The following is a 115,343-nucleotide window of genomic DNA, read 5'->3' as shown; positions in this document are numbered from 1 at the left end:
GATTCCACCGCCGGCCTGAACGATGATGTCGGTGCCAAGGGTGTCGAGCAGCTGGTCGACGACGCCGGGATGGAGTCCGCCAGAGGCGACCGGCAGCACTGGCTTCAGGCCGTGACACTCGCCGGTGAGCCACTCGTTGATCCCCGGCGTGTCCTCGTTTGCGAGTTTCCCCAGCCCCGCAGTCCCGGTGTGAATGTGATCGACGCCACAGAGGCGGGCGATCTGGGCGATGACCCGCATCGAGACGCCGTGGTGCTCGAGCCGATCGAAGGCGGCGTGCATCGCACGATGGGCGTGGATCGCCAAGCCGTGCTCCTCGCAGCGCTCGCGGACGCTCTGGACGGCCGCCCAGCCGGCGGTGATCACGTCGACCATGACGAAGCCGCCGCCGTGTTCGGCCACGAGGTCGACGCGCTCTACCATCTCGTTGGTCTCAGCGGTCACGTTCACGAGGTAGTCCTTGCGTTCGCCGGTGGCCTCCTGTGCGCGGTCGCGGGCCGCGAGGCTCTCCGTCAGGCGGTCCTCGAAGGGGTTAAACTCCTGATCGGTAAGGTTCTCGTCGTCTTTCAGCAGGTCGACGCCACCCAGCCATGCCTCCTCGCCGATGTCGGCGTGGGCTGCAGTCGAGAGGCCGACTTTTGGTTTCGGGACCGTCGCCAGTACCGGCCGCTCGCCGGCGTCGAGTTTTTCGTGGGCGACGCTCGTCCCGAACTGCGGCCCCGGGAAGCCACTGACGATCGATTCCGGCCAGTGGCAGTCCTCGAGCCGGATCGAGTCGACGGCTTTCATCCCCAGAATGTTCCCGGCGATACACGAGAGGATCTGGGGCATGCTACCGGCCTCGAACAGCGCCGCTGGATAGGCGACGGTGATCTCGGTGCCGTCGATCTCGCAGGCCACTGCACCGAGATCCGTCAGTTCGTCCTCGTCGACGTGGAGCGCTGCCCAGGTGCCGTTCGAGGACTCGGAGGCGACCCGGCTCGCTGCGGCTTCCATCGACATGTCCGCGGCCGGGTCGATCGTAAACTCACAAGTCAGGTCCGTCGCCGCAGGCTCATACTCGAGGTCCAGAAAGTCGTCGTACTCGATTCCAGTCATGGTACCGAATCGCATTCATCGCGTCGACTAATAGGGCTTGTGCCGATCATCAGTCGGCTGGGGTCGGTCGGTCGACGGCGGCTCGCTCACACGACGGCTGATTCGCTGGATCGACCGCTGCGAGGTCGTTTGACTGGGCGTTTGTCAACCTCCGCTCCTGCTCTCCCCCGCTGGCGGCCAGTAGACTAATACGTCATCGATGTAATTTGATCGGACTGGAAAAATTCCAAAAATTAAATACTCGTCATAATCCACTACTATAGAGCGAGCGCATGACAGATAGTACGATAGACACACAGGCGGGCGATTCTGGGTTCGACGTGGGCTCGAGCGCGGACCTCTTCGGGGAGATCGAATCGAATAGCGAGTCAGGGGACGATACGAAGACCGAGACCGCCGACGGGGACGAATCCGACGTCGGTGACGAGCAAACGGCAGCTGACGTCTTCGACCAGCTTCAGACCGACGTCGGCGACGAGGACGGGACCGACGATATCCTCGCTGACGAGAGCCCGGACGACATCATCGCGAGTGCGGACGAACCCGACCCCGAACCCGACGGGGTGGTCGACGACGACCTACTGGCCGACGACGACGAACTCGCTGCTCTCTTGCTTACCGGTCGCTCGAAAGACGGCGACAGTGAGTTTCTCTGGATCGATCCCGACGCGGATGAGTCGGGAGAAGCCAAGCCCGACAGCGATATCGATGCGGACGACGACGCTCTCGAGACTGACGAGTCGGCCACAAGCGACACCGACGACCGACCGGACTCGAGCGAAACCGACGCCGACCCCATACCTGACAGTGAGACCGACGCCGACGACGCTGTGACGGCGTCCGCTCCCGATGCTGTGGAGACAGCTACTGACAACACACAGCCCGAGTCTCCCCCATCGACGTCAGATCCGAGTTCCGATGACACCCTCGAGCAGAAACCGAACTCGAGCGAGGACATTGTCGAGGATGAACCCGTTGATACCGACTCGAGTGACGAGCCCGTCGAGGACGAAGGCGTCGAGTCCGACACAGCTGGTAAAGACGAGGAAGATGGACTCGTCGAGACGGCCGAGGACGAACCCGTCGAAGCCGAGGCAGACGATGATACAGCGCTCGAACTCGAGGATGACGACGCAGGACCCGAACCCGAAGACGATACCGCGTCCGAATCCGATGCCGACGACCCGGCGACCGAAACCGACCCGGAGCGATCTGACGACTCCGCCGGCCCGCTCTCGAAACTCCGCGAGACGCTCGGCGGACTGTTCTAGCTACCCTGCCCACACACCCGACATTCGCCCGCTCTTTTCTCGCCGATCATGGATCTGGATGCCACGCAAGTCCCGTTCGCCGAACCGTAAACGGTCGCTCGCCACACACGGGACAGCGCGTGCCGCCGCCCGGTGCGTCGTCCCGGTCTGGAATCGTCTGTTCGTCGCCGCAGGTGTCACACTCGAGCCAGACAGGCATAGCCAATACTGACGGCTGACACAGTTATGAATCGCCCTGCGGGCGAGCGACGGGTCGTCGTTGTGAGCAGACGCCGTGGCTCGTGATGCGAATGGTGTCAAACAGAGAGAAACGAGAGGCGATCAGTCAGAACCGTCGGGTACGGACCGCCTCGAGTGGATCGGCGCTGTTACGCGAGGAACTCTTCGATGTGGTCGGCGACTTCCTCGGGGGTGTCGCCGACGGGGACACCGGCGTCGTTGAGCGCCGAGATTTTGCTCTCGGCGGTACCGGTACCGGAGCCGGAGACGATCGCGCCGGCGTGGCCCATGCGCTTGCCCGGCGGCGCGGTGCGGCCGGCGATGAAGCCGGCGACCGGCGTGTCGACGTGTTCGTCGATGAACGCGGCTGCCTCTTCCTCGTCTTCGCCACCGATCTCACCGCACATGACGATCGCGTCGGTGTCGGGGTCGTTCTCGAACAGCTCGAGGGCGTCGACGAAGTTGGTGCCGATGATCGGGTCGCCGCCGATGCCGATGGCGGTCGTCTGCCCGATGCCGCGGTTGGTCAGGTTGTCGACGACCTGGTAGGTCAGGGTGCCCGAGCGGGAGACGAGACCGACGTTCCCCTCCGAGAAGATGTTGCCAGGGAGAATGCCGAGTTTGGCCTCGCCGGGGGTGATGAGGCCGGGACAGTTCGGACCGATGAGTCGCGTGTCGGTCTCGGTCAGGCGCTTGTTGACGCGCGCCATGTCCTGGGTCGGGATGCCTTCCGTGATCGCGACCGCGAGATCGAGCCCGGAGTCGAGCGATTCGAAGATCGCGTCGCCGGCAAAGGCCGGCGGGACGAAGATGACCGAGGTGTCGGCGTTTTCCTCCTCGACTGCTTCGTGGACCGTGTCGTAAACCGGCACGCCGCTGACTTCCTGGCCGCCCTTGCCGGGGACCGCACCGGCAACGACGTTGGTGCCGTACTCCATCATCTGTTCGGTGTGGAACTTGCCTTCCCCACCGGTGATGCCCTGTACCACGACGCGCGTGTCGTCGTCGACTAGTACGCTCATTATTCGCTCACCTCCTCAGCGTACTCGACAGCACGCTGAACTGCATCCTCGAGGGTCTGCTCGACCGTCACGAGGTCCTCGTTGAGAATTTCCATACCTTCCTCCCAGTTGGTACCGGCCAGACGGACGACGACCGGCTTGGGGATCTCGTCGAACTGCTCGAGTGCTTCGTTGATCCCTTTGGCGACTTCGTCACCGCGGGTGATGCCGCCGAAGATGTTGAAGACGACGCTCTCGACGTTGTCGTCGGAGAAGACCATGTCGAGTGCGTTCGCAATTCGGTCGGCTTTCGCACCGCCACCGACGTCGAGGAAGTTTGCGGGCTCGCCGCCGTAGTAGTCGACGAGGTCCAGCGTCGTCATCACGAGGCCGGCACCGTTGCCGATGATCCCCGTGTTACCCTCGAGTCGGACGTAGTCGAAGCCGTACTCGTCGGCCTTCTGCTCGAGTTCGTCGCCGCCGGCGGCTTCCTCTTCCATCTCGGCGAGTTCGGGCTGGCGGAACAGCGCGTCCTCGTCGATGTTCATCACGGCGTCGGCCGCGATGACCTCGTCGTCGGAGGTGACCATCAGCGGGTTGATCTCGGCGTCGGCACCGTCCTTGTCGTCCCAGAGCTGGTAGAGCGTGGTGAGGACGCTCGAGACGTCACGGGCGACCGACTGGTCGACACCGGCATCGTAGACGGCCTTGCGGGCCTGGTAGGGATGCATCCCGAAGGCGGGGTCGATGTGTTCGCGGGCGATCGCGTCGGGGTCTTCCTCGGCGACCTCCTCGATGTTGACACCGCCTTTGGTCGAGACCATCGCGACGGGCTTGCCCTCGCCACGGTCCATCGTGATCCCGACGTAGAGTTCGTCGGTGAAGTCGACTGCTTCCTCGACGAGGACGCGGTCCACGTGGTAGCCTTTGAGATCCATTCCGAGAATGGACTCGGCTGCCTCGCGGGCTTCGTCATCGTCTTCGACGAGTTTGATCCCGCCGGCTTTCCCTCGACCACCAACCTGTACCTGCGCCTTGACCGCGACTGGATAGCCGATCTCCTCGGCCGCGGTGACGACGCCGTCGACGTCGGACGCGAGTTGCGAGTCCGGCGTCGGTACCCCGGCATCGGCGAAGACCTGCTTCGCCTGGTACTCGTGTAATTTCATACCATTCGAAGGGCCGTTCCGCCCTTGCTTAAATCCTGCCAGTTTCCGCTCGCTACTGACACGCATTCGGGGGCTCTTCCCGAGGATCGTTCACGATTTACCATCCACGACCGCCTGCGCGTGCCATCCACACAGTCCGGTCCACGAACGAGGTGGCACTGATATGGGCCGGCCTGTCACAGCATTCAAAGTTCGGCTTCCCCTATCCGCACTTGGGGCTCCCCCGTGACAAACCCTACCGCAACCCATCGACCCTCGGGATGGGTGTCGTCGATAACGACCGTGCTCCGGTTTCTGGTCCACAGCAACCTCTTTATCTCGCTGGCGACGCTCAGCGTCGTTGTCACCACTGCCATCCTCGCGAACCTGCCACTCGAGGCCCTGCCGCTGTTTATCGTCTTCGCGGCCACGATGTTCGTCTACACCGTCAACCGGTTTACTGACCTCGAGGAAGACGAACAGAACGTCCCGGACCGCGCGGCGTTTACGAAACGCTACGGTCGCCTCTGGCTGACGGCTGGAGTCGTCCTCTATGTCGCTGCGATCGCGATTGCCGTCGCGCTTGGGCTCTCGGGGGCTGCGTATCTGTTACTCCCGCTTGCGGTTGCACTGCTGTACTCCGTCGGTGGTATCAAACAGGTTTTCCTCGTCAAGAACCTCTTCGTCGGCCTCGCGTGGGGTGCGCTCCCGGTCGGCGTCGGCTACTACTACGATCAGCTCTGGTCGCTTTCAGTCCTGTTCATGTTCGCCTACGTGACGGTCATGATCACCATCGCCGCGGTGATCTTCGACGTCAAAGACATCGAGGGCGACCGCGAGGAGAACATTCCGACGGTCCCGAATCAGTTCGGCCCGCACGCGACGCGCGTCTGGTCGCTGGGTGCGACCCTCGTCGTCGCCGCGGTGGTCGTCGCGCTCGTGGTGACGGGGACGATCCCGCGACGGTTTCTCGCCGTGCTCGCGATGAACGCCTACGTTTGCGCATACATCCCGTTTGCGACCCCCGACCGCGGGCCGCTGTACTACGGGTTCGTCGTCGACGGCGAACACGTCTTCCTCGCCGCGGTCGTGCTCGCACTCGAGTGGCTCGTCTGGTGACGGTGCTCCCGCTTAGTCGTCGTCTGCAACGCCAGTCGCCCGCAGGTACTCCTCGAGCAGCGTCGGGAACTGGCCGCCGCGGACGTAGCGGAGGCCGAACTCGTCGGCCCACGAGATGATTCCCCGGTCCTCCGTGACGACCCCAGCATCGAGTTCGCGCGCGAGGATCAGTAGGTCGAAGTCTTCACGGGAGTCGAGGACGCCCTGTCGGAGCGCGCGGCGATACTTGTCACGTAGATTCGACAGGACGCGATCGGCTTCGGTCATGTACGCCTCCCGTTCGCCGTCATCGGCCTCCCGCGTGAGTTTGTCCGGGTCGAGTTGTTCGACCTCGCGAATGGCCTCTTCCGAGACCCGCAGGCCGCGGTCGACCCGGTCGCTCATCTCGTCGATGAAGTTGTAGACGACGTTCGCGGGGATCGTGACGCCATAGCGGTCGGGACTCTTGCGGACGACCCAGGTGTCGAGCCGCGAGAACACGGCATCGTCGACGTCGCGCTCGCGCAACATCGTCCCCAGTTCGTCGTGGATCGACGGCGGCACGTAACAGGAGATATTGAGCTCGAGGCGTGCGGTCGAGACGAGACCGAGCAGGCGGAGCACGGCCGCCTCAAGCGACTCGTCGTCGCGGCGGATCTCCTCGGTGATAAACAGTGACGTGTCGAGGACGAACCGCTGACGCGGGAGATCGCCGGGCATACGTATCGATTGTATGGTAAGCTACATAGACTTCACCCCAAGCAGACGGCTGCCGCCGCCGAGCGGGGCCGGCCCGGTGTTTTTGACGATGAACGGCGAGAGTCGATACATGGACCGCGACGCGTACCTCGAGCGCCTCGGGGCGACGACCGACGAGCCGGCCGACCTCTTCGAGCACTTCGAGCAACGGTCGTTCGACGGTCGGACCTACCACGTCCTGACGGACGCGCGCCACGGTCTCGAGCGCGGGACCGTCATCGTCGAGGACGCCGAGACCGTTATCAGGGGGTATCCGAGCATCCCGCGACTGCTCGTGCTCGAACCGGGGGTTCAGTCGTTCTTCGATGACGGGGCCACCGTCGCCATCGAGGAGAAACTCGACGGGTTCAACGTCCGGATCGCGGCCGTCGGCGAGCCGCTTGCGTTTACCAGAAGCGGCTACGTCTGCCCGTATACGACCGCGCGGGCGCGCAAGCTGCTGTCGCTCGAGGCGTTTTTCGACGAGCATCCGGAAAAGACCCTCTGTGCCGAACTCATCGGGCCGGAAACGCCCTACACGACCACCGACTACGAAGGGGTAGACACCCACGACTTCCGCGTTTTCGGCGTTCGCGACCGCGAGTCGGGCGACCCGCTGTCCGTAGCCGATCGCCGCGCGATCTGTGAAACGTACGACTTCAACCAGCCGCGGCTGTTCGGACGGGCACCGCCAGAAGCCGCCGCCGAGACGGTTCGCGACGCCATCGATGAACTCGACGCGGCGGGGCGAGAGGGCGTCGTGATGAAATCAGAGGCCGGTGACGCGATGGCCAAATACACGACCGAGGCCCAACACCACGACGAACTCGCCTACGCGTTCTCGCTGCCGTTCGATCATGGTCGGGATTTCATCTTCTCGCGGCTCCTCCGCGAGGCGTTTCAGGCCACCGAGTTCGACGAGGACGAGGACCGGCTGCAAGAACGCGCACACGATCTCGGCGAGTCGATCCTCATTCCGATGGTCGAAGCCATTCGAGACGTCGACGACGGCAAGACGATCGGCCACCGACACACGGTCAGGGGCGACGCCGACTCGATCGACGCCCTCTTCGACCACCTGCGCGACCAGTCGATGACGATCGAGGTCGAGTCAGATCGTCGTGAAGACGGCCAGCGCGTCGTCGAGTTCGTCAAGGTAGCCGAATCAAGTCGGGACCGCATCGCCCATTATCTCGAGGGTGGCACGCGAACCGAGTGACATGACGGTTCCATCGACTCGCTCGCTCGAGCGCGAACGAACCCTTTAGGCACCGGCCGCCGGTACGGACGTGTATGCCCGTTCCCAAATCCGAGTTCGAGAACCTCCCGCCGTGTGACTTCTACACGCCGGCGGAACTGCTCGAGGACGACCAGATGTACACCGTCTACGAGATCGCACGGCTGCTGCAGGGTCTCGAGCCAGACGCCGATATCGACCGCGAGACCGAGGACATCCTGCTCGACTGGGCGATCCCGTGGATCATGACCAACGCCGACGACCTCATCGTCGCTGAACCCCGTGATGAGGACGAGCCTGGCTACTACGGCCTGAAAGAATGATCCTGCTCGTGGTCGGTGCCGACCGCGTCGACGCCGGCAAGACGACGTTTTCGGCCGGCCTGCTCGAGCGCACCGGCGCGGTCGGCTACAAACCCCGCGCCGGCAACGACTTCTGGTTCGACCACGACGACTGTCGGCGCGCGCTCGCCGACGGGCGACTCTACGGCAAAGACGCGGCGCGGCTCTCGGCGGCCGACAGCCGCGGCCGACCGCCAGAGCGGCTCAACCCAGTCCACCGGCTTTGGCAGCCAAGTCCCGGCGGCGGCAGCGGCCTCCTCGGCCGGACCGATCGAGAGTTCGTCGTCGACCGAATCGGCCGCGATCCCGACGATACGTTGTTCGTCCGCAACGCAACCGCCGAGGTTCCGGACGCAGTCGCCGACGCGCTCCCCCTTTCCGACGCCGTTCCCGTCGAGACCGTCGCCGAATTCAACGACCTTGCCGAACAGGAGTACGTCCCCGCGTTCGACCGGCTGGCGACCGAGATCGAGGACACGGATGTCGCCGTCGTCGAGTCCTACAGCGATATCGCGCTTCCGCTGTCGTCGCTCGATCCAGCGCAGATCGCCGCCGTCGCAGCCGTCGAACCCGGTCGCGTGCGCGTCTACAACGGCGATCGCTACTGTCGAGCCTGCGAAATCGCCAACTCGAGCCCCAGAGACGGGGCCATCGAGAAGCGCGTCCCCGATGTCCTCGACTATCTCGACCCGCTCGAGCGCGTGCGGTTACCGCCCCTTGGCAAAGAACAGCGGGACGATCCCACACAGATCGCTCGCGCGTACGCGGACGCGTACGATACGTTGCTCGACGCCGCCAGACAGGTCTGACTGCTGGACAGTCTCTCTGTCGGGCGACGCGCCTACGTCTGGCGTGCCATCTGCGCCGAGAGTTCGACGTGGCTGTAGGGGTCGTTGGTCACGCTCGGCCCGTGGCCCGTGTGCATCTCTTCGAGGTCGGGATCGATCCACTCGACCACGCGGTCGATGCTCTCGATCAGCGTCGGGCGATCGCCCTCCTCGAGGTCGGTGCGACCAAAGCTCCCGTTCTGGAAGACGAGATCGCCCGCGAACAGCACGCTCGCCTCCTCCGAGTAAAAGCAGAGGTGGTCGTTCTTGTGGCCTGGGGTATGCAGTGCGACGTAGTCGTGATCGCCCAACTGGACCGTCTCCTCGTCCGCGATTGCGTGGTCGACGCCGTCGACCGCGGTGTCATACCCCCACACGTCGACGTCGAACGTCTCCTTGACTGCCGCAAGGTTCCCGACGTGGTCACGGTGCGTGTGGGTCAGGATGATGGCCTCGAGATCGTCGACGCGATCGGCGACGGCCTCGACGACGTCGAAGTTCGCGCCCGTATCGACGAGGACGGTCCGGTCACCGGTAACGAGAAAGACGTTGCTGGTAAACGCCTGCACACCCTGTGCGAGATTCGAGATCATGAGGCCTGCTACACAGTCGATCGATTTGTGGGTATCGACACAGGTCGGAGTGTCGGGAACCGCCCCAAGTGAGCGAGACGCCACTCATCGGACGTATACTGCTCGTATCGACCGTTTCTACCACCCCTCTCGCTATTCACAAGCATTTTTAGCTCCGACACGTAGTGAGTAGACGAATGAATCGGTCGGCCTCCGTCGGATTCGTCGTTCTCGTCGTCCTTACGCTCGTCGCCGGGGTCAGCGCACCGATCGCGGTGGCCGACACTGGACCGATCACTTCGCCAGCCGCGGAGCCACACCCCGCGGCGATGGCGACTCCACCAGATGGCAGCCAGTTCGCCATCCAGGAAGCCCAGGATTTCGACAAGACGACGTTCGAGATCATCGTTCACGAAAACGGCAGCGCGACGTGGACCTTCCGGTACGAACAGGTGTTCGCAAACGAAGACAACGCGACCGCTGCCAGAGAGAACTTCGAAGCCTTCGCCGAGGAGTTCAGAGCCAACGAGACGGACTTCTACGACCGATTTACCAACCAGTCGCGTCTGATGGTCGAGTCCGGACAACGGGAAACCGGCCGAGAGATGGAAGCGACGAATTTCCGCCGTTCCGCGCAGGTCGAAGAGCGATTCACGACGATGGGTGTCGTCGAAATGTCTTTTACGTGGGAGCGGTTCGCAGCCGTCGACGCGGACCGAATTATCGTCGGTGACGTCTTCACCGATGTCTTTCTCGAGTCGAATCAGGAAATCGTCATCGAGCCCGGCGGTGATCTCACGTTCCAATCGATCGAACCTGCCGACGGGCAGTACGCCGGGGACTCGATTGAAGACGCGGAGTCCGTTCAGTGGAGCGGTCAACGGGGATTCATCGACGGCCGTCCCCGTGCCGTGTTTGACCGTCCTGGGAGTACCGACACGGGACTGATTACAGCTATAGGCGGCGGTCCGGGTTGGCCTCTCCTCGGAGCCCTCTTCGGTCTCGGCCTCGCCGCCGCAGCCGTGATCTGGTATCGACGCTACGGGCCCGGCGCTGGCGAACCCGCCACCGGAGAGTCACCACCCGACGCAGCACAGCCCGCACCAGCTGCCGCCGACGCGGCCGACGAACCCCTCGAGGAAACCGACTCGATCGCCGACGAGGAACTCCTGACGGACGAAGACCGCGTCGTCAAACTCATCCGCGAGAACGGTGGGCGGATGAAACAGGTCAACATCGTCGAGGAAACCGGCTGGTCGAAATCCAAGGTCAGCATGCTGCTCTCGGATATGGAAGACGAGGGCACCATCAGCAAACTCCGCGTCGGCCGCGAAAACATCATCAGCCTCGAGGGCTTCGAGCCCGAGGCAACGAAGTCACCGTTCGAGGAGTGACAGCTGACAATACCTTATCGCTGATCCGTTATCTCGTGTGACCTCCTCTCACTGCAGGATCGAAACGGAATCCTTAAACATAACACCGCTCTACGATTGAGTGAAGACGAAGCCCGCTCCGATGGTGTAGTCCGGCCAATCATATTGCCCTCTCACGGCAATGACCAGGGTTCGAATCCCTGTCGGAGCATCCTACCCCGCCGCCTTCTCGTGGTTTTCACCGTGAACTAACCACAGGTAAACGTATGTTCACGGGCAATGCGGTTCAGATGGTGCATCGACCCCGACGCCGTCTTGCGATTCCACTACGTCGTGAGGCAATGAAGTTCAAGGGGGAAAATCGACCGCCGTCTTGCGATTGGCGAAATCGAGAGGCAATGGTCTGGGTTCCCGTCACGGAGGTCAGGCAATGAAAGACGCGGACCAGGCAATCGACCCCCTCGAAGACATCACGCTCATTCCTGGGCCGACAGAAGAATTGTTAAATGAGAGACAATTCCTCGACTATCGGAGTGAGCGAGAACAGTGCCTTGATTGGCTGTTAACATTCGGTATAGATCCGAAGACAGCTGATGGGTACGCAAAAACAACCGTCAGCAATCGCGCGTTCCGAATGGACCAGTTCTACCGCTGGGTTTGGGAGCAGGAAGGCGGGTACACTACGAGCCTCACTCACGACCACGCTGACAATTACTTGCGCCACTTAGCTGGCCAACAGAAGTCAAACGCGCACAAGAACTCGTGTCGGAAGGCCTTGATGATGCTCTACAAGTGGCGACATCATCAACGCGGAGCAGACAAGTGGGAGCCAGAGATTACGTTCTCCCGCAAAAACCAATCAACGACGCCACGGGATTACTTAACGCGCGAAGAGCGGACTGCCATCCGTGACGCGTCACTGGAGTATGGAAGTGTCCCTAGTCGTGATAGCGTCCACGGTGACGAACGAGACCAGTGGGTTGCGTACCTGGCACAACGTTTCGAGAAGCCGAAAACAGAAGTGACGGAAGCGGACTGGGACCGCGCGAACAAATGGAAGACACCGAGCCTTGTCGCCGCGAGCCTTGATGGTGGTCTACGCCCGATCGAAGTTGAACGCGCACGAACGTCGTGGGTTGACGTCGACAACGGTGTCCTTCGAATCCCGAAAGAAGAGTCCTCGAAGAATACAGAGCACTGGATCGTTAGTCTCCAGACCCAGACTGTCGAGATGCTGGATCGCTGGTTGACACAACGAGCAACGATCGAAAAGTACGATGACACCGACGCGCTTTGGTTGACGAGAAGAAGCAACCCGTACCAGACCTCGTCACTCCGGAATTTGCTTCACCGGCTCTGTGAGATCGCAGGGATCTCCACAGAGAATCGGCAAATGAGTTGGTATGCTATCAGGCATTCGACAGGAACGTATATGGCGCGTGAGGAAGGACTCGCGGCTGCCCAGACTCAACTCCGTCATAAGTCGCCAGAAACGACGATGAAGTACGATCAAGCACCGATCGAAGACCGGAAGAACGCGTTAGATCGAATGGGGTAGTTCCAGTGTAGTGGGGCAGCGTTACTCCTCTGTCCCGTCTTGAAGGATTTGCCTCGTGATATCGACACGGGCTTCAGTCGTATCCGGAATCACCGCATCGATGTGGAGGCCACCGCCATGCGTCTTGGAGACCGCCGCAGTTGTCTCGTTTGTCTCCTGTGCTGGTTGAGTGTTCGTAGTGGCTGTTGACGACGTCGCGTCTGCCTCTTCTGCGAAGGGGTTGTATTCTGGATCTGCTGCTGCCTTCTGTGCTTTTCGCTGGGTTTCGTTCAGACGGAGTTGAAGCTTTTCGACTGGGGTCTGGTTATACGACTCTTGTGTCGTCTCGAATCGTTCGTGTCGCAGTTGATCGTTGGCTTCGGACAGTTCGCCCTCAGAAGTCATGTTCCGACCCATCGTCTGGCGGAGACTGTACCAGACGATCTTCCGATTATCTGTTTTGATCCCTGCCTCTTCGCATAGATTGCGCAGGAGGTTACAGAGGCTCCCTGATTGGTAGGGGTTTCCCTCCCTGTTGAGCCAGATTTTGTTGCTCCCATCGTACTTTTTGAGGTGACGTCGCTCCTGAAACCACTCACTTAGCACATCTCCAGACCTGTCTGACAGGCCTACCTCTTCTTTTTCGCGTTCTTTGCAGGCGTACTCAGTTGGGATTTTGAGCGTGTTCGATTTCGGGTCGTACCAATGCATTTCGGCGTTTCCGATTTCGATCGGTGCGAGTCCAGCATCGAACCCAACGGTCACCATGGAGTGGACTTTCCCACTCCAATCAGCATGCAACCAATCGTTTCGCGTCACGTCTTCTTTCGGGATTCCAAGCCGCTGTGCAACGAGGCCATCTATTTTCTCCCGTTCGTCAACAGGTGTATCGTAGTACGATGGGAGTGCGCCATAGGACTCTGCTTCCTCAAACAATAGTCCCAGTTCGCGGTAGGTGAATCGGTACGCGGATTCACCTTTCTCGTCACTGAAGTTGATTTTTGGTTCCCACTCGTAGTCCATCGTTCCTTCGTAATACTGCCATCTGAAATAGCACTCCAGAGTGTCGGCAAATTTCCTCTTCGTCGATTCACCGTACTCCTCGCCTTTGTTCTTCCCTCGTTGTTTCGTGATCTCTGCTCGATCAATCATCAACAGGAGCTCGTCGGCATGCTCGTCCTCGATTTTCGTAGGATCGTCCGGGTCGAAATACGTGATTGAGAATCGATGGAGCTGATCAAGACGGTTAAGATAGTTCTTTGCCGTCGATTCGTTGAGTCCGATTTCTCGCCTTGGATTCTTTCCCTCATTGATCATCCACGTGTGGAGTTCCTCGTACTTTTGTTGAACATCTTCTGCTGCATCACCGAGTTCTTCTTGCAACTCTTCCGTGATGGCAGCAGGTAGTTTTGAACTCGTCATTTGATACGAAACAGGATATTAACCATTTAGTTAAAAACCCTCGTCCTTGAGAGGGTTGTATATACATATTTCAATATACTTCAGATAGAGAATTTAGATCCAAGGACAGGTACACATCCAGGTACGTACGTGGGTACACGGTCTTGTGCGTACTTACGTCCGATCTCACACACATAATGAGAGTTGCGAGCCTTTCTGGATTGCACAGGAACACACCAATGGCTGGTCAAGTAGAGAAAAGCAGCTAATCTCCTTGGACGGATTTATTGCCAACTAGTTGTAATTTACTGTATGGATGAACTTACGGCGAACATCTCGTTCGACAGGTTCGCTGATATGCCGGAGTTCTATGGGTCGGGATCGGCAAAGTACCGGCTGGCGATGGTGAAGGAGCGCGGTGATTTTCTCGATCTGTTCGAGGGTGCTCATCACGTTGACGCAGTTACCTACGCGGAGACGCCTGAACTAATGGTGAAAATGTTGACCGAGTACAATATCGGATCTCTGGACGTTCTCATCGGAAACGCCGACGATTACGCTGGTCAAGTCAACGACGTCTCTACTGCGCGCTCACTGGTTCAGTTGCGACAGGATGGTCGGCTCACGGTTCGGCTGAAGAACCGGAAGACCGTCCACTCGAAGATCTACCGTATCGTCATGCCGGACGACACGGTAAAGCTCGTGCAGGGATCCGCAAACCTCTCACGGAACTCATGGGAGTACCACACAAACCAGATATCTGTTTTTACGACTGATGTCGGGACCGAACTGGACAAAGAGTTCAAGCGGTTCATCGACGAATATCGGGAAAGTTACAGCAGCCAGACACTGTTAGAGGGGCTGGTTGAAGCGCTTGAAGAAGCCGACTCACCAGAAGAGCGGGAGAACCGGATTGAGTACTGGGTCGGGACGGCAGATCTCGATGTGAGTGACACGGCGGCGCTGAATCAGGACGCTGTAGAGGATCTAAAAGATGTCGCAGATCAGGTCACTGCCGTCGTTGATGATCCTGAAGAGGCTGACGAGACGGTCGCGTTTATCGAAGAACCCGAAAATGCCGATCGAACCATCGTAGAACCCAACGATTCAGCGATCGAGGATGACTCAGACGAAACGGATGACAGTGACGAGTCTCCAGATGTTGGGCTCGTCGAATCTGAGCACGAAACAAGTTTGACAGACACACTCGACCGACCACGGGTCAGAGCGCCTGATGAGAAGATTCGGATGGGGACGAGCAAAGTGGACAAAGACACGGCCGACGAGTTCGGGACCAGCCTCCGTGATCGGGGTGCGACCGTCGAAGACCACAGTATCACTGCACCATTGAGCGCATACAACAAGCAGGTCAAGGAATCGACGGCGATTCCGACGATGTCTGTCCTTCCGGACGCTGAGCAAGTGGTGATTGGCGAGGATGATGAGATGATTCTGGTCGCTACTGACGAACCAACGCCTGAAGTCTTGGACCATTGTCTCGAAACGATTGAGGACTACATCGAAACTGTCGAGAACCACGGTTACACGCAGTCGGAAACCGCGGTGATGGCGCAAATGTACGAGGCGTTCCTCTACGGGTTCTGGGCCCCATTCGCCAATCAGTACGCCGAAGCACTCTCCTCACCATCACGGACGCTCGACAACGTCCTCCAGCACCTCTACATCGAAGGGAAAAGCGACGCCGGGAAGGACAAACTCACCGAGTACATTCTCCGACTGATTTCCGATAACACGGTTATCTCCGGTGTAGACGCAGACGATGTCGGTGTCGGTGAAATCCGTGGCATCCGCGAGTGGGACACGTCCTTCCCGTACGCAATCATCGACGCAGAGAAGCGCAAGATCCAGAACTGGAGCCCGATCCGGAACTACTGGGGCGACTGGACACCGACAAGCGTCGACCAACCCTGCCTCATCTTCACGACGAACGACGCGCTTCCCAAATCGGAGTTCCGGAACCGGATGAAGATCCTGAGTATGGACGTCTCATTCCCATCGAACCCTGAAGACCCAGGATTCCGGGAAGCTCAAGAAGACCTCACCCAAGTACTAGAACGGGAAAACCCGATCTTCAGCTACGTCGCCCGCCGGATGCTCACCGAGCAACCCTGGACCGACGGGAACGGCACCATCGAAGGCGTTCGACGCATCTTCCGCGAGTTCTACGACGAAGCCGGTCGGGAGGAACCCGAGTACTTCCCAGCCGACGAACCAGCAGAGAAAAAGTACGATACGGGACGCCTCAAATGGCAGCGCGACATCCAAGGTGGCCGCGTCACGTTCGAATCCGAGCCCGACGCGATCACTGCCGACTTCGACCGCGAAGAATACGAAGTATACGACTACGAGAAGCGGCTCCCGAAACGGTTCATGTCCGAGAAGTCCTCCACGAGCGTCTACATCGGTGCCCCAGAGGAGTTCGCCGAGTGGATCGGGTACTCCGTCGACGAACTGTTGAACGGTGCCGCCGAAACGAGCACTGATAACGAACCGTCGGCTGGGGCAAAGGTGAGTTCTGACGAAAACGAGTCGAGCGGATTCCTCTCGCGCCTATTCGGGGATTGACACTCCAGAAGTGAGCCTGTACTTCGGATGTCACAGCACCCATGGTTAATCTGATGTGAGGACGAATCCAGTACAGAGGAGTGCTATATCAGTTATCTCGTTTGCCTTCTTGATATCCCGTTCGTCCTGCTTTGGCCGACGTTCGGAGTATCTCATAGAGGCCTACAAGGAGTCTGACTGCGAGAACAGTCACTCCGAGTATTCCAAGTACCTCTCCAACTGGCGGATTGCTAATCTGGGCGAATGAGGAAACGAGCGCGCCTGCGAACAGCAAGCCTAGGCCTATCCAGAAAGCCTCGTTGCGCTGGGAAAGTTCAGTCAGCGTGTCAGCGACCATACGTAATCATTCTCGTGTTTGAGTATAGTATTTTGATGTGTGGAACCGATACAGTTGTACTTGCAGTGAGCGGCTGGTTCACTACTTTCGGCGTGAAACAAACGAAGTCGTCGTGCTGCACTAATCCTCTCTATTCAGCAGGTCGTTTCTGACGCCTATCCGAGAGATGGGGAACTGCTCCGGTAACGCCCTTGTCTGTATTGAGCGATTTTGGAGAGTCGAGATCGGACGTACCAACCGTTCTATGATATCTCACCTGTACTCACCAAGATTTTCACGTCTTACTCTGAGAGATGTCAAGTGCTGCGGATAGATTGTCGCGCAATTGAGCGAGCGGTGGATAGCTCGATCTCGTCGAACGTATCGTCTTCTTCGAGTGTCTCAATTACAGCGTCGACTGGTTCTGTGAACGTGAACATGAGGTGAACACCGCTTTTGAAGCCACCACTCGTTCGCTCGCTTTCGAGTACACCATACGTTCCTGCTTTGTTGATGTGGCTGTTGACCGTTTCTTGTGTATAGACATCTCGGTCGGTGCGTTGGCAGATCTCCTGATACAACGTGTAAATTGCTGGACTCGGTGCTGAGCCATTATTCACATCTGCGACAACGGCCGCAGCATAAAGCGAGAGCTTCTTCTGGAGAGACATTCCACCCACAATTTCTAACACCCGGTTTTTGACGACTGAGTCATTGGCTGCGTGTACATGCCGCTCTGTGACAACTGTCTCTCCGTTCCTGTTTGCTAACTCTCCTGCATCACGAAGTAAGTCGATTGCTCGACGTGCGTCACCCTCGTTTTTCGCCCCGTATGCAGCAACGAGTTCGATGACGCCGTCATCGAGAGCACCGTCTTTGAAGGCGTCGCGTCGGCGGTTGAGGATTTCGATGAGTTCGTTAGCATCATAATCGGAGAAAGGAATACCAGTCGGATTGTACGAACTATCGGTGCGGCTATCGAGATTCTCGCGGAATTTGGGGTGGTTCGTGATCACGACCGTTGAGACGAGGGTATCGACATGCTGCTCGGCCATAACTCGGCTCAAGCTGTAGAGTAACCGGGAATACGCAGGCTCGTCATCACTAGCGCGACCGGTAAGAGTGTCAATTTCGTCGAGTATGAATACAAGAGCATCGAAATGCCGGTCAACAATTTCGTAGAGGCGGACGTATTTTGCATCGGTGGAGACACCTTTCCGAGGGATATCCCAGGAGACTCCGGCTTTTTTAGCGGTTTGATTTCCGAGTTTCCAGACAGCGCGGTCTAGCGAGTGGGACTCCATCGTTTTGAAATTGACCGCGATAAAGTCGAAGTCAATCTTGTTCTGAGTGGCGCGTTCTTTTACTTTCTCAGCGACCGCTTTCACCGTGAGTGTTTTTCCAGTACCACTTGGCCCGTAGAGTAAGAGATCTGGGGGACGTTCGCCGTCGAGGGTGTCACGAAACGCCCGGGCCTCAGCTGCCAGTTGTTTATCACGGCCATAGATTCGGTTATGATCGACGATCGTGTTCGAGTCAACGAGTTGTTTATTCTCGAAGACCGTTTTTCGTTCGCCATCAAGGATGCTATCGACGATAGATGACTCAGAAGGCTGATCTGCGATATCTTTGCCCCCATCTCCCTGCATGTCGGATGGGTTGTGGTTCATTATCGGTGATGGACACTAAGTTGCAATACCTTTTTCGAAATGAAGGGGGTGTAGTCGAAATGAAGACCCCATGATCGAAATGACTCAGGGTGCTATCGGAATCGAAATAATAGGAGTAGTATCGAGATGAGGACACCGTGATCGAAATGAAATTAGGTAGAGGGGGATGCTCCAGAGGCGAATAACCCTCACACCGCAATCGAAATGAAATCATAGAAATTAAAGACGGAGACTGTCCCGTCTTCAGTCTGAGAGCGGATTATGTGGTGAAACTGGCTGAGTAAGCTATCGTGATCGAAATGAACTCGAAGAAGAGACATATAGAATCAAGATTTATTAGCAGCATCGCGTATGAGAACCCGAATCTGTGTTTGACGGCCTAATTTCATTTCGAAAACGGTGTGTGAGGGTTGATTATCTAGACGTTCTATAACAGATTTCATTTCGAAAACGGTGTGTGAGGGTTGATTATCTAGACGTTCTATAACAGATTTCATTTCGAATACAGTGTGGGTGAGGTCCAGATCATTCCCACAGAGTCCAGTCAAAAATCGTTACTTCCCCTTTCCAGCGGTTCTAGATTTTTCTCCCCAGCCTCAACCTTTGCTCGCTCGATCCGCCACTCGTCGTTATCGAACGCGATTTCGTAGTTCTGCTCACTACGCTTCAAGATCGACTGAATAGCACTCTCGGGGACTTCGAAGAATTCTGCAGTCGCTCGCTTCGACCGACCCTTCTTCACTTCCCTGATGAAGTTCTGTGCTCGGGCGTACTCATCTGGAACTTGGTACATGAACCCGTCCTCAACGTCGTAGCCAAACGGCGGACGGCCCACGCGCTTTCCGTCGCGGCGGGCTTTGTCGATGCCTTGCTGAACGCGGTCTTTGATCATCCTCCTCTCTGCGTCTGCGAACGTGATTAGGATGTTCAGCATTAGATCGCCCATCCAATCTTCTTTCCCTGTCGTGTCAACTGGCTGTTCCACTAAATCTAGACCGATCCCTCGATCACGGAGTTCCTCAACAAAAGACGCGAGCTCGCTGAATGATCGGCCGAGCCTATCGATCTCTGTTGAAACTACTACGTCGTATTCGTCGAGTCCATCTCGAAGATCGTTATACTGATCCCGGGCGAGAGATGCACCTGACTCGACGTCGACGAACCACGTAATGTTGTCCTCTTCGTACTTCGATGCAATTGAGTCGCGTTGTCTCTCGGCATCTTGATCGGCTGTGCTAACGCGCACATACGCAGCGACGTTCCGACAGTCTGGTGTTTCTCCCATACCTAACCTTGTCTGATTCGTACATATAAAGTAAGGATGTTTCCTTGACGGTAAGGGAAACTAGTGTTTTTCGACCCAGTCACATCTCTCTTCCGGGTACGTAATCTCCAACCGCTCCACAGTCTCCTTATTATCGTCAAGAAACAGAGCTACTGCACTAAACACCAGGCCAGAGCGATCGCATATCATTCCATCACCGGTAGAACCAAGATGTTCTTGAACAGCTTTTACAGACAGGGCAGTTTCTGATGGACGTTCCAGATAACTTACTATGCCTATTCACTACGGAACTAGAGGAAACGGACGATAGCTACATCATTGAAGTACCCGCCCGTGAGGTATCCAAAGGCCAGTTACAACCAGACCAGACCTATCGTACAGCGGTGGTTCAGACTGCGTCACCGAAACGCGAAGCTCAAACTCAAAACGAGGACCAACCTAATTCAACAGCCAAACACTCAGATGACCACTCCCAGAATTACGAGCAAACGAACCGAGAACCTCCTGTTGAGAAAGGAGAGCAGCGCACCGTAGATATTGAAAGCCTTGGTGATCAAGGAGATGGCATCACTCGCGTTGAACGAGGTTACGTTGTTATCGTGCCTGATACCGAGCCAAACGAACGGGTGCGAATCGAAATCATGGACGTCAGTAAGAACGTCGGCTTCGCCGAAGTCATTGAACGCAAAGACTACTACGAGTAGCTGTTCCAAGACAGCTCACTGGGAGAATGACCGTTTCACGGTTCAGAGATGCCGTAATTAACGTGTGCTGTCAGTCTTCTTCTCAGCAATATCTGACCGTCAACCGGCGCTGTCTGGATCGACGACTTCGCCGCATTCAGGGCATTCTGCGAAGACGCGTTGCTCGCCGTTCGTCTCGAACTTGATGATCGCTTGGTGTTTCGGGACTCTAGCGTTGCAGAACGGGCAGTTTCCGAGCGCCTGGTTTTCGACAGTCATAGGGGAACGAGTGTGGAGCCATGGAGCGTGTGACAGGGGAATCCACGGCTCAAGCAATGTGTTTAACGTTTTGAGTGAAAAAGGTGAGCCAGCCACAGTGAAAGTGGAAACTTTGAGAACAGCCCTTCCCTATGTGATCCCTGCGAGCATAGGGACTCCTGTATCCCCGGCGAACCTGAGAGACGGGGACTGTGTTCTCTCCTATAGTCAAAAATCAGACACACAAAGCGCGGCCGTTCTGCCGCGCACTTGTGGCTTGGGCAACGCCCAACTGCTGACCCCCAGTAACAGGTGTCCCACCCAGCTGTAAGAGACCCTGCCCCCAGCGACTCCCCGACCCAAGGGAGTCGTTACACTCTCGTCTATCTTCTCAATCTGATAGGACCCAGCAAGCCCCACCCCACATGGCGCATGAATGTGGGCGGCCCACCTGCCGCAAAGGTTCAGACGTTCCGGGGAGTAAATCTCCCCCGTCTCTATACATCAAAGCCCATTTGCGGAAATTCGGCGGGGGTATAGCACACGGAGAAATAAAAATGAAAGAGTTAGAAACAATCTCCGTGTGCCTAAAGCCCTTAGAAACACGGAGACGGAAACCCGACTCAAGCGCTGATTCGACGATCCGCGTTAATTTCTATTGAAAATTGAAATGGTCCATTGAAAACCACGCGACGGGACAGTGGTCCTATCCGTTCTTTTCACGCTATGTGCGCCAAATTCTTCACCGTCTCAATTACCCCCTTTGGAACTCCGTGAGAGCGCCAATTGAAATGTACAATGCCCTATCCAAAATCGCAACCAACGTTACGATTCAAGACCAATGTAAATTTGTGATGTTCTCTTTGAAACCCGGCACTGGTTATTCTCTCAAATCTGCACTGGACGAGGACTGCAATTGGATCGATTTCGGATCAATCAAAGAAGTGATGGTTTAGTCCGAAGTGTGGTAATTGATTTTTGCAATGGTGTATGAATAACCGCACTACGGAACTAGCCTGAAGTTCTAATGTATATATGCAATGTGACTTCCAAAACCCATTGCCCATACCCACCAATTGAAATATACAATGAAGTGTGGGAAGTGCCTCAGATTGTAGTCGGGGAAAATTAATTAGTAATCTAAGGTGACGGGCAGAGGAACATTCTGATGGTACGCTCGAAGGGGTTGATCGAAATGTTCAAAATGAGATAATTGTGGCGAAGACCAGGGCTGAAATCGTTTTGACTCCGCAGTATTGTGCAGAAGTTCAGCACTACATCCTTCTCGCTTATAGCTGGGACAAATGTGCTGGTGAAGGCGATTTAATCCGGCCTTCTTCGCCCAATTGTGTCAGCAGAGTTCGCACCCAAACACCCTTCTCTCCGATTAACTATCATAATATATACGAGAATATTGGGGCCACTCTTTGCGAATATCCTGCGGAATCTTGCTTCAATAATGTCGGATTCTGTCAGGAAAATAGAATTGATAGGGCAAAATATGTCGGTTTTCTGTGATAAGAAATCTGGGAAGATGTGTCAGTGACTCCTCTTTTCCACCGATCGTGATGGTAGTTGGTGTCTTGTCCGAGCGATATATGACCGCATCACGGCTTACGCCGCATCGGTGGAGGTTGTTGCCACCTGTTGTCATGAGACCTCGCTGCGGGAATGATCCGCAGTGTGCTGCCCACCTTCCGAGTGGTGGATTCCGAGGGGGTTGTTGAAATTATGTTTCGACTAAGTGGCCGAATTCCTCGACGACAATTTCACCGTCTACTGCTCGCTCTTCACACCAGTTCAGGGCTTCTTCGTCAGTCAACAGCTGGATTTCTTCGCTGGGCATACGCTTGTTGCTGATCTTTTCCGCCCATTTCGTTGCTGCACCACCATCTCCATGGAGGAAGTATTCCCCGTCAGAGGTCTTGTACAAGGTCTCGATCAAGTAGTTGAAATCGCCCTTATCTGTGAGCGGAGCGTATCGAGCAATCTGTTTGGCTTGGTCTGTATCGTACAACTTCCGGTCGATGACGCGCTGCATGCAAACCGGTACAACCGCCAGTTGAATTTAAAACCTTGTCCCGATTTCCCGCTATTTCTAACTCATCAGGCCGTTAGAAGCCGGAATCCACACTCACAGTACGACCCTCCGACTGACAGCACGACCATATCGCCCATCATAGCAATTGAAAGATTGTATCGGGGTGAGAACAACCAGTTTGCCGCGCGCGACGGCCGAGGCACGCATAGCTAGCAATGATTTCTTCGAAATCCAGAGACGATCCCTCTATAGAAACAGACCTACCCGAGTCCTGTAGGCTGGATAGGCGGGATTAGTCGAGACTCTGCACGCCAGTCGAATCGCCACCACCGAAATCAGCCGCTTCGGACTGGGACGGCTCACGCTGTTTCTTCTCATACGCTTCATGCCAGTCGTCGATGACCGGGCGACTCTCGGCACCGTGCTCTGTGAGTCGGGATCTCACTTGGATGAGTGCTGGCGTGTTCATCGCGTCGCCGGAGACGATTGCTTGTCCGGGCGTCAGACCAGGTAGTTCTCGGGTGACGTCTTCGCCAGCCGCCTCCACAGACTTCTTGATTGCATCTTGATCATTCGGATTCCGAATTTTCATTGAAATCTGTGTCCCGCACTGTGACAGCACGTCCGGGTCAATCTTCGACGGGCGTTGACTGATGATCCCGAGACCGAACCCGAACTTCCGGCCTTCAGACGCGATCGTCCGCATAATGCCGAGCGACGGGGCATCACCTGATGCAGGAGCGTACCGATGCCCCTCTTCGAACAACGCGAAGACCGGGTGATCGACATCAGAGCTGCGTCCGCGCACGTCGTTGAGGCGCTCCCGGTATAGTCGGCGGACGAGAACGGTCGTGATGAGTTGCTGATCTCGTTTGTCCAGCGTGTCCATCTGGAGAACCGTACACTGACCGGGATCGACGATTTGGTCGAGCGGAACGTTCTCTTCGGGATGGAACAGGTCGTTCCGCTGGATCGAGCGGCGAAGCCGCCATTCTAACGCGCCGACGCTAGAGTCATCCGCACCGTAAATCTGCTCCATCTCGTGGATGAGGTCATCGATCCCCCAAGTTTGGCTCTCTTCGTTCTGCATCGAGCGCCATGCTGTCGAGAGCCGTTCCTGCATCCGGTTACTCGGGTTATCCAAGATCGCCATGACGTCCCCGAGTTCTAACTCGGAAATCCGGACGCGGAGCCGATCCGGATTGTAATATACGATGTCCGGTTGGTACCCGTCGTCTCCCTGGAACGCCTCGTGACCCTGCATTTCGCCTAGCGTACCGTATTCGCCGTGTGGGTCGAACACCAGTAGTGAGGCGCGGGAACTGGGTCGCATCATCTCCTCGATCAGGACGGACGCGGTGTAGGATTTCCCGCTCCCAGTCTCTGCGAGGATCGCCAAGTGCGTCGAGACGAACTCCTCGATTGGGAGATGAATGTTCGTCGCTTCCTCCGCACGGTTCAGTAGCCAGCCAATGTGCGCAACGCCATCTAACTCGGTCACGTCGACGCGGTCGGTTTTACAGCCGAGGTTGGGAAGCACTGTTTCGAGCTGGGGGTCCGGTGCGATGGACAGCTGCGTTCCCGGGTCGGGGAGTTGCCGCGGGTTGGCGAACGCCGTCATGTTCGTATCGTAGTACCCGATGACCGTCGCTGTCAACCGATACAGTTCTGTGTCGTCGGTTGGGACACCGAGTGTCGCCGCGACCGTGTCTGGCGCAACTTCGGGGTCAGCGAGGAATCCTTCCGGGAGTCCTCTGATTAGCTCGCGGTTCGTCACACGGGCAAACACCGATCGGGTTTCGTCTTCGACCGGAACCGAGTACGTGATGAATTCTCCCGTCTTGATCGTCCTGTCCGCTGGCGCGACGAAGACGAACTCATTTGGTCCATCTCCAGGACCGGCGACCGTCCCGATGACATCCGTTCGTCCCGTCATTAGACTACCCCTCGCTGTTCGCGTGCCTGCCACTGCACGTTCTGCTCAACGACATCTAACACGCGCTGGTTCGAATCGTCTTCAGGAAGCATCCCTCGTAATCGGTCGATCAGCGTCACGACGACTTCTGCACCGAGATCACCCGCAATATCCACTAACCGATCCATATACGCCAACTGTATCTGCCCGTCAATACGGTGGAACGTTTCGGTGAACTGATCCGGACAGTGATACACCGTATCGTCAACTTCCATCGTCCATCGCGGCATTTGATGACTTGGATCCGTGATCGCCCGCTCGTCAGTTACGACCGCAGTCCCGAGCAGCGCGATCCCGACGAGCGTCGTTCGCTCCTCGATGTATCCTGGCGTGAACTGCGCCTGATCGTCCTGAGCTAACCGTGGCCCGGTCCGCCCCTGATCTGGGTCCACTAATTGCGTGTCGTAAATCACGCCGATGATCGCGTGTTCAGTCCCGTCAACAGTCTTCTTGATGAAGACTGGTTGCCCGAACTCGCGTTCATGCAGTTCTGGGGGTCGGTCGCAGTCCCGTTCCTTGTACACCTCTGCGACGTAATCCAGGTGGCTGTTTGAGGACACGATACTCCCGATCCGGACACACGAATCGATATCCGGCGAGTCACTAGGTGCTGATGTGTTCGTCATAGGTTTCGATTGATGTTACTGCGTGTTCCTTGCTCAGTGCGTACTCCCGAGACAGTGCTGTAAGCTGGCATCGTCATCGGCGGCGGAGTTCCTTGCTGAGTGCTTTGGCGTTCCATTCGAGCGGCACGTTGTTCGATTCAGCCCAGCGTTGGACGATCCGGTGGAACTGTTGACGATCCTGGTGATCAATCACGGCGTCACTATCGGCTTGCTGGAGGATTTCAGGGTAGCCACGCCCGACACCGGCCTCTGCCCGAACGATTTCAACGGTGTACTCATACATCGAGTCGTACCCGTCAGGCCCGTCGCTTCGACACAGCCAGCCAGGGAACTCGATCCGGTCGAGCCCGGTACCAGGCGGGACATTTAAGTACGAAAACAGGATATCATCCTGGAACTCGTACCGCTCGCCCTCGTACGTGGTCTGTAACGCATCGACACTCCCGTCACGCTTCGAGATGAACGGGATCGTCGTATCCCCCCACGGACTCATCAACTCCGTCAAGACATGCGCGTCTGGGATAACGCGGTCAGTCTCGAACTCATCCTTCAACAGGAGTCGCGTCATCTTCACGAGTTCAGTCGCGCTTGAACCCGCAACGTACCCAACCAGCGGGATTTCATGATGCTGACTCGCCGCGACCACCCGGCTTAGCGTCGAGATGTATCGCTCGCGCGTCTCCGGCCTCAACGGGTTCGTGAACGACGCGATCAGCGGCCCGTCATAGAACACGACCGGCGTGTGATTAATGTCACCAGCATCACGAGCAGTTGCTAGTTCTACGAGTTGTTCGATGAGCAGCGATCCCTCGTATTCGAAGCGGTGGTGACCGACGAGTTGCAAATCGACGAACCGGTAATCCCCGTCCTCTGATTCCCGCGTAATCTCGTCAGGCGTCAACAGCCGCCCGTCGACATCTCGGTCGAGTCGCCCGTCGGCGTGATGGTAATTGACTGCACACGCCGCCTGTACGTACGCCAGCGGCACGTTGAACTCCGTGGTTGGCGGGAGTTGCGACCCATCGACAGCCATGACTGGCACATCACTGAGAATCTCGCGCGCCCACTCGTTGATCTCCTCGTGATTTTCCCACCCATCACTTTCAGCATGCGGGACAACCATGCTACTCGCGGAATCGAACTCGTCGGTCGGGTACGCCCCAGGGTAGGACGCTCGCTGCAACGCGTCACGGATCTCCTCACTCGTCCACTCCTCAGGAAGCCGCTGGAACGCGTCCTGATACCGCTCTACGATCCCCGTGTCATCCTTCAGATACGTTTCGATCGTCTCAACGTTAGCCTCTAACTCGGCAGCGACCCCGCGTTTGTCGATCGGCATTAATTCACGGTCACCTCCGACGACTGCTGGTCCTTCTCTACAGTGATCGTGTAATCCGTCATCGAATCGAACGTCTGATCGTGACTAATGACCGTGAGCTGCTCGAAACTATCCAACTGCTTCAACTGCGTGACCAAGTTCCGCTTTTTCTCCCGGTCCAGATTCGCCGTCGGTTCATCCAGGAACGCCAGCCCGACCGACGCTAACTGTTCGAGGATGGCGAGCCGCACTGCGAGCGCCGCTGCCATCTTCTCACCGCCGCTCAGCGTTGTGAATGACTTCCGCACATCAGCGTCGTGCACGACGATTTCGTAATCGCTCGTCCACTCCAGCGTCTCCGCGGATACACCGCGAATCGTCCGGAACAACTCGTTCGCCCGCGCACCGATCCGATCCGTGATGATCTCACGCATCTTCGGCCCGGCTTCCCGCACGTTCTCACGCACCCACGTGGCGAACTGCTGATCTGCCTTCAACTCCTTCAGCTGCTGGACGTTCTCTTGACGCTCCGCCAACTTCGCCTCTAACGCTTCGATCTCCTCGCGCGTCTCTTCCAGCGCATCCTGTTTATGTTCTAAGGAGCGCCGATCACCGGCCAGTTCCTCTTTGAGGTCGTCGATTTCTGTGTCAAGCGTCTCGAACCGTTCGTCATCAAACGATGCTTGCGTCTCCTCCAGTTCGGCTTCCGTCTCTTCGAACTCTGTTTTGAGGTCCTCAAGTTCGTCCTTCAACCCCTTGACGGTCGCTCGGCGGTCCTCTACCTGCGATGCCTGCTGCTCGTGCTGCAGATACGTCTGATACGCCGACTCCGTCTCATCCATCGTCTCCTTGAGGTCAGCGATCTCATCGTCCAACCCTTCGAAGTCAGCTAACTCGTCTTTGATCTCCTCCAGCTCCGACCGTTCCTCGTCTAACTCAGCACGCTTTTCTTCCAACTCCTCCGGTGCATCCGCATGCTCCTTAATCCGGAACTCCGCCGTCTGGTACTCGTCGTACGCATCTTCCAGGTCATCGCGTTCAGCTTCGAGGTCCGGCAGTTCCTCCAACTCCTCTTCTAACTCCGATAACTCCGACTCAGTCTCCTTTTTCTCCTCTTGGAGGTCGTCGAGGTCGTCTTCTAACGACTCGATCTGGTCCCGGTGAAGTGAGATCTTATCAACGCGCTGTTTGACCTCTTTCGCCGCGTCACGTCGCTCACGTAATTCAGCGAGCTCTTCGGCGAGATCCGCACGGTCCGCTCCAATCTCCTCGATTCGGGCTTCCCGTTGCTCTATCGTCTTCGACCGGTGCTGTTCATTTAACGGCCGATCACACGTCGGGCACGGTGCATCAGCATCCGTATCACGCAGCCGCTCTAACTGCTCTTCGAGTCGTTTCCTCTCGGCCCCCAGTTGCTTCCGCTGTGCCTCCTTGGTGTTAATCTCGTCGTCGAGGTCTCCTGGGTCAGTCGTCTCTTCCCACTCTTCTTTGATCTCGGTAACCGTCTCTTCCAACGACTCGATCTCGTCTTCCGTCTCCTTGATTTCGCCTGCCAAGTCCTCGATCTCCTGCTGTAATTCCTCGACTTCGTCTTCACGTTCCGTCAGCGACTCAATCCGATCATCAAGTTCTTCATACCGCTCCTTCTCAGCTTCAAGCGACTCCAGCGTCTCCCGAGCAGCTTCCAACGTTTCTACTTGCTCCCCAAGCTGCTCAACTTCGAACTTGAGTGATTGAATCTCCTCTTCCTGTTCATCCCGCTGCTCTTCAAGCGTGTCCCGCTCTTTCTTGTCCTCTTCTAGCTCGTCCAGCCGTTCACTCGCTTCCTGATACTGCTGATACCCGTCACGGTTGGCCTCGCATTTCTTCTGGGCTTCCTCGGCATCTTCAAACTCTTTCTCAGCCGTTTCCAGTTGATCTTCCGTTGTCTCGATCTCTTTCTCTAACGACTCGACCTCGTCGTTGAGAGAGTCGATTTCCTGTTCAACGGCTTCTAACTCCTCATACTCTGCTTCATTTTCCGACAACTCGCTTTCTTTCTGCTTGATACGCGCTTTGATATCGTCAACTGCTTCAGTCAACGATTCAGCTTCCGCTCGCTCGTCCGGCAGGCTCTGCACCTCGCCGGTGAGCCTGTCAATGTCACTTCGAAGATCCTGCTGTTGCTTCTCAATCGCGTCCGGGACGTCCTTGAGCCGCTTCCACGACTCTTCATACGCGTCGAGATTCAGCAACGCATCGAACGTCGTTTTGCGGTTCCGGGCTGTCTGTGAAAAGTCAGAGAGGAACCGTGTCTGCGGCACCCCAATACATGATTCCCACAGACTCTGCAGTTCACCTTTGTCTTCGACGTTGAATCGAGCGCACAGCCAGTCCATCAGCTCCGTTTTCGAATCGATGTCCAAGTCTACCCACTCGTCACTCTCAGCGTCGTACCGATGCAACCCGTAGCTCGACCGGCCAACCGACCTGGTAACTCGGAACCGCTCCGTGCCGCGCTCCGTCTTCTGGTCAAACGTGACCTCAACAGTCCCCGAGCTTGCGCCTTCTCGGACGAAATCCTTGTTGTTGAACGGCAGCGAATCGAATAACGCGAACCCGATCGCTTCCTGAATCGTCGACTTCCCCGCACCGTTCTCACCGAGAATCGCCGTCACACCACCCTCAATCGGTACCTTCGTCCGTTCTTCGTACGACTTGATGTCCTCTAACGCAACCTCGATAATCTTCATTATTGCATCACCTCTGCTTCGTCGTCGGCTTCTCCACCCGGTTCAGCATCACCTGACTCCGTCTCGCCGTCAGCATCCGCGTCCGAGAACGGATCCTCATCGATGTCAAGCACCACATCGTCAGCCAACTCCGGGAACAAGTCTCGCCGTGCGGAACTCACAGAATCACGGATGTCTTCGACGGCCTCTTCGGCCTGCGCCATCTGGTGTGCGTTCCCCAGGATGTCGGCGACGTCTTCTGCCTGCTCGTCGTAGATGGATTCCTTCGCTATCGTCTCGAACACGCGGTGTTCCAGCGCTGCCGTGTTCAACCGACCATCCTGAAAGACCTCGTCCTCGTCGATCTCCGAGATCAATTGCTGAACGTCTGCCGTCCGGATCCCTGTGTTCACCTGCACGTACAGGGCACTGCACTCCTCTTTCACCCACTCGGCGAGTTCATCCGTTCGGAAGTCACCTCGACTAAATTGTAACGTTCCGCTGAACCGCAGGTCGATGATCGGCGCTCGGGGGTCACCATTCGCCGTGAACTCCTCTTTCCGACAGTACTCATCAATCCGCGATTGCTCCCCGCGGACGTGGTCCTGAAACCCGGCTTCGAGTTCGCTTGGCGAGTCGTACTCCGTGACATCGAACTCAACCCGGCAGTACGGTCGCCGCTTGGTCGGGTGATGGTCCACCTCGTACTCGACCGCGTTCTCGGTCTCGTCTTCGGCGGCCGTCAACGCGACCGAACAGTAGCCGTGCTCCCAATCGTAGCGACCCTCACGCGTGTCGTGAGCTTCTGGGGATCCGGGGTTGTAGATCCACTCAGCAGCCTCGTACCGCTTGTGAATGTGCCCGAGTGCGAGGTAATCGACGTGCTCTTTCACGTCGCGGAGCTCGGCGTGCGTCACCGTCCCGCCCAGCGTTGGAACCTCATCCTCCATACCGAAGTGCGCCAGTAACACGGTCGCCGCCGGTTCACCGTGCTCGGCGTTCGTCGCTTGAATCCCGTGTGCCACCTGTTGCAACGCTTGCCCCGTTCGCGCTCCTCGCCACTGGAGCCCGAACACTCGAACTGGACCGTCGAACTCTGCTACCTCGATGTCGTAGAATCCGGCGTAATCACCGAGGTCCTCCGGATCGTACGGTTCGAAGTGAGCAGTCTCCGAGTCAGACTCCAGATCCGCCTTCAGAAACACGATGTGGCCGCGCCGGTGCAGGTAATTGAGCCACGTCACCTCGCGCGGGGTCAGGTTCTCGTCGTGGTTCCCTCGGGACACCAACACCGGCACGTCGTCCGGTAATCGGCTGAGCTCTCGTTCGACCTGGTCGAGGACTTTCGGACGAAGGTCCCGGGAGTGAAACAGGTCCCCGGGCAGCAGGATGGCGTCCGTGTCGCGCTCGCCGACCATCTCTCGAAACGCCGCGCGTGTCGTTGACACCATGTCGTCCTCTCGTTGTTTCAATCCGTACTGTCGGTGGCCGAGGTGCGTATCCGCGATGTGAGTCAGCGTTAACATGGTGTTTCCACATACAGTAAATCTAACCAATAGGTTTTAATAGTTTTGCTCAACTTGAATAGTTTGAGGCGTTGGAACTGATGGACCCAGGTAACGACGACGAAGACAAGAAAAACCGCTTCCGAGAAGCCTTCGAACGCGGGCAACAGGGGCGCGTCGGGAGCTACGAAGTCTGGTTGTCCGATCACGAGTTCCAACCAGAACTAGCCAACCGTGACCAACTCACAGTGTTCTTCCGTGACCACCCTGAGAAAGCGGTCAATCACGAAGACGCACTTGACGAGATCGGTGAGTACGCGGGCTTTGTAACCCGGCAACAGGACGTCTACCACACTCCTGTGATCGGGCCGTCGGGGATCGGGAAGACGCAGTTGCTCCACACGGTCGTCTCGTTTCTCACGGAGCTCTCCGCAGACATCGATACGAAGCTCATCGACGCGACGGATCTCGGAAAGAAGGCCGACGACGGATTCCTCCTCGATGAGTTCGCTCACGACCTGACCGAGCTCGAAACCCCAATCGTCTGCATCGATGGTTGCGGCCTAGACAAACGAATCGAAACCTCGCTCGACGAACTCCGAGGAGCCGTAGATAGTGGCCTATTCGTGACGACCTGGACGCCCGAACGGTGGGGCGTCAACCGAGGGCGCGTCCAAGACGCGCTCCCGCCCTCGAACGAGATCCACCTCGATGCATTCCTCCGCAAAGACACCGACGAGACGCTGCGCATCATCTTCGAGATACTCTCCGAGAACGAATTCACGCTTCCCTCGGAAACCATGGGGCGCATCCATGAGCTAAGCGAGGGGATCCCACGGTTGATCCACACCCTGGCCTTGGAATCGCTTCAAGAGGCGTTCCGGAAAGAGCTGGAGCCAGGGGACGTAGCAGCCACGAACTCGGCTGCCGACCGACTCCACTTAGCCGATGCGAGCGCTCGCGTCCAGGACCTTTCGGAGTCGAAGCTCACGGTGTTGAAACAGATCCTCCAGCTGCCAAATGACCGAGGTGTCCAGCCGGGCACGTTGGTCGAGAAACTCCACCGCGACAAATCGACAATCTCCTATCATCTCAGAGAACTCAGCGACGAAGGCTTTGTAGAACGCGACCGGGAGGGGCGACGCGCGTTCTATCGTGTGACCGAGACGCTGGAACCGTTCATCCAACGACGAATCAACCAGGAGGCCGAGTTCGATGGCTAGCTACAAGATTGTGCCACTACGGGACGAGAGAATCGACACGGAAGCAATCAAAGCCGGGATTGAGGCTACCTCGGCATTCAACTCGGACGCTAACCTTCGCAGTGGAATGCTACCACAGACGTTCACCGAGGGGGCAGACGGCATCTGCTGGGCGGAATACGGTTGTGAGACGTACTACGACCTCACCACGCTCGAAGGCACCGAGGAAACGAAACGCGCCGAACGGTACGCGGTTCTCTTTCTCCAGAACGGGTACGTTGCCATCGCAAAGGCAACGAAGGAGATCGAGCAGGAGATTCTCACGACACTCGCGGCGGTTCTCGATGAGGACGTGAAATTCGAGACCGTAGAGTTCGACGAGGAGGATCTTCGGACAGTCATTGAGGAATCCAGTCGCGTCCAACGTGTCGACATCAGTCCGAACAAGCGCGAACGGCCGGACTACGTGTCGGCTCAAGACAGGGGTGACCTGAGGCAGACGGACTGGTGGGAGCAGTACTTCGGGGACACATTCGAACAGGTTCGTGTTGATCTCCCGAATCGAAACATCGAGGTCGAAGTCGGGTTCGACGATACCGGTCGCATCACGCTCTACGGCCGTGAAATCGAGACGGCGATCCAGGCAGAGGCGATGCGGTACTTGACCAACAAGATCATCGATCTGTACCGGAGCCCGTCTGACTTCCAGGGTACTCTCGGGGGATACAAATGACCGGTCAGCAACCGACTGAGTTGGACTCTCGTGCGACCGTGAGTGGTCACCCGACGATGGTCTCCTGGTCGCGGGGTAAACCCCGACTGTACCTCGCTGACACGGACGGCCCGATTGATCTCGCCGGTCTCGTCGGAGAAGAGATTCGCATCGACATCCAGTCCGGATTTCGTTGCCAGCACTGCGGTGATCGAGCGAACGACACCCCGTGCCAGGAGTGCCAGTCGAAGCCGCCCTTCCAGCAGTGCGTCTTCACGCCTGGAACGTCCTGTACGTATCAGGACTGCCCGTTCCCAGCGTTCAAACGACGGTCGTGCGCGCACAACTTCGTTGTCTATCTCGTCGCCAAAGACAGCGTGAAGGCTGGCATCACGCAAGCGGATCGCGCTGTGAGTCGCTGGGCGGAACAGGGCGCGACTCACGGCATGATCGTCGCTCGAACACCGAATCGGCGCGTCGCCGGCACCGTTGAGGACGCGTTGGAGACCGTCGTGTCGACGGAATCGACGAAGGAGTGGTACAAGCCGCTGGACGAGCCGAAACACGCTCTCATGGAAGCCGTCGATTCGTGCCGAGACGTCCTAACAGGACCTCTGGAACCGTTCTCGACGCTTCCCAGTGAGGAGACGGCTCTCGAAGACCGGATTGTTCGACTTCCGGTACACTTCGCCGGGGACGATGCGACCGTCAGCACCCTTCCAGGAATCACCGTGGACGAGGGACTACAGTCAGAGGTTCTCGGCGTCCGGGGTCAGATCTTAGCGACCGAGGACGCCGTCGTGAACTTCGACCATCTGAAAGGGAAACAAGTTACAGTCGAAGCGCCTGCCGAATGTCTCCCAGCAACGGAGGTCGCACAATGAAACCAGTCAACCTCGACGAGAACTCACTCAACGACGTACCGGTCGGAGACACCTACGCCGTTCGCTTCACCCTCGACGCAGTCTTCGATAACGAAGGGCAGTACCCACGCCGCAACCTGAAATTCACAGACGGCGGCGGCGACGACCGGACCATCACGATGTGGAAGAACTCCGCACCAGCGGAGATCTACAACGAAGACTACGACAGAGGAGCCACCTACCTCATCACCGCTGTCGAATACGATATCGACGAAGGCAACGACGGGACGGAATACCAGAACCTCACCGTCCAGAGCGATGCCACACTCCTCGAAATGGAGGCCCCCCCGACCACCGAGGAAGCCCTCGAAGACGGGCTCGCCGAAACCCACGACACGTCCGCTGCCAGTGGAGACCACGGCCTCACGACGTTCCGTGCCACAGATGACCTGCCGGAATACGACGTCTACGAGTACGAACTCGTTCCGAAGCGAGGGTTCCGACCCTCAGGCCAGAACACGCTCCGGGCGACGTACAAAGCCCGTCGAAAAGTCCGGCAACAACTCGATGTGACGCCCGTCGTCGTCGGCAGCGCGTTCAAACTCGTGTCCTTGGTGAAACTCGCGCACGAACGCGTGGACCTGCCCCGCTTCGAGATCAACGAGGTCGGCACTCGACCGGTCGTCTACGCGGACGAAGATGACCGGGAAGTCCTGGGTGAAATGCTCGGTGAAGTCCTGAAGGACGCGAAACGCGATCAGTACGACATCCACGGCATCGATAAAATCCTGGAGATCGACCCGGTGATCGAGAACGAAGGATTCCGCCTCCACGAACGGTACAACCTCACCGTCGAAGTGCTCCCCACGCGTGCCGCCTACCTGCACGTCGATTACCGCCACCGGATCCTCTCAGACCAGACGCTCGACCAGCTCGACGACGGCGAGATTCATCCAGGACTCCGGGTGACACCCTCCTACCGAGACAGAGGGTTGTACGTCATCGGCGTCGGCCCAGAAACCGTCACCGACAAGCTTCACATCGAGGGCAACAAGAGTCTCGTCCAGTATCACCGCGAGGAACCATGGGTCGATCCAGCGAAAGTCGACGAGATAGAGAACGCAGACCGAGAAGTCGTCTGGACGGTCCGTCAGCGCGGCGATGGAACCGAGATGGCGTTCCCACCAGAACTCCTCGCGCTCCAAGGCCACCCTGAAAACCTCGCTCGATTCGCACAGGACTTCGCAGAAAAACAGCGGCTCAATACGCGCCTGTCCGCTCAACAGTGCATCTCGAACGCGGAGAGCTTCGTCGAACAGCTCGGCCCACTCCAGTTCGACGAGCACACCGTCGAGTTCGAATCTGACCCGCTGCTCGGCGATGAGAACATCTCCGTTCAGGGGCTCTTCGACCCGGAGGCAGACGTTCTCCAGTTCAGTGACGGGCAGACCGGGACACACCCGAGTGACGTCACCCGCCTCGACGTGTACGAAGCACCGGATTCCTTCCACGTGTGCCACATCCGGATGGAAAAACGAGACGACCGGATCCAACGGGGCTGGTCCACGCTCGAAAGCAAACTCGAACAAATCGGAGCCCCGCCAGACGACGTCGAAGAGGTCACCTTCGACGCGACGATGTCGGCTGACCAACTCGGCATGGAGATCGCCGCAGAAATCTCGGACGATCACGACTACGACGCCGTGTTCTGCACGCTCCCGCCGAAGAACACTGGGTACTTCGACACGGTTGAACCGGGGCGTGTCTACGACGAGGTGAAGAAGGTCCTCGCCACGAAAGACCTCAACAGCCAGTTCGCACACGAAGCGACGCTCGACGAACGGTTCACGATCATCAACATCGCCCTCGGACTGGTCGCGGCTGCAGGCGGAATCCCATTCACTATCGAGCGCGCGTTGCCCGGTGACTCCGAACTCCACCTCGGCATCGACGTCACCCACCAGTACGACGAGTCAGCCGATGGGAACCACATCCATCTCGCCGCCGCAACCACCGCGATCCACGCTGACGGGGCCGTCCTCGGCTACACCTCCTCCCGACCGCAGTCCGGGGAGAAAATCCCACCGAAGGAACTCAAAGAGATCGTCAAACAGGCCGTGATGGGCTTCCGGACCCGGTACGACCGGTACCCGAACCGCATCACGATCCACCGGGATGGCTTCGCCAACGAAGACCTCAGTGACGTCGAGACATTCCTCTCCGAACTCGATGTCGCGTACGACGTCGTCGAAATCCGAAAACAGGCCCCAGCCCGCGTCCTGAAATACAGCGGCGCACACTTCGACACACCGCAGAAAGCGACCGCAGCCATCTACGAGGACCTCCCCAAAGCCATCGTCGCCACCTTCGGCGAGCCCGAAACCCTCGCCAGCAGAGAAAGCACCGGCCTCCCCCAACCCATCACCGTCGAACGCGCCCACGGCGACACTCCCATCGAGACGTTAGCCGCACAAACATACCTCCTGTCACAAGCCCACATCGGCGCGTCCAACGCCACTGCCCGCCTCCCCATCACGACGATGTACGCAGACCTGGCAAGCGCTGCTGCCGCTCGCAAGCACCTCCCCCCGACGAACAAACTCCGAGACAAAATCGGCTTCATTTAACCGACACCCATGACAGGCGATACTGACTGGACCACGGACGGCGATACGCCCCTGGAGTTACTGACACTCCCCGCATCGACCCTCGACCGCGTGTCACAGCCTGCGATCCGGGACGCCGTCCAGTACTTCACTCCAGGACTCATCACGATCCCGGGACCCCGAACCCCGACCGCAGAGGCCACCGCCCGTGACGCCGCCCCAGACATCCCGGTCTTGCACCCACAACTCAGTCGTGGCGGGACCCGCGTCTACCACTACCGGTACTCCCCCGACGGCGGTGTTCACGAAGCCCCTGACGCCGCCCCACCACCCGAGACGATAGACATCCTCGCCGTCCAAAACGGGGATGTCCTCCCTCGCCTCCAGACGCAACTGGCAGCAGGTGAACGACAGACAGGCTCCGAGGCGGCGACGCTCCTCTTCGTCCCAAAACTCACTGTCGAGTGGGATACAACGACCCTCTCGACGACCCTCCCGCACGCCGAGCAGTTGGCGGCGATCAGCGCTACCCTGCCTGAACCAGTCACCGTCCTCGCTGGCGGTCAACCAGCAGAGTACTACCACGAATGGGAGCTGCCGCACAACCACTCGTCAGTCCACGTCCCGATGTCTGGGCTCGGTGCAACAGAGCACAGCGGTGCTATGTTCGCACAGTACACCTGTACGGCCCGCGGGACCATCGCAGCAGAAGCTGTCGACGCCGACCAGTTCGGCCTCAGAGCGTTGAACGGCGTAGGGCAGTCTACTGCCCAGCGACTCCGCACACAGGGTTGTCAAACAACGAGCGACGTCCAAAATCTCGCAGTCAGTACCCTCACCGACCTCCCCGGAATCGGGCAGACCACGGCAGAAAAGATCCACGCTCACGCCGACGTCATCCACTCAGGCGAACCAATCGTCCTCACGAACAAGACACCAGTCAAGACCCGCGACGACCGCCCGCCGCTCTGCCTCGACATCGAAACCGACGGCCTGTCGCCCACCATCATCTGGCAGTTCGGCGTCTACGACCCGGCGACCGACGACTACCAAGCGTTCATCGAGAAGCAACACCCGAAGGATCCGAAACCAGTCCTCGAAGCCTTCATCACGTGGTTCATCGCCAACCACCGAGACAGAACCGTGCTGACCTGGAACGGGTACAAATTCGATTACCTACACATCACGCAGTTCCTCGAACAGCACCTCCCCGAATACGTCGAGGCCTGGGACGACATCTGGACCTACGACCTGTACAAGTGGGCCGTCCGCGACGGCAACGCCCTGCTCCCCGGGCGAACCAACAAACTCGATCACGTCGCTCGCGCGCTCGGCTACGACTCGGCCGGAACCGGATTAACCGGTGCGCAAACCGCAGCCGCATACCAGGAATTCATGCGGAACCCAGACTCCCCGGCAGCTGAACTGGACTGGGACCGTCACAAGGCGTACTGTGAAGACGACTGCCGAGCGCTCTGGCACGTCTACCAAGCCATTACGAACGCCACACGCCGCGACATGACGGACAGCGGCACCGGCGGCGCAACCGGCCAGCAAGCTGGCCTCACCGACTTCTAACAATGAGTGACCACAGCACCTCGACTGACGCGACCGCTCGCAACGACGTTGACGCCGACACCATCATCGACACGTTCCCGCGCGTCAGCCTCACCCCGGACTCGGAGTACATCGAAACCATCGAACTCCCGGCGGAACCCGCGGACACCACCCCGACCGTGGAGGTCCTCCGCTCGGAACTCGCCGACCCGTACCCGTACGACCTGTTCAGCCACCAGGCCGACGCCCTCAACGCGCTCGAAACAGGCGACAACGTCGCCGTCACGACCTCCACCTCCAGCGGGAAAACCCACATTTACGGCCTGCAAATCGCACGGAACCTCCTCGACGCCGGCGTCCTCAACCCCGACGGGACGAGAGCCACCGAACAGAACGACGCGTCAACCGCGCTGTGCGTGTACCCGATGAAGGCGCTCACCAAAGACCAGCAGGAAGCCCTCGACGACCTGTACGAGCAACTCGGATTAGACATCCGCGTCGAGATCTACGACGGGGACGTCACAGACGGGCGGCGCGCCATCCGTGAGCAAGCTGACGTCATCCTCACTAACTTCGCCGGGCTCAACATCTACCTCGAACACCACGACAAGTGGAGTCGCTTCTACAGCGCGCTCGACCTCATCGCCATCGACGAATCCCACACGTACACCGGCCTCGAAGGAATCCACGTCGCGTGGATCCTCCGCCGGATGCAACGCGTCGCCGACTACTGGGGCGGCAACCCGCAGTACATCCTCACCTCCGCCACAATCGGCAATCCGCGTGACCATTCCGAGGAACTCATCAACGCCCCCGTGACCGTCATCGACGACGACGGCTCACCACACGGCCCCCGCGACGTCATCCTCTGGAACCCACCGCCGCGAGACAAAACGCAGGATCCCACACCAGAGGAGGAATCGTTCGATATCAACATCGACGACGGAACCGACTCAGAAGGGGAAGACGAGGGCGAGGAGTTCGTCGCCGAGCGCGTCCCGGCCAGCGTCGAAGCACCGAAAGTATTCAATCACCTGACCTCACGCGACATCCGCACGTTACTATTCTGTGAGAGCCGTAAACTCACCGAGCTCAGCATCCAGCGCGCAGATGAACACCGCCAGACCAACCCCCGGGAATACGACCGTTCGACCACCGTCGGGAGAGAAGCATACAACGCCGGGCTCGGTCGCCGCACGCGTCACTCCCGCGAACACCAGTTCAAAACCGGGGTTCTCACCGGGCTCGCCACGACCTCTGCGCTCGAACTCGGCATCGACATCGGAAGCCTTGATGCAACCGTTCTCATGGGTTACCCCGGCCAGCGCCAATCCTTCTGGCAACGCATCGGTCGCGCCGGCCGCGAAGCCAGCCGCAGCCTCGCTGTCCTCGTCGGCGACCACCGCACCCTCGACCAGTACATCCTCACTCACCCCGAGTACCTCCTCGAAAATGACGTCGAAGACGCCGTCGTCGACACCTCAAACAACTCCGTCTTCGCAACCCACGTTCTCGCCGCCGCCGACGAAATCGCCCTCGACGAATCAGATATTGGTATGTTCGCCGATGAAGACCGGCTCCGCGCCGCCGTGAAAATGTGGCGCGAAGCCGGGTTCGTAGACGGCTACCTCGACGCCGCCGTCCACTACGCTGGCCCGAGCCGCCCACAGACACGCGTCAACCTGTACGGCACCACCGGCACGGACTACCGCCTCCAACTCGCAGACGACGTCGACCGCGACAAGTGGGGCCTCCCAGACGATCTGGACTTAGAACCTATCGAGCAGAACCGCGCCTACCGCGACTACCACGAAGGCGCAGTCCGCCTCCAGAACGGCCAGCAGTTCGAAGTTGTCAACATGGACGAGGACCGCCCGCAACCCATCATCGAACTCAAACCAGTCGATTGCGAGTACTACACCCGCACCCGCAACAAGGTCAACGTCCTCGACGCCGAATCCGAAGAATCCCGCGAGGTCAACGGATTCACACTCCACTTTGGCCGCGGCACAGTTCTCGTCCACCACCACTCCTACGACCAGCTTTATATCGCCAACAGCGACCCGAAACAACAGGCAATCCCGACGGAAACCCCGCCGATCCTGATGGACACACAGCTCTGCTGGGTCGAAGTCCCCGAAGACGTCGAAACCGCCCTCACCCACAAGTACCAGGACTACGGCATCGAAACCGGCGTGGACCCCGAAAACACTGGTAGCGCCCATCTCGGGTACATCGCTGGGCTTCACGCCGCCGAACACGCCACTATCCAAACCGCCCCGCTCGAACTCCGCGTCGACAAGAACGACCTCGGCGGCCTCGCCACGCTCGTCATGGACACCCACTACGCCCACCCCAACTACGACGACATCACCGACTCCATCGGCGACTCCTTCGAAGCAGCCACCCACGCTCTCGAACAACGCACCCAACAACTCACTGGCCGCACCGCCTCCGGTTGGTTCATCTACGACGGCGTCGACGGCGGCCTCGGCTTCGCCCGCGCCATCTACGAGAACTTCGAAGTACTCGCCGAACGCGCCCGTGACCAACTCCGAGACTGCAACTGCGGCCAACCCAACGGCTGCCCCGCTTGCACCTTCGACGAAAACTGCGGCAACGACAACAAACCCCTCCTCCGCGCCTCCGCCATCGATGTCCTCAACCAACTCCTCGGCGACGACACCCGCGACGACCTCGCCGAACACCTCCCCGACGACAAACACGGCGGCGACCGCCGCCCCGTCATCTTCTACTCCTAACTCATCGATCAATCTGATTCAGTACTACACAAGCATAGACCTACTTTTCCACTAAACCTTCAAAAGAGATAATCGAGCACCTCTCACAGCCAAGTTTCGATCCTTCTATCTCAGAGGCACTCGTCGTACGAGGTAGCATCTATTTGATCTACAGCTTTCCAAGGCTAAAGGAATGCAACTGCTGCAATCACTATGACGGCCGCTAGGTTTATTCCGATAACGTAAGCTGTGCCGATTGAAAAGATGCTGCCTCTCCAATTTGTCCTTGAGTATTCGTGCGGATCTATTTCTTGGAATCTCCGTTCTAAAAACACTCCCGCGATAATTGAGGCTATGCCGATCCCAGCCAGAAGAAATGCCAGTGTATCCACAACCAGTTCTGAGGGGTTATTGAGCGAGATGAGTCGAAGGGTGATTATGATAATAACAGATATTGCGGTTATTGCGAGGTTGGTTCTGGTCTGAATTCGGTCAGTGGCGTAGGTCAGGTAATCACGGGTATCTGGCCGGATTTTGTCAGGCATGGTGTCTGCCTCCTCTTCGAGTTCACCCGCGACATTTTCGATATCTGTTTCAATACCAGTCTGTTCTAGGGTGGTTTGCCAGTCCCCTGAAACGTACTCAGATGAGTCAAAATGATTTCTGAAGATGTCTTCGTAATAGGAGGGAATAGACTGGGAGAAGTATTCGATGAATATTATGGCTAAGAAAGGGACAATATTCATGAGTAGAAGCCAGTCAACCATTCCAAGAGGAGGGATTAGCAGAGTTCCAATTTTGGGTTCACATCGAAGTTCGGTGATCGGTGTTTATTATCGTTGTTGCAGCTATTTTGTTTGTCAACGTACTCCAAGTTCACTGTCAAGGTCTCGGTGACAGGGGTACTGTTGGTGTTGTGTTCGACAGTGAAATTGAACGTTCTCGTATTCCCTGAACCGATGTGCTCACATGTTTCTTCAGATTTTGGCAGGTTGGAGTCAGAAGTGTTGTTGACATCGATGAAGAGGAATTGTGGGTAGTCTCTCTTGTTCCAGATTTCGATTTCAAGATCGGCGTCCTCATTAGAGGTGATTTCGCAGTCGTTGGTAGGACAGTCGATGACCGCGGTTACTTCGAACTTGGTGTTTTTATCCCAGTCGCAACAGTCAAGCTGTTTAGTGCTGGAAGAGAGGTCATCGATGATTGAATCTGAGGACACCATTCTCCAGATTGGTGATTATTCTAAGATGTAGTCCTCTACCTCTTCAAGTAATGGGGCGACTGTCTCTTCGTGCCGTCGTGTGCCTTCGGTGTGCTCGTAGAGGTTGCAAACAGGTCCGGGATCAAATTCACGGCTGTTGACCACGATCACGTTAGGGAGGAGGTCTGAAGCTTCGTTTACCGGATCGCACTCTTCCTCCCAAGTTACGTCAAACGAGTTGAGTTTGAACTTTAGTCTCTCCAGTTCGTCCAACGAGTACTCCTCTTGTAGTTGGCCGTAGGTCATACCATCACCCAGCAGCCCTTTCTCGCGGTGATACGGTTCTACATCGGTGGTATCGGATGCCTCAAACTGTCTGGTTACGGCCTCGTCGAACAGCTTGATACCAGTGGCTGTATGCCAGAAGCAGTCATACCGATCATCGAACTTGTTTACACCGATTTCCAAGTCGTCAATCTGGAAGTCCGCCTGCGTGTACTCGTTGTTGTCGGGAGGGCGAATAGTGTTCATGGAGACCGAGACACGTGACGATGACATCGAATCAAGTTAGAGGTTAGCGTAGTTCACATAAATAGCTCACGCTCATGGGACGTGAATGTATTCGATCCCAGACCACTACGCTGTCACCGAAGCCCAGTTCACTAACAAAAGTTAGTCTGTGAGCGTCACCTCCGCTGCGTAGTCCAAGTGCGGGGTTTGACGGCCGCGATGTTCGGCGACCGCGTCATATAACGCCGTTTTAGAAATGTCTTGGATGGTCGCTTCCACGTCATCACTTACCTCGCACCTGACATGGTTCTCGATGAACTGCGTTGTTGCCCGTTCTGCCTCAATGTACATGGCCTCCTCTTCATATGCGGTCCACGCGGTGCGGCCAATCCACCCGGCCATCCCTTCGTATAGCCGTTCTCTGACGACATGGTCTGCCCCGGTTTCCCACTCCGTCACGAGGATTTCCGCGATATCCTCGGCGTGCCGAACAAGTGCGGTAAACGGTTCCACGGGTCGCGCGACTGCGTCGTGACTGTCAATGGCGTCAAGCCCTTCGTTACAGATCCGGTCTGCAACACAGTCTTGGTTAAGCTCCAACACGTCCAACGTCAGCGTCTCGCCGTGACTGTTGACCGCGATCCCGGTGTCGCCGCCATCCTCTGCCCACGTTCGAATCGCCATCCACTCTTCCTCAGTCCTGATGAGATGGTGCGTCACTCCCTTGTCGGCGTCGTAGTGCCGGTTATGAGCGCGAACGGTAACAGCACAACTCTTCACGGGATCATCGTGCGTTAGCGCTTCTCTCGCTTTATCCTCTACCGTTTTGAACTGCTGACTGTCCTTGTCCTGCACTGTGCACTCGTCATCTTCCGCTGAGTGTTCTCGCGTCATTGATATCACATGCTGGCCGCTGTCCGCACAGCGAGCATGCGACGTCCGATGACGCGCTGGCACCGCGCCGGCAAAGTTCTATGATACCAGGGTTTGGGGTATCTCGTAGGTCTGCCAGAGATATTTATGCATCGTCAGTTTACAGATGCGAGAGTGATCTCGGGCGTCGCTTAATCGGTAATATAACCAGGTTTCTTATAAACACTTTCCCTGAGACGGAATAAACTACAGCCTCGCTGTTCCACCTGTACGCCTCACTCACACCCACGCAAGCGCCGCGTTATGCTTTTCGAGATACTCCGGGTTCAAGCTCTCTTCAGGAAGCGCGACTCGCTCACCGTCTCGATCGAGAATCGTTCGCTGCAATAACTCGCTTTGCGTCTCGAAGGACGGATTCACGTGCAATCGGTAATCCCGGTCGATCGTGAACAGTTCCCGGTCGAACGCAGCGTGATGTGTCTTACTCAACGGCAGCACGTTCGCCAAGTCCGCTCTGTACTCCGGGTAGTCACTCCACGACAGCACGTGCGCCACGTCCAGAAGCCCAGGGTGATCAACACCCGAGATTGGGCACTCGCGGTCGTGCCGTGAAATCACCGTCGCACGGAACTCAGGATCAACCGCACGAGCGTGGACCGTCGTCGCGTACGTCCCAGCACTCATCCCGTCGTCACTCGTCGCCGGCGTCCAGTCAGAGTCACTCCACTCTGCAACAGCGTTCTCGACGAACAATCGACCCTCGTCCGTCAACACGTACGCGTCACCTCGCTCCTTGACGAGACCCATACTCCGCAACCAATTCACGCGCTGTCTCGCCATATCCGTCTGGCCACGACTCCACCCTAACTCCGGATGCGTGTCCAACTGCTGCTCACTCACTTCCGCGAGCGTCATCGGCCCCGCAGACAACGCATACAGGAGACTCCGCAACCCGACGTTCCGATCACACATGATGCGAAGCAACGTCGCCACATCACCCTGCTCAACGTACTCCCTGCCAGCATCCCCCAGCACCCACCGCTCGTCTACTTGTTGGAGGAAACCGACCTGCTGTAAATAGCTGACTCGACGCATAATCGACTCCCGGCTCGACACGTTCGCAAACGACCCGCGATGCCACCCCACGAGCCCATCCGTCGACGGGTGATGCGCCTCCACGAACTCAAGCACCGCATCCAACGTCTCAACGTAACGTGTCCCACCGCCAAACATGGGGACAATGCTGCGCAGCCGATCCGGAGCCATACAGAAACAGTGACAGTAGCAGATGATGATCCTTTCCCCATTAAATCAACAGTAGGATGTTGTCGGGGAACGGACGTTGGTTACAACTTTGGAGGCACGTCAATCGGTGGCCGCAGGTTTCGCCAGCGAGTTCTGTTGAATCTCTTTGCCATCGATTTCAATGTAGATCGATGCTAACCGGTTACTGAACCGATCTGGCAGCGATATCACCCTGTGACGGGTCATTTTGGACAATTAGTCTGTGACTTGGGATTGCAGCCCGCCAAGCCGCCGGTCTTCTAACCGGTTCCGCATATCTCGTTTCACGAGATCTTCGATATCGTTTTTAGCAGTTTCGAATTCATCGGGTTGTGTCGAGAATGTGAGTGAATCTAACGTGTCTTCGATGAGGTCGGCCTTCCGGGAAGCAGAATTTTGATAATTCCAATAATAGTTGAAATACTTTTCAATCTCGCTGAGGTTAGCTTCGTTAGATTCATCAATCGTAAAGTCAATCTCGGACGACTGGAGCTCATCAAGCTTACTTCTGTCCAGATCACCATTTTCAGTAAGATATTCATTGGCTCCAATTTCACGGAAATCATCATCCAAGTAACGGTAGAGTTTTCGGGAGAAGAGACGATTTTGAATTGACTTGTTGATGTCTTCGCGGAGGAGAATCACATTCCCTAAATCGCGGACAAATCGGTCTCGAATGCCGGAAATGATATCTTCCGCTCGTTGCGCAGCCTGACTATCATCATTCAGATTGACAGCGTCTAGCTGTTCAAGCTCTGCAACTTGATTCGCAATCTGAGTGTCAACGTCGTTGGTTTTGAAGAATGATTTTAGCCACGCATATGGGTCATGGGCGTCCTCACGAAGCATATTCACCGGGAGAACATGCTCTAAATGGATACTATCTAAATTCAGCTCAACAGAGATTGAAGATGCACCACTTTGCTCGTAGTGCATCTCTGAGGAGAGTTTCCAAAGCAAATTCTTGAGATTCTTATTCCCCCACTCAGTTTTTTGTACAAGCGTTGTTACGAATCCCGATCCAAACATTTGTGGTGCCGCTTCGCGGGCCTCTCGGACCATGAAGTTCTCTAAATCCGAAGCAGTAAATTCATCCTCGCCTTCAAGCCGCCGAAATTCATGTGTTGCCTTGACATATAGTGGCTCAACGGTATTTGCTGGTGTCTCAACGAACACCCGTCGGAAGCTAATATTCTCGACCGCTCGCATGACTTTGAGCAATAGCTGGTCCCCACCTGGTGATTGGTCCACAGACTGGTAGACATATGTAACGAGTGGACGCCACTGAATCGTTCGAAGACCATCTAACCGAGCAAGTATCTCTTCACATTCTCGCTTGATGTCACTGATATCTGATTGCGCACTCGTGAGTTCGCCACGTTTGATATCTAAATAGTACTGTTTGAATGTCCCAATTTCCGTCAAAAGCTCTCTCGCTTCATCAGCGGTCTCCATCCGTGGGTCCGCGCCAGATTCACCCTCTTTCGTCCGGAAGACGTCAAGCAGTGCTTTGTTTACATCAGAGAGTTTCGAGATGGACTCATCAGTAGCAGCAATAAAATACGTCAGGAACCGCTTGATCTCCCGGCTATCAGCGCCGAAGGACTTGATTACGTCTTCCCAGATCTCAGTGTACTTATCAGCATCAGCTTCCCCAGCAAACCGATTGAGAATTCGCGCTCGAATCAGGTCTATTTCGGCTAAATCTAGACCCTTGTCATTGAGCGACTCGAAAATATTCATCCGGAGTGTCGCCTCTTCTGACTCAATTGAACAAAGTGAGACCACAAATGACCGGAGCACGTAATTTTTGAGATTAATTAATAGGATAACCTGTCGTTCCTGGTCATCAATCTCTTCTAGAAGGGCATCGAGATGATTATCAAAGAAATTGTAGGCGTGTATGAGCCGCTTGTGCGATTCGGCGAAATAAATATACTCATTCTGCTCAGCGTCTTCAAATTCACTTTTGAGAGACGAATCTCCAATTCTATTAATCAGTTCACCCACCTGAATAGCCTCTTTGAAACGCGCATCGTATCTGCCCCGGTCCTTCTCTTGTCTGTCTTCAAGATACTCCTGCCGACGAGCCGGTTGTAAGAGGAATTTGTTATAGAAGTCAGTGTCGTGTTTATTGAGTCGAATTGATGTTGTTGTGGCTGTAAATTCCCCAGTATCATACAGTACGTCCTTCAGTTGGTCGAGTGTACTATTGACGAATGAGGCTAAATCCGGATATAGATCATCCGTTCGTTCTTCCAGCTTTTGTTTAAGCGCGAACAGGAATATGGAGGTGGTTGTCAGTCTCTGTTGTCCATCGATGATTTCAAGCCGTGATCCGCTCCCATCTTCGGCGATATAGATACTACCAAAGTACAATCCAAAGACTTGCTCCCCAGACTGTTCTGCCGGCATATGAACGAAATCAGTAATCACTTCCCAGAATTCCTTGAGTTGTTTGTGTTTCCATGAATAGAGCCGTTGATACGGCGGAATGACAAAATGGTTATCAAGTAAAACTTCATGTAAATCCTTCCGATCAATCTCCATTTTATCCTTGATTGATTCACCAAAGGCAGAGAGGTTCCCAAATGGGATTTCACTATCAAACCGTAGGTCATCGGATCCGCCTGCTGATTCGTCTAAATATGCAATCACCCGAGAGGAAGCGATATTTGACGTGTTAGTCATATTGATGAATATTACTGATGTTGGCAGCTGTTTAATTATTCTGTTTTGTAAAGTGAAGGTGGTGTGAATACACTAGAATGAAACATGACTGTCGATATCCTCGCGCCACTTCCCGCATTAATTCGTGATCATTTGGCGAATACAAACAGATCAAACGCGTCGTACTCGCCGTAATTTTCATTGCCACTACGGATATATCCAGGCACATCCGCCGAAGGGGTCGGTTCTACCTGCTGAAGAAAGCCAACCTACTGTAAATAACCCACCCGCCGCATAATCGACTCCCGACTCGACACGTTCAAAAACGACCCACGATGCCACCCAACAAACTCATCCGTCGTCGGATGATGCACCTCCACGAACTCAAGAACCGCATCCAACATCTCAACATACCGCGTCCCACCACCGAACATCGGGACAATACTACGGAGCCGATCAGTTGGCATGTAGAAACCGTAACAGAGCTGGATGATGATCCTTCCCCGGGAGAGATCAACTCCGAAGCTGGACGTGAGCTGCCTGGGACTATGCTTGTGAGGAGTCGTCGATTGGTTCGATTGGTGGCCGCAAGTCACGCCACCGGAAATCGGCTGTCTCACCTGAATCAAAAACAACCCGGTAGAGCTGAGCATCTCGCTCGTCAGCAGTGACCGAATCCGCATCATCACTCAGCACTGCAACGACCTGTCCGTGTTCCCCGTGATACTTCTGATGATCGGGATCTGTCTCATCAGGAATATCGATTCGGACGCGGTCTCCCTTGGAGAAGCACTGCATTATCAGATGAGACGGCAGTGATTGTTATCAGGACTTGGGTATCCACGAACGCTCGTAGTCATACCGGATGCCGTGTTGTTGTCACCCCCGCATCAGAGATTGAGAGTTCTGTCACGAACACGTCATGGTCCTGGTACGGCTGACCAATCAATCAGAACGACAATTCTGGCTTTGTTGAAATCCTCTAGCGTTGATATGCAGAAGAGCGGCTCTTCACGCGAGGTTTTGCGAATCCTGTGAGAAACTGACTTCCAGCAAATCGCCAGATATGAAGAGAGATTCAATAAAGCCGTTTCAGAACAATACGATTCAGACGTACGTGCCTATAATCAGTATTATTTGACTGTATAGCAACCAGATCTGTATGTCAACGTCAACACGAGAATTTGACTTGAATATGGAGGAAGTTCTAGAGGCGTGGGGGCCAGCAGACGCAGCACGCGAAATCATTGCGAACGCCCTGGACGAGGCTGCCCTCACGGACACGGATGATCCTGATATCTATAGCGACGACGGCATGTGGCATATCCGGGATTATGGACGCGGATTCCGGTACGAGCATCTCACCCAGGCCGAAGACGAAGAGAAGCTAAACAACCCTGACAAGGTAATCGGGAAGTTCGGTGTCGGGATCAAGGACGCAATTGCAACTTGTCACCGGCATGGGATCGACATTACGATTTATTCACCACACAACACGTTCACGGTAAAGGAGGCCCCGAAACACGGATTCGAAGAAATCGAGACTCTTCATGTGGAGATCCACCCGCCGGAGAAAGACATCAAAGGCACAGAGGTCATACTGGACGGGATCACGGACGAGGATATTGAGGCGGCAAAGCAGAACTTCATTGATTACACTGACGCAGAATTACTGGAACAGACCCGATTCGGTGATGTGTACGAAGTTCCTGAGAATGAGGGTGCGTCAGTGTTCGTGAGCGGGCTTCGTGTGGCTTCAGAGCCGAATTTCCTGTTTAGCTACGATATCACGAACACGACGAAGAAAATCAACGACGCGCTGAATCGTGAGCGGTCAAACGTGGGGCGGACAGCGTACTCAACGCGAGTGAAGAAAATCCTGCAAGCCTGTGAGTCGGAGACCGTGGCATCCCGATTAGTCGATGATCTGAACGAGTTCGTGACTGGGGAGACGCACGACGAGTTAGACTGGAAGCCGGTGCAGGTCCACGCGGTCAAGATCCTGAACGCGGAACGGGACGTCGTGGTGGCGACACACGATGAGCAGAATCGCAGTCAAAACTTGTTCGACAATGCTCGCTCAGACGGCTATGAGATCGTTACTATCCCGGACCGAATTAAGCCGGACATCGAGGACACCACTGACGTCAACGGCGACCAAATTCGTGGAACTGAAGAATATCGTGAGGAGTTCAGAGAATCGTTCAGCTACGAGTTTGTCGACGAGGACGATCTTACGGACGAGGAATTGGAGATGTGGGAGTTGCGGCACGATGTGTTCTCGTGGGTTGCATTGCCGGGTGAGGGGTGGGAAGCAAAAGTTTCGGAGTCGCTGCGGACAACCGATTCATCAAGGATGGTAACCTGCGAACACGACGATGAGTTGATTATCGTTCACAGAGATATTTTAACCTACGACACACAATCGTTTCTTTGCAGTCTGTTAGACATTGTTGCGTTCGCGCATGGAGGCGAGCTACTCCACAGAGAGATGCTGGCAGACATCGCTGGGGCTGTCAGTGCCGAATTGATCGAAGCGGCTGGACAGGCGGACAACAATCCTGTGTTCCCCGGAGAACAACAGGAACCAGAACCGGACGAATAGCACCGCTACAGACCCAACCTGATTAACTGACACGGTGGATCCTCCTCGTAAACGCTGAGTCGTGAGCAGCGGCGCTGTTCTGCGGTCGTGATCTGCGTAGGTGGCGAACGATTGCGGTGCGGTTCGTTTTAGAAATTACTGAAATGACTTTGTTGAAACCATTTCTATGTTTTGCGAGTTTCGAATGCACTAGATTCTGAGAAGATCTACGAACACAACCGGAAAAGAGGCTATTCTTCATATAAATAATAGAGAGTGTCAACAGAGCCACCAATCTAACGAAAATACTGTCTCCTACCCTCGTTCGGCTACAGACAAATAAAGCGCGTAGTTATCGGTCAGTTCCCCCATGTCCCGGTCTTCGGTTCGCTGAAGGTTGATCTCTAATCTTGTTTCTTCCCCTTCAAACTGCAAGAGCGGTTTGAATAGACTTCCGACTGCCTCCACAAACTCGGGTGAGCCCGTGACGCGGATGTCGGAAATCTCGGTTGCGTATTTACTCCCAGAGAAACCGTTGGGCTTTGCGACTACTGATTCTCGAATTTTCTGTTCAGTGGCTTCGTCGAGGCCTTCCAACCAGTCGGTTGCATGACGTTTCACAACGTGCCCAGAGTCTGTCGTGGGAAGCTGTTCCAACTGAGTCACACCTCCGAATTGCGCGTGATGATATTTGAAGTTCAGCGCGCTCCTGCCTGCTTACTCCTGTCCCTTCAAGTACATCCCCGCGACGACATGCGGAGGCTCTTCCTGCTCCTCCGCCCATTCTTGCCGCTCTTCGTATTTTTCTTTCAGATTGTATCGAGAGATGACCTCCCGGACAGCCGTCACCAGCTCTTCACCCGTGACTTCCTCGTTACGGAGGTCTCTGAACTCATCGAGGATCTGATCTGCCGACACGGTCTCAACGATGTCTTGGAACTGTGCCAGTGTCTGTTGTTGATCGGTATTTTCTACGGACGATGCGACCTCCCCAAGTTCGTCAATCACATAGTCTCGGTCGATACTCGCTCCTTGTCGGGCCTCTCGCTGGAACTGACGGCGCTTGCCCATGTCATCGCCGAACTCTGTCCGCGCCACCTGTACAGCACGTTCGTATCGACTATCGAATGTCTCTGCGTCAACGGACGCAACTGGTTCATCAACAGGGCACGTGATGGTTTCGACGATGGTGTCCTTCTCTTGTGAGGCGAGATCCTGTCCCCCCTCGCTTGGGAACGTAACGAGGTACGGGGTCGTGTAGTCTCCTTGCCGATAGACAATGACGATGCCGTCGTACTCTCGATCCCACTCCATCGCACTTCGAATTCCGTCGCGGTCATCCAACCAGTCGAGTAGATCCGGAGACTTCTGTTTGAGGTCCTGAAGACTACTTGCTGGACCAATAAGATCGTCGCTCCCAATGATCTCATTCACGTCATCTTCGACTTTCTCGATATCCTCTTCAGCGTAGATATCCTCCATGTACGACCGGTTCACGTTATCTTCCGGACTCAGTATCTCCCCGTCTTCACCGAGAACACTACTGATCTCTTGGACACGTGACTCGACGCGGTCAACGATACCGAGTTCCTCTTCAAGTTCCGTTTCCGGTAGGAAGTTGAGCGCGTAGATGTCGTCGTGCCCACTTCCGAGGCGGTCAACACGACCGATTCGCTGAATTAGACGCAGGGGATTCCAGTGCAGGTCGTAGTTGATGACTAAATTCGCATCCTGAAGATTGACCCCCTCCCCTGCCACGTCGGTCGCAAATAGGACATCTATCTCGTCACTCGGGTCGATTTCGTCCCGTGCATCATTTGCCTCAGGAGCGAAGCGTTGGATGATACTCTCCACGTTCGAAGTGTCACTTGTGGCACTGGCAAACCGAACGTCATCGGAGAGTAGTCCCCGATCTTGGAACTGCTCAAACGCAGCTTCCAGATACTCCACCGTGTCAGTAAACTGCGTGAAGACGATCAACTTCTCAGCACGGTCGCCGCGCTGAAGAAGATCATGGGATCCCACACGGAGATTCCCGAGAAGCTGCCGAAGCTGTTCGACCTTATCATCCATCGTGTAGTCATGCTGGATGTCCTGATGGAACGGTTCCAGCGTGGCTTGTAGATCTGCCAGGAGTTGGATATCAGTCTCAAGATCGCGTTTCAGCTCATCAAGATGGAAGGCCTCCGTTTGATACGCCGCATACTCCCCCTCCTCGACCATTTCGTCGATCTCATCAAGGATGTAGTCGATCTGCTCTCCACTGTTGATGAGTTCAGATACATCGCTCCCGACAGCAACCGTTCCTTCGTCGAGGAGATCCCGGAACATCCGGTAACTCCGAAGCATCCGGGTGAGCGATGTGTAGAAGGCGTGAACACTGCTTTCCAACCGTTTCAGAAGGTTGGACTTCATCAACCCACGAATGCTCTTCCCCATCGAGGAGAGATTCTGATACGGGTCCTGATTCGCGTACTCTATTTTCAGGTACTCCTCTTGACCTAGCGAGTACCGAGCGAACGTGAGGTCCTCTAACGTCTCCACAATCGCGTCATAGAGTGAATTATTGACGCCGTCAGCCGTCGAATACGTTTCGTGCAGATTGTAATCCACCGTCTGTAAGTGCCGATCTGGGAGGTACCGACATTCACCAGCCATCTGGAGGTAGAGCCGGCCATCCTCATCCTCCTCACCATATTGGTCGATGATGTCCTGGCGAGTCCGACGCACCATCACGTGGCTCAGAAGGTTTGAGAGATCCGTCTCATCGTTCTCTGCCATTTGCGTGAAGTCATAGAGGTTCGGCGGCGTAATCGGAATCGGCGTGATATCCTCGATGTGGAACAACTTGATCTGATTGTAGACGTCCCACGCGCTCTTCGTATACGGCGTCGCAGTCAGGAGAATCGTCTGATTAACCGTCGGAAGGAACGACTGCAGATTGTCGTAACGATGCGTATCATCATTCCGGAAGTGATGCGCCTCATCTACGAGACACACCGTCGTGTCGTCGTGCTCTTCCAAGAGCGTCTCGTGGAAATCCTCCTTCGACACCATCCCCAGACTGATAACCTCCGCGTTGAAGTTGTACTGCTTGTTGACCATCCGCTCCCACATCGGCTTGAGATGTTTCGGAGAGATGATCAGCATCTTCCCCTTGTTGCCACGGAGGCGATTTCGGGCATGGAAGTGTTCGAGGAGGCCGAGGCCGACGAACGTCTTCCCCATCCCGACGACGTCGGAAACGAGGACACCATCGTACTTGTTGGCGATTCTGATCCCACGGTTTACTGCCCACTTCTGGAACTCGTAGAGGTCATCGTACACGTCAAATGACTGAAGATAGTCCTCAGCAGTCTCCAGCGTCTCCTTGTAGAGCTCATAGAGAATCTTCGCGTACACTAGATACGGTGCAGGGAGACCAGTACCACTGCTGACCTCTCGGAGTGTCTCAGTCGTGTCGTCTGGGAGTGAATCACCCGGAAGTGCAGGTGGTTCGTCGTCCGTTGAGATGTGTCCGGGGTTGTTCGAGACCCAGGAGTCTTCGAACGCTTCCAGCAGATCCGCGTCAAACTCAACGGCGTCGTCCCACAAGTCATCGAACCACTCCTTCAGTTGCGTGACTTTCTCGTTGTAGACCGGCGCGTTGAGTTCCGTATTGCTGTGGAGGCCGCTGAGGCTGAGGTTCGACGAACCGACGACGCCGACATCCTTGGGCGTAAAGATGTCTCCTTCGTCTTTCTCGAAGAGGTACGCCTTCGCGTGGAACCGCTCCTGAAGGTACAACTTAGGCTGGATACGTCCCTGTTCCAGCCAGTCAATCAGCTTCGTGAAGAAGGCCTGATTCTCCGCAGTGGGGTTTTCGTAGAGCAGTTGATTCGAGTAATTGTTCGCAGTTTCGGCACGAATTTCCGGTCGCTCACTCCACTTGACGTTCTGTGACTGCTTGAATTTCGTGCCGGTGAGACGGAGATTCTGGTGAGCCTCTATGAGTTCGTCCAACCCTTGCTGGTCTGGATTCCCCATTAGAACTTGGAGTGTCCCCCCGTTGTCAAGGAATTTATCCAGCTCCGGGCGGAGTCGCTTCAAGCCGCTCATGTAGAGGTATCCGACAGCAATTCGAATCCGGTCAACACCCTGGCTTTCGAGCCCTGACTTTAGGACCTCATCAAGGTGGGAGTAGCGACGGTTGTCGATGATCCCGATTGAATTGTCGTTACTCATGGTTCAGAATTTCTCGGGAGAAGGCACCGTTTATACGCTTGGTATCATAAACTGTGAGTGAGAGTGACGGAGACATACACTACACTGGAACTAGCCACCTCAAAAATGTTTCATAGTAGCACGACGAGCATTTGTCTTAGCCAGTAGGATTCAAAAGTAATGAAGATTGTAAGTATAATGGGAAGTGGCTCCTTAGGCAAGGAGATAGACTTGGAAACTCTTGTTGATGAGATTAGAAATGAAGTCGGGGAGAGTCTAGACGTAAATTTTCAAAGCACAGGGATTGTAACCGTAAAATTCGGGGAGAATAGTCCCGCCTTCAGTATTTATCGGACTGGGTCGTTTCAAATTCGTGGAGCACTAGGACACGAAGAATTGACCGAGGCAGTGAACCAACTGCTCCAAATATTTGATGACATCGGCTTTGAGACTGGTGACGTTGAATTTGAGGAGAAGACGGCTGTTTTTATGGATGAAGTGAACCAAGGATTGGAGCTGGAAACACTCGCTGTTCGTCTTGGTTTAGAGTACACAGAGTATGAGCCTGAACAATTTCCGGGACTTGTATACCGATCCCCGGAGTATGAGGCAACTCTTCTGATTTTCTCAAGCGGAAAGGTGTTAGTTGTCGGTACAGCCAAACAAGAAGTCGCTTGTTCAGTCCTCCAATCCTTGCGCGATATTCTCGAAAATAGTTTCTAAACCGATCAGCGGGAGTAGTCGTATTGCGAGTTGTGTTCAGTGATTGTCTCACACAACGATGGATTCTCATCGGGCTGTCGCATAAGTCGATCTCGGACAAGAGTCACCATCTCTTTGTAGAGACGTTCCCGCTGCTTGTCGGTAAGATCTAACTCATTAAAGATGGGGGTGTCGAGATCAACTCGATCCTCCTTCACACTCTCAATCGTCACGTCACTTGGGTTGTACCCACCTAACTCTACAAAGACGTCCTCAAGATCGCGCTCCATTAGATTCTCAACGGCCTCACCGGCAGTAGACTGTGTTTGTTCCTTGGCGTCCACGACTGGAAGTTCCATGAACTCCGTCTTATCGAATTTGAGAGCGTTGGTCCAGCTTCGACTCGAAATTTCAGCCATAAACCAGCCAAGCGTCGAGTTGAGGTAACCGGCAAGGTAGGCTGGATCGAACTCCTCAGAGGTGGAGAGATAGTAGAAGTTATCTGCTACTGGGAATGCACACGGATTGAAATGGAACTGGTACTTTGCGTTCACGTAGCGAGTTAGTAGGATATAGGGGTCGGACACGGTGGGCTGCATATACCACGGATCTCGACTATTGAATGTAGTCCGGGAGGAGAGACTCTTGTCAGAATCCCGCCCCCAGATTTCGGCCTCTCCAAGCTCAACGTAGTCTAGCGCATTCCTTCCGTCTTGCTCAAGCGTTGCTTTGTCATCGTCAATCCGAATCCAAACACTACTCAGGTGGGCTGGCTCAATCGGGCTAGTTTTGATTTCTCGATTCTTTACTAGCACGAGATTGGGGACCATCTCAGTCCCATCATCTGTTTCATAACGGCAATCAAACTGGTCCTGGTAGTCCTCCGGAATCTCTTTTAGCGGCCGCATCCAGTATTCTGGCTCAATCCGAGCTGTTCGATTACTGTCCTTGTGCGTGAGAACAAGCTCCCCGGTATCACCGTTATAGTCTGCTGTAAAGTACTTGTTGTCCTCTCCGGGTCGTGGAACAAAGAAATACTTGTTCGCACCACTCGTGACTCCGCGAGTTAGATCGCCCCCATCGTCTGTGAGATCGCGGATGGTCGTGAACTGATCGCCAGCGTCCCGCCAGATTTCAAAGTAGAGAGTTGGCGCATCAACAAACCGTCCCCATAGACCCATGCTATAGGAACCGGTCGGTAGTTGAAGATTTTGAGATAGATCGTGGTTTGCTATAACTTTGGTTGGCCCAAAACCGGATTCTTCCGAATAAACAGGCCCAGAATCGTCATCTAGATCTCGGGTAGAACCACCCCCGAGTCGCCACAGGCCTGCATGGGAAAACGTGAGTGTTCGGATATCTCCCTCTTCATAGACCCTTGCTGGCTCTTCATTGAACAGTAACTCTTCAGTATCTGCTTCGTTCGTAGTGAAGATCGACTTGAAGGCAGACGCGTAATTGAGGTCCACATAGGGACAATTGATTCTCGTGAACTTTGTCTCACCAGCAAGAATGCCATTCTGGCTCTTATTTGCCATCGTGATGTAGGCATTTACGTCAGCATCTTCGAATGCTTTCTCGCTGATATTTCCCATCACCGTCGAGAGACTTGCTTTCTCTAATAGAGCCTGTTGAAGGCGCTTTCCGTACCCGATGTCAAGCCAGGAATTAGAGGTGATGTATGAGAGTGTTCCATTCTCTCGGAGAACTTCCAGACCTTTGAAATAGAAATAGACATAAATGTCGCTTCGCTTGTAAGCGCTGATGTCAAATGTTTCCTCGACATACTGGACGAGGTCATTCTTGTATTCCTTTTTCAACTTCTTGACCTCTCCACCATCCATCTCATCAAGACGTTCTGGATGAATTCCTTGGTCAATGATGTCTTCCTGACGGACGTATGGTGGATTTCCTATGACAATGTCGAATCCACCCTCGACCATCACGTCGGAGAAGTCGATGTCCCACATGAAGAACCCAGCCGCCCCAGCCTCATCAATCGCGTCACGAGTTTCTTTGAGCTCTTCGATACGCTCTTGGACGTCGTCATCGATTTGGTCGTCCTTTGTGTCTCCGAAGAGAGTCTGTTGAGAACCGTCCTTTGAGAGATTGTCGATGAGACCGTCGACATGGTTTTTGAGGAGTTCCACCTGCTTCTCTTCGATCTCTTGAGTTCGGTCAGTCTCACCTTCGAAGTGTTCACGCTTCAGCTCTTTCAGTTCCGTGAGGAGGCCAGCAGTATCTCCATCGAGCGTTCGCGTGAGCGTATCCAGTGAAACGAATTCTCCATCGAGCTTCTGAATCAGGCTGTCACCAACCTTGAGCTTGAAGGAGAAATTCGGTAGCACTGGGCGCTGGTCTGGGAGTTGCTCCTCGCCCTCAACGAGCGAAAGCCAAAGCCGGAACTCAGCAACCCGGACCGCCCAGTCTTTGATATCGACGCCGTACAGGTTCTCGTTGATTATCTGCTCTTTGAGGTGATAGTCCGGGGTCGTACCGAGCTTCCGGTACAGTTCGGTGACCACTTGCTTCATTCCCACCAGGAACGCACCACTACCACAGGCGGGATCAACGATACGCAGTTTGTGGAGGATGTTCTCCAGTTGCTCTGTTTCACCGGCACTCTCTGCGTCCCAGTCCTGTGGCTCGCTGAAAATGAACTCGACAATCCGCTGTTTCCCTTCAGCATCGAGATCATTGGCATGGTCGCAGAACTGCTCGTACAGAGCCATGCGACACATCAGATCAACCTCGACACGAGGCGTGTAGAAGATGCCTGCCTCACCGCGTTCCTGCTCGGCAATCAGGGACTCGTAAATCTTCCCGAGCATCGCCGGATCGACGGCGACATCGATGTCGTAGGGGCTCTCCTCGGTAACCGTGAAGTTGTACTGTTCGAGGAACTCTTCGATCACCGACTTTAGCGCGGAGTCAGACAGGAACGTGTCGCGTTCGTCCTCCTCAGTCGGCTGGAAGAGCCCACCGTTCATATATGGGAGTCCAGCAATGGCAGACCTGACATCGGACGGAAGATCCACGTTGATATTTCCACCTTTCGGGCTGTTCATACCCTCGAAGAACAGCGCCGAGAGCCACTTTTCGTGGAATACATCCTCCTCGTCGGATTTCTCGTACTGCTCGTGGAACCAGCGGACGAAGTCCTTCCGGTCACCGATCCAGCCCTTCTTCTGGAGGTAGTAGAAGAACATCAACCGATTGAGCGTCGTATGCGCGTACCGGTCTGCATCCTCGATCTCTAGACCTTTCCGGCGAAGTTCCTTACTGAGCGTGTCGAAGGCGTTCTTGTAGTTCTCGTAGAAGTCCTCGGTAACGGGCTTGACTCGGAACGCCTCGTCGATGCGCTCTGCCAGCCGACCCTTGCTAGCGTCCATACTCGACAGCGCATTTGCAACGGTGCGGTGGGTCTCGCCTTCACCGAGCGTGTACCTGCGCAGCACAGGGCGACCAGTAGTGATGTCGTCCGTGCCTTCCTCATAGGGAGTGACGAGGTGCCAGATGTCCTCGTCCGGCGCGTGAAATACAGTCAGGAAGGAGCCGTCAATGGCCCATCCGCTTGTTCTGTCCGACCGCGTGAGGCTCTGGACAGCGTTCCGTTCAGCTGTCCGAGTCAGCTTCTCCAGTTCGACGTAGATGACGCGGAAGTTCCCCGATTTGGCGAAGAGCCGAGCAGCGTTTGCCCGGGCTGTGTTCGGCCACTCGTGAACAGGAATATCCTGCCAAGTTGCGTCACCCAGTGGCGAAGTCGTTTCTTCGAAGTTGAGCACCTGAACGAAGAGGTCCTGAAAGAACTGTGTCGCTGCCTCCCCAGTGGATCGGTAATCGCGTTCAAACTCATCCAGGGAGAGTTCCTCATCTAAACGCCGCCGAATCTCTTTGGTTTGCTCGTCAGTCATGGATATCGAATTTGGAGGGGGCGCTTTCTTCGAAGCAAATGGACATACAGCACTATGTTCAGTCTCATGTCTTAAAAGTTGATTTGAGACTCTCGCCTCACTGAGTTTGGGACAAGTGTGAGAATTGAATAGGTCTCCTCTGAGAGGAAAATGCCAGCCTTAGTCGGAGACACTCCAAAGTAGAGAGTTTCCCACTTTTCTACTGGCAACTTGATCTTCGGATTCAAGTGACTGGAGACGCGTGTATGCTGTCCGACGTGTACAGCCGACGCTTTCGGCTATCTCAGAGGTCCCCGCCATCCCACCAAGTGTTTGGATGGCATTTATGAAATCGGAATCTGGGTAGCTCGTCGTGTATCTACCAGATTCTTCTTCCCGATCTTTCCCCGTCACAGTAATCGATTTGTAGACATCACCTATGTAGGTGATGGGTTACTACCCATCTCCTTCGAAGGAGATGGGGAACGTTTATACCATTACACAATATAGGAGATGGTGTGGAAGCCTGGTCCCGGAGGGCGTGGATTCAGCGAAAACGCCCGAGTGCTAGGGACACTCGGACTGGGTTTCCCACGGGACGTGAGAACCCATGGAAGAATCAAACCCGATAAATCAAGAGACTGTCGGTGCCCAGCTAACTGAAGAAATATCACAAATAGAATGTGTTTCGCTCGGGGAAGGGGCCGCGACATGTTTGGTGTGCGGCTCTTTTCTTCGTGAGGGCGAGACGGTTGTAGCGTACGTTTTTCGGCCGGCTGGCGAAGTAGTGTTTCAGATCGGACACGTCCTGTGCGGTGCCGATCGGGACGAGTACTCGTCGGTGTTCACACTCGGCGTGCGCGAATTGCTCGTCGAGGGCCGTGTTGGATGGTGCTCTGACGGAGCAACACAATCATCATGGCCGGTTTTGCTTGCTCCTGAGGTGCTTGGGGTGAGCGCGGCGGCGACGAAGTCGATTCGGTGGTGTGCGACTGCTGACGGCCAAGTGAAACCAGACGTTCTGAACGCGGAGCACGAGGTGGGACGATGACGTCGAGCGATAAGCCGGAGCTGGATGCGTCGCATTTGGACATCGAGTTGAACCTCCCGCGATCGCTTGAGGAGATGCTGTTGCCGGACGTGTACGTTGGACTCGAAATCGATCTGTTGTCCCCTGGGGACGGCATCGTGACGGATAGACACCATGCGTCGTCGGATCGGTACGAGGCGGATGATCCGATGAATCAGATCGAGGGGCAGATTTCGCCGTTCACGTTGAGCGGCTGGTTGCGCCATGGCTGTGAACAGGTCCTCCAAGCTGCTGGCGCGACGGCGTGCCATCCGGGGGAGTCGAATGCGGATTACATGCGTGCGAACGTGTACGAGCGGGACTTGGAGTCTGGGTACCATGAGAAAGGTACCTGTCTCGACGATCACGACGACGGGTGCGTGGTGTACGACGTGTTCGGCGGGTTCGGTGATCAGCCGGGGAAACTGCTGCGTCGTCCGGTGTCGTTTTCTCCGATTCGTCGGAACGTGGATGTCCTTGATGGTGAGGCGGAGGCGCATTACCGGCAAGTGTCGAATCAGGTCCGGTCGCGGAACGATGAGGACGGCGGGAAGCCGCTTCGGCAGGCGGATCGAGACGTGCTCGGGAACGTTGAGGGGACGTGGAAGTTGACGTTCCGCGAGTTGAAGCCGGAGTTCGTCGGGCTACTGCTGGAAGCAGTGTCGTTCCTAGATGCGCACAGTGATGAGTTTGCGTTCCAGCTCGGGGGTGCTCGGAATTTTGGTGCTGGGATCGCTGACGTGTGGGTGATCAATCCACTGTACACCGAGCAGGAAGTGCGGCGCGTGTTTAACCGGGCGCAGGCGGCGACGTCGGCGATGGATGAGAAGGATGAGGTGTGGGCGTCGGAGTGTCGCCCGGCGTTCGTGACGGCGTTGCAGGCGCGTGTGGCGGCTCGTGATGTGGACGTGCCGGTGCCTGGCGATGATTCGGATGCAGTGTTGGGAGGTGAGTCGGCGTGACGGATCCTGATGGCGGTGATGATGAGCGTGAAGACGCGTGTGATGGACTCGACGAGTTGCAGCCGCCAGCAACGGAATTGCGGACGGCTACTGAATTGGAGGCGCAAGAAGTTGATGATGAGGACGCGGTGGCTGGTGAGATAGAGTCTGAGTCGGGTGTGTTGGATGAGTTGCAACCACCGGCGACAGAGTTGCGAACAGCAACGGAACAAGAGGCGGCTGACGATCACGATGCTGATCCGGGTGATCGGGATGAGTGACGCGTCTGTGTCGAGTGACGCTGCGGAGTCGGGTGTGGATCCGATGGTGGCAGTGTATCGGCATGATGTGCATAAGGCGCGGTCGCGGTCGCACGAGCACGCGGAGGAGATGTTCCGTGGTGTCCGGGTGAACGAGCCGGTTCCTCAAGGCGCGGATGCGGGCGCGGCGTTGTTGAGTCGGCCGCGCGGTGAGCCTGAGCAGACGATGGACGCACACCAGTCGTGGTTCCGCTTGTCGCTGCTGACTGGACAGGCCGCGTCGACGACCGGGGCAGTGGACGATGTCGATGCTGCGTTACACGAGCTGGTCGGGAGTGATGATGCAGAAGTACTGCACGCGGCGTGGTTGTCGAGTGATGTGCCGGCGGTGTTCAGCGAGTCGCCGTACTACCCGTACACGTCGTTGAAGTACCATACGTTGCTTGCGGCGGCGCTGCTCGATAATTACCGAGCTGGGTTCGAGTTCGACGAACTGTTCCTCGCGGTGACGCCTCGTGACTGTGCGCCGGAGATCGTACCGCACAGGACGGTGTTGGCGACGCCGACGTTCGCGCTGCATGTAACGGGTAACCCGGATGGGCGGCCGGCGGCGCGACTTGGTGACGTGCCGGCTAGGTCGTTCGCTGATACGTGGGCGCGGCTGCCGGAACACCCGTTCGATGTGGATGCGTCGCGGTTATGGCGCGTGCTGGATGCGCAGCTTCGCCGGGTGCGGTCGTGGTCGTCGGCGCTGCAGTTCATCGAGGAGTTCACCACAGAGTTCGACCCAGCGCCGAACTCACAGATTGGACGTGGCGTTGCTGGGTCGGGAGGTGGTCGTCGTGAGTAGGCGTCGCGGCGACGTGTCGGGTCGTGTCGGTGCGACGGCGGTGTGCCGTGGCTGGTCGTGTACGCCGCGGCCGCCTGAAGAATGGCGGGTGAGCCAGTGTGCCGGTCGTGGCACTGGAAACGGGGTGTGTCGAGACTGGACGCGGCGGCGTTGGAAAGACACTCGAAACAGGGTGTGGGTGCCGGTCCAGCGTGACGGTTGGCGTGATCCTGACCTGCTGCCTGGATTTCGTGATGAGCGGGGCTGTCGTGGTGATGGCACTCGAAACAGGGTGTGGGTGTCGTCTTGTGATTGGCGAGCCGGTGCTGCGAGTGAAGTGCCGGGATTCTGGCGCAAGAGCCTGTGTCGATACGATGGCACTCGAAACAGGGTGTGGGGGCAGCGGTGTGCCTGGCCGTGGTTTCAAACGAAGAGGTGGTGGGTGTGACGCGACTGCAGCAAGTGCTGTTCGAACTGGACGGGCAGTACTTGGGGCACCCATACTTCGTAACTGGGAACGCGTTGTTCAATGCGATCGCACGCCGCGTGGATGATCAGACCGCTCGAGCGTTGCGTGTAAGCCACGGCGTGTTCGTGCCTGGTGAGTACGGTGAGTACCCGCCGACTGCATCCCAAGACGGGTACGCGGGGAAGCTGGGCCAGTCGCTCCCGGAGGTGGAGTCGTACGCGGATTTGTTCATGTTCCGTGACCCGGCGCACCGGTGGTTGTTGGACTCGCGGCCGCGGGATGCGCATAACACGCACGACCTGCAGATCCACGGCGGTCGCGTAGCGTTCGATTCGACGTGCTGGTTCGGTCGTCCGGAGGAGATGCGGGATCACCGGCGATCCGTGTCGTGGTTCCTGCATTGCTACGTGCACGCCGGGCCTGGCGATGACGTCCTCCCAGTGTCTGAAGAGGTTCTCGACGGGGTGCAGGTTGGTGGCGCTCGGAATTACGGGTTCGGGGAACTGTCGGTTGCGGAGACGCGGCTCGTGGATGTAGAGACGCTGGATTTCTCACGGTTGGAAGCAGCGCAGGGTACTGGCGAGACGTGCTGGATTGAGTTGGTGACGCCGTACGTGTTGAAGACTGAGCACCCGAGTGGGGATTCCCAATCGATCCCGTGGTGGTGGGGTGTCGACGAGGACGAGTTGCGGTGCCGGGAGACCCGGTTCGTCGACGGAGGGGAGACGTACGCCGTGACGGTGGTTGATCACGGGCAGCTCGTGCCGTACGCCGGGTCGGATCCGGTTCGAACGGCGGTGAACGGCGTGTCCCGTGTCGGGACGCACTCCAGGTTCGGGTTCGGTGAGTTGCGCGTGTGGCCGCCCGGCACGGATCGGGTTCCAGAGCGTGTTGCCGCACAGGCTGGAGGTGATGCGTAGTGGCGTTGGAGCAGGTGACGTTTGATATTGAGACGACAGGGTTCGCCGTGGATGATGTGGTGACGACAGTCGGGTTCGCGGTGCCGCTTGGGGTGCGTGTGTTCGTCCAGACGGACGGGCGGGCCGCGCCGGACGTGGAGGCTGCGGTGCGGGATCGCGTCGAGTCGCACGTGAAAGTCTCGACGCACGAGTCTGAACGAGCGTTGTTCGAGGCGGTGAGTGGGTTCGTCGAGGAGCGGTTCCGTGATGAGGATGTGTTGCTGGTCGCGTACAATGGGGAGCGGTGGAAAGGCGGGTTCGATGTCCCGTTTCTCCGGACGCGGTACGCACACCACGATATCGACTGGCCGTTCACGGACGTGCCGTACGCGGACGTGATGCCGCTTGTCACGTCGCGGTTCAACACGACCGTTAGTGACGAGGATAAGCCGCGAGGCGACTTGGCGGGCGTGTACGAGGCGTTGTGCGACGGGAGGTACGGTGATGTGGATCCGTTCGTGGAGAGTAGTGAGGCGGTCACGGCGTACGAGAACGCCCGGTTCGCGGAGCTCGTGGTGCATAACGTCGCGGACGTGTTGCGGACACGATCGCTTGGCCGGCTTGCGGAACGGTACTGCAGTAAGTCCGATTTCAACGTGAAGTCATTGACGCCGACGACGGAGGGGTGACGGAATTCGAGCGCACGAGTCACGCGAGTCAGGACGCGGTTGTAGATTGAAGCGATATCCCAGGCAGAACCGCGGCGACGTATCGAAATTCGACGAGTGAGCGGTTCCAAGAGCAACGAATGACAGACTCGGAGTCACGATCTCACGACGAAGCGAGTACCAAATCAACGAAGAAGAATGCAGCCGAGAAGAATGGGCACTGTGAGTGTCACGAGACGGTGGATCCGGAGACACGTGAGGACGTGTTGAATGACTATTCGCATCGCTGCCAGGCGTGCGGCCGGTGCGGACCTAAGAAAGGCGGGTTAGCGACGCTGCACGTACATCACATTGAGAGAGATCCGGACGGGATGGGCGAGCACGACAAGGAGAATTTGACGGTGCTGTGCCGGCCGTGTCACAGTTGGCTGCACCAGCAGTCCACGCCGGCTGACTCGCCGGTCGAGATCACGGACGAAGATCGAAGTGTCCTGTTACCGCAGGACATCGAGGTTCTGCAGTTCCTCGCAGCAAACGGGCCGCTGCGAACCGGGGAGATCGCATCCGGGTTGACGTTAGAATTGTCCGTGTCAGCGATTCGTGAGCGGCTGTGGGTGTTAATGGGGCTCGACAACCGGGTCGAATCACGCGACCAGCAGATCGTCGATAAAGACGTCGAAACCGGAGAGTGGGGGTTGACTGAACAGATCGAGAACTCGGCGCGCGGCCACATCCCGGACGATCAGCAGCTGTTGCTGCAACGCATGGAAGACGAGCAAGTCAGGCAAGCACTGGAACGTGGCTGTGATCGGAGTGCCGTGACGGACGTCCTCGGGATCTCGCGGCGCACGACGTTCAACAAGGTCAAGCGAGCGTACGCGTACGACTTCCCATTAGGCGCGTTCAGTCGCGGTGGCCGACCAGCGGAAGACACGCGAACAGAACAGAAAGTACCCGCAGAGGAACCGTCGACGAGCGAGGGTGACGAACAGCAATCACACGATACAGTCACTGGGCAAGACGATGAATCACTTGGCAGGAGTGAAACGTGGGGCACACCTGAATCAGAGTCTGAGGTGCAGTCTGGTGGTGCAGACGGTCATCGTCCAGACCAAGCAGCAAGTGATGGGGGCGTCAGCAACGAGCTACGAGAGCATCTCCAACAAGCAATTGACGCGTTACAGGAAGTAGACGAAGCGTTGTAGGTGAAGCAAGCGGATTGATCTCAGTTATTTGTTTAGTATATGATCGATAATCGTTAGGCTGGCTCAGCATCCGCAGACCAGCAAACACACAAACTATGTTTTCCAGATTGTGCCACACGAGCAGTAGACACCATCTCGTCCATGCTGACGCCAATTATTACAGTTTGGACAGTGGAGGACATTATAAAGTTGATCAAATACCGCTATGTCTTCCCTGAGATCGTCAGGAGAGTAGCTTGCTTCGAACTCTTCGTTATAGTGAATATTCTCGTTTAGACCCCAGATATGTTCGTTTTTTAGTCGTCGTAGATTACCGACCATTTCGTCAGTATCGCTAAGTTCCGACTCGCCGAAGATGGTCTCATCATCCACGTCTCCACGCTCTAACAGAAACTCTAGCTCGCCAACAATCCCATCAAAGTAGTCCTGTAATCCTAAATTCTCTCGATTTCCGTAAGGCAGTTCTGCGCCGAACTGCTCGCAACCCTTACTACAGAACCACTCAGCAGTTTTTCGTCCCCAAGCTGCCGCAGCAGTAATCTCATTTCGATCTAAGTAATAGTCAATCATTCCCCACGGGTTAGCGATATCTTCGCTGTGGTGAACGCCAGCCTGAAACTTACAATCGGCAAAGTGAATGGTGTTCTGAATGTATTTCGTCGTCCGTAGACGTCGAGCCCAGACCTTATCATGCGTCGTCATTATCAATTGGAAATCTCCCCCAATATCGTTCCCAAGGAGATTGGCGATAGCCGAGCGATGTGCCGCATCAATCGACGTGACAACGTCGTCAAGCAAGAGGAATTCAAGTTCCTCACCTCCTACCACCTCACACATCGCTAAGAAGAGCGCCAACCCCATACTATCCTGATGCCCTTCGCTGTAGACGAGATTCGGGCGGTGGGTGTCTGAGTCTCGGAATGATGTCCTGAATTTTACTCCGTGATCCGTTGACTTCAGATCCGCAGAGAAATCTTTCACTTCTTCATCGGTGTGAAGATCGCAGTAGATTTCTTCGAACCGTTCTCGAATTTTCTCTAAAGTCCTGTCATAATGACGTTGTCTCGCGGTTCGGAATTCATTATTGACCGTTTCTAGCGTCGATAGAACTTCCTCTGCTTTTTTGATGTCTTCTTGAATTTCCGAATAGCGGGAGAATCGGTCGTAAGCGACAGCCAAAACACGATACGAGCTCATTCCCTCGTTACCCTCTTGTTCACTCTCCCACTGTGCCTTCATTTCTACCACAGCTTCTTCGAGGTCGGCAGTCAACAGTTTGGCAGTTAACTCCTCCCTCCCAAGCGAAGGAAACGGGACTTCCAAAACATCACCCGCCTCTAACTGTTTCCGATACTCACGTAGCTCAGCCTCAATCGTTCCCAACTCTCGCGTCCATTGTGCAATCGGCTGAGGGTATGACTCAGGATCTTCATCCTCGAATACTTTGATCAATGTGTTGGCTGCGTTCTGTACCTCTTTTATCCGTTCAAGCTGTTCATCCCTCAGATCGTCGATCTCTCCCCGAAGTTCTTCTGCGTGGCTGGCACTGTCTTGCCGTTTCTCAATTCGTTCTCTCAGTTCTGTAGCATCGTCCCATGTGTACAAGCAGAGTGGACAATCTGGTTCAAATTCTGTGAGAAGCTCTTCCCCTTGCTCCAAAAGATTCTGCGCTCGGACATCCCGACGAAGTTCGCTATTCTGTTCAAATTCCTCCAGTTTATCCCGCAACTTCTGACGATCTGCAAGAGCCATCTCACCTTCCCAGCTAAACCATTCCTCAAGTACTTCAAACTCTGAGCGAAGATCTCCTCGATCCAGCGGATGGGTACGCGAATAACTGGTCGGTTTGGTAATCCCTGCCGTAAACTCCTTTTCGTCCAATTCGGATAACGAACTAACCTCGTATTCGGAGCGTAGAGTATTGATAACCTCTAATGCATCAGAGTCCGCATCAACCATCACCTGGTTATCAGTTTTGTTTGACACCGTGTCCTCAAGAGCATCATAGAAATCATCACGCTGCTTCTTCAAATCATCCTGTAACGAGTCTATCTGGCTTTTTTGGTCACTAACGGCCTTTGCGAACGCTTTCCGTTTGTCCTCTGTGTTCTGCACCCTGAGAATCTCATTTAGAGCATCTCCACGCGAACCTGGTGAAGTCGTAACAAAATCCAGAACCTCGTCGCGTGATAGGCGATTCTGAGAGAGACGCATCGCAGTCTGCTGCGTCTTCAATTTCGACGGGAGTGTAGAATGGTCCGAAACGATTTCCAACTGGTCTGAATTACCCACAGTACGTTTTATCTTGATCTCTTCACCACCATCCAAAAACGTGGCAGTCACCCAACTCTCGCTTGGATCAACACCTCTGTGACGTATATGCTTCTCCGGATCCTGCCGCCCTGTGCCAGATCCTTCTAAGTCACGTACACACCCTGTCAGTAGGAATTCGATTGACTGTAGAACGCTACTCTTCCCTGCCCCGTTTGGTCCGTAAAACAGAGCCCCACTTCGTCGGAATTCTGTCTCGAAGTCACGGATCCCACGGAAGTTTCGGATATGGATCTTATGAATCCTCATCTGCTAATGCCTCCTCAACAACGCTCTGAATAGCCCCGGAATCTGTCATTTCCTCATCAGTTAAACTAATAATAGAATCCGTCACGGGGTCAGAAATACTGTCGTTGTCTTGAATCCTATCCCGGAACGTCTCCTTGACCTCCTCGTGGACATTGAGAAGTTCGTCTGACATATTGGCTAATACAAAAAGCCATCATCAAAGAGATTACTATAATATTCTATAATCTCAAGTAGTCGTACCAGAGTCGGACTTTGGCACAGAGATCGACAAGCGGTTGGATCTGTTGCGGGCAGAATTTTAGAGTCATGGTTTCTGTGGTACTGCTCAGCTCGACGGTAACCGTCTCGGTTCCTGTGTGGGAAATTGCGTATGAGAGCGTGCTGAGGTTGGATTCGGCTGGCTGATTCACTGCTTGTTCTTTCGACGTCGAGGCGCGCGTACACTCTAATGTATAGCACAATTCCAGCACGAACTCGGTGAACGAGTCAACCTCATCGTCGCCGATAGGGAACATGAGTTCCCGTTCCACACCGTCCACGAACTTTCGGGCAGTGAACTGACCACTGCTAGAGTGGCGGACACCGATACTGAATTCAAATGTCTCTCCAGGCCCTTTGCTAAAGCGCTCGGCGAAATAGGTGAGCCGGTCTTCTAACTTCACTATTGCTCGGCGCTCCTCGATTTCGTCTTGGTGTTCACTGCCTTTGCTCTGGATTTTGCCGTCTAACCATGATTTGTAGACTTCTCGAACACCTGGAGACTCTATTGAGAGGTTGAAATGGAGTTCTTTCTCACGGGTCCACTCTGGGAGGTCTTCGGACTCCTCGTCTGTATCCGACGCACCCGGGAATTCTGCCAGCGAAACTTGATCGTCGACGTGATTCGGGAGAGTTGCAATCAGGTCGGCTTCAGTGATACCCAGGTAGTCCCCAGCTGACGAGTCTGGCGATGACGCCTCACCGTGAGAGATGCTGTACGGCCAGACCGGGATCGGGTCAGGGAGTTTGACGTCGTCGTACTCAGGACGGGTGCCGACGTAATTCTCCTCAAAGAGCCAGATCACACTGATGTCGCCGCTAAGGTAGCTGGCAGTCGTCTCCGTGAGATCCTTCTGTTCATTCTGGTACTGTACCTCAACCGCGATTCCCTTCCCGGAAGGGAATTGTGGCTGATCGAATTCTACGAAGACATCAGCACGACGCGGTACTTCGTCAGTGACGAACTCAACGTGGACCGATGCGTCAGGGTACTTGTCTGTGAGTTTCTCAACAGCGATCGATTTCATTCGGAGATGGAGAGCGGATTCACCACTGCAAGAGTGGTCCGGTGGGTGGTAGAAATGACGGGCAGTAGAAGGTCCTTCACGAACACGAAGGGGATCGTCACAGACAGGGCATTGAACCTCTTCGTCGTCACCGACGCCAATCGGGATTCGCGGACGATTATCAACGGGATCAACCGCGATGAAAGGCATTGCTGTGACTAATGGAGTGATAGGTCATATATTTTTAATCGTGAATTCAACTTTCGAATCGATTGTTGGGACGAGACGGTACAGCGAGAAGAGGATGCGTTCTTAATTCGCATCCGATCACCGTGTTTGAGCAGCGACTCGGCGATCCCGTGTTGATTCTTGACGCACTGCGATGGATGGATGACGTCCCAATTGAACTACAGTATTCTTTCTTTACATATTGTCCTGGTATCAAGGGGACACACACCGCGTTTCCGCTCCAAAAGTTCACAAGAGCGGTGGAGCTGGCTGAAGAGAGAAATCAACCTCAGATCACCACTTCTCTTTGTAGATCGCCACGGGGCAAGCCCCGAGATATTCGCCTTGTTCATCTACAGAGAGTGTCTTTTGAAGATGACTTTCAGAAGAGAGTATAAATAAGACATAATTGATGGGAGATTGTCCCATCCCTCCCTATACTAATTCTTCTATTATTATCCCATCTAAGGGTGTTTACAACGTCTTTCTATTATTATATAATACGCGCATTTATTACCTATACCATAAAATATATAATAAAGTTCCAAAACAATATCTCTTAATCAGACAGGAACCCTGATCGGCAATATTTTTCCACTCTCTTGTTCTCTCGCGGTAGGGGGACTCTCAAAGATGTTTGGAGCGGAAACGTGGGGTGTGTGTCTCATCTGAACCACCTTTGGTCAAACCTTGCGGCATCCGTCTAGTGTCGGTACACTCGTCACTCACGGGCAAGACGGAGACTCCTTCGCTGTCAAAGTCACCTAAACACTTAGGGTTTCAAAGGGAGGAGTCTCTTCTTGAGCGGGATTTGGTGGAGGGGGACAGGGGGTGTCCGCAATTCCTCACCATGTATTGAGGGAAAGCAAGTAGTGGAATAGTTCCCAAAGTGACATCCTCCGCGCCGTAAACGGAGAGGGATCGAAGATCCCTCAGGCAGTCGGGCTACGCCCGACGACGGCGCGGCTTCCCGTACCGCGGGTGGGATATTTGCTGGTCTACGACACGACCTGTTCTCTCGTGCGGAACGTCCCGCTCTCGCGGTCGAACAGGTGTACCGATGGCTGTGCCACACAGCCGTTACTCCTATCCTCACCGTGAGGACTCGGAGTTATCTTCTGGCGCATGTTCTCCGCCCCGTTACAATCCGCGTTGGCTACCAACTCACACGACTCACAGACGTACAGGCCACGTTCGACACGGTTCGACTTCGTCGCATCGCCACAGTGCGAGCAGGTCTTCGACGTCTCCCACTCGTTCTCCTTCAGCACCTCGACGCCACGAATCTCGCCTTTGTATGCGAGGTACTGGTAGATGCGGTCAAACGCCCACGAGTGCAACTTCTTGTTCCCCGTCTTCCCCCAGTCGGACTCTCGAACGTCTTCGGGCCAACTCACTGCGAGCGTGCCAACACCGCGTTCGACACATTCGGTGATGATGGTGTCCGTGAGAACGTGGTAAAAATGCGTCTCGCGGTCTGCGAGTTTCCGACGCGCCCACATCGACTTCTCTGACGGGCCGTTCTCACCTTCGGTGTCGTACTCGGCTCGGGTGAAGTAGTGCTTGTCCTGTTTGAGCGAGTTGCCGGGGTACAGGACGTATTCGTCGGGGAATGCGACTGTGGCGATATTCGTGATGCCGAGGTCGATGCCTGCTACCCCGTCGCCTGCCGAGTCGCTGGTTTCGAGGTCGACTTTACAGACGAAGTGCAGTTCCCACTCGTCACCGTTCCAGACGGCGCGAACGTTCTGCACTCGGGCGACTTCTGAGAGGTTGACATCTGGCCGGGTCTGGTACTCACAGAGGATGAAGTCCGACCAATTCTCTTTCAGGTTCGACCCTTTCGAAAGTCGGATACGGTTGTTCTCGGGATCGTGTTTGAAGCCGTCTGCTTTGAACGTGACCGTACTGCGCGGTCGTTCGCCACCGTGTTTGCGGTAGCCGGGCGGATTCGCCGTCTCGTCGTTCTGTCGTAGATCGAACCACGACTGGAAAGCGTCAGAGAGTTCTTCGATGACTTTCTGACTGGATTGTGCGTTCAGGTCTTTCCAGCACGCTTGATTCTTCATGTATGCCTTCAGCGCCCCTTCATCGGGTACCTCGCCGATTTCATCCCAGATGCGGTCGGCGGTCCAGCGTGCAACGTTCCAGATCTTCGAGGCGGCGTCTCCGAGCAAATCCAGGGCATCGCAGACCTGTCGCTGGTTCTGAATGGAACCAACATAGGTGCGAGTAACCTGAATCGCCATACATAGCCTATATAGACAATCTAACTTAGTGGTGTGGATTCACGTTGAATATCCAGCCTGCCATCGACTGTGGATTGTGTACCCGAGTGACGCGATTCACGCCCGGCGTAAACGCCGGGATTCTCTCGCTGTTCAAAGATAGATAGAAGGGAAACGCACCTGCAGCCAGTCCTGTTCTTGATGAGGAATCTTACGTGGCAGTTCACCGTTCAGTCACTCTTTCCTCATGATGTGCTCCACGGAGGATCGCTTCTAGTCGAGCTTCCTATCTGGAAACGTGGCAGCACAACCCCCGGCAGAGAGTTGCGGACACCCCCCGTCCCCCCGTCGAACAAACCCCATGTGACGTTCCGGATAGAAGAGACGGAGAAGTTCATCACGTACAAAGCCGCGTTCCAAGGGGTTCCGTCCGACGAAATCAACCCGGAATACACGAGTCAGGCATGTTCACTCACTGAGTGTGAGCAGACAACTCGTGCAAACCGGAACAAGAAGCGATTCAAGTGCGTGGATTGTGGGCGGCAAGACCACGCTGACCGGAACGCGGCTATCAACATCGCCAAGAAGGGATTGGCGAAACTGGAGAGGCATGTGCCTGCTCTCAAGACGCTTCCCGATGTGCGGAAGCTGCGACGGCAGGCATCGGGCTGTGTGAACCAGCCGACTGTGACCCACGACACCGCCAGAGGTCACCACGCCGATGGTGTCGCGGGTGTGTCCGACTAATCCACGGGAAGCCACGGGCGCGGTGGCCCGTGACGGTTCACAGAGAACGGTTCTGGAGGACGTCCCACTATGACGTTTGTAGTTCGTTGAGACGGTGTTCGTCAGCGTTGGTGAGTAGTTGCACGTTGTACTTGTCTCCCGGCTTAATTGGGAGTCACGATTCGAGGATAGGAAGGACACGGCCGAACGAGTTGGTGGTTCGGATTGTGGTTTGACGGTGTGGCATTTAGAGTTTCTTTCGTCAGGTCTATTGACGAGATGAGAATGCGGTGAAATCAATGCCTTCCTCTGTCTCTGTGAATTTGTTAATCGACACGTCTTGTTGTTGCAGCAGTCTCTTGAATCTCCCAGATGTTGCGATGGCTCCTTGAATGATCGGTTCTGGTGGAACTGAAAGTTTGTATTTCGTCTGGATCCCGCCTCCACGACCTGCGTTGTATCCCTCGCAGTCGAGTAGCCCTTTGTTATCGAGATCTTGAATGTAGTTTCGAACCTGCCGTATTTTAACCTGATTAAGATTGAACGATCTGCATCTTTCTCTGTAATGCCTGGAAATATCGTCAGGAGTTATTGCTGTCCCGTTCACTAAATTGTATGCGGTTATTATTACACAAGTGAGCTGTTCTTTTGCTGTTAGTTCTTTAGTGAACTTATTATACGCCTGTAATTGTATCAAGGAGTTTCTCGCCTTCGAGACATGATCTTCCGTTACTTGCTCGGCTTCCGATTGAAGCGCCAAATAGCCAGAAAGTTCGAGTAGTTGTAACGCTTCTGTCGCTTGACCAGTTTCTTGAGCGATTATTGCTGCGCACTTCGGAATAACGCTCTCCGAAAGTACACCGTCGGCAAACGCTATTTCCGCGTGAAGTTCCAAGATGCTTCGAAGCTGGTGAGCGTCGTACGGATACGTCTCAATCGTGTGCATCCGTGATTTGTGTACCACGTCCTTTGGGAGATATCCAAGAATACGTGATTCATTGCTGATCCCGATGAACCCACATTCAGTATTCTCGACGCTGTAAGTGGATCTGGCCTGTTGCAAGTCGTTAAACGGCGGGCCTTCTAGCCCCAGTGCTTCTAAATGTTCGAGAATGATGAAGTGGGTGCGATCAGGGTCATTCATCTCCTGAAATATCGATTCTTGGAGGAGGAGCGGGTTCGTACCGTTCGGGTATCGGTCTGGACACACTTTGTTGGCGAGTGCGAGGTAAATTTTATAAATAGTATTGTGCTCGGCACAGTCTACAGTGGTAACGACGAGTTCCGTCTCGACCTTTGTTTGGAGTACCTTGAGGAGGTGTTTGATGATTGTTCGCTTTCCGATTCCGGAGTCTCCGCAGATACAAACGTCGGGTGGACGATACCCATCCACGAAATCTTGGAAGGCACTTCCCATTTTGTCGATTGTCTCGTCACGTGCAACGACTCTGCCAGGGTTGTAATCATCCCGGAATGGTCGCCTTGTTTCGAAGATATCCATTTGTGAGTAGTGGATGTTTTGGAAGACGTGTTCAACGGTCGGTCGGTAAGACTGTGTAGTAACCTGCCATATAAAGGAGTAAGCCCTCAGCATGAGATCGTCTCTGACGTTGGGCTGTTTTGAGTGGGGACACACACCCCTCATTTCGAACGTTTCTCTTCTGAGAGAGCATGGTCTCCAACGAACAGACAAAATTAGAGTGATTGTTTGTTGTGAGAATTGTCACGAAATAGGATTAGAACCGCTCCAGCTTGCCCTCAGATTGGCTTTTGACTGACGGAAACAAATTGGCTATTGGCAAGTGATCTTGATCACTCTCACTAACTAGACTACTACACTACTATACTACTACAACTATATAATATTAATATAAACTTTTTGGTTAAGGAAAAACGCACGCCAACAATACGCCCTAGAAGACGTGTAAGTACATTCTAGTGAATAGCTCCTCTGAAATATCATCTGTTTAAATAGGGTGCCGTGGCTGCATGCTAATTTTCACTGATTCAGTAACCTTCCCCCTCCCGCTTGGACGGGGTTACGTTCGAAATGAGGGGTGTGGGTGGTGATGTTACGATTCAAACAAAACCCACTGACACACACCAAACGTGGTGTGCGGCGATCTCCCCTCACGTGGACGTTCCCCGGTGTTTTCCGATGAGGACGACCGGGGTTTCAATATTGCTGCTGAACTGGGTGTAGATACGGAAGACAATGACAGGGGATCGTTCGGCGACGGATATTTTTCGCCTTCTTGCTGACGACACTCGGGTTGATATTCTTCGCGCTGTCGCTATTGCCCAGTACGAACTTGAACAGGTCGGGTCAGGGGCTGCTGAACTCGCGTTTTCTGAGATCTATGACCACGTTGACGTGGAGAATACGTCGAAGTTGTCGTACCATCTGGGCGAGCTCACCGGGACGTATCTACGAAAAAGCGACGACGGGTACTCGCTTTCTCACGCTGGCGAGCGTATTGTTCGATTCATCCTGTCTAGGAATTACGAGCAGCCAGAGTCGTTTGGTCCTGAACCGGTTGATGGAGTATGTGTCTTCTGTGGTGAGGACGAACTTGAAGCGAGTCTCTCGCACCAGTTCTTCCGGATCGACTGTATGGCATGCGAGCAGCAGGTTACGGGGCAACCGATAACGCCCGCCCAGGTTGAGACATGGGACGGCGACGCTCTCGTTCAGAGTGTCAAGCTACGAAGTGCGGAGGTTGCCAAGCAGATTCGACGAGGCATGTGCCCGGAGTGTGGGGCGCAACTCTCCGCTGACGTGGTCGAAGTACCTGGGAGTGCGTTGCCTGATGCTGATTCGTTCGTTGTGGTGAGTACCTGTGAGGAGTGTCTTCGGGAGTACAACAGCCCGTTGACCTACAGTGTCGTCTATCACCCGGCGTCGATCGCATTCCATTGGGATCGCGGAGTTGATGTGACGGCACAGGGCATCTGGGAGTTCCACGAATACGTCTATAAGGGTCGTTGGACATCCGAACAGGTTGCGTCTGATCCTGACGAGTACGAGGTCGTGTTGCGTCACGGGGACGATGCAGTGAGGCTCCATCTTGATTCGACTGCGACGGTAGTGCAGACGGAGCGCGTGCGACGCGAGAGCGGTGAGTTCCGCCGTTCCTAACAGTAGCATTACGAAAGTGGCGTTGAGCGGATCGCAGTGCTGATCGGGTGGTTCTCTGCTTATCGGTGTTAGAAGTGTTATCTCTCGGTTGTCGGCTCAACTCCAGTTTTGGAGCGAATCTGATAAATTATCAGATCTCAAATAGCTTTATTGGTGTTGCTGGCCCGACCCGTAATTGCAGTCAACGGAGGCCCAACCCATGCCATCAAGCAATCCCCACGAACCGACAAGCCAGCAGGATCGAACACAGAGTGAAAAGACTGAGAGACAGCAACCTAGTCAGAGACGATCGAAGTCGGCCGAAGAGATCGCTGACGCGTACGCAGACGTGGCTGACAAGCTCGCTCGGTGGCGGCAACTCGATCGGCTCTTCGCCGGTCAGTATCGCCGTCGCCAGTTTGAGCACGCGAACGGTCGAGTGCTTGATGTCGCCTGTGGCACCGGGAGGAACTTCCGCTACCTCTCACGGTCGAGCGAGGTCGTCGGCATCGACATCAGTAATGAAATGCTCGGCCACGCCCGCGATGAACTCGACAGGCTCGGTCTGGACGGGACTGTCCGCCAGATGGACGCCCAGGCACTCGACTTCTCCGAGAATAGCTTTGACACCGTTATTTCGTCGTTCTCGACGTGCACGTTCCCTGACCCTATCGCGGCGCTTCACGAAATGGAGCGGGTCTGCACGCCTGACGGCGAGATCCTGCTGCTCGAACACAGTCGCAGCGACGCCGCGCCGCTTGCCTGGTTCCAAGACTGGCGCGCCGAGTCTCACTACGAGAAGAACGGCTGCCGACTGAACCATGACCCGTTGAAGACTGTCGAACAGGCTGGTCTTACAGTTGACACCGCCTCGACCGCGTTCCTCGGTCTCGTCACAACCATCGTAGCCATCCCATCACGATGAACACGAGCGCCAATGGAACCACGAGACGGTCGTTCCTCGGGTGTCTCGGTAGTCTCGGATTCGTCAGTCTTGGAACCGCAGCCGGTCGAACGAGCGCCACGACCGTCTCTCAGGCTACCGACTCACGGTCTGGTGACGACCCGTTCACGAACCCAGACGAACTCGAAGCGTTCGTCGACGAGGTGATGTCCGGTCGAATCGAGACGACAACTCCCGGCGCAACCGTCGCTATCGTCTCGGGAGACAATCCCGTTCTCACCAAAGGGTACGGCGCTGCTAATGTCGATGCCGACGATCCGGTTCGAGCCGACGAGACAGTGTTCCGGGTTGGATCGGTCGGGAAACTCGTGACCTACACCGCTGTTATGCAAGGCGTCGAACGGGACGTACTCGACCTCGACGCCGACGTTAACACGTACCTTGACGATTCCATCGTCACTGTCCCGGGCACGTACGACGATCCCGTGACGCTCCGACATCTCGGGACGCACACCGCTGGGTTCGAATCCACGCTCGACCCTGACATCGTCGCCGACCCAGCTGCTCTCAACTCGTTGGAGACGGTACTCACTGACCAGCAGCGCTCGCGCATCCGTCCGCCCGGCGAGCTCGTCGGGTACTCCAACTACGGGGCGGCACTCGCCGGTCATGTTGTCGCCGAGGCCCACAACACGACGTTTGAGGAGTACGTTCAGTCGGAGATCTTCGACCCGCTCGGCATGACTCACAGCACGTTCGACCAGCCTGTTCCAGATGACCAGCCTGGTAACCTCGCTGTACCTCATGTCCGCGACGGTGCGTCGTTCACGGCGACCGACAACGTGTACATCAATATGCGCCCAGCAGGTTCACTGAGTGCGACGGCGACAGACATGACGGCGTTCATGAGCGCATACCTCGGTGGCGGCGCGGTCCGCGGCACGAGGATTCTCGATTCGGAGACCGTCGACACGATGCACAGTCGCCACCATGTTCGCCACCCAGCAGTCACGAATTGGCGGTACGGCTTCCACGAGTACGGTGATCCAGACGCTAATCTCATCGCGCATTCAGGAGCGACGGTTAACTTCACGAGCTACCTGCTGCTCGCCCCGGATGACGACGTCGGGATCTTCGTCGCGTACAACAGCAACCCGGGTGAACATCCGAAGGCTGTCGTTGATGAGATCGTCGCGGAGTACGATCTCCAACCAACTCCGACTACGCCGACACCGACTTCGAGGCCGGGTGGTCAGGAGCGTGCTGAAACTGTCGCTGGCGAGTACAGCCTCTCATATCTCCCGCAGAGCGGTCCCCTCCAAGTCGTCGATCTACTCGAACACGTAACTGTCGAACCCGCCGACAACGGGCGTCTGCGCACGACAACTCTCGAAGGAGACGCTCGGGAATGGGTCGAGACCGAACCATACGTGTACCAGGAGATCGGCGGTCACGATGTTCTTGCCTTCGAGGTAACGGATGGTGGTGTGGAAGTGCTGAATATGAGTAGTGAACCGACTGGCGTCTACCAGCCAGTCCCGTTCCACGAACGACAACTCGTCACCGGCGGTGTTCTCGGGACAGCACTGTCGGGCTTCGGCCTCTCGCTGGCTGGGTGGGGCGGCCACAGCGCCTGGCAGCAATGGAAGCAACATCGCACCGACAACGAACCCGGTATGGAGGACCACGAATGACAGATCAGCACGCCTCTCAACAGCGAACTGAACAGCACGAGTCCGACGACCGAAGGTTTACTTACGGCGTCAAACGCCGACTGACGAGCCCCTCGTGGCTTGCTCGGGCAGCAGGTATCGGGCTAAGCGGTGTCTCGATCGGGTTCATAGCGCTCTTCATATTCATCTTAGAGACCGGCGGTGAGCTCACGCTTATCACGCGACCACTCCCGATGCAGATCGCACTCGCGTTCCCGTATCTCATCGGAGCACTTTCGCTCGGGACGACTGCGGGTGCCCTGCTGGCATGGCGGTACCGCTACTGGTCACTGACCACACGCATCCACCAGACGATGCTGGCACTGCTAGGACTCGCATTCAGCTGGCAACTCTCGACACTCGGATTCCTGGCATTGTGAGTCCTAACCGATCGTATCAAAGATCCGCAGGAGCAGCGTCGAGTCGTTAGTGACTACCCAGAGAGGAAGGTATCGACTTCCATTGCGATGCGTTCCGGAGCTTCACTCGGCCCGCTGTGACTGACACCATCGAATTCGACGAGACGGCTGTGCGGAAGCGCCTCGTGAACGTCACGAGCGCTTTTGCGGAGGAAGTCTGGTCCGTTAGTGCCCGTCATTATGAGCACGGGCGCTGTGACATCGAGAGTAACGGATAGCTGGTACTGTTCGACGGCACGATTCATCCGGACAACTTCTTCAGTGAGCTTCACGCAGTCCGGCCACACTGGCCACTCGGCCAACCACGCATCGAGGTGGTCAATTCCGTCGGGGTGGAGGACCTGCTCGATGTAGCGTTTCACAGCTTCCCGGCGTTCACCCTTCTCGATGAGTACCGCCATCCGGTCGGCGAGATCCGCCTCTGCGCGGAATTCATCGGGGAGAACAGCTGGTTCGTACGCGAGGACCGCTTCGACCGCTGCATCCGTCGCGGCCTCGATTGCCGTCAACGCGCCGTACGAGTGGCCGAACAGAATCGGCTCGCCATCAACGGTATTAGCAAGCGTGTGCACGTATTGAACCTCATGATCCAGTACCTCGTCGGCGCTTGTCGTCTCTGAATCATCGAGACATGTGCCGAATCCCGGTCGCTGCGGGATTACAGTGGAATACCCCTCAAAGTGCGGCAGGACTGGATTCCAGTACTGCCGGGGAGCCATACCGCCGTGGAGGAGGATCAATGGCTGACCGTCGCCATGTCGTTCGTAGGCCAATTCTATACCATCTGCGGACAGGGTCGTCACCATGCATCTCTGCGTTCAAGGGGAACGGCGCTAAGCCGTTCTCTCAGCCATTCGGCCAATTAAAAGGGAGAACAAGAGGATGCCCGCCGAAGCGTGGTACCGGGGGTAAGGCGTGTCATAGAACGACTCGAAGATGATTTGTTTCAACTCCCTTCGATTGAATCAGCCGGTAAGTGGATGTGCATACTGAACGGCTCAATCACTATCGTAGGAAAAAATATCTTCTATCGAACAGTCGAAGTATATTGCGAGTTTGAACGCAAGTTCAAGAGATGGGTCATATCTCTCTGCTTCAAGTGCGTTAATGGTCTGTCGAGTAACTCCGACCTCTTTCGCAAGGTCCTCTTGCGTTAGGTCGTGCTTCGCCCGATAAACCTTTAATTCGTTCTCCATGACTCACTCCACGTATCTGTAGTAGACGAAGTATAGACCGTAACATGCCAGTCCAACCCACACGTAGATACTGGTTGCACTGTCTTCCGGGAAGATGCTGAACGCCATATCAACTATTAGTACAGACATCAAAAACCAAAATGAGTTGATACCGACTTTGCCATACAACTGCTGGGTTCGTTCGTCGCCCAGTGCCTTTTCTTCCCGGCCCGCAGATATTGCTCGATAACCGAAGAATACGAGAATTCCGACTGGAACGAGTCCACCAAGATAGCTGATTGGTGAGAGTTCGTAGTACTGAACTGTTGCAACAGTTACGCCAAGTGTGAACACGGCTCTGACGAGCATCAGGTATCCATTGCGTTTCTGGCGCTGGATGTTCTCAGGGAGTTCGCTCATAGTATCACTGGTGCATCTTGCTTTGAGTTCACTTCTTGAGTAGCGCCCTTCTCAAATTCGTCCGGATCAGCAGACATTATGGAAGGTATCCTTTCCATATTGGAAGTAACCTATTCCATCCTCTTAAGTGCTTTGCTGCGGAGCCTAGTGAAGCATAAAATTAGAATCGGATCTGAAGGGTAACTAGTTGACCTGTACTGACCGCACACTACGGAGTCGAATAGGTCTGTGACCGATTCTATGACATCCCTCTTCCTTTTCAACTGAGTCTTTCGACACCACCATTACCAGTGACAGAAACTATAGCGTATGAGGCTTGTCGCTGAGTTCGAGATTGATTGCGACGCCCTACCGCTTGTTAACGTAGCAGCGACAGTGCCCGAGGCAACGCTGATCCTTGACCTGCAGTACAATCATGGGAAACGACCGCTGTTCCTCGTCACTGTGACCGGCAGTTCACACCAAGCGGTTGCGGATGCCTTTACTGACGCCTACGATGTCCGTGAATGGACCCTCATCGGACAGGCTGGCGATACACGCCGTTATCAAGTGATGCCTGCTCTCAGCTTCGAAGAACAACTCGGAGATCACATCGACGACCTCACCAGCCTTGAGGCGCTTGCTACGGCGGACGCGATCATCGAACGGATCGAGGTATTACCGGACGGGTGGCGACAGACAGGATGGTTTGCCACCCGGGAAGCGTTCAAGAGGTTCTCATCGTTTTGGCAGCAGAACGCCGGCTTTCGGTTGTCCCGGCTCACTCGTGATGGTGAGTCCGAACCGCCTGGCGAGGGACTAACCGACCATCAGCAGGAGGCTCTCCGGACGGCCTACGAACGGGGTTATTTTGACATCCCGCGTCAGGCGTCACTGGAAGAAGTCGCTGCAGAGTTAGACATTTCAGCGTCGTCGCTCTCTGAGCGGTTGCGTCGCGCCGAGACTCAACTTATCGAGGAGACAGTAGCAACGACGTGGCCGCCTCTCCCCAACTGAGGACTACACGCTGGGACCACTTCGTACTTAAATGGCCGAAGAGCTGAGAGAGAAGGATTCCTCGATCTCGCACGAACCAATAGATGTACAATGCAGAGAGTTACGTCCGCAGATGGTACCAGTATCGCTTTCGAGCAACACGGAGAGGGACCGCCACTAATTCTTCTTCATGGAGGGTCCTCTCCCGAGTACTGGAAGCCGATTATTCCTCGATTCGTCGAAGACTACACGGTTATTATCCCTCATCGACGGGGTGTGGGAGAGAGCGGCAACTCCACCGAATACAGCCTTGATCGAGGAGTCGAAGACGTTCGTGCGGTTATCGATGCAGTCGATGGAACCCCGATCTTGTTCGGGCACTCGTTCGGTGGTCTCTTAGCAATTGAGACTGCCCGAACTGCATCGGTCGAGAAACTCGTTGCGTATGAACCGGCAGTCCTCGTCGGCGAGTACAGAGAGCAAGCCAGCCTCGCGTCCCAGATGCAGGCGCGAATCAACGACGGGAATCGGCGTCAGGCGATGAAATTCTACATTCGAGAGGTCATGCACGGTGGCGACATCGATGATCTAGACGGCTGGCTCGCTGAGTGGCCGCCCTGGCCCGACATCGTCGGTCTGACGGAAAACATTGCTCGAATCAACCGCGCTATTGAACAGTACCACCTTCCTGACTCACTAGAGATTGATGCTCCAGTGCTCCTGCTGACTGGAACTGAGGGGCCGCCCCATCTCCGAGACGGCATTCGTGCGGTTAACGAAGCCCTCTCAGACAGCCAATTCACCGAGTTCGAGGGCGTAGGTCACGGCGGCCCGACAGAAGCACCCGATCGCGTCATAGCTGAGGTACGTACATTCATCGACGAGAAGAAAACTCCCATCCTGGAGGGTCGCAACTAGAACTCGCCCGGATCAGTTTGTCACAGAACGCTCTTCGTAGAGCGCTACAAGTCGTGCCTCTGCTTTCCGGAGATGATTTGCGGCAGTACTTTTTGAACAGCCTGCTTCATCAGCGATTTCTCGAACGCTTGTCTGCCGCGGAATGTCGTAGTACCCGTTCTCATGTGCGATTTCAAGTACCTCTTCTTGCCGGTCGGTCAACGCTGTTACGTGCGATTCTCGGTATGCATCGTACTCACCGAGCCGGTTAACCGATACAGAGAGGTGATCGGGGAGGTTGGCGACTAACCCTTGGAGGGCGTCTTGTTCGCCCGCGACTTCGAAGAGCATCTCACCGTCAGTGCCGTACTCGATCGGCGGGACGATGAGCAGTTCTGTATCGGCGAGTAGAGCGCGAAGACGACTGGCGAACCCCTGTGCAGACTCCCGAATGTAGATGTAGAAGCTGCGGCTATCGACCGGCGTCACATCGTATTCTTGGATGGATTCCGCGGCGTCAATCGCCGAGAGGTACGCCTCACGCCCATTCTCAATATCCCCGACGACGTGGAGTAAGGTGGTGACGTACTCGGGGTTCGAGAAGTTCCAGTGGCGGAGGTATGCTCGTTGAATCGAATCCTGCTCAACGAGGAACTGATGCATCGGATGTCGTGCCTCAGGCGGGAAGCGGATCTGCAACTGGAGGTACCGCATTATCGGGAACAGTCGTCCAGGACTGGTAAAAAGGAGTGGACCTGTCCGACAGAACACCGGAGTCCGCGTGTCGAAAATGAGTGCATATGAGCTCAGAAGTGAGCTACCCGCCCGGTCCGCGTGGACTGCCAGTCATCGGTAACACGGTCGATTTGAGCCGCGATATCTTCGCGTTTTTCGAGGAGTTGCGGGACGAGTACAGCCGCGTCGCAAGCTACCAAGTGTTCGGGACAGATGCGTGTATGGTCGCTCATCCGGACGCGATCCAGCAGGTGCTCCTCGACGACCACGAGGCCTACGAGAAAGGTGAGGTGCTGACACGGAATCTCGCCGACGCGATGGGCGAGGGACTGTTCGTCACGGACGGTGATCAATGGCAGGACCAGCGGACGCAGGTGCAACCGGCGTTCTACCGGAACCGATTGAACACGTACGTTCCCGAGATGCGTGCGACTGCGGAAGAGACAGTCGAAAAGTGGCGTGACGGGGCGGTCGTCGACGTGAACGAACGGATGGCCGAAACGACAATGGACGTGCTCGGTCGGACGCTGTTCGGCGTAGACGTGACAGAGAACCCGGTCGTCTCGGAGGCGTCGGACGCAATTCTCACACGGTTCGATACGAGTCGATTCTGGTCGTTCCTGCCGGACAGTCTCCCGACACCGACGAATCGGCGGTACAGACGAAAACTCGATGCACTCCAAACATTCGTGGATGAACTGGCCCAACAGCGGCGAGAGCAGCAGCCTGAGAACCGCGGCGACGACCTGCTGTCGATTCTCGTGGGGTTCGTCGAAGCGAGTGACCTCACACAGGAGGAACTCCGCGATAATATGGTCACGTTCCTCTTCGCCGGGCACGAGACGACAGCCCTCGGGCTGACGTACACGTTACTCTGTCTCGCCCAACACCCTGACGAACAGGCGAAACTCCAGACGGAAGTTGATGCTGTCTGCGACGGGGCGGTGACCGCCGAGGACCTCCCGGAACTCGAACGAACGGAGCACGTCATCGACGAGGCGCTGCGTCTCTATCCACCCGTGTACATGTTTTTCCGCGAAGCGACGCGAGACGTGGAGCTACAGGGATACAAAATACCTGCGGGCACGACCCTGGTCTTGCCGCAGTGGGCCGTCCACCGCGACCCGGCGTGGTGGGACGATCCCGAAGCGTTCCGTCCGGATCGGTTCGTAGGCGACGTCGATCGTCCGGAATACGCGTATTTCCCGTTCGGTGGCGGGCCTCGTCACTGCATCGGGATGCGGTTCGCGCGTATGGAGATGAAGACCGTACTGGCGACGATCCTCCGCGAGTACACGTTCAACCTCGTGTCTGACCCGGACCCGGATCTGATCGCCAGTACGAATCTCAAGCCCGACGAGCCAATCGAAATCAAACTCCACGAACGAGACGACGCTGAGGGGTGACGCGATGACTGAGGACCGACTCACGTTTCAGGGAGGGTGGCAGACTATGGTCGGATTCGCTGTAACGTTCGCAGTCGTGACTTCGATCTGAGTTCCGCTGACGACCGCGGTGGCTGATCTCTCGGCGTGGCATCAGTTAGCGACTGATAGCGATCAGCAGACTAGTTCTGAGTCTCTCTCGTCATGCGGTTTTCCCAGTAAGCTGTTTTCCTCATGAGGGTCTCCGAATATTTACGCTGATCCCTATGCGAAGGCTCGGAAGCAGGCCATCCATGGAGCTGACTGATCGAAGCCCAGCGGCGCGTGAGTGTATCTCTGAAATCTTACATAGTGTGGTTGAATGCCGTCTATACCGCAACACGTTTGCGGAAAATTAGCGTGGGTATAGAACCAGGAGAATTGGAAGTTAACTAGTTAAAGCCCTCTATAGCCTCTCTAAATGCCTCAGAAACACGGAGAAGAAAATAATTGTTTGGAGAATTATATAAGTGATCTACGATTTTTCTATTGGAATTTGGAATGGTAGTGTGGAAATCGCATGGCGTTGCGGGGGTGGCGATCCGATTTTCGGGTGAATTTGAGAGGTGTTCAATCGTGGTAATTGAAATCTGAAACGGCGGTGTTTAACCGGTCAAATTAAATTTGGAACGGTGGAGTGAAAATTGCAAGACGGCGCGGGGGTGATGTGCGGCATTTCTAGTTGTTCTCTTCGTTTCTAATTGGATTCTGGAATGGGTTCTTAGGAGTCCGTTCGTGCTTTCGCAGGGTGTTCCGCCAGGGTGGTAATGACGGTCTCTCCCTTTCGCAGGGTTTTCCGCTGGGGTAATGCGCGGGCCAGTTGTTTTTCGCAGGGGGTGTGGGAGAAAGAGATTGAAACTCTACAAGTTCCGCAAGGATTTCCGCTCCCCCCGCGAAGGCCCCTGCGAAAGCATTTACGTAACCCATCTATCGTTGGAAATGAAACATGGAACAGATAACGTTTGAGAATCTCGATTCGATCGGAGAATCCTCTGAGACTGCGACAGCGACCGACGGCAGGGAGTCCGCGTCCGAAACAGAGGCAGATACCGGAGTCCGATCCGATAACGAGACCGTTCCTCGGTTCCTCGCGGTAGCGACCGCAAAGGCTCGTACGTCGCTCGCGGATCCGATCCGAGCAGTCCTCAAATACGCCGCGGAGCGGGAGGGGTCAGCGATAGATTCCAGGGATCGAACCGAGTTCGTTACCGACGTCACAACTGGCACGAGCCAGTCCGCGCCCGTTGCTGCCCCCGGTGGAATCGTTACCTGGAGCGTTCGCCCAGATAGGTCCGCGGTTGATGCTGGGCTTGAGTTGCTTGATGACATGGAGGGCTTCGCAGTGGTGGTTGTTGACAAGATCGAGAGTCTCGGGGCGACTGCGGCGGACATGGAGGAACGAGCGTCGCGGATCCTCGATTCGAATGGTTGCGACTTGGTCCTTCTCGAATCAGGACTCCGCCTCGAAGCGGAGAGCGAGGCAGCGCGAGCGCACATCCGAACGCTTGCTGCGGTCGATCGTGCCGGGCTCGAAATACAGCGCGAGGCGACTGTTTCGGACCTTCGTGCGCGCGGCGTGGACCTGCCCTCGGGTGGGCGAGCTCCGCTGGGTTTCGAATGGCGAGATGGTGAACTCGTAACCTCGGATCGGTACTCTCGCGTGTGCTCGACGTTGGAACTCGTTAAGGAACGCGTCGAAGCGGAGTCTAATGATGTAGGGATCTCGAAGGGGAAAGCGGCGCGGCGTCTGGACACTTCACACCGCACTATCAATCGGTGCTTCGATGACCGGCCTGATCTGTACGGGCTCGACAATTAACCATCATATGCGGTCAAGGAACCATCTTACCCAAAATGTCCCAACTGAGATCGTAAGCAACAGAATGAATGTTAGCCGAAAGTACTCCATGTGCAAGAGACAAAAATGGAGCAGCGACGACGGTACTTGGAAGATCGGCCATCAACGAGATTCTGGCGTCAGTGACTCCCGGTCAGTTTCGTCGATCTGATTCAGTACACTTGTGCTACAGGGTCGCACCATCCAGATTTCATTGGATTCTGATCTACTATTTGAGTGAACTGCCACGGGCGCGGTGGCCCGTGGCTTCCCGTGGATTACTCTGTGATGAGTGGTGTGCGCGATTCTCAGGCGAAAAAAGACGGTTCTCTGGACGGTGACGTGGAACACTACCGTGTAACCGGTTCATGGTACACAACCATGGTACAGAATCGCGGTACTGGAACACGGTACAGTGTCTTAGTACGGTGATCGAGTCCTCCACGTTTCATTCTAGTGTTCCTATAAGTAGACCGTAAGCACGTCTTCACCCGTTAGAGCCCCAAATTGAGGTGATGAATGGAAAAATAGTAGTCCATGGGACGCTGTCGTGAACCGCTACCGTGAAACACAGATGCGATACACCAACGTGGTATCCTAGACGCGCTGAATTCGGGAAGGCAACGACTCGTCCTCCTCAACGAGGAACGGAAACTCGTCGATGACGACGATTGCGTCTTCCTCGCCGAGTGCTTCAAGAAGTGTTTCCCAGTCACGGCGGACGTTCCGCAGCGACGAGAACTGTGCGATTGAGGTGTCGACGAACTGTTCGAGCTGGTTCTGTGCCGTGGACTCAACCGCTTAGTAGTAGATAGCGTCGTCCTGATCAGCGATGGACTGGCGAACGAGCTCACTCTTACCGAGGCGACGGCGGCCGTAGATTACGACGAAATCCCCCATCTCGGACTCATAGCAGTCCGTGAGTTGATCGAGTTCGATGTCTCGATCAACGAATTGCTCCATACAGCCAGTAGCATCTCCGGCCAAATGGAATTCTCGATTTCAGAAATCACGATTTCCAAACGTGTGATTTCTTCTATAGGGAGAGGAGTTGAAGGCGAATGTCCCAGACGCTGTGAAACGGGACCCCAATCCTTTGCATGCCGTGGGATTTTCCGTCTCTATACCTCAGCACCATCTATGGCTGGATTGATCCAGCGAACGGCACAGGCGATCGATGATATGTGGCAGTCGATATGGCATGGGTCGAGTCGTGCCGAGAAAGCCGTGATCGCCATCGTACTTTTGCTCACCGGATTGGCCATTCCGGTGATCCCGATCGTTTGGATCGCCCGGATTATTGCCAGCTAATCAATGGAGCAGCGGGGCGAAATACGCACTGTCTATTCAACGAGATTCTGTCAACAACTCCGGTAGAGGAGGAACATATCTACGCTCCGTTCGGACACATAGCACAGTCCCATGGTACACTGACGTGGAACGCTACTGTGTATCCGGTCCGTGGAACACAGACGTGATACAGAATCATGGTTTTGTAACGCGGTACAGTATCTTGGTCTGCTGATCTGGTTCTGTCCGATGGTACGGTATCACGGTACTGGTACCCGTTACAGTCCCATCGGAACTGGCCTCAATACAGTACGGTGCAGACGTGAGTGTCCCAAGCTATATTCCAGGGTCATGGCTACAGCCAGCCAATTATATCGATTCTAGAGTGGTGAAATAATACCGGTTTGGTGAATTCTCTCTTCGCTTATAAAGAGAATGAGGCAATCTTTCTCGGAATGAGGGTTCTGGATGAATAGAACCATGGTTGACTTAAAGAATCTCGAAATTGGCGATCCCGGTTTGGTGCCTCTATTTGCCCACAACGAGCACTCACCTGGGTACGCTTAATCGAGTCGCAAATCGTTAGGATAGGTCGGGTGTCCCGCTAAGGCAATTAACTGGGTGTCTTTTTAACCTCCAGACCATAGTATCGCTCACACGGTCGAAAACCATGGTCTCAGCGAACGGGTAATTGAGTGAGCGGATAATTATCAGTGAGGGGAAGTATACCCTCTCACGGCAATGACCAGGGTTCGAATCCCTGTCGGAGCATTCTTCATTTCCGATCTATCTCCCGGCTAAACTATCCTATCACCACTTAGATTATCTATCACGGTGTGAAATAAACCTCGCTTATCATCGTCGGCTCGTTCTGATAGCGACAGGTTACTATCTCCTGTATAAGCTCGCTATCCTCCAATTCCCCTGCTAGGCGCTGCTCGAGTGTGCTGCAGCAGTGTTGCATCCGCTAGTGCTGTTGTCTATTTAGTTTACTTATAATTAATATAAATAAATAACAATTTGGTGAATAGAATAGCCCCCTTCTCGAATATATTCTGGTTTGAAAATACTTATTGTTTGAAGGTTCGTCGGGCAGCGTATCGATGAACCGGGTCTTGGCGTTTATCCGTGGGTTGTTCTCTTCAAGTTCTACGACTGGATCACTCGATCCAGAAGTAGTTCTTCAGGGTACTGATAGGGAAACAGGAGTCATTGAAACGACAAATAAGCTGATCAAATGGAAGAAACAATACACTGAGGAGTATACGGACTACCTCACGATCTACGAAGCTTTGAACAAATACGAGACTGCGTCTGAAGCATTAGCGCGATTGGAACCGTTGTTGGATGAAAGTGGCAGCTACGAAGAACAGGTTCTTGATGCAGCAAAGACATTGGAGGAGGATCTTCAAGCGGTATTGGAGTTCATAGAGCGTCGTTCCACGTACAATGCAGCGTGGATTGATCACATGAAAAAGAAGCACGGGTCTGAACTCAATGACTTCTTCGATGATCCGGACCACACCCATACACATCAACAGTTTCGGGCAATCTTCGCAAATGATAACTTTAATCGAGTGAATGCGGCTGCAGGGACCGGGAAGACAACCACATTCGGCCGCCGAGTCCACTTTATTCTCTCTGAATTTGACGACGTAGCTGCGAGTGACCTATTAGCGTTCACTTTCACTCGCAATGGACGTGACGAGATGCAGAAGGAACTTGAGGAGACGTTCGATATTACGGGTGTCGATGTTAGGACTATCAACTCATACAGCAAGTCGATAGCTGAGAAACAGTACAGCGATTTGGAATTTATCGTTGGCGAAGCCAAAACTACTGAAATTGCCCGGATATGGCGAGATATACAAGACGACGAGGAACTCGAAGCAACCTACGAATCCTTCATGAGTACGTGGAAGGATGATCGGTATGATCCGAACGACATCGATGTTGTGGACGGAGTCTATGAGTCACATGCGGCGAAATCGACGGTAACGATACAAGGAGAAGAGGTTCAGTTAGACGCCATTCCTGAGGAAGGAATTGCCCACAAGTCGATTGCACAACTTCTTACGACGCTCGGATTAGAGTACGATTATCAAACGCATATTGAATGGGCCTCATCTCCATCTGATGGATCCATTTTAGATTTTGAGCTCGTCGAACCTGTGCAGGGAGAGCGCCTCTATATTCAGTACTGCACTTCTGAAGAGACCCGTGAAGATCGACCTCAGTATCGGAATATTCACAGTGAACGACCCGAGACGATACGCCGACTCTTCACCTCGAATCCGAAACTGGAGAATGATCCTGAAGGCAAGACAGTCATTGTTCTTGACGGCGAGAACCTTCTTGATCGCCCGAGCGATGACTTAAATTGGAAGCGAAAACAAACCAAGGTTCGGTTTGCTAATGCTGTCCAGACAACCCTCGAAAATGAACTTCAACAGGTGGGTATCGACCTTTCCAATCGCTTGAGTGGCCGCGATCTCAAAGACTACGTATACGACAGGAAGGTTCTCTACCACGATATTCGGTACTTCCCGACTGGTGTAAGAGCTGGAGCTAAAGCGTTGGTCTCATGAGGAAGATGTCTGGTTGAGTGAATGTGTTCAGTATCCCTCAGCCAGACGGTGTTCTTTCGGATTCGGACGTGAAAGATTTAGCGGAAGACGTCATCTGCCAGCTCCCCTTGCCAGGGATCGAGGGCTCGCCCCTCGATCCCGGCGATATCTGGGCTGTTGTCATTCTTGCAGCAGTCAATCAGACGTCCGTCTGGGAGACGTGCAAGGACAACGACAACGCTGCCTGTGATGATACTGTCATGGACTGGCTCCATACGCTCAACCGAGAGTGGCTTGAGCGGGTTGCTAACCGCTTTCTCTGGGAGTTAGCGATGACGATCCTCGACCCTGATCGGTCGAGGATCGTCTCCATTGACTTCGTCGATAACCCCTACCACGGAACGTACGCCGATAAAGAAGGTGAACTCTGCCGCATGCACGCGAAAGACGGAACAACGACGTGCCACCGGTACTGCACGGCGTATCTCGTCTCGAACGGAAAGCCAGTGACGTTGGCGATGACGTACGTCCGTAGCGATGAGAAAGAGGCCGACGCGGTCGAGCGCGTCCTCGACCGCGTCGAGGCCTATCCCTTCGAGATAGAGCTTCTGTTGGCTGATCGTGGCTTCTACAACGAACGTATCCTGCGTCGTTCTCAGGAGATTGCTGCGACTGTCGTTCCCGTCCAAAAGAAGGGAGAACGCATGAAGGAAAAGTTGGACACGCACCGTTCGTACATGACAACCTATCGGATGTACAAAGACCGCGAGCGGGAACTAGAATTCCCGCTCGCGGTCGCTGTGTCCTATCACGCTGGAGATCGAGGGAAAAGCGGGGAGGTTGTGCGAGGGTATGTGGCGTGCGATATGGCTGATCGCACGCCCAAGCAGGTCGAACAGCTGTACCGGAAACGATCAGCGATTGAAACAAGCTACCGGGTGTTTCGCCAAGCACGAGTGGTAACGACGACACAAGATCCAGTCGTCCGCTTTGCATTCGTCTTGGTCGGGTTCTTGCTGGAGAACCTCTGGCTCGTGCTTCGGTGGGCGGTCGTCGCCCGCCCACGTCGGGGCGGGCGCGACCTCCCCCAGGAATTCACGTTCAAGACCTTCTCTGACTGGATTAGACATGCATTGGAAGAAGAGCTAGAACGGCGCTGGGAGATCAAGATGAACGGCGTCGGTGTGCCAGAAACGTATGCATCGGCCGCGGGCTGACGCCAGCCCGCGGCCTTGGGCAGGCACCTGACGAGCAACAGCATTCGTCTAAAACGGCGTATCTCAGCTTTCTCAGTTCGGTTCTCTCCATCTGTGGACTCTGTTTCTCCTACACTCAGCTACCACACCAGCGTTCACTCCGATCATCCGAGACTCAGCACAGCTCACGAAGCGACGCTCGGGAAGTACCGATATTGTAGAGAAGGTCTCTGAGTTCATCAACCAAGCTCGCGTTCGTGAGTGGAACCCCGTTCAGACAAAAAATGAGGTTGAATCACATCTCAAAGAAGGCGAAGATTTGGATGAGGGTGTTGAGGAATTTGCGCGACTCTCGATTGCAGCCTACAGGGAATTCAATGAAGTGTTTGATAATAGGACAAAGACTGATTTCCATGGGTCAGTAGTACTTACTAGAGACCTCATTCGAGAGGGGGATGTTGACGAGAACAACTTGTATTCGTATCTCTTCGTCGACGAGATGCAGGATTTGAACCGAGTGCAGTTCGGCGTAGTCAAGGAACTCGCCAAACAGCGACAGGATGTAAGGACTTTCGGCGTTGGCGACGACTGGCAGAGTATCTTCGGGTTCCAAGGTGCTCGGCCGGATCTATTCATCAACTTCGGAGACGAGCTCGATGCCGATGAATACGATGAGATTGACACAGCACCTGAAGAAATCTTTACAGATGACAACCCACTATTAGCGGATTTTGACGCTTTCGAAGATACTCGACTCGAAAATAATTATCGGTGTCCTGAATCAGTTGTCAATGCGAGCAACGCCTTGATCGAGAATAACGAGATCCGAACTGAAAAAGAACCATCCGGTCTACCGGGTGGTGATCCCGTTCAGATCCACCACTTGGGTTGTGACACATTTGAGCACAAACTTAATCAGTCGATGGAGCGTAAGATAAAATCGTTAATTCGGGAATCCCCGTATTCACCTGAAGAAACTCAGGTGCTTCTCCGACAGAAAGATGGTGACCCATCCTTCTACTACTCCCTCAAAAAATCACTTCCAGATAGTGTTGACATACGTACTGCTCACGATTCAAAAGGGTCTGAAGCAGAACATGTTCTCATCCCGAAGGTCGTTCAAAACCACGGATATCCTAGCCTTCAGGGGGATAAGTGGGTTGACCCAGTCAAACAGCCACCCGAAATCTATGAGGAACACAAAGCTAGTTACCAATTGGAAGAAGAACGCCGCTTATTCTATGTCGCTCTCACACGATCAAAGTCGCGATTGGATGTGTTGACCGTTCAGGGAGCAGAGTCTGTCTTCATCAACGAACTTCCTGACTCACACTGTGAGCATCTTAGGCCGCTCCCACAAGCCGAGTTAAACGAAATTGAAACTAATAGAGAAATCCGCAAGTCCCTCAGTGGGCGTGTCATCGCGAAAAATAGTAAAAACTTCGCTACGTTTGATTGGGATGGTCGTGGACTCGTCGATCTGAATCTCTATGATGCAACTGCCGCTCAAAAGCGCATGATCGAGAAATTTGAGCAGAATGGTGAAACGTTGACCCTTAAAAACTGTGGGATTCAGTATCGGGATTCGTATGGTGAAGAGACAAATGGATCACAACGGTTACAACTTCAGCTAGATGACGAGGTTGAGATAAGTAATGGCTGATAGCTTTTATTCTCAATCTGATTATCTACCAATGGTAAACTGGTCTTGTGAATGTCAGTAGATTACGATATATACGGACGCTATCAATTTAGACCATTCTCTTCTGTGTAGCACATTATTGATTTCTGAACGTTGTTTGGATATCTCGTTTGAGTATTTTCGAACAAACCGCTCGATTAATTCTATGATTCAATAACAATCTGCTTCACAAGAACGAAATTTATAGTCGTATCCCTATCTGACAGGCCGTGTGGTATTAACTACCTTTGAAGGGTGGGGTCCGTAGGCCTTAAGTAGTGTTCGGCGATTCTGATTTAGTACGACGAAGATGAGGACCCCGCCCCTGCGGTCCGCCGTACAGACGGGTTCTGATGTTAGCCTTGGTAGTTCGGTGACGCCCGATCGGTCGTTCGATCTGCGTCAGCGAACGTGTGGACCCATGTGTGAGTGTATTTACATTCACCGCCAACTCCCCCAGCCTTGCTGGGGAAGAGCATTTCATTCCGGTTGATCCTGCCGGAGGTCATTGCTATTGGAGTCCGATTTAGCCATGCTAGTTGCACGAGTTTAGACTCGTAGCAGATAGCTCAGTAACACGTGGCCAAACTACCCTATGGATCCGGACAACCTCGGGAAACTGAGGCTAATCCGGAATACGGCTCTCAGCCTGGAAGTGGCGAGAGTCAGAAACGCTCCGGCGCCATAGGATGTGGCTGCGGCCGATTAGGTAGACGGTGGGGTAACGGCCCACCGTGCCCATAATCGGTACGGGTTGTGAGAGCAAGAGCCCGGAGACGGTATCTGAGACAAGATACCGGGCCCTACGGGGCGCAGCAGGCGCGAAACCTTTACACTGCACGAAAGTGCGATAAGGGGACTCCAAGTGCGAGGGCATATAGTCCTCGCTTTTCACCACCGTAAGGAGGTGGTAGAATAAGTGCTGGGCAAGACCGGTGCCAGCCGCCGCGGTAATACCGGCAGCACGAGTGATGACCGCTCTTATTGGGCCTAAAGCGTCCGTAGCTGGCCACGCAAGTCTATCGGGAAATCCGCGCGCTCAACGCGCGGGCGTCCGGTGGAAACTGCGTGGCTTGGGACCGGAAGATCCAGAGGGTACGTCCGGGGTAGGAGTGAAATCCCGTAATCCTGGACGGACCACCGGTGGCGAAAGCGCTCTGGAAAGACGGATCCGACGGTGAGGGACGAAAGCTCGGGTCACGAACCGGATTAGATACCCGGGTAGTCCGAGCTGTAAACGATGTCTGCTAGGTGTGCCACAGGCTACGAGCCTGTGGTGTGCCGTAGGGAAGCCGTGAAGCAGACCGCCTGGGAAGTACGTCCGCAAGGATGAAACTTAAAGGAATTGGCGGGGGAGCACTACAACCGGAGGAGCCTGCGGTTTAATTGGACTCAACGCCGGACATCTCACCAGCATCGACAATGTGCAGTGAAGGTCAGGTTGATGACCTTACTGGAGCCATTGAGAGGAGGTGCATGGCCGCCGTCAGCTCGTACCGTGAGGCGTCCTGTTAAGTCAGGCAACGAGCGAGACCCGCACTCCTAATTGCCAGCAACACCCTCGTGGTGGTTGGGTACATTAGGAGGACTGCCAGTGCCAAACTGGAGGAAGGAACGGGCAACGGTAGGTCAGTATGCCCCGAATGTGCTGGGCGACACGCGGGCTACAATGGCCGAGACAGTGGGATGCAACCCCGAAAGGGGACGCTAATCTCCGAAACTCGGTCGTAGTTCGGATTGAGGACTGAAACTCGTCCTCATGAAGCTGGATTCGGTAGTAATCGCGCCTCAGAAGGGCGCGGTGAATACGTCCCTGCTCCTTGCACACACCGCCCGTCAAAGCACCCGAGTGGGGTCCGGATGAGGCCTCGATTCCGAGGTCGAATCTGGGCTCCGCAAGGGGGCTTAAGTCGTAACAAGGTAGCCGTAGGGGAATCTGCGGCTGGATCACCTCCACAGACCGGGACTGGGGCGTTGCCCCAGCCCACCTTAGCGGTATTCCGCACGTTCGATCGCGCCGTTTGGCCGATCGGGCACCTTTGAACTACCAAGGCTAACACAATCTCTCTGTCCACCCTCTCTTAGGGGTGGACGTGGGCCCATAGCTCAGTGGGAGAGTGCCTCCTTTGCAAGGAGGATGCCCAGGGTTCGAATCCCTGTGGGTCCATGCTTCGTACTTGATCGCCGAATCCGTGCCCTTAAGTGGGAGACGGAACTTCGATTGAGTACGACCGAACCGATGCACCAGCCCGCGTAAGTGTGGCTGGGAAGGGTTAATGCAGGCCAGCTGTCTACTGGCGTGCAGATGAGACCGTGTGTACGTGTAGTCCAGGCGTCCACTGGACCCGTTCCCGGGTCACTCAACGTTGCGACTCTGTCGCAACGCCGATCCGATGAACGTGGCTACTGTGCCAGCTGGTGGATCGCTCGGCTTGAGAGCTGAAGAAGGACGTGCCAAGCTGCGATAAGCCTGAGGGAGCCGCACGGAGGCAAAGAACTCAGGATCTCCGAATGGGAATCCCCACCACAATTGCTTCGCGCAATGGGGAACGCCGGGAATTGAAACATCTCAGTACCGGCAGGAAAAGAAAGCAAACGCGATGTCGTTAGTAAGGGCGACTGAACGCGACACAGTCCAAACCGAAGCCTTCGGGCAATGTGGTGTTCGGACTGACTCTCATCAGCCGAAACTCTTCGCGAAGTCTCTTGGAACAGAGCACGAAACAGGGTGACAGTCCCGTACCGAAGACGAGTACGCTGTGCGTCAGCTCCAGAGTATCGGGGGTTGGATATCCCTCGTGAAGATCGCGGGCATCGACCGCGAAGACTAAACACTCCTCAAGACCGATAGCGAACAAGTAGCGTGAGCGAACGCTGAAAAGCACCCCACAAAGGGAGGTGCAATAGGGCGTGAAATCAGTTGGCGATGGAGCGACAGAGCACACAAGGTCCCGGACAAAACGACCGCAGCGCGAGCTGCTAGTAGGAAGTTTGGGAAGCCGGTGTTCTGTCGTACGTTTTGAAAAACGAACCAGGGAGTGTGCCTGTTTGACGAGTCTAACTCGATTATCGAGGAAGGCGTAGGGAAACCGACATGGCCGCAGCATTGCGAGGGCCGCCGTGTTCAAGCGCGGGGAGTCAAACGGGCACGACCCGAAACCGGACGATCTAGGCGTGGACAAGGTGAAGCGTGCCGAAAGGCACGTGGAGGCCTGTTAGAGTTGGTGTCCTACAATACCCTCTCGTGATCTACGTCTAGGGGTGAAAGGCCCATCGAGTCCGGAAACAGCTGGTTCCAACCGAAAGATGTCGAAGCATCACCTCTGCCGAGGTAGTTCGTGGGGTAGAGCGACGGATTGGGGGACCGCACTCCGAGAGGAGTGCGCCCCCCTGTCCAACTCCGAACCTACGAACGCCGCTTGACGCAGGGAGTCCGGTGCACGGGGTAAGCCTGTGTACCGTGAGGGAGACAACCCAGAGCTGGGTTAAGGTCCCCAAGTGTGGATTAAGTGCGATCGAAGGTGGTCTCAAGCCCTAGACAGCCGGGAGGTGAGCTTAGAAGCAGCTACCCTCTAAGAAAAGCGTAACAGCTTACCGGCCGAGGTTTGAGGCGCCCAAAATGATCGGGGCTCAAATCCACCACCGAGACCTAGCGGCACCAGTAACATGGTGATCCCGTAGGTTGGCGTTCTGTTCGGGTGGAAGCACGGAAGAGATTTCGTGTGGACCGTTCAGTAACGAAAATCCTGGTCATAGTAGCAGCGTGAGTCGGGTGAGACCCCCGACGGCCGAACGAGTAAGGGTTCCTCAGCACTGCTGATCAGCTGAGGGTTAGCCGGTCCTAAGTCAGCCCGTAAGTCGAAGCTGACAACAGGGAAATAGGTTAATATTCCTATGCCAGTGTGCACTCAAAGCCAACGCTTTGGGGCCGCCTGAGCCGGGCCTTCGCCCGGTCGAACAGTCGAAAATCGTGGAAGCCGTAATGGCACGAAGCGATTGAATGGCTGGATAGCGCAAGTCAGGTCAACCGAGAGCCCGTGAAAAGGTGAGCACACTGTCCGTACCGAGATCCGACACAGGTACTCGTGGCGGCGAAAGCCAAGGTCTGTCGGGAGCAACCGACGTTAGGGAATTCGGCAAGTTAGTCCCGTACGTTCGCAATAAGGGATGCCTGCCCTGTTAGGGGCAGGTCGCAGTGACTCGGGCGCTCCGACTGTCTAGTAACAACATAGGTGACCGCAAATCCGCAAGGACTCGTACGGTCACTGAATCCTGCCCAGTGCAGGTATCTGAACACCCCGTACAAGGGGACGAAGGACCTGTTAACGGCGGGGGTAACTATGACCCTCTTAAGGTAGCGTAGTACCTTGCCGCTTTAGTAGCGGCTTGCATGAATGGATCAACGAGAGCGCCACTGTCCCAACGTTGGGCCCGGTGAACTGTACGTTCCAGTGCGGAGTCTGGAGACCCCCAAGGGGAAGCGAAGACCCTATAGAGCTTTACTGCAGGCTGTCACTGAGACGTGGTCGCCATTGTGCAGCATAGGTAGGAGCCGGTACACAGGTACCCGCGCTAGCGGGCCACCGAGGCAGCATTGAAATACTACCCGATGGTGACTGCGACTCTCACTCCTGGCGGAGGACACTGGTAGCCGGGCAGTTTGACTGGGGCGGTACGCGCTTGAAAAGATATCGAGCGCGCCCCAAGATTTCCTCACCCGCGTCGGAGACGCGGGAAAGAGCGCAAGAGCATACGGAAGTCTGACAGTGTCCGGCACAACGACGGACGCTGACGCGAAAGCGTGGTCTAGCGAACCAATTAGGCTGCTTGATGCGGCCAATTGCTGACAGAAAAGCTACCTTAGGGATAACAGAGTCGTCACCCGCAAGAGCACATATCGACCGGGTGGCTTGCTACCTCGATGTCGGTTCCCTCCATCCTGCCCGTGCAGAAGCGGGCAAGGGTGAGGTTGTTCGCCTATTAAAGGAGGTCGTGAGCTGGGTTTAGACCGTCGTGAGACAGGTCGGCTGCTATCTATTGGGGGTGTTACGGTATCTGACGGGAACGTTCGTATAGTACGAGAGGAACTACGAATGGGTGCCACTGGTGTACCAGCTGTTCGAAAGAGCACGTGCTGGGCAGCCACGCACCACGGGGTAAGAGCTGAACGCATCTAAGCTCGAAACCCACCTGGAAAAGAGATACCACTGAGGCCACTCGTAGAAGACGAGATCGATAGACTCGGGATGTACGCACCAAGGCAACGAGGTGTTGAGTCCGCGAGCACTAATTGGCCAAGCCACACACTCATAACTACAATTATAACGCATTGGATCCGTGACGCGGTGAACGGGTCCGGACGCAAACTGGACTACACGTACATGACGGTCTTGGACACACCACCGATTACGGTTTGACGACGGTTCGAGTCCGTCGGTCGGCGTTACGGCGGCCACAGCGGCGAGGTGCCTCCCGTACCCATCCCGAACACGGAAGATAAGCTCGCCTGCGTATCGGCAAGTACTGGAGTGGGCGACCCTCTGGGAACGTCGATTTGCCGCCTCCACTCATACTCCTATCCAACGAGTAACTACGACTAGTAGTTCTCTATTCCTCCAGGATTTCACAGATAGTAGATGAGGTTGAGACTGAATCCGGCCAGACTATTCGATAACTGCACTGGAATATGCCAGCGACAGCACCCAGATAGCAATCCTTAATGATGGTCGGCAGAGACGGCTAGACAGCGGGATGGGATAGCCAGGAGATTCCGGCGGGCTCATAACCCGCAGACCAGTAGTTCAAATCTACTTCCCGCTATTTCTTGACTTTGAGAAACTTCTATGCGACTTGGTCGGTAAGTCCCACGGTCATCGGACCAGTCGTATGGGTCCAGTTGATGCAGCAGTCTCTACGTAGATCTTGACGGCATGGTCGGTGAACTCTCACTCCCCGCCGATGAGTTAATACTGATTACCAACTTCTTAGACAGGCCCAGTACCTCACAAAGCATCCTCAGCAAACTAACGCTGGAGCGTGAGTTACTAGCGAACCAGAGCTCGAATTCGCACTCTGAAGATCTACTCCATAACGAGAGATAGGAGGTCGTTGCAGTCGGCGGCTGAACGCCGCCGACGCGACAGCGTTGCCACTGATCGCCAGGGTAAGATCGGTCACTAGTTACCGGTGGAACCGGTCGTCCGGTGGCCGATTCGCGGGGACGGCCCGACGCACCGCAAGGGCCGTCCACGCTGCCCGTGTCACCATGTCGACGAACTCTTCGAAAGGCCACCACCAGAGGCGACGCCCGCCTCGGCGGGGCGTCGCCACATACTCCCAGTGCAAGTACCGCCAGACGTTCTGAATCAGGAGACTGAGCACGACAAATAACAGCCGTCTCGTAGGATCTTGCGTCGTCGTCGAGATGATTGTTGACTCGGAGAGACGGTAGCTCGCTTCGATCCCGAACCGTTTGCTGTAATGGGATCGAGCCTGTCGAGGTTCATCGACAAACGGCGCGTCGACGGCGTAGCCGTGACGCGCCACCCCGTGCTCACCGTATCGACCGTTCTTGTAGGTACAGTCGATCATCACTGGAAACTCGACAGTCCACTCGTACTCGCCGTAGGACGTCGTGAGATCGTGAGTGATCTCACGACTCCAACCGGTGCTGAGTTCGTTCTTGATCTTGCTGCCCCACTTGATTACTGGAACGATGTACGCGAAATTGTGTGCTTGGAGCAATGTGAGACACTTGCCGTCGTAGAAGCCGCTATCGAGATATACCGCTTTAACGTCGAAATCGAAGTTGTTGAGCAATCCTAGAAACTCTGCGAGGACATCGCTGGCGGTGTCGCCGTCGGTGAGACGGCGCACCGCCAAGGTGTAGCGCTTGTTGTTCACACGGGCGTAGAGTGTGGCGTAAGCATGGAACGCAGTTGTTCCTGCTTTGGCCTCACTGTAGTAGAGGCCGTCAGTCTCGTCTTTGTCACCATAGTAGGGTCGCAGGTGGAGGTCAGCGACGACCTCCACCTGCTGGGGGAGTGTTTCAAGGATATCCTGTTGGAGAAGCGTGTTCCCCGTAGATTCGACAGTTTCGAGGTCAAACTTGGAACGGAGGTGGTAGAGGACGTCATTGGCAGAGGGAGCGTCTTTGCTCTCCTTACAGAGTGAGGAGATCGAGGTCCCGTCGGCGGTCGCGCCGACGAGGACCTCGAAAATGTCCTCTGGGTCGATTTCAGCGTTCTCACCGAGGTCAAGAGTAAACGCGCCGGTGAGAACGTTGACGAGAAAGTTAAGAAGTTGGTCCTCGTGGATTTCACTGTCTGCTTGCTGCTGTTTGCTAGGCACATTCACAGCAAGCAGACGTTCTAACTAAGCGGCTTTGTGAAGTACTGAGGCCCCTGACTTCGCGGTCAGTTCACGCGCTGAACCATGTCCGGTTTCTCGAGGCTCCAGTTGAGTTTTATGTCTCGAGTTGGTGCGAATGATTTCGTCATCGTCTTCAGCCAACTGAGAGCGCAGAAAGCAGACGTCAGAGGCTGACGTTTTACCGGCAGATGATCTCGAGGAGCGTTTTCAGTCGAGCAGCCAGTGACAGATTGCTTGCCCGCCGGACTGAAGATTCAAATATCGCGCTCGGCAGTTCACTACTGGCAGAAAGGGCGGAAGCCAACAACAGATATTTGACGAAGAGTAATATTACGGCTTCGGTTGTGGAAAGCCCGTCACACCTATTTGATTGTATCTCCCGGTAGCCCCAATCAGTACGACTGGTTAGTGGGTCGATAGAAATATACACGGGCGAAAACCTCAATTTGGACTCGAACGGGAGCACGTTTCTACAGCCCTTCGGCCTGGGTATCTCCAGTTCACGAATCTCGCTTACGCGAGATCCGTTACTGAGCCTTCTCACTTGGCCACCATGGTGGTCAAGTTATGGGCCGTGTTGGTCTCCTTGGAGGCGTTCACCTTGTTTCCGTGTTACCGGAGCCTTGGTTATACCTCTAACTCGACTTTTCCTGCCCTGTATGGACGTTCGAGTCGAGTCGTCCGGTGAATCCTCGTGGCTTCGCCCGACATTTCATGCTATGGTGTCCCGTGGCATAAGTCTTTGTAAGTACAAGATGGCTACTATGTTCAGACGAATCCCTACGTTCGGTCTCACATCTTATGGTATCCGATGAGAGGATAACCGACTCCGATCCACCAGTGCGCTGCTGCGGTTGGATATCCACGATCGCGAGCACGTCTGCTTACAGCGCTATCGCGCAGAAGATCACCGAGAGAAAGTGACGTGATTTCATGCAGGATATACGAGATCGCTGCTGACCGGGATGAGTTTCAGTTGTTCGACCGCAACCGATCGTCCCTGATGCTGAACATCAGTCGGTCGAAGGCACCTATAACGCCATTATATGTGTTTATAGTACATTAATTCCTAATATTTATACGACTGTCGAACGATCAGTAACATGTATGTACGACATCAAGGGTGGTTCTGATACTGCATCGACATACGAGTGTCTGATTTGTGGCGAGATTATTACCTCTGATGCCCGAGCCGAGAAATGCGCTCGTTGTGGGCGTACGAACACCTTCCAAAATCGGGCTCTGTCGCTCGAATAACCGCTATCTCCTCAAACGTAAGGGATGTCATCTAATACATCCCCAACGACAGTCGAAAGTACGGTTTCTCAGCCAGACGACGGTCGGAAGCCATGCCAGCAGTTGCAACGGCTCGACAATACCTCGAGCACGCTGCAACGCGCCTCGATGTCGATCCGAACAGTACTGAATGCCTCAAACACCCGGCAGCCATCCACGAGGTAACGGTCCCGTCCGAAAAAGCGTCTTACCAGGCGATTCGCGGACGAAATCCGGGACACGATCGGGCCGAACAAAGACATCCCTGCACCCGATATGGGGACCGATTCCAAGACGATGTCGTGGATCATAGACACCTGCAGCAGACAAGAGGCAGAGACGATCCGGATGTTGTAACTGAGAAACCAGTCATCGGGGCAGTTTGGGCGCGAGGAACGCTGGGACGGAGCGTCGCACTCACTGCTCGCAAAGCCAGTGACTACGACGACGATCCGCTCGAGGAGACGGCCGTTGCCGTCTGAGGTTCGGGAGTGGTGGTGCGAACGCGACCCGTCTGCTCGACGAGTAGGGTGCGACCGTCGTCGCGGTCAGTGACGTCAACGGAGCGGCCTACAACCCAGCGGGGCTCGATCCGCATACGATCCTGTCACACGATGAGGAGCCCGAGGCTGTCACCGACTACGCCGATGAGACGATCGATACCGACGAACTGCTCACGTTAGACGTTGATCTTCTCATTCCCGCAGCCATTGGTGACGTTTACCGAAGCTCTCCTACGTCAAGTGGCTCCAAGATATCAATCGGCGGTCGTGGTCGCTCGAGGAAGGACAGGACGGACTCGACAAAGAATTGCTGTCCACATGGAATGACGTTCGGGGCGAGGTCGAAACGAGAGATGTGACGTGACGAGATGCGGCATACACCGTGGCACTCTCGCGGTTGGTTGACGCGTCGGTCACATGGACAGCTAGTTAGCGGTCGAGTTACAGGATCTCCAATCGACGACGAAAACGAATCGTATCAACAGCGGCGTAATAGTGTGTGATAGTACGATACCGTGCGAGCACGCCCGGTAACTCTGTTTTGAATGGCGGATAGTTTCGGACAGGAAGCCTGAATGGACGCGAACAGTCACTCGGGGGTTCGGATCGGCGAAACAGTAGCTCGAGTGGGAGAAACAGTAGCCCGAGTATTTATTGGGGCGGCTGGATTGGTCACGATACCCTACGAGGCAACGCGCTACCGGATCTCCGACCTCGTAGGTGACGATACCATCCAGAGAACCATGTCATACCAACAGCCGCCGCAACAGCAAATAGAACAGCCAACTCAACAGCGAACCCGACGCCAGCGGACACCACACCAGACCAGGCGGCAGCAGCAACAGCAGCAACCGCAGCAACAGACTGGACAACAGCACCAACAGCAGCCCCGGTCGTTCGACCAGGGCGTCCCGCAGCAGGTCTCGCAGGCGATCTACCAACTCGAGGAACTCGAATCGGATGCCGAGTGGGCACACGGACAGGCGATGAAAGCCGGCGATCGGTTCACCTCCGGGATGCTGGCTGACCTCACCCAGATTATTCACCTCCAGAAGACCCTCCTCCTGCGACAATCCGACTTCGCACAGACGTTCGGCCAGTGTACTCAGCAAGCACTCCAGCAGAGTACCCAGCAACTCCAGCAGTCCGAGGCACCGGGTGTCCAACAAGTGATCCAGCAAGCCCAGCAGGTCACTCAGACGATCCAACAGGCGAGCCAGCAGGTCACACAGCAGGACCAGTCACAGCAGATGGGCCAACCGCCGTCACCACAAGGCGGTGGCCAGCCCTTCTAATACTGCCGGACGAAACGACGCGAACCCGGTCGCATGCATGCGGCCGTCCCCGCAGCTGACGGCCGCAAATTCGCGACCGGCTTCGTATCGACTGCTGTCCAGTAGTATAAGAACTGGATACTCCGACACACCCTCGCAATCCTTGTGAGGGAATGGATGTACGGTATGTGAAACCAACACCCTCCGCTTCAATCCATCTCTTGACGGTCGTCTCGAGCTCTGTCGTGTCGAAAGCGCCACCGGATCCACCAACCGGAGAGACGGCACCTACCGGAGTTTCCAGAGTAACGAGCGCAGTTTGTATCCGAGCGAACCGTTCTGATAGCCAGTCCACCCGCTCATTCCACCCAACAGCGTCGCTGCATCGTACCCCTCGTCGACGAGTAGACTCGTTGCTCGTTTGGCAACCATACCCATCTTACACACGACGACGACATCTCGTTCATGTGGGATTTCCCCGAGTCGATCGCGAAGTGCGGACTCATCGCCTTGGCGCAACTCCTGATAGACCGGTACGTTATGACTGCCCTCGATCGCGTTCGTCTGATAGTCCGTCCGTGGACGAATATCGAGGATAAACGGTTCGTCTCCCGACTCGAGGCGGGCTGCAAGTTTGGCTGGACGGATGCGACTCATCACTACTATATTGTGCTGGAAACACAAAACCGTGGTGGTTCAGGCGTCGGTCGGTACGGCGCTGGCGGCTGCTGCGTCGGTTTCGAAATAGCGGAGTGCCCGCGAGAGGCGTGCCGCTTGGTCGCTGAGCTGTTCAGCACTCGTCGAAACCTCGGTCAGCGCCGTCGTCTGTTCTTCGGCTGCAGCGGCGACGCTTTCAGCACCCGTACTCGTCGATTCGGAGATCGCTGCGACGTCGTCGACCATCGCGACGACCTCCTGAGTCGAGGCCGCCTGCGCTTCGCTGGCTGCCGAAATCTCTTGTATCCCAACGTTGGTCTCCTCGGCGAGTTCAGTGATCGAAGCGAGCGCGGCGACGGCTTCTTGGACCTGCTCGCTAGCGTCTTTGATACCGGCGTTCGTGCGCTCGACTTCGGCAGTGGACGCCTCGGTTCGCTCACGAATCGCCTCGAGGCGGGCCTCGGCCTTCTCGGCTGCCTCTGCAGCGTCTTCGGAGAGCGTTTTGACTTCCGTCGCGACGGCGGAGAACCCGTCGTCGCCGCTGGCACTCGTCGCGCGGGAGACCTCGATGTTCGCGTTCAGCGCTAGCATGTTGGTCTGGCGTGCGATCTCAGAGATCGTGTTGATCAGCTCGTCGATCTGCTGGACCTCGTCCTCGAGACGGTGCATCTCGGCGACGGCGTCGGCGGCCTCGGCTTCGATCTCGTCCATGGCATTGATCGCCGTCTGTGCGGCTTCTTTCCCTTCCTTCCCGGTGTCAACGGTTCGTTCGGCGATCTCGGCGACCTCGTTCGAGGAGACGGCGATCCCCTCGGTCGTCGTCGACAACGAGTCGAGTTCTGTCGTGACCGAACGGAGGTACTCGTGTTGTTGGTCGGCACCGTCGGCGATTTCCTGGATCGACGTCGAGACCTGTTCGGAGGCCGAGTGTACTTCTTCGGCACTGGACGTCACTGATTCGGATGCGGCGGCAACGTCCTGTGCGAACGTCATGAGGTCCTCGGTGGTCGACTCGAGTTTGGCGAGCATGTCGTTGAACTCGCGTGCGATCTCGGCCATCGCTTCGTTCTCGCTGTCGGGGTCCAGCCGCTGTGTCAGATCGCCGGCCGCACACGCCTGCATGACGGTTGCATACTCGTCTGCTTTCTGCTCTAAGTGCTGGTTGAGCTGGTCCGTTTCTTCGCGAAGCGTGACTGCCTCCTGGCGCGCTTGTTCGACCTCTTCGATTTTCGTCTGGAGGGACTCGTTTTTATCCTGAAGATCGTTGACAGTCATCAATCCCACGTTGATCACGAGCAGGACGAACACAGCGCCGAACAAGAAGACGAACCCTGTCAGCAGCTGGAAGCGGAGTTCCTGACCGCTGAACGCGATCCACAGGGCGGCGACATAGCCCAGCAGGAAAAATACCATCAGCGCGAGGAGTCCCCGCCACCGTCGTCGGTAGCTTTCCTCGTTTAGTCGCAGGAACAGCCGCCGGGCATACAGAATCGAGCCGAACATCACGAGTGTCCCAGCGGCGATCAGCCCGAGGACGATCATCGATACTGCGGCCATTAGCACCCACCTGTGACTGTGCTGTTCGCGTGGCTGAACTGCCGGTTCCAGGTCGCCGAATCCGTGGTTCTACGTGGTTTTCGCGTCATCGGTCTCTGAAGTGGTCCGCTTCGAAAGAACGAACGCGTCTCATCGTTGGCTTCGATCGCTGTCCTGTCTGGAAACTGAAACTGCGTGTCTCGCAGGCCGTCCGTTTCGAAGCCATCGCTTTCTTTCGAATATGGTGACATTCAGTCAATGAAACTATTTAATGGTAACGCAACCTTCTGTTGGCTCTCGATTATGGTGCGAAATTCGCTGCACTGGTGTGGCCTACAGTATACTCTCGGCCGTTATCCACCGTATTTTCGATACCAGACTCGAGCCCCAACGGGCGACTCACCGGCGTCGAGATCCAGTCGACGCACGACCAACTCCCGGATTGCAGTCGTGACGACGAGTTCGATCGTATCACCCGCATCGGTCTGCACCTCGAAGACACAGTGTCCGTCCCGATCGCTAATCCGTTCGATCGTTCCGATGGACCACCGTTCGATGTCGTGAGTCGGTTTCCTGGCGTGGATTCGGTCGTGGGTCACGTCCGAAGGGAAGCTAGTCAGGCAATTGAAGATAGCGCCCCCGCAGGGGTCGTTCGAGTCGCTGCCACGGAAATCTCGTTCGCCGCAAGCGCCCAGTTATTCGGACTCGAGGTCGTCCCCGAGTGAATCCTCGTATTTGTCTTGTGCCTCGTCGGGGAGGTACTGGCGTTCCCACTCGACGACCTCGGGAAAGCCCGAAAACTCGTGGAGGCTCCCGACGGGCTGGGCGTTGAACGCGTCGTCGATGTCTCGCATCGCTGCGACGGGGTCGTCCGCGAAGGTGCTGAGGTCCGCGTAGACGTTCGCGATCGTCGACAGCGTCGATGTAATGGGGAACAACACGATGTCGAAGCCCCACTCCTCGAGCGACGCGAGGTCGACGTACGGCGAGGAGCCGAGATCGCCGACGAAATTATACACGATCGGCCCGTCGACCTCCCGGCCGATGCGCTCGAGTTCCGCCTCGTCGGTCGGCCCCTCGACGAACGCGACGTCGGCACCGGCTGCGAGGAAATCATTTGCGCGGCCGATCGCATCGTCGAGCGAGCCGTCACCCGTGCCACGGGCGTCGGTGCGGGCGATGAGGACGAAGTCCTCGGCCCGATCGTCCCGAACGTCGGCCGCAGCTTCGATCTTGCCGACCGCTTCCTCCCGTGGGATGACCTGTCGCCCTTTCGTGTGGCCACAGCGTTTCGGGAACGTCTGGTCTTCGATGTGGATGGCACCGACGCCAGCTTTGATGTACTCGCGAACCGTCCGGATGACGTTCGTGGCGTTGCCGTAGCCGTTGTCGGAATCGGCGATCAGCGGCACATCGATTCGCTCCTGGATATTGCCAGCGTTTTCGATCATCTCCGGCATCGTGATGAAGCCGGCGTCGGGATAGCCGGCCTTTGATAGCGACGTTCCGTAGCCGGTCATGTAGAGGGCGTCAAAGCCGATGGAATCAGCGACGGCGGCGGTAAGCGGGTCGTGGACGCCGGGACAGATCAGGAGGTCGTCACGCTCGAGAGACGTTCGGAGTGTGGCACCGGAGTCGGTCATGGCCGATCACACGGTAGTCGCGGCGAAGTCGGTGTCGATGCCGGTCGTCTCGCGTTGGTGTAATTATACATTCTCGGAGAGGAGGTCGAGGACGTTGGGTGAGGAAGGGGTCCCCAACAGCTGTTGATCAGTTATATCATGCACACACGGACGACCATCGCTGTCGCGCGAGCCGTCCCGTGTCGGCGATTCGACTGCCGCTCGAGCGAGGTCCACCATACATGTAAACCGGATCGCATCCAATGACGCCTATGGGTGACGTGGCCCGCGTCTCGAACGAGCTCTTTCGAAACGAGGGGGATGATTCCGACTCGCTTCGGCGCTGTCGCACGCTCGTCAACGCCATCGACGACGGAATCTTCCAGCTGAACGCCGAGGGTCGATTCGTCGCCATCAACGACGCCGTCGTGTCGCTGACGGGCTCTCCGCGAGCGGACCTCCTCGGCGAGCACGTCTCGACCGTCATCGAGGGACCGGACGCAAAGCGCCTCGAGGAGGCGATCCGGACGCGTCTCGAGCACGACGCCGATCCCGACACGACGTTCAATCTGGTCGTTGAGAGCGCGGCTGGCGACAGCGTCCCCTGTGAGCTTCGGTTCAGCCTGCTCATAGACGACGGCGACCTCGAGGGGACGGTCGGCGTCGTTCGGGCGGTCGAAGACCACGACCGGACGAACGAACAACTGCCGTCGACCTGGAAGACGTACGACTCGATCGCGTCCGTCATCGACGAAGCCGATGTCGGCGTGTTCGTCCTCGACGACGACTTCGATATCGTGTGGGCCGATGAAACGGTCGAGAAATACTTCGGCCTCGTGCGAGCCGAGATTATCGGCCAGGACAAGGCGACGCTGATTCAGGAGACGATCCGAGACCGTCTTACCGATTCTGAGTCGTTCGCAGAGACAGTGCTAGCCACCTACGAGGATAATACCTACGTCGAACAGTTCGAGTGTCGAGTGACGGCCGGTACGGATCGAGAAGAGCGCTGGCTCGAACACCGCAGCAAACCGATCGAGTCCGGACCATATGCCGGTGGGCGTATCGAACTGTACTACGATATTACCGACCGGAAAGAAGCACAGCGAGCCAGAGAGGAGAGCGAACAGCGATTTCAATCGCTCGTTGACGCCGTCGATGAGTACGCGATCTTCATGCTCGACCCCGACGGATACGTCAGGAGCTGGAACAAAGGGGCCGAGCGGATCAAAGGCTACAGCGCATCGGAGATTATCGGTGAGCACTTTTCGACGTTCTACACCGCGGACGATCGGGAAGACGGCGTCCCGGAACGCAATTTGGCGCGCGCACATGAGACGGGGACGTTCGAAGACGAAGGCTGGCGCGTCCGATCGGACGGGTCGCGGTTCTGGGCGAACGTGACGATAACGGCTATTTACGACGAAGGCGAGTTGCAGGGCTACGCGAAGATCACCCGTGATATGACCGAACGCCGAGAACAGGAGCAGCGACTGCGCCGCGAGTACGAACTCAGCGAGCGCATTCTCGAGACAAGCCCCGTCGGAATCGCAGTTGTCAATCCGGATGGATCGGCTGCCAGAGCGAACGAACGGATGGGAGAACTGCTCGATCTCCCGGATGACGAGCCGGCCTATACCACCGCTCAACGAGACATGCACGACGAGAACGGCGACTTCCTCCCGATCGACCAACGGCCAGTTCCCCGCGTCTTCGAAACGGGAAACGCCGTGATAGATCGGGAGATCCGTCTGGATCGACCGGACGGACCACAGTGGCTCTCGATCAACGCCAGACCGATCACCAACGAGCACGACGAGATCGAGCAAGTCGTCGAGACGGCAACCGACATTACCGATCTCAAAGAGCTGGCCCGACGGCGCAAACGGGAACTCGAGGAACGGGAGAAAGAACTCGATGCCGTCCAACTCGCGACGAACTTACTCGAGACCGGCGAGCAACCGGCACCTGACTTGCTACAGGAATTCATAACTGGCCTCCCGCAGTTCTTCCAGTATCCGGAGCGAACCGCCGCGCGCGTCTCGGTCGGCGACGACGAAGTGACCACGGACACATACGAATCGCTCGAGCGGCGGATCACCGCATCCAGCAGCACTGTCAATGACACTCCGATCGCGATCGATGTCGTCCTCCACGACGATCGCAGCCTCGCGGCCGACGGGACGGTCAGCTTCTCCGACGAGGAACGCGAACTGCTCGAGACGCTCGCGACGCTGCTAAAGTTGCACTTCGACCGCCGCGAGTACATCGACGAGTTGCAGGCCTCGAACGAGCGCTTAGAACAGTTCGCCTACGCCGCCTCGCACGATTTGCAGGAACCACTTCGAATGATCTCTAGCTACGTGCAACTCATCGAAAGCCGCTATGCCGAGACACTCGATGAAGACGGCGAGGAATTTCTCGCGTACGCCATCGACGGGGCCGAGCGCATGCGCGAGATGATCGATGGCCTGCTCGAGTACTCACGCGTCGAAACTCGCGGCGATCCCTTCGAACCGGTCGACCTCGACGTGGTGCTGTCGGATGTTCTCGCGGATCTGCAGTTCTCGATCGAAGAACACGACGCCGAGATCACGGCCGAGTCGTTGCCGACCGTGATGGGCGACGCCAGCCAGCTCCGGCAAGTGTTTCAAAACCTGCTCGAGAACGCCCTCGAGTACAGCGGCGACGAACCACCACGGGTCCATATCGACGCCGAGCGGACGGCAGACGAGTGGACGATCTCGGTCAGCGATTCGGGGATCGGCATCGATGTCGACGACAACGAGCGGGTCTTCGAGGTGTTCCAGCGACTCCACACACGCGAGGAATACACCGGAACTGGGATCGGACTCGCGCTCTGTCGGCGGATCGTCGAGCGCCACGGCGGTGAGATCTGGGTCGACTCCGAGCCCGGTGAAGGCGCGACGTTTTCGTTTACGCTGCCAGCCACGGATTCGTGACCACCCCGCCCTTACTCGTCGTCGAGGCACGTAGCGTGTTCGACGTGGTCGGCTGCCTCGAGTTCCGACTGGAAGGTATCCGTGTGGGGACCGGTCCGGTGGCTGACGGTGACGAACCCGTTTTGGATCTCCTCGATCTCGATCGGGATCGGCTCGGAGACGTCGGCTGTGAGCCGCGCAGGATCCATTCTCGATGGTGGGTGAAGTGAACTGTCGCGGTGAACATCGCTGTCTGCCGTGGGAAAAACACCCACAGCTAAAACCTACGCGCGGTGTAACTGCCGGACGCTGGTCAGGACCGGCGTGACCTGACCGACAGCCCTCACAGTCAAAAGACACGAAAGACAGATAAAAGACCCCACGCTGTAAATAGACAAATATGGACGTTCCGTACGACCTCACCTCGTACGTTCGGGTGTTGAAAATGGCGACGACGCCCACTAGCGAGGAGTTCCTTCAGGTATCGAAAATCGCCGGTGCAGGCATCTTGCTGGTCGGTCTCGTCGGGTTCCTCATCGGCGCAGTCATGGTACTGCTGACAAGCGGTGGTGGCATCTAATGGGCATCTTCGCTGTCAAAACGACGGCGAGCCAAGAGCGCACCGTCGCGGACATGATCATCAACCGCGAGGAGCCCGAAATCCACGCCGCGCTCGCGCCCGACTCGTTGACCTCCTACGTGATGGTCGAAGCCGACGGCGACGCGGTTCTCAACCGCGTCCTCGAGGATATCCCTCACGCCCGGAGCATCGTCCCCGGCGAATCGGATATCTCCGAGGTCGAGCACTTCCTCTCGCCCAAACCGGACGTCGAGGGAATCGCCGAGGGCGACATCGTCGAACTCATCGCCGGGCCGTTCAAAGGCGAGAAGGCACAGGTCCAGCGGATCGACGAAGGCAAAGATCAGGTGACGGTCGAACTGTACGAGGCGACGGTTCCGATTCCGGTGACGGTGCGTGGCGACCAGATTCGCGTCCTCGATTCCGACGAGCGCTAGACGAGAGCACTGCTTTCGTTGTGTCGGCGACACGTCCTGCCTCGAGCGCGACTCGCTCGCTGTGCTCCACGGAGACACAACAGGACAGCGCTGCGACTCGACAATTAGCGTTTCAGTTCCGTCGCGATCGCTTGCATATCCACGACTGCGTCGATCTCCTCGAGTAACGCCTCGCGTTTACGGACCGCTTCGGAACTGGCACCGTAGGTGCGGACGTATTCGGCGCGGCTGTGTTCGGTAAACACGTGGCGGATCGCGAGATAGCCGTCCGGCACGATGGTACCACAGACCTGACACTCGCAACGCTGGTGGGTGGTCGCCTGATGGACGACGGCAGACTCGACATCGTCGAACACTGCGCCACAGCCGTCGATTCCGCATTCCCAGGCCATTCGATACTCTCACTCGCACGGCCGCCCTAATGATCCTTTCGCAGCGAAAGCCATCGGCCAGAAGGAACGTACTCGAGACGGATCGAGCCGCCAACGTCGACACCGATCGAGACACTGCGGACGGCAGTCTGTCGCCTTCCGCCACCGCTAAATCAGAATTCATAACTCGATTGTACCAGAAGTAACCGTCGTGACCGACGGAGTGACGTTCCGAGTAGACTGTCACGTGAAGGTGCTCAACGACCGCGTGGTCGAGCGAGCCAAACGGGCTGGCCTCGACGCACTCGTCTATGCACCGCACTTCACCCGCCTCCCGGAGATCCGCGAGCGCGCTGCGGCCTACTCCGACGATGAGCTGCTGGTCGTTCCCGCCCGCGAGGTGTTTACCGGCACCTGGCGCAACCGCAAACACATCCTCGCAGTCGGTCTCGAGGACCCGATCCCGGATTTCATCCCGCTCGAAACGGCGATGGCCGAATTCGAGCGCCAAGACGCTGCAGTGCTCGTCCCACACCCGACGTTCGCAAACGTCAGCCTCGAACAGTCCGATCTCGGAACGTACGCGGAGACGATCGACGCCCTCGAGATTTTCAATCCGAAACACTTCCCGATACACAATCGCCGCGCACGGAACCTCGGAGAGGCGTTTTCGTTTCCGCCGATTACCTCCTCGTATGCCCACCTCTCGCGAACCGTTGGCGTCGCCCACACCGCCTTCGACACGCCAATCGAGAGCGAAGGCGACCTCGTGGCAGCGCTGGAGGATGGAGTCGCACGCCGCGTCGTCTACGAAAACGGCCTCAATCGGTGGGCGACGACGGCGACGGAACTCGGCCACCTGGTCTACGAGAACACGTGGAAAAAGGTCGATCGGCTGTTTCTGTCGGGCACCGAACCGACCCATCCAGAGCACATCGCCTACGACGGGCGGTTCGACGACGTAGCCGTCTACTAAATCCTCGAAAGCGTCTCTGCGACCCGCTCCCAGTGACTCCCGCGCCAGAAGTACTGCCCACAGTCGCGACAGACCCAGACGTCGCTCTCGATCGAATCGGGGACGTACTCGGGCATCGACGCCGTCGGATCGACCCACTCGAGCGGGCCGTTACACCGTCCACAGAACGCGGGTTCGTCGGCCAGCGAGAGGTCGACACCCGCTGCAGCGAGTTCCCCGAGTTGATCCTCGACATCGCGGGACTCGAGGCAGATCGAGTCCGCCGCGCGGTTCGCGAGTGTCACGTCTCGTGTGATGAGCGTCCGTCCTTCGTCTTGGGCGACGGCGAGGAGGTCATCGTCGGCCTCGAGGTCTCGATCGGCGGCGTAGACGGTGTCGTGGTTGCACATCCGCAGGTAGGAGACGATCCCACCGCACATGACGTCGACGAGCGAGCGCATCGGATATCTGTCAGTGGAGGAACTCGCGGAGCTCCGTGAGATCCCAGGTGTTGATCACGTCGATCGGTTCGGCCCAGCCGCGGCGTGCGGTGTGGACGCCCCAGCGCATGTACTCGAGGGTCGCGGGCTGGTGGGAGTCGGTGTCGATCGCGATTTTCGCGCCCGCCTCAAGGGCGGCCTGAACGGCGCTGCCCCAGAGATCCAGTCGACGAGGGTCGCTGTTGACCTCGAGTGCAGTGCCGTGCTCGGCGGCGGCCCGCCCGACCGCCGTGACGTCGTAGTCGAGCCCCGAGCGCTGATTGAGCAGGCGGCCGCTGGGATGGCCCACAATATCGATCGCCGGGTTCTCGACGGCGTGGACGAGCCGCTCTGTGGCCGTCTCTGCGTCCTGATCGAGCGCACTGTGCGTCGAGGCGACGATCACGTCCAGCGCGTCGATCACCTCGTCGGAGAGGTCGATCTCGCCATCAGCGTCGACGTTCGCTTCGATCCCTGCGAAGACTTCGATCTCGGCCTCGTCGCCAACCGCGCGAATTTCTTCGATTTGCTCTAGAATTTCGGCATCCGAGAGGCCCATGCCGCCGACAATGCCAGGGCCCTCGGCGTGGTCGGCGATCCCGAAGTAGTCGTAGCCCAGCTCGGCGGCAGCCTCGACCATGGCCGCGATCGTGGTGTTGCCGTCTGACCACTCGGTGTGGGTGTGGAAATCGCCACGGATGTCCTCACGAGTGATGAGTTCCGGTAGCTCACCGTTTTCGGCGGCGGCGATCTCACCGCGGTTTTCCCGCAGTTCCGGCGGAATCCATGGCAACCCGAGCGCGTCGTACATGCTTTCTTCCGTCTCGCCGGCGACGCGTTCGCCGACGCGCTGCCCGCTGTCGGGGTCGTCGATCTCATCGACATCGAACGCGCCGTACTCGTTCAACTTCATCCCGCGGTCGATCGCGTAGTTGCGCAGGCTGACGTTGTGATCTTTGCTCCCCGTAAAATACTGCAGCGCAGAACCGAACTCCTCGGGGACGACGACGCGAAGATCCACTCGAATCTCGCCGACGCGGACGCTTGCCTTCTCTGGACCCGACTCGATCTCATCATCGACCGACTCCCATGCGACGAACTGGTCGATGACGTCCTCGCGCACGTCAGTTGCCACGAGTGCATCGACGTCGCCGATCGTCGCACGCCACCGGCGGATCGAGCCGGCTACCGCACACCGCTCGACGGCGTCGATCGACTCGAGAAAGGCGAGCACGTCGTCGGCAAGCGGTCGTGCCTCGCCGAGCAACTGGCGCTGGCCGACGGTGCGGGCGAACTCCAGATTGTCGAGGATGTTCTGTTCGGTTTTCGGGCCGAAGCCTTTGACCTCCTGAACCTCGCCGACCTCGGCGGCTGCCTCGAGGTCGTCTAACGTTTCGATCCCGAGTTCGCGATAGAGTTTGCCGGCCGTCTTGGGACCGACGCCCTCGATCCGAGTGATGTCGGCCATGTCGATCGGCAACTCGGCGCGAAGCTCCTCGAGTTCCTCGACCGACCCGGTTTCGACGTACTCGACGATCTTCGAGGCGATCGCGTCGCCGACGCCTTCGATGCTCTCGACGGCCTCGCGATCGCCGGCGTCGACGCGGTCGGCGATCGGTGACGGATAGGCGCGGACGTTTTCCGCTGCCCGGCGATACGCGCGTGGTTTGTATTCGACGCCGTCAGCTTCGAGCAAGTCGGCGAACTCCTCGAAGCGGGCGGCAAGTTCGGCGTTGGTCGTCATCGGCCCCTCCGTGCGCTGGCGTCGTCGTTCTCTCCCAGCGCCTTTTTCAGGAACGACATCCAGCGCTTGCGGTCCTGCGCGTGCTGGAGCTTCTGCTCACGTTCGAGATCGGTCGGTCCCAGACTCTCGAGGGCATTCAGCGCTCGATCGATGCCGATGATGCTCTTGGCGAGTTCCTCGCCTTTCTCGCGGGTGATGTCGCCCTCCTCGATCTGCTCTAAGCGCTCGAGGCGCTCACGACGCAGGTTCTTTTTCGCCTGCTCGACGCGTTCGCGCTCGCCTGGGGGAACCGTCTCACGGCGCTTGATCTCGAAGACGAACGTCCGGAGGTCGATTTCTTCCCCCTGAACCGTGATCGTCTCCGGGATATCCGCGCCGACAGTTGCGCCCTCGCGCTCGACACGCTCGAGCAGTTGCTTGCGCTCGTACTCTTGCACGACCGAATGTGGGCGACGGGGAGGCAAAAATGTACAGCCCACGGCGCATATGGTGTTCAGATACGCTGATTCCATGTGAAGCCGAACGATTTGACCTCATCGACGGCTATTTCGACTTCGACGGTGCTGAAAGAACGTGAGAAAGCGACAGTTCGACGTTTTGTCATGCTGAATACGTCGCGTCCCTCGTCGAGCAAGCACCCGGTACGGACGGTCCAAAAAACGAAACGATCTGTCCGCCACACATACTGACCGGGTTGATTACTGTGAAATAATCCGGGCAAACCCCAAATCCCTTAGCTACTCCGCACATACCACCGATCAATGGCCAAGTGCGACGTGTGTGGGAAAGACGAAAACATGCCGTATAACTGTCGGCACTGTGGTGGCACCTATTGTGCCGATCACCGGCTCCCCGAGAATCACAACTGTACGGGGCTCGAAAACTGGAACGACCCACAGGGGGTCTTCGACAGCGGTTTCGACGACGGCGTCAGCTCGAGTGGGAACACATCACGCGCCTCGAGTCTGACTGACAAACTCCCGATCGATACCGGGCCTGGCGGACCGCTGGCGTACTTCCGGGGGAACGCGACCTACACGTTCCTCGCGTTGATGTGGCTGACGTTCCTCGCACAGTGGCTCGTGCTGTTGGTCGCCGGCTCGGCGCTCCACCAGTCGCTGTTCACGCTGACGTCGTGGAACGTCGCGTACGTCTGGACGTGGGTCACCTCCGTCTTCGCTCATAGCCCGGGTAACTTCATGCACATCGTTGGGAACAGCATCGTGTTGTTCTTCTTCGGGCCGCTCGTCGAGCGCTACATCGGCTCGCGTGACTTCGCGATCCTGTTCATCGTCAGCGGCGCGCTCGCCGGACTGGGTCAAGTCCTGATTTCGGCTGCACAGGGCGCTCCGACGGCCGTCCTCGGGGCCAGCGGCGCGGCGCTTGCTATCATGGGCGTGCTGACGGTCTTGAACCCCGATCTCAAGGTGTACCTCTACTTTAT

At 56.1% G+C, this 115,343-nt stretch carries 88 protein-coding genes, 3 tRNA genes, 3 rRNA genes and 3 pseudogenes (2 of these 97 only partly in view); 50 read left to right on the top strand and 47 right to left on the bottom strand.

Features of this window, described 5'->3' with window-relative positions; all coding sequences use genetic code 11:
* On the bottom strand, nucleotides 1–1,098 hold the 5' portion of the coding sequence (gene rbcL / locus BDK88_RS08350) for a type III ribulose-bisphosphate carboxylase (RefSeq protein WP_130500038.1). It extends 153 nt beyond the left edge of the window; the window shows 1,098 of its 1,251 coding nt (coding positions 1–1,098); the start codon lies at nucleotides 1,096–1,098; the stop codon falls past the left edge of the window.
* Nucleotides 1,099–1,370: 272 nt separating this feature from the next.
* Here rbcL and BDK88_RS08345 point away from each other — a divergent pair, with 272 nt between their 5' ends.
* On the top strand, nucleotides 1,371–2,369 hold the full coding sequence (locus BDK88_RS08345; protein WP_130500037.1) for a midas domain-containing protein: 999 nt from the start codon (nucleotides 1,371–1,373) through the stop codon (nucleotides 2,367–2,369).
* A gap of 46 nt (nucleotides 2,370–2,415) precedes the next feature.
* On the opposite strand, the gene BDK88_RS21130 is transcribed toward BDK88_RS08345, so the two are convergent.
* The 3 genes from BDK88_RS21130 to sucC form a co-directional block, all read right to left on the bottom strand.
* Nucleotides 2,416–2,568: a hypothetical protein gene (locus tag BDK88_RS21130; RefSeq protein ID WP_165396933.1), complete on the bottom strand. Its 153-nt coding sequence runs from the start codon at nucleotides 2,566–2,568 to the stop codon at nucleotides 2,416–2,418.
* A 169-nt stretch (nucleotides 2,569–2,737) separates the two neighbouring features.
* On the bottom strand, nucleotides 2,738–3,610 hold the full coding sequence (gene sucD / locus BDK88_RS08340; RefSeq protein ID WP_008012457.1) for a succinate--CoA ligase subunit alpha: 873 nt from the start codon (nucleotides 3,608–3,610) through the stop codon (nucleotides 2,738–2,740).
* The gene (gene sucC / locus BDK88_RS08335) at nucleotides 3,610–4,758 is read right to left on the bottom strand and encodes an ADP-forming succinate--CoA ligase subunit beta (protein WP_092931707.1); all 1,149 of its coding nucleotides are present in this window, start codon (nucleotides 4,756–4,758) and stop codon (nucleotides 3,610–3,612) included. The genes sucD and sucC overlap by 1 nt, the downstream gene beginning before the upstream one ends.
* A 225-nt stretch (nucleotides 4,759–4,983) precedes the next feature.
* Between sucC and BDK88_RS08330 the strand changes: the two genes are divergently transcribed.
* Nucleotides 4,984–5,856: a UbiA family prenyltransferase gene (locus tag BDK88_RS08330; protein WP_130500036.1), complete on the top strand. Its 873-nt coding sequence runs from the start codon at nucleotides 4,984–4,986 to the stop codon at nucleotides 5,854–5,856.
* A 12-nt stretch (nucleotides 5,857–5,868) separates the two neighbouring features.
* Here the strand turns inward: BDK88_RS08330 and BDK88_RS08325 are convergent, their stop codons facing one another.
* A complete protein-coding gene (locus BDK88_RS08325; protein WP_130500035.1) occupies nucleotides 5,869–6,555 on the bottom strand; it encodes an RNA ligase partner protein in 687 nt (228 codons plus the stop codon).
* A gap of 109 nt (nucleotides 6,556–6,664) precedes the next feature.
* Between BDK88_RS08325 and BDK88_RS08320 the strand changes: the two genes are divergently transcribed.
* The 3 genes from BDK88_RS08320 to BDK88_RS08310 all read left to right on the top strand — a co-directional run bounded on the left by BDK88_RS08320 (nucleotide 6,665) and on the right by BDK88_RS08310 (nucleotide 8,960).
* Nucleotides 6,665–7,792: an RNA ligase gene (locus tag BDK88_RS08320; RefSeq protein WP_130500605.1), complete on the top strand. Its 1,128-nt coding sequence runs from the start codon at nucleotides 6,665–6,667 to the stop codon at nucleotides 7,790–7,792.
* A 74-nt stretch (nucleotides 7,793–7,866) separates the two neighbouring features.
* Nucleotides 7,867–8,133 (top strand): DUF5827 family protein, encoded by a 267-nt coding sequence (locus BDK88_RS08315; protein ID WP_130500034.1) that lies wholly within the window; start codon nucleotides 7,867–7,869, stop codon nucleotides 8,131–8,133.
* Complete coding sequence (locus BDK88_RS08310; RefSeq protein WP_130500033.1) at nucleotides 8,130–8,960, top strand: ATPase; 831 nt, start codon at nucleotides 8,130–8,132, stop codon at nucleotides 8,958–8,960. Before BDK88_RS08315 ends, BDK88_RS08310 begins: the two co-directional genes overlap by 4 nt.
* A 32-nt stretch (nucleotides 8,961–8,992) precedes the next feature.
* On the opposite strand, the gene BDK88_RS08305 is transcribed toward BDK88_RS08310, so the two are convergent.
* Nucleotides 8,993–9,571, bottom strand: a complete 579-nt coding sequence (locus tag BDK88_RS08305) for an MBL fold metallo-hydrolase (protein WP_130500032.1) — start codon at nucleotides 9,569–9,571, stop codon at nucleotides 8,993–8,995.
* 176 nt (nucleotides 9,572–9,747) lie between these two features.
* Between BDK88_RS08305 and BDK88_RS08300 the strand changes: the two genes are divergently transcribed.
* From BDK88_RS08300 to BDK88_RS08290, 3 genes are all read left to right on the top strand, one after another.
* Nucleotides 9,748–10,944: a helix-turn-helix transcriptional regulator gene (locus BDK88_RS08300; protein ID WP_130500031.1), complete on the top strand. Its 1,197-nt coding sequence runs from the start codon at nucleotides 9,748–9,750 to the stop codon at nucleotides 10,942–10,944.
* A 115-nt stretch (nucleotides 10,945–11,059) separates the two neighbouring features.
* Nucleotides 11,060–11,134 (top strand) — tRNA-Glu (locus BDK88_RS08295).
* 219 nt (nucleotides 11,135–11,353) lie between these two features.
* On the top strand, nucleotides 11,354–12,481 hold the full coding sequence (locus BDK88_RS08290) for a tyrosine-type recombinase/integrase (RefSeq protein WP_130500030.1): 1,128 nt from the start codon (nucleotides 11,354–11,356) through the stop codon (nucleotides 12,479–12,481).
* A gap of 21 nt (nucleotides 12,482–12,502) precedes the next feature.
* On the opposite strand, the gene BDK88_RS08285 is transcribed toward BDK88_RS08290, so the two are convergent.
* Complete coding sequence (locus tag BDK88_RS08285) at nucleotides 12,503–13,882, bottom strand: site-specific integrase (RefSeq protein ID WP_165396932.1); 1,380 nt, start codon at nucleotides 13,880–13,882, stop codon at nucleotides 12,503–12,505.
* 291 nt (nucleotides 13,883–14,173) lie between these two features.
* Between BDK88_RS08285 and BDK88_RS08280 the strand changes: the two genes are divergently transcribed.
* Nucleotides 14,174–16,447, top strand: a complete 2,274-nt coding sequence (locus BDK88_RS08280) for a phospholipase D-like domain-containing protein (protein ID WP_130500029.1) — start codon at nucleotides 14,174–14,176, stop codon at nucleotides 16,445–16,447.
* 88 nt (nucleotides 16,448–16,535) lie between these two features.
* Here BDK88_RS08280 and BDK88_RS08275 read toward each other — a convergent pair whose 3' ends face one another.
* From BDK88_RS08275 to BDK88_RS08265, 3 genes are all read right to left on the bottom strand, one after another.
* Complete coding sequence (locus BDK88_RS08275; protein ID WP_130500028.1) at nucleotides 16,536–16,784, bottom strand: hypothetical protein; 249 nt, start codon at nucleotides 16,782–16,784, stop codon at nucleotides 16,536–16,538.
* Between the two features lie 296 nt (nucleotides 16,785–17,080).
* Nucleotides 17,081–18,433: a Cdc6/Cdc18 family protein gene (locus tag BDK88_RS08270; protein WP_130500027.1), complete on the bottom strand. Its 1,353-nt coding sequence runs from the start codon at nucleotides 18,431–18,433 to the stop codon at nucleotides 17,081–17,083.
* A gap of 544 nt (nucleotides 18,434–18,977) precedes the next feature.
* Entirely contained in the window at nucleotides 18,978–19,718 is a 741-nt protein-coding gene (locus tag BDK88_RS08265; protein WP_130500026.1) for a recombinase family protein, read from the bottom strand.
* Nucleotides 19,719–19,966: 248 nt separating this feature from the next.
* Between BDK88_RS08265 and BDK88_RS08260 the strand changes: the two genes are divergently transcribed.
* Nucleotides 19,967–20,422: a TRAM domain-containing protein gene (locus BDK88_RS08260; protein WP_130500025.1), complete on the top strand. Its 456-nt coding sequence runs from the start codon at nucleotides 19,967–19,969 to the stop codon at nucleotides 20,420–20,422.
* A 99-nt stretch (nucleotides 20,423–20,521) separates the two neighbouring features.
* Here the strand turns inward: BDK88_RS08260 and BDK88_RS21125 are convergent, their stop codons facing one another.
* The 7 genes from BDK88_RS21125 to BDK88_RS08230 all read right to left on the bottom strand — a co-directional run bounded on the left by BDK88_RS21125 (nucleotide 20,522) and on the right by BDK88_RS08230 (nucleotide 30,856).
* Nucleotides 20,522–20,680, bottom strand: a complete 159-nt coding sequence (locus tag BDK88_RS21125) for a DUF7837 family putative zinc-binding protein (RefSeq protein WP_165396931.1) — start codon at nucleotides 20,678–20,680, stop codon at nucleotides 20,522–20,524.
* A 1,708-nt stretch (nucleotides 20,681–22,388) separates the two neighbouring features.
* Complete coding sequence (locus tag BDK88_RS08255; protein ID WP_130500024.1) at nucleotides 22,389–22,700, bottom strand: hypothetical protein; 312 nt, start codon at nucleotides 22,698–22,700, stop codon at nucleotides 22,389–22,391.
* A gap of 292 nt (nucleotides 22,701–22,992) precedes the next feature.
* The gene (locus BDK88_RS08250; RefSeq protein ID WP_130500023.1) at nucleotides 22,993–24,636 is read right to left on the bottom strand and encodes an ATP-binding protein; all 1,644 of its coding nucleotides are present in this window, start codon (nucleotides 24,634–24,636) and stop codon (nucleotides 22,993–22,995) included.
* Nucleotides 24,636–25,301 (bottom strand): hypothetical protein, encoded by a 666-nt coding sequence (locus BDK88_RS08245; RefSeq protein ID WP_242611630.1) that lies wholly within the window; start codon nucleotides 25,299–25,301, stop codon nucleotides 24,636–24,638. The genes BDK88_RS08250 and BDK88_RS08245 overlap by 1 nt, the downstream gene beginning before the upstream one ends.
* 73 nt (nucleotides 25,302–25,374) lie before the next feature.
* On the bottom strand, nucleotides 25,375–26,640 hold the full coding sequence (locus BDK88_RS08240) for a DNA double-strand break repair nuclease NurA (RefSeq protein ID WP_130500022.1): 1,266 nt from the start codon (nucleotides 26,638–26,640) through the stop codon (nucleotides 25,375–25,377).
* Nucleotides 26,640–29,351, bottom strand: coding sequence for an AAA family ATPase (locus tag BDK88_RS08235; protein WP_130500021.1), 2,712 nt, complete (start codon nucleotides 29,349–29,351; stop codon nucleotides 26,640–26,642). Before BDK88_RS08235 ends, BDK88_RS08240 begins: the two co-directional genes overlap by 1 nt.
* On the bottom strand, nucleotides 29,351–30,856 hold the full coding sequence (locus BDK88_RS08230; protein WP_130500020.1) for a metallophosphoesterase family protein: 1,506 nt from the start codon (nucleotides 30,854–30,856) through the stop codon (nucleotides 29,351–29,353). The genes BDK88_RS08235 and BDK88_RS08230 overlap by 1 nt, the downstream gene beginning before the upstream one ends.
* 80 nt (nucleotides 30,857–30,936) lie before the next feature.
* On the opposite strand from BDK88_RS08230, the gene BDK88_RS08225 reads away from it, so the two are divergent.
* From BDK88_RS08225 to BDK88_RS08200, 6 genes are all read left to right on the top strand, one after another.
* Nucleotides 30,937–32,058 carry an ArsR/SmtB family transcription factor gene (locus tag BDK88_RS08225; protein ID WP_130500019.1) on the top strand — a complete coding sequence of 374 codons (1,122 nt, stop codon included), beginning with the start codon at nucleotides 30,937–30,939 and terminating at the stop codon, nucleotides 32,056–32,058.
* Between the two features lie 106 nt (nucleotides 32,059–32,164).
* Nucleotides 32,165–32,770, top strand: coding sequence for a hypothetical protein (locus tag BDK88_RS08220; RefSeq protein ID WP_130500018.1), 606 nt, complete (start codon nucleotides 32,165–32,167; stop codon nucleotides 32,768–32,770).
* A 56-nt stretch (nucleotides 32,771–32,826) separates the two neighbouring features.
* Nucleotides 32,827–33,633: a DUF2797 domain-containing protein gene (locus BDK88_RS08215; RefSeq protein ID WP_165396930.1), complete on the top strand. Its 807-nt coding sequence runs from the start codon at nucleotides 32,827–32,829 to the stop codon at nucleotides 33,631–33,633.
* Nucleotides 33,630–36,239, top strand: coding sequence for a Piwi domain-containing protein (locus tag BDK88_RS08210; RefSeq protein ID WP_165396929.1), 2,610 nt, complete (start codon nucleotides 33,630–33,632; stop codon nucleotides 36,237–36,239). The genes BDK88_RS08215 and BDK88_RS08210 overlap by 4 nt, the downstream gene beginning before the upstream one ends.
* 9 nt (nucleotides 36,240–36,248) lie before the next feature.
* Nucleotides 36,249–37,796, top strand: a complete 1,548-nt coding sequence (locus tag BDK88_RS08205) for a ribonuclease H-like domain-containing protein (protein ID WP_130500015.1) — start codon at nucleotides 36,249–36,251, stop codon at nucleotides 37,794–37,796.
* A 2-nt stretch (nucleotides 37,797–37,798) separates the two neighbouring features.
* Complete coding sequence (locus BDK88_RS08200; RefSeq protein WP_130500014.1) at nucleotides 37,799–40,537, top strand: DEAD/DEAH box helicase; 2,739 nt, start codon at nucleotides 37,799–37,801, stop codon at nucleotides 40,535–40,537.
* A 164-nt stretch (nucleotides 40,538–40,701) separates the two neighbouring features.
* On the opposite strand, the gene BDK88_RS08195 is transcribed toward BDK88_RS08200, so the two are convergent.
* From BDK88_RS08195 to BDK88_RS08160, 7 genes are all read right to left on the bottom strand, one after another.
* Nucleotides 40,702–41,283, bottom strand: a complete 582-nt coding sequence (locus tag BDK88_RS08195; protein ID WP_130500013.1) for a hypothetical protein — start codon at nucleotides 41,281–41,283, stop codon at nucleotides 40,702–40,704.
* A 14-nt stretch (nucleotides 41,284–41,297) separates the two neighbouring features.
* Nucleotides 41,298–41,738 carry a hypothetical protein gene (locus BDK88_RS08190; protein ID WP_130500012.1) on the bottom strand — a complete coding sequence of 147 codons (441 nt, stop codon included), beginning with the start codon at nucleotides 41,736–41,738 and terminating at the stop codon, nucleotides 41,298–41,300.
* A gap of 15 nt (nucleotides 41,739–41,753) precedes the next feature.
* Complete coding sequence (locus BDK88_RS08185) at nucleotides 41,754–42,248, bottom strand: hypothetical protein (RefSeq protein WP_130500011.1); 495 nt, start codon at nucleotides 42,246–42,248, stop codon at nucleotides 41,754–41,756.
* A 141-nt stretch (nucleotides 42,249–42,389) separates the two neighbouring features.
* Nucleotides 42,390–43,082, bottom strand: a complete 693-nt coding sequence (locus BDK88_RS08180; protein WP_130500010.1) for a hypothetical protein — start codon at nucleotides 43,080–43,082, stop codon at nucleotides 42,390–42,392.
* 297 nt (nucleotides 43,083–43,379) lie between these two features.
* Nucleotides 43,380–44,366 (bottom strand): HNH endonuclease, encoded by a 987-nt coding sequence (locus tag BDK88_RS08175; RefSeq protein WP_242611629.1) that lies wholly within the window; start codon nucleotides 44,364–44,366, stop codon nucleotides 43,380–43,382.
* 234 nt (nucleotides 44,367–44,600) lie between these two features.
* Nucleotides 44,601–47,075, bottom strand: coding sequence for a GmrSD restriction endonuclease domain-containing protein (locus BDK88_RS08170; RefSeq protein WP_130500009.1), 2,475 nt, complete (start codon nucleotides 47,073–47,075; stop codon nucleotides 44,601–44,603).
* A 525-nt stretch (nucleotides 47,076–47,600) separates the two neighbouring features.
* Nucleotides 47,601–47,852, bottom strand: a complete 252-nt coding sequence (locus BDK88_RS08160) for a hypothetical protein (RefSeq protein WP_130500008.1) — start codon at nucleotides 47,850–47,852, stop codon at nucleotides 47,601–47,603.
* A gap of 364 nt (nucleotides 47,853–48,216) precedes the next feature.
* Here BDK88_RS08160 and BDK88_RS08155 point away from each other — a divergent pair, with 364 nt between their 5' ends.
* Complete coding sequence (locus BDK88_RS08155; RefSeq protein WP_130500007.1) at nucleotides 48,217–49,659, top strand: ATP-binding protein; 1,443 nt, start codon at nucleotides 48,217–48,219, stop codon at nucleotides 49,657–49,659.
* A 294-nt stretch (nucleotides 49,660–49,953) separates the two neighbouring features.
* On the opposite strand, the gene BDK88_RS08150 is transcribed toward BDK88_RS08155, so the two are convergent.
* Together BDK88_RS08150 and BDK88_RS08145 are read right to left on the bottom strand one after the other, a co-directional pair.
* Nucleotides 49,954–50,304, bottom strand: coding sequence for a hypothetical protein (locus tag BDK88_RS08150; RefSeq protein ID WP_130500006.1), 351 nt, complete (start codon nucleotides 50,302–50,304; stop codon nucleotides 49,954–49,956).
* A 51-nt stretch (nucleotides 50,305–50,355) separates the two neighbouring features.
* A complete protein-coding gene (locus BDK88_RS08145) occupies nucleotides 50,356–53,862 on the bottom strand; it encodes a helicase-related protein (RefSeq protein WP_130500005.1) in 3,507 nt (1,168 codons plus the stop codon).
* Between the two features lie 159 nt (nucleotides 53,863–54,021).
* On the opposite strand from BDK88_RS08145, the gene BDK88_RS08140 reads away from it, so the two are divergent.
* A complete protein-coding gene (locus BDK88_RS08140; RefSeq protein WP_130500004.1) occupies nucleotides 54,022–54,564 on the top strand; it encodes a TATA-box-binding protein in 543 nt (180 codons plus the stop codon).
* 5 nt (nucleotides 54,565–54,569) lie between these two features.
* Here BDK88_RS08140 and BDK88_RS08135 read toward each other — a convergent pair whose 3' ends face one another.
* Nucleotides 54,570–58,457, bottom strand: a complete 3,888-nt coding sequence (locus BDK88_RS08135; protein WP_130500003.1) for an Eco57I restriction-modification methylase domain-containing protein — start codon at nucleotides 58,455–58,457, stop codon at nucleotides 54,570–54,572.
* A 1,026-nt stretch (nucleotides 58,458–59,483) separates the two neighbouring features.
* Here BDK88_RS08135 and BDK88_RS08120 point away from each other — a divergent pair.
* The 6 genes from BDK88_RS08120 to BDK88_RS08095 all read left to right on the top strand — a co-directional run bounded on the left by BDK88_RS08120 (nucleotide 59,484) and on the right by BDK88_RS08095 (nucleotide 64,776).
* Entirely contained in the window at nucleotides 59,484–60,467 is a 984-nt protein-coding gene (locus BDK88_RS08120) for a hypothetical protein (protein ID WP_130500000.1), read from the top strand.
* Nucleotides 60,464–60,727, top strand: a complete 264-nt coding sequence (locus tag BDK88_RS08115; protein WP_207225258.1) for a hypothetical protein — start codon at nucleotides 60,464–60,466, stop codon at nucleotides 60,725–60,727. Before BDK88_RS08120 ends, BDK88_RS08115 begins: the two co-directional genes overlap by 4 nt.
* The gene (locus BDK88_RS08110; RefSeq protein ID WP_130499999.1) at nucleotides 60,720–61,556 is read left to right on the top strand and encodes a hypothetical protein; all 837 of its coding nucleotides are present in this window, start codon (nucleotides 60,720–60,722) and stop codon (nucleotides 61,554–61,556) included. The genes BDK88_RS08115 and BDK88_RS08110 overlap by 8 nt, the downstream gene beginning before the upstream one ends.
* 423 nt (nucleotides 61,557–61,979) lie before the next feature.
* Complete coding sequence (locus BDK88_RS08105) at nucleotides 61,980–62,924, top strand: hypothetical protein (protein WP_130499998.1); 945 nt, start codon at nucleotides 61,980–61,982, stop codon at nucleotides 62,922–62,924.
* Complete coding sequence (locus BDK88_RS08100) at nucleotides 62,924–63,592, top strand: 3'-5' exonuclease family protein (protein WP_130499997.1); 669 nt, start codon at nucleotides 62,924–62,926, stop codon at nucleotides 63,590–63,592. The genes BDK88_RS08105 and BDK88_RS08100 overlap by 1 nt, the downstream gene beginning before the upstream one ends.
* Before the next feature lie 119 nt (nucleotides 63,593–63,711).
* A complete protein-coding gene (locus BDK88_RS08095; protein WP_130499996.1) occupies nucleotides 63,712–64,776 on the top strand; it encodes an HNH endonuclease in 1,065 nt (354 codons plus the stop codon).
* A 93-nt stretch (nucleotides 64,777–64,869) separates the two neighbouring features.
* On the opposite strand, the gene BDK88_RS08090 is transcribed toward BDK88_RS08095, so the two are convergent.
* The 4 genes from BDK88_RS08090 to BDK88_RS08075 all read right to left on the bottom strand — a co-directional run bounded on the left by BDK88_RS08090 (nucleotide 64,870) and on the right by BDK88_RS08075 (nucleotide 71,098).
* Entirely contained in the window at nucleotides 64,870–67,356 is a 2,487-nt protein-coding gene (locus BDK88_RS08090) for an AAA family ATPase (RefSeq protein WP_130499995.1), read from the bottom strand.
* Nucleotides 67,343–67,528, bottom strand: coding sequence for a hypothetical protein (locus tag BDK88_RS08085; RefSeq protein WP_130499994.1), 186 nt, complete (start codon nucleotides 67,526–67,528; stop codon nucleotides 67,343–67,345). Before BDK88_RS08085 ends, BDK88_RS08090 begins: the two co-directional genes overlap by 14 nt.
* A gap of 46 nt (nucleotides 67,529–67,574) precedes the next feature.
* Nucleotides 67,575–68,642 (bottom strand): competence protein CoiA family protein, encoded by a 1,068-nt coding sequence (locus BDK88_RS08080; protein ID WP_449406702.1) that lies wholly within the window; start codon nucleotides 68,640–68,642, stop codon nucleotides 67,575–67,577.
* A 1,205-nt stretch (nucleotides 68,643–69,847) separates the two neighbouring features.
* Entirely contained in the window at nucleotides 69,848–71,098 is a 1,251-nt protein-coding gene (locus tag BDK88_RS08075) for an RNA-guided endonuclease InsQ/TnpB family protein (RefSeq protein WP_130499993.1), read from the bottom strand.
* 372 nt (nucleotides 71,099–71,470) lie between these two features.
* Between BDK88_RS08075 and BDK88_RS08070 the strand changes: the two are divergent.
* Nucleotides 71,471–71,824, top strand: a pseudogene (locus tag BDK88_RS08070) (zinc ribbon domain-containing protein); the annotation flags it as partial.
* Between the two features lie 247 nt (nucleotides 71,825–72,071).
* Here BDK88_RS08070 and BDK88_RS08065 read toward each other — a convergent pair.
* Complete coding sequence (locus BDK88_RS08065; protein WP_165396928.1) at nucleotides 72,072–73,304, bottom strand: Cdc6/Cdc18 family protein; 1,233 nt, start codon at nucleotides 73,302–73,304, stop codon at nucleotides 72,072–72,074.
* 714 nt (nucleotides 73,305–74,018) lie between these two features.
* On the opposite strand from BDK88_RS08065, the gene BDK88_RS22520 reads away from it, so the two are divergent.
* The 4 genes from BDK88_RS22520 (at nucleotide 74,019) to BDK88_RS08045 (ending at nucleotide 77,917) form a co-directional block, all read left to right on the top strand.
* Nucleotides 74,019–74,942, top strand: coding sequence for a winged helix-turn-helix domain-containing protein (locus tag BDK88_RS22520; protein ID WP_130499991.1), 924 nt, complete (start codon nucleotides 74,019–74,021; stop codon nucleotides 74,940–74,942).
* 199 nt (nucleotides 74,943–75,141) lie between these two features.
* Nucleotides 75,142–75,846, top strand: coding sequence for a class I SAM-dependent methyltransferase (locus BDK88_RS08055; RefSeq protein WP_130499990.1), 705 nt, complete (start codon nucleotides 75,142–75,144; stop codon nucleotides 75,844–75,846).
* The gene (locus tag BDK88_RS08050; protein WP_130499989.1) at nucleotides 75,843–77,519 is read left to right on the top strand and encodes a serine hydrolase domain-containing protein; all 1,677 of its coding nucleotides are present in this window, start codon (nucleotides 75,843–75,845) and stop codon (nucleotides 77,517–77,519) included. Before BDK88_RS08055 ends, BDK88_RS08050 begins: the two co-directional genes overlap by 4 nt.
* On the top strand, nucleotides 77,516–77,917 hold the full coding sequence (locus BDK88_RS08045; RefSeq protein ID WP_130499988.1) for a hypothetical protein: 402 nt from the start codon (nucleotides 77,516–77,518) through the stop codon (nucleotides 77,915–77,917). The genes BDK88_RS08050 and BDK88_RS08045 overlap by 4 nt, the downstream gene beginning before the upstream one ends.
* A 53-nt stretch (nucleotides 77,918–77,970) precedes the next feature.
* Here BDK88_RS08045 and BDK88_RS08040 read toward each other — a convergent pair whose 3' ends face one another.
* From BDK88_RS08040 to BDK88_RS08030, 3 genes are all read right to left on the bottom strand, one after another.
* Nucleotides 77,971–78,762 (bottom strand): alpha/beta fold hydrolase, encoded by a 792-nt coding sequence (locus BDK88_RS08040; RefSeq protein WP_130499987.1) that lies wholly within the window; start codon nucleotides 78,760–78,762, stop codon nucleotides 77,971–77,973.
* 192 nt (nucleotides 78,763–78,954) lie between these two features.
* Nucleotides 78,955–79,152, bottom strand: coding sequence for a helix-turn-helix transcriptional regulator (locus BDK88_RS08035; protein WP_010890537.1), 198 nt, complete (start codon nucleotides 79,150–79,152; stop codon nucleotides 78,955–78,957).
* A gap of 3 nt (nucleotides 79,153–79,155) precedes the next feature.
* A complete protein-coding gene (locus BDK88_RS08030; protein ID WP_130499986.1) occupies nucleotides 79,156–79,551 on the bottom strand; it encodes a hypothetical protein in 396 nt (131 codons plus the stop codon).
* 309 nt (nucleotides 79,552–79,860) lie between these two features.
* Here BDK88_RS08030 and BDK88_RS08025 point away from each other — a divergent pair, with 309 nt between their 5' ends.
* Both BDK88_RS08025 and BDK88_RS08020 read left to right on the top strand, forming a co-directional pair.
* Nucleotides 79,861–80,547 (top strand): helix-turn-helix domain-containing protein, encoded by a 687-nt coding sequence (locus tag BDK88_RS08025; RefSeq protein WP_130499985.1) that lies wholly within the window; start codon nucleotides 79,861–79,863, stop codon nucleotides 80,545–80,547.
* Between the two features lie 90 nt (nucleotides 80,548–80,637).
* Complete coding sequence (locus tag BDK88_RS08020) at nucleotides 80,638–81,444, top strand: alpha/beta fold hydrolase (RefSeq protein ID WP_130499984.1); 807 nt, start codon at nucleotides 80,638–80,640, stop codon at nucleotides 81,442–81,444.
* A gap of 12 nt (nucleotides 81,445–81,456) precedes the next feature.
* Here the strand turns inward: BDK88_RS08020 and BDK88_RS08015 are convergent, their stop codons facing one another.
* Nucleotides 81,457–82,137: a helix-turn-helix domain-containing protein gene (locus tag BDK88_RS08015; protein ID WP_130499983.1), complete on the bottom strand. Its 681-nt coding sequence runs from the start codon at nucleotides 82,135–82,137 to the stop codon at nucleotides 81,457–81,459.
* An 86-nt stretch (nucleotides 82,138–82,223) separates the two neighbouring features.
* Here BDK88_RS08015 and BDK88_RS08010 point away from each other — a divergent pair, with 86 nt between their 5' ends.
* Nucleotides 82,224–83,564, top strand: coding sequence for a cytochrome P450 (locus BDK88_RS08010; RefSeq protein ID WP_130499982.1), 1,341 nt, complete (start codon nucleotides 82,224–82,226; stop codon nucleotides 83,562–83,564).
* Between the two features lie 964 nt (nucleotides 83,565–84,528).
* Nucleotides 84,529–85,401, top strand: a complete 873-nt coding sequence (locus BDK88_RS08005; RefSeq protein WP_130499981.1) for a hypothetical protein — start codon at nucleotides 84,529–84,531, stop codon at nucleotides 85,399–85,401.
* Nucleotides 85,402–86,019: 618 nt separating this feature from the next.
* Here BDK88_RS08005 and BDK88_RS22290 read toward each other — a convergent pair.
* Nucleotides 86,020–86,382 (bottom strand): annotated as a pseudogene (locus tag BDK88_RS22290) (AAA family ATPase); the annotation flags it as partial.
* A gap of 177 nt (nucleotides 86,383–86,559) precedes the next feature.
* Here BDK88_RS22290 and BDK88_RS21120 point away from each other — a divergent pair.
* The 9 genes from BDK88_RS21120 to BDK88_RS07960 all read left to right on the top strand — a co-directional run bounded on the left by BDK88_RS21120 (nucleotide 86,560) and on the right by BDK88_RS07960 (nucleotide 97,973).
* Nucleotides 86,560–86,730, top strand: a complete 171-nt coding sequence (locus BDK88_RS21120; RefSeq protein ID WP_165396927.1) for a hypothetical protein — start codon at nucleotides 86,560–86,562, stop codon at nucleotides 86,728–86,730.
* A gap of 1,082 nt (nucleotides 86,731–87,812) precedes the next feature.
* Nucleotides 87,813–89,297 (top strand): UvrD-helicase domain-containing protein, encoded by a 1,485-nt coding sequence (locus BDK88_RS07995; protein ID WP_130499980.1) that lies wholly within the window; start codon nucleotides 87,813–87,815, stop codon nucleotides 89,295–89,297.
* A 23-nt stretch (nucleotides 89,298–89,320) separates the two neighbouring features.
* Nucleotides 89,321–90,493: an ISH3 family transposase gene (locus tag BDK88_RS07990; RefSeq protein ID WP_130499979.1), complete on the top strand. Its 1,173-nt coding sequence runs from the start codon at nucleotides 89,321–89,323 to the stop codon at nucleotides 90,491–90,493.
* Nucleotides 90,494–90,584: 91 nt separating this feature from the next.
* The gene (locus BDK88_RS07985; protein ID WP_338143220.1) at nucleotides 90,585–92,135 is read left to right on the top strand and encodes a 3'-5' exonuclease; all 1,551 of its coding nucleotides are present in this window, start codon (nucleotides 90,585–90,587) and stop codon (nucleotides 92,133–92,135) included.
* Nucleotides 92,136–92,635: 500 nt separating this feature from the next.
* Nucleotides 92,636–94,109 (top strand): 16S ribosomal RNA (locus BDK88_RS07980).
* Nucleotides 94,110–94,248: 139 nt separating this feature from the next.
* Nucleotides 94,249–94,320: transfer RNA gene (locus BDK88_RS07975), tRNA-Ala, on the top strand.
* A gap of 227 nt (nucleotides 94,321–94,547) precedes the next feature.
* Nucleotides 94,548–97,461, top strand: a 23S ribosomal RNA gene (locus BDK88_RS07970).
* A 136-nt stretch (nucleotides 97,462–97,597) separates the two neighbouring features.
* A 5S ribosomal RNA gene (gene rrf / locus BDK88_RS07965) occupies nucleotides 97,598–97,719 on the top strand.
* Together the 16S, 23S and 5S rRNA genes with 2 tRNA genes alongside form the textbook arrangement of a ribosomal RNA operon.
* Before the next feature lie 179 nt (nucleotides 97,720–97,898).
* Nucleotides 97,899–97,973, top strand: a tRNA-Met gene (locus tag BDK88_RS07960).
* 360 nt (nucleotides 97,974–98,333) lie between these two features.
* Here the strand turns inward: BDK88_RS07960 and BDK88_RS07955 are convergent.
* Complete coding sequence (locus BDK88_RS07955; RefSeq protein ID WP_130499977.1) at nucleotides 98,334–99,503, bottom strand: ISH3 family transposase; 1,170 nt, start codon at nucleotides 99,501–99,503, stop codon at nucleotides 98,334–98,336.
* 1,128 nt (nucleotides 99,504–100,631) lie between these two features.
* On the opposite strand from BDK88_RS07955, the gene BDK88_RS07950 reads away from it, so the two are divergent.
* The 3 genes and pseudogenes from BDK88_RS07950 to BDK88_RS07940 all read left to right on the top strand — a co-directional run bounded on the left by BDK88_RS07950 (nucleotide 100,632) and on the right by BDK88_RS07940 (nucleotide 102,597).
* Nucleotides 100,632–100,781: a rubrerythrin-like domain-containing protein gene (locus BDK88_RS07950; RefSeq protein ID WP_130499976.1), complete on the top strand. Its 150-nt coding sequence runs from the start codon at nucleotides 100,632–100,634 to the stop codon at nucleotides 100,779–100,781.
* Between the two features lie 92 nt (nucleotides 100,782–100,873).
* Nucleotides 100,874–101,663 (top strand): annotated as a pseudogene (locus tag BDK88_RS07945) (Glu/Leu/Phe/Val family dehydrogenase); the annotation flags it as partial.
* A gap of 382 nt (nucleotides 101,664–102,045) precedes the next feature.
* Nucleotides 102,046–102,597, top strand: coding sequence for a hypothetical protein (locus BDK88_RS07940; protein ID WP_130499975.1), 552 nt, complete (start codon nucleotides 102,046–102,048; stop codon nucleotides 102,595–102,597).
* A gap of 267 nt (nucleotides 102,598–102,864) precedes the next feature.
* Here the strand turns inward: BDK88_RS07940 and BDK88_RS07935 are convergent, their stop codons facing one another.
* The 4 genes from BDK88_RS07935 to BDK88_RS07920 all read right to left on the bottom strand — a co-directional run bounded on the left by BDK88_RS07935 (nucleotide 102,865) and on the right by BDK88_RS07920 (nucleotide 106,412).
* On the bottom strand, nucleotides 102,865–103,233 hold the full coding sequence (locus tag BDK88_RS07935; protein ID WP_130499974.1) for a rhodanese-like domain-containing protein: 369 nt from the start codon (nucleotides 103,231–103,233) through the stop codon (nucleotides 102,865–102,867).
* A 39-nt stretch (nucleotides 103,234–103,272) separates the two neighbouring features.
* On the bottom strand, nucleotides 103,273–104,790 hold the full coding sequence (locus tag BDK88_RS07930) for a methyl-accepting chemotaxis protein (RefSeq protein ID WP_130499973.1): 1,518 nt from the start codon (nucleotides 104,788–104,790) through the stop codon (nucleotides 103,273–103,275).
* Between the two features lie 332 nt (nucleotides 104,791–105,122).
* A complete protein-coding gene (locus BDK88_RS07925) occupies nucleotides 105,123–105,368 on the bottom strand; it encodes a DUF7861 family protein (RefSeq protein WP_130499972.1) in 246 nt (81 codons plus the stop codon).
* 96 nt (nucleotides 105,369–105,464) lie between these two features.
* Entirely contained in the window at nucleotides 105,465–106,412 is a 948-nt protein-coding gene (locus tag BDK88_RS07920) for an isocitrate lyase/PEP mutase family protein (RefSeq protein WP_130499971.1), read from the bottom strand.
* Between the two features lie 242 nt (nucleotides 106,413–106,654).
* Here BDK88_RS07920 and BDK88_RS07915 point away from each other — a divergent pair, with 242 nt between their 5' ends.
* Nucleotides 106,655–109,354: a PAS domain-containing sensor histidine kinase gene (locus BDK88_RS07915; RefSeq protein ID WP_130499970.1), complete on the top strand. Its 2,700-nt coding sequence runs from the start codon at nucleotides 106,655–106,657 to the stop codon at nucleotides 109,352–109,354.
* An 11-nt stretch (nucleotides 109,355–109,365) separates the two neighbouring features.
* Here BDK88_RS07915 and BDK88_RS07910 read toward each other — a convergent pair whose 3' ends face one another.
* A complete protein-coding gene (locus tag BDK88_RS07910; protein ID WP_242611625.1) occupies nucleotides 109,366–109,542 on the bottom strand; it encodes a hypothetical protein in 177 nt (58 codons plus the stop codon).
* A gap of 191 nt (nucleotides 109,543–109,733) precedes the next feature.
* Between BDK88_RS07910 and BDK88_RS07905 the strand changes: the two genes are divergently transcribed.
* On the top strand, nucleotides 109,734–109,913 hold the full coding sequence (locus BDK88_RS07905) for a protein translocase SEC61 complex subunit gamma (protein WP_008012488.1): 180 nt from the start codon (nucleotides 109,734–109,736) through the stop codon (nucleotides 109,911–109,913).
* Nucleotides 109,913–110,350, top strand: coding sequence for a transcription elongation factor Spt5 (locus tag BDK88_RS07900; protein WP_008012489.1), 438 nt, complete (start codon nucleotides 109,913–109,915; stop codon nucleotides 110,348–110,350). Before BDK88_RS07905 ends, BDK88_RS07900 begins: the two co-directional genes overlap by 1 nt.
* 104 nt (nucleotides 110,351–110,454) lie before the next feature.
* On the opposite strand, the gene BDK88_RS07895 is transcribed toward BDK88_RS07900, so the two are convergent.
* Entirely contained in the window at nucleotides 110,455–110,742 is a 288-nt protein-coding gene (locus BDK88_RS07895; RefSeq protein ID WP_130499969.1) for a DUF7565 family protein, read from the bottom strand.
* Nucleotides 110,743–110,944: 202 nt separating this feature from the next.
* Here BDK88_RS07895 and BDK88_RS07890 point away from each other — a divergent pair, with 202 nt between their 5' ends.
* A complete protein-coding gene (locus BDK88_RS07890; RefSeq protein WP_130500600.1) occupies nucleotides 110,945–111,697 on the top strand; it encodes a PHP-associated domain-containing protein in 753 nt (250 codons plus the stop codon).
* On the opposite strand, the gene BDK88_RS07885 is transcribed toward BDK88_RS07890, so the two are convergent.
* Genes BDK88_RS07885 through BDK88_RS07875 form a run of 3 tightly spaced genes read right to left on the bottom strand, consistent with a single transcriptional unit; the run spans nucleotide 111,694 to nucleotide 114,336 of the window.
* Nucleotides 111,694–112,137, bottom strand: coding sequence for a Mut7-C RNAse domain-containing protein (locus BDK88_RS07885; protein WP_130499968.1), 444 nt, complete (start codon nucleotides 112,135–112,137; stop codon nucleotides 111,694–111,696). The two genes, BDK88_RS07890 and BDK88_RS07885, sit on opposite strands and share 4 nt — an antisense overlap.
* A gap of 10 nt (nucleotides 112,138–112,147) precedes the next feature.
* Nucleotides 112,148–113,899: a DNA polymerase/3'-5' exonuclease PolX gene (gene polX, locus BDK88_RS07880; protein WP_130499967.1), complete on the bottom strand. Its 1,752-nt coding sequence runs from the start codon at nucleotides 113,897–113,899 to the stop codon at nucleotides 112,148–112,150.
* Entirely contained in the window at nucleotides 113,896–114,336 is a 441-nt protein-coding gene (locus BDK88_RS07875) for a DUF5788 family protein (protein WP_130499966.1), read from the bottom strand. The genes polX and BDK88_RS07875 overlap by 4 nt, the downstream gene beginning before the upstream one ends.
* Nucleotides 114,337–114,660: 324 nt before the next feature.
* Here BDK88_RS07875 and BDK88_RS07870 point away from each other — a divergent pair, with 324 nt between their 5' ends.
* Nucleotides 114,661–115,343, top strand: the 5' portion of a protein-coding gene (locus tag BDK88_RS07870; protein WP_130499965.1) for a rhomboid family intramembrane serine protease. 244 nt of this gene lie beyond the right edge of the window; 683 of the gene's 927 nt are visible here — the first part of the coding sequence; the start codon lies at nucleotides 114,661–114,663; its stop codon lies off the right edge, out of view.

Source organism: Natrinema hispanicum, assembly GCF_004217335.1.
Lineage (GTDB): Archaea > Halobacteriota > Halobacteria > Halobacteriales > Natrialbaceae > Natrinema > Natrinema hispanicum.
This window is presented reverse-complemented; position numbering and strand designations above follow the sequence as displayed.

Coding starts and splice junctions, on each gene's coding strand:
- BDK88_RS08345 (WP_130500037.1), top strand. CDS start 1,371: ATGACAGATAGTACGATAGACACACAGGCGGGCGATTCTGGGTTCGAC.
- BDK88_RS21130 (WP_165396933.1), bottom strand. CDS start 2,568: ATGCCTGTCTGGCTCGAGTGTGACACCTGCGGCGACGAACAGACGATT.
- sucD (WP_008012457.1), bottom strand. CDS start 3,610: ATGAGCGTACTAGTCGACGACGACACGCGCGTCGTGGTACAGGGCATC.
- sucC (WP_092931707.1), bottom strand. CDS start 4,758: ATGAAATTACACGAGTACCAGGCGAAGCAGGTCTTCGCCGATGCCGGG.
- BDK88_RS08325 (WP_130500035.1), bottom strand. CDS start 6,555: ATGCCCGGCGATCTCCCGCGTCAGCGGTTCGTCCTCGACACGTCACTG.
- BDK88_RS08320 (WP_130500605.1), top strand. CDS start 6,665: ATGGACCGCGACGCGTACCTCGAGCGCCTCGGGGCGACGACCGACGAG.
- BDK88_RS08315 (WP_130500034.1), top strand. CDS start 7,867: ATGCCCGTTCCCAAATCCGAGTTCGAGAACCTCCCGCCGTGTGACTTC.
- BDK88_RS08310 (WP_130500033.1), top strand. CDS start 8,130: ATGATCCTGCTCGTGGTCGGTGCCGACCGCGTCGACGCCGGCAAGACG.
- BDK88_RS08305 (WP_130500032.1), bottom strand. CDS start 9,571: ATGATCTCGAATCTCGCACAGGGTGTGCAGGCGTTTACCAGCAACGTC.
- BDK88_RS08300 (WP_130500031.1), top strand. CDS start 9,748: ATGAATCGGTCGGCCTCCGTCGGATTCGTCGTTCTCGTCGTCCTTACG.
- BDK88_RS08290 (WP_130500030.1), top strand. CDS start 11,354: ATGAAAGACGCGGACCAGGCAATCGACCCCCTCGAAGACATCACGCTC.
- BDK88_RS08285 (WP_165396932.1), bottom strand. CDS start 13,882: ATGACGAGTTCAAAACTACCTGCTGCCATCACGGAAGAGTTGCAAGAA.
- BDK88_RS08280 (WP_130500029.1), top strand. CDS start 14,174: ATGGATGAACTTACGGCGAACATCTCGTTCGACAGGTTCGCTGATATG.
- BDK88_RS08275 (WP_130500028.1), bottom strand. CDS start 16,784: ATGGTCGCTGACACGCTGACTGAACTTTCCCAGCGCAACGAGGCTTTC.
- BDK88_RS08270 (WP_130500027.1), bottom strand. CDS start 18,433: ATGAACCACAACCCATCCGACATGCAGGGAGATGGGGGCAAAGATATC.
- BDK88_RS08265 (WP_130500026.1), bottom strand. CDS start 19,718: ATGGGAGAAACACCAGACTGTCGGAACGTCGCTGCGTATGTGCGCGTT.
- BDK88_RS08260 (WP_130500025.1), top strand. CDS start 19,967: ATGGACGTTCCAGATAACTTACTATGCCTATTCACTACGGAACTAGAG.
- BDK88_RS21125 (WP_165396931.1), bottom strand. CDS start 20,680: ATGACTGTCGAAAACCAGGCGCTCGGAAACTGCCCGTTCTGCAACGCT.
- BDK88_RS08255 (WP_130500024.1), bottom strand. CDS start 22,700: ATGCAGCGCGTCATCGACCGGAAGTTGTACGATACAGACCAAGCCAAA.
- BDK88_RS08250 (WP_130500023.1), bottom strand. CDS start 24,636: ATGACGGGACGAACGGATGTCATCGGGACGGTCGCCGGTCCTGGAGAT.
- BDK88_RS08245 (WP_242611630.1), bottom strand. CDS start 25,301: ATGACGAACACATCAGCACCTAGTGACTCGCCGGATATCGATTCGTGT.
- BDK88_RS08240 (WP_130500022.1), bottom strand. CDS start 26,640: ATGCCGATCGACAAACGCGGGGTCGCTGCCGAGTTAGAGGCTAACGTT.
- BDK88_RS08235 (WP_130500021.1), bottom strand. CDS start 29,351: ATGAAGATTATCGAGGTTGCGTTAGAGGACATCAAGTCGTACGAAGAA.
- BDK88_RS08230 (WP_130500020.1), bottom strand. CDS start 30,856: ATGTTAACGCTGACTCACATCGCGGATACGCACCTCGGCCACCGACAG.
- BDK88_RS08225 (WP_130500019.1), top strand. CDS start 30,937: ATGGACCCAGGTAACGACGACGAAGACAAGAAAAACCGCTTCCGAGAA.
- BDK88_RS08220 (WP_130500018.1), top strand. CDS start 32,165: ATGCTACCACAGACGTTCACCGAGGGGGCAGACGGCATCTGCTGGGCG.
- BDK88_RS08215 (WP_165396930.1), top strand. CDS start 32,827: ATGGTCTCCTGGTCGCGGGGTAAACCCCGACTGTACCTCGCTGACACG.
- BDK88_RS08210 (WP_165396929.1), top strand. CDS start 33,630: ATGAAACCAGTCAACCTCGACGAGAACTCACTCAACGACGTACCGGTC.
- BDK88_RS08205 (WP_130500015.1), top strand. CDS start 36,249: ATGACAGGCGATACTGACTGGACCACGGACGGCGATACGCCCCTGGAG.
- BDK88_RS08200 (WP_130500014.1), top strand. CDS start 37,799: ATGAGTGACCACAGCACCTCGACTGACGCGACCGCTCGCAACGACGTT.
- BDK88_RS08195 (WP_130500013.1), bottom strand. CDS start 41,283: ATGGTTGACTGGCTTCTACTCATGAATATTGTCCCTTTCTTAGCCATA.
- BDK88_RS08190 (WP_130500012.1), bottom strand. CDS start 41,738: ATGGTGTCCTCAGATTCAATCATCGATGACCTCTCTTCCAGCACTAAA.
- BDK88_RS08185 (WP_130500011.1), bottom strand. CDS start 42,248: ATGAACACTATTCGCCCTCCCGACAACAACGAGTACACGCAGGCGGAC.
- BDK88_RS08175 (WP_242611629.1), bottom strand. CDS start 44,366: ATGGCTCCGGATCGGCTGCGCAGCATTGTCCCCATGTTTGGCGGTGGG.
- BDK88_RS08170 (WP_130500009.1), bottom strand. CDS start 47,075: ATGACTAACACGTCAAATATCGCTTCCTCTCGGGTGATTGCATATTTA.
- BDK88_RS08160 (WP_130500008.1), bottom strand. CDS start 47,852: ATGCAGTGCTTCTCCAAGGGAGACCGCGTCCGAATCGATATTCCTGAT.
- BDK88_RS08155 (WP_130500007.1), top strand. CDS start 48,217: ATGTCAACGTCAACACGAGAATTTGACTTGAATATGGAGGAAGTTCTA.
- BDK88_RS08145 (WP_130500005.1), bottom strand. CDS start 53,862: ATGAGTAACGACAATTCAATCGGGATCATCGACAACCGTCGCTACTCC.
- BDK88_RS08140 (WP_130500004.1), top strand. CDS start 54,022: ATGAAGATTGTAAGTATAATGGGAAGTGGCTCCTTAGGCAAGGAGATA.
- BDK88_RS08135 (WP_130500003.1), bottom strand. CDS start 58,457: ATGACTGACGAGCAAACCAAAGAGATTCGGCGGCGTTTAGATGAGGAA.
- BDK88_RS08120 (WP_130500000.1), top strand. CDS start 59,484: ATGACGTCGAGCGATAAGCCGGAGCTGGATGCGTCGCATTTGGACATC.
- BDK88_RS08110 (WP_130499999.1), top strand. CDS start 60,720: ATGAGTGACGCGTCTGTGTCGAGTGACGCTGCGGAGTCGGGTGTGGAT.
- BDK88_RS08095 (WP_130499996.1), top strand. CDS start 63,712: ATGACAGACTCGGAGTCACGATCTCACGACGAAGCGAGTACCAAATCA.
- BDK88_RS08090 (WP_130499995.1), bottom strand. CDS start 67,356: ATGAGGATTCATAAGATCCATATCCGAAACTTCCGTGGGATCCGTGAC.
- BDK88_RS08085 (WP_130499994.1), bottom strand. CDS start 67,528: ATGTCAGACGAACTTCTCAATGTCCACGAGGAGGTCAAGGAGACGTTC.
- BDK88_RS08080 (WP_449406702.1), bottom strand. CDS start 68,642: ATGAAATCGATCGCTGTTGAGAAACTCACAGACAAGTACCCTGACGCA.
- BDK88_RS08075 (WP_130499993.1), bottom strand. CDS start 71,098: ATGGCGATTCAGGTTACTCGCACCTATGTTGGTTCCATTCAGAACCAG.
- BDK88_RS08065 (WP_165396928.1), bottom strand. CDS start 73,304: ATGGATATCTTCGAAACAAGGCGACCATTCCGGGATGATTACAACCCT.
- BDK88_RS22520 (WP_130499991.1), top strand. CDS start 74,019: ATGACAGGGGATCGTTCGGCGACGGATATTTTTCGCCTTCTTGCTGAC.
- BDK88_RS08055 (WP_130499990.1), top strand. CDS start 75,142: ATGCCATCAAGCAATCCCCACGAACCGACAAGCCAGCAGGATCGAACA.
- BDK88_RS08050 (WP_130499989.1), top strand. CDS start 75,843: ATGAACACGAGCGCCAATGGAACCACGAGACGGTCGTTCCTCGGGTGT.
- BDK88_RS08045 (WP_130499988.1), top strand. CDS start 77,516: ATGACAGATCAGCACGCCTCTCAACAGCGAACTGAACAGCACGAGTCC.
- BDK88_RS08040 (WP_130499987.1), bottom strand. CDS start 78,762: ATGGTGACGACCCTGTCCGCAGATGGTATAGAATTGGCCTACGAACGA.
- BDK88_RS08035 (WP_010890537.1), bottom strand. CDS start 79,152: ATGGAGAACGAATTAAAGGTTTATCGGGCGAAGCACGACCTAACGCAA.
- BDK88_RS08030 (WP_130499986.1), bottom strand. CDS start 79,551: ATGAGCGAACTCCCTGAGAACATCCAGCGCCAGAAACGCAATGGATAC.
- BDK88_RS08025 (WP_130499985.1), top strand. CDS start 79,861: ATGAGGCTTGTCGCTGAGTTCGAGATTGATTGCGACGCCCTACCGCTT.
- BDK88_RS08020 (WP_130499984.1), top strand. CDS start 80,638: ATGCAGAGAGTTACGTCCGCAGATGGTACCAGTATCGCTTTCGAGCAA.
- BDK88_RS08015 (WP_130499983.1), bottom strand. CDS start 82,137: ATGCGGTACCTCCAGTTGCAGATCCGCTTCCCGCCTGAGGCACGACAT.
- BDK88_RS08010 (WP_130499982.1), top strand. CDS start 82,224: ATGAGCTCAGAAGTGAGCTACCCGCCCGGTCCGCGTGGACTGCCAGTC.
- BDK88_RS08005 (WP_130499981.1), top strand. CDS start 84,529: ATGGAACAGATAACGTTTGAGAATCTCGATTCGATCGGAGAATCCTCT.
- BDK88_RS21120 (WP_165396927.1), top strand. CDS start 86,560: ATGGCTGGATTGATCCAGCGAACGGCACAGGCGATCGATGATATGTGG.
- BDK88_RS07995 (WP_130499980.1), top strand. CDS start 87,813: ATGAACCGGGTCTTGGCGTTTATCCGTGGGTTGTTCTCTTCAAGTTCT.
- BDK88_RS07950 (WP_130499976.1), top strand. CDS start 100,632: ATGTACGACATCAAGGGTGGTTCTGATACTGCATCGACATACGAGTGT.
- BDK88_RS07940 (WP_130499975.1), top strand. CDS start 102,046: ATGTCATACCAACAGCCGCCGCAACAGCAAATAGAACAGCCAACTCAA.
- BDK88_RS07935 (WP_130499974.1), bottom strand. CDS start 103,233: ATGAGTCGCATCCGTCCAGCCAAACTTGCAGCCCGCCTCGAGTCGGGA.
- BDK88_RS07930 (WP_130499973.1), bottom strand. CDS start 104,790: ATGGCCGCAGTATCGATGATCGTCCTCGGGCTGATCGCCGCTGGGACA.
- BDK88_RS07920 (WP_130499971.1), bottom strand. CDS start 106,412: ATGACCGACTCCGGTGCCACACTCCGAACGTCTCTCGAGCGTGACGAC.
- BDK88_RS07915 (WP_130499970.1), top strand. CDS start 106,655: ATGACGCCTATGGGTGACGTGGCCCGCGTCTCGAACGAGCTCTTTCGA.
- BDK88_RS07910 (WP_242611625.1), bottom strand. CDS start 109,542: ATGGATCCTGCGCGGCTCACAGCCGACGTCTCCGAGCCGATCCCGATC.
- BDK88_RS07905 (WP_008012488.1), top strand. CDS start 109,734: ATGGACGTTCCGTACGACCTCACCTCGTACGTTCGGGTGTTGAAAATG.
- BDK88_RS07900 (WP_008012489.1), top strand. CDS start 109,913: ATGGGCATCTTCGCTGTCAAAACGACGGCGAGCCAAGAGCGCACCGTC.
- BDK88_RS07895 (WP_130499969.1), bottom strand. CDS start 110,742: ATGGCCTGGGAATGCGGAATCGACGGCTGTGGCGCAGTGTTCGACGAT.
- BDK88_RS07885 (WP_130499968.1), bottom strand. CDS start 112,137: ATGCGCTCGCTCGTCGACGTCATGTGCGGTGGGATCGTCTCCTACCTG.
- polX (WP_130499967.1), bottom strand. CDS start 113,899: ATGACGACCAACGCCGAACTTGCCGCCCGCTTCGAGGAGTTCGCCGAC.